The sequence below is a fragment of the Candidatus Njordibacter sp. Uisw_056 genome, from assembly GCF_047730085.1.
Taxonomy (GTDB): Bacteria; Pseudomonadota; Gammaproteobacteria; order Pseudomonadales; family Balneatricaceae; genus Njordibacter.
This window is the reverse complement of sequence record NZ_CP159830.1, coordinates 1,967,783-2,083,125: the sequence shown is the minus strand read 5'-3', so window position 1 is coordinate 2,083,125 and position 115,343 is coordinate 1,967,783. Positions and strand designations below refer to the sequence as shown.

Annotated in this window: 115 protein-coding genes (2 of these 115 running past the window's edge); 88 read left to right on the top strand and 27 right to left on the bottom strand. The window is 43.8% G+C overall.

Annotated elements, in window-relative coordinates:
• The 41 genes from ABXT60_RS10005 to ABXT60_RS09805 all read left to right on the top strand — a co-directional run.
• Positions 1-1,000 carry the 3' portion of a hypothetical protein gene (locus ABXT60_RS10005; protein ID WP_443630009.1) on the top strand. 86 nt of this gene lie to the left of the window's left edge, so 1,000 of the gene's 1,086 nt are visible here — the last part of the coding sequence; its start codon lies off the left edge, out of view; the stop codon is at positions 998-1,000.
• Positions 997-1,506, top strand: a complete 510-nt coding sequence (rfaH, locus tag ABXT60_RS10000; protein WP_443630008.1) for a transcription/translation regulatory transformer protein RfaH — start codon at positions 997-999, stop codon at positions 1,504-1,506. The genes ABXT60_RS10005 and rfaH overlap by 4 nt, the downstream gene beginning before the upstream one ends.
• A 170-nt stretch (positions 1,507-1,676) precedes the next feature.
• Positions 1,677-1,991, top strand: coding sequence for a MarR family EPS-associated transcriptional regulator (locus ABXT60_RS09995; RefSeq protein ID WP_443630007.1), 315 nt, complete (start codon positions 1,677-1,679; stop codon positions 1,989-1,991).
• Positions 1,992-2,054: 63 nt separating this feature from the next.
• Positions 2,055-2,951: a UTP--glucose-1-phosphate uridylyltransferase gene (locus tag ABXT60_RS09990; RefSeq protein WP_443630006.1), complete on the top strand. Its 897-nt coding sequence runs from the start codon at positions 2,055-2,057 to the stop codon at positions 2,949-2,951.
• Between the two features lie 117 nt (positions 2,952-3,068).
• Entirely contained in the window at positions 3,069-4,064 is a 996-nt protein-coding gene (locus ABXT60_RS09985) for an adenosine kinase (protein WP_443630005.1), read from the top strand.
• A gap of 85 nt (positions 4,065-4,149) precedes the next feature.
• Positions 4,150-5,304: a methionine adenosyltransferase gene (metK, locus tag ABXT60_RS09980; protein WP_443630004.1), complete on the top strand. Its 1,155-nt coding sequence runs from the start codon at positions 4,150-4,152 to the stop codon at positions 5,302-5,304.
• Between the two features lie 14 nt (positions 5,305-5,318).
• Entirely contained in the window at positions 5,319-6,698 is a 1,380-nt protein-coding gene (gene ahcY, locus ABXT60_RS09975; RefSeq protein WP_443630003.1) for an adenosylhomocysteinase, read from the top strand.
• A 73-nt stretch (positions 6,699-6,771) separates the two neighbouring features.
• Complete coding sequence (locus tag ABXT60_RS09970; protein ID WP_443630002.1) at positions 6,772-7,248, top strand: GDP-mannose mannosyl hydrolase; 477 nt, start codon at positions 6,772-6,774, stop codon at positions 7,246-7,248.
• Entirely contained in the window at positions 7,245-8,657 is a 1,413-nt protein-coding gene (locus ABXT60_RS09965) for a mannose-1-phosphate guanylyltransferase/mannose-6-phosphate isomerase (protein ID WP_443630001.1), read from the top strand. Before ABXT60_RS09970 ends, ABXT60_RS09965 begins: the two co-directional genes overlap by 4 nt.
• 232 nt (positions 8,658-8,889) lie before the next feature.
• The gene (locus tag ABXT60_RS09960; protein WP_443630000.1) at positions 8,890-10,068 is read left to right on the top strand and encodes a nucleotide sugar dehydrogenase; all 1,179 of its coding nucleotides are present in this window, start codon (positions 8,890-8,892) and stop codon (positions 10,066-10,068) included.
• Positions 10,069-10,110: 42 nt separating this feature from the next.
• A complete protein-coding gene (locus ABXT60_RS09955) occupies positions 10,111-11,088 on the top strand; it encodes a GDP-L-fucose synthase family protein (RefSeq protein WP_443629999.1) in 978 nt (325 codons plus the stop codon).
• Between the two features lie 19 nt (positions 11,089-11,107).
• Positions 11,108-12,235 carry a GDP-mannose 4,6-dehydratase gene (gene gmd / locus ABXT60_RS09950; protein WP_443629998.1) on the top strand — a complete coding sequence of 376 codons (1,128 nt, stop codon included), beginning with the start codon at positions 11,108-11,110 and terminating at the stop codon, positions 12,233-12,235.
• Positions 12,236-12,306: 71 nt separating this feature from the next.
• The gene (locus ABXT60_RS09945; protein WP_443629997.1) at positions 12,307-13,251 is read left to right on the top strand and encodes an NAD-dependent epimerase/dehydratase family protein; all 945 of its coding nucleotides are present in this window, start codon (positions 12,307-12,309) and stop codon (positions 13,249-13,251) included.
• A complete protein-coding gene (locus ABXT60_RS09940; protein ID WP_443629996.1) occupies positions 13,248-14,435 on the top strand; it encodes a glycosyltransferase family 4 protein in 1,188 nt (395 codons plus the stop codon). The genes ABXT60_RS09945 and ABXT60_RS09940 overlap by 4 nt, the downstream gene beginning before the upstream one ends.
• Positions 14,436-14,483: 48 nt before the next feature.
• The gene (locus ABXT60_RS09935) at positions 14,484-16,223 is read left to right on the top strand and encodes an ABC transporter ATP-binding protein (RefSeq protein WP_443629995.1); all 1,740 of its coding nucleotides are present in this window, start codon (positions 14,484-14,486) and stop codon (positions 16,221-16,223) included.
• Between the two features lie 68 nt (positions 16,224-16,291).
• Positions 16,292-18,004, top strand: a complete 1,713-nt coding sequence (locus ABXT60_RS09930; RefSeq protein ID WP_443629994.1) for a hypothetical protein — start codon at positions 16,292-16,294, stop codon at positions 18,002-18,004.
• Positions 17,994-18,986 carry a glycosyltransferase family A protein gene (locus ABXT60_RS09925; RefSeq protein ID WP_443629993.1) on the top strand — a complete coding sequence of 331 codons (993 nt, stop codon included), beginning with the start codon at positions 17,994-17,996 and terminating at the stop codon, positions 18,984-18,986. Before ABXT60_RS09930 ends, ABXT60_RS09925 begins: the two co-directional genes overlap by 11 nt.
• Positions 18,983-20,365, top strand: a complete 1,383-nt coding sequence (locus tag ABXT60_RS09920; RefSeq protein WP_443629992.1) for an O-antigen polymerase — start codon at positions 18,983-18,985, stop codon at positions 20,363-20,365. The genes ABXT60_RS09925 and ABXT60_RS09920 overlap by 4 nt, the downstream gene beginning before the upstream one ends.
• Positions 20,352-21,104, top strand: coding sequence for a class I SAM-dependent methyltransferase (locus ABXT60_RS09915; protein WP_443629991.1), 753 nt, complete (start codon positions 20,352-20,354; stop codon positions 21,102-21,104). The genes ABXT60_RS09920 and ABXT60_RS09915 overlap by 14 nt, the downstream gene beginning before the upstream one ends.
• A 1-nt stretch (position 21,105) precedes the next feature.
• Positions 21,106-21,981 carry a hypothetical protein gene (locus ABXT60_RS09910; protein ID WP_443629990.1) on the top strand — a complete coding sequence of 292 codons (876 nt, stop codon included), beginning with the start codon at positions 21,106-21,108 and terminating at the stop codon, positions 21,979-21,981.
• A gap of 398 nt (positions 21,982-22,379) precedes the next feature.
• The gene (locus ABXT60_RS09905) at positions 22,380-23,384 is read left to right on the top strand and encodes a phytanoyl-CoA dioxygenase family protein (RefSeq protein ID WP_443629989.1); all 1,005 of its coding nucleotides are present in this window, start codon (positions 22,380-22,382) and stop codon (positions 23,382-23,384) included.
• Between the two features lie 61 nt (positions 23,385-23,445).
• Complete coding sequence (locus ABXT60_RS09900) at positions 23,446-24,600, top strand: N-acetyl sugar amidotransferase (protein ID WP_443629988.1); 1,155 nt, start codon at positions 23,446-23,448, stop codon at positions 24,598-24,600.
• Positions 24,597-25,217 (top strand): imidazole glycerol phosphate synthase subunit HisH, encoded by a 621-nt coding sequence (gene hisH / locus ABXT60_RS09895; RefSeq protein WP_443629987.1) that lies wholly within the window; start codon positions 24,597-24,599, stop codon positions 25,215-25,217. The genes ABXT60_RS09900 and hisH overlap by 4 nt, the downstream gene beginning before the upstream one ends.
• Positions 25,211-25,966, top strand: coding sequence for an imidazole glycerol phosphate synthase cyclase subunit (locus tag ABXT60_RS09890; protein ID WP_443629986.1), 756 nt, complete (start codon positions 25,211-25,213; stop codon positions 25,964-25,966). The genes hisH and ABXT60_RS09890 overlap by 7 nt, the downstream gene beginning before the upstream one ends.
• A 65-nt stretch (positions 25,967-26,031) precedes the next feature.
• Positions 26,032-26,934, top strand: coding sequence for a class I SAM-dependent methyltransferase (locus ABXT60_RS09885; RefSeq protein ID WP_443629985.1), 903 nt, complete (start codon positions 26,032-26,034; stop codon positions 26,932-26,934).
• 345 nt (positions 26,935-27,279) lie between these two features.
• Positions 27,280-27,789: a GNAT family N-acetyltransferase gene (locus ABXT60_RS09880; RefSeq protein WP_443629984.1), complete on the top strand. Its 510-nt coding sequence runs from the start codon at positions 27,280-27,282 to the stop codon at positions 27,787-27,789.
• A 78-nt stretch (positions 27,790-27,867) separates the two neighbouring features.
• The gene (pseB, locus tag ABXT60_RS09875; protein ID WP_443629983.1) at positions 27,868-28,881 is read left to right on the top strand and encodes a UDP-N-acetylglucosamine 4,6-dehydratase (inverting); all 1,014 of its coding nucleotides are present in this window, start codon (positions 27,868-27,870) and stop codon (positions 28,879-28,881) included.
• A gap of 8 nt (positions 28,882-28,889) precedes the next feature.
• Positions 28,890-30,053 (top strand): UDP-4-amino-4,6-dideoxy-N-acetyl-beta-L-altrosamine transaminase, encoded by a 1,164-nt coding sequence (pseC, locus tag ABXT60_RS09870; protein WP_443629982.1) that lies wholly within the window; start codon positions 28,890-28,892, stop codon positions 30,051-30,053.
• Positions 30,050-30,916 carry an aldo/keto reductase gene (locus tag ABXT60_RS09865; protein ID WP_443629981.1) on the top strand — a complete coding sequence of 289 codons (867 nt, stop codon included), beginning with the start codon at positions 30,050-30,052 and terminating at the stop codon, positions 30,914-30,916. The genes pseC and ABXT60_RS09865 overlap by 4 nt, the downstream gene beginning before the upstream one ends.
• Entirely contained in the window at positions 30,913-32,940 is a 2,028-nt protein-coding gene (locus ABXT60_RS09860; RefSeq protein ID WP_443629980.1) for an aminotransferase class III-fold pyridoxal phosphate-dependent enzyme, read from the top strand. The genes ABXT60_RS09865 and ABXT60_RS09860 overlap by 4 nt, the downstream gene beginning before the upstream one ends.
• 3 nt (positions 32,941-32,943) lie before the next feature.
• Positions 32,944-34,035 carry a UDP-2,4-diacetamido-2,4,6-trideoxy-beta-L-altropyranose hydrolase gene (pseG, locus tag ABXT60_RS09855; RefSeq protein WP_443629979.1) on the top strand — a complete coding sequence of 364 codons (1,092 nt, stop codon included), beginning with the start codon at positions 32,944-32,946 and terminating at the stop codon, positions 34,033-34,035.
• A gap of 160 nt (positions 34,036-34,195) precedes the next feature.
• Positions 34,196-35,050 (top strand): NAD-dependent epimerase/dehydratase family protein, encoded by an 855-nt coding sequence (locus tag ABXT60_RS09850; protein ID WP_443629978.1) that lies wholly within the window; start codon positions 34,196-34,198, stop codon positions 35,048-35,050.
• Positions 35,047-35,745 carry a metallophosphoesterase family protein gene (locus ABXT60_RS09845; RefSeq protein ID WP_443629977.1) on the top strand — a complete coding sequence of 233 codons (699 nt, stop codon included), beginning with the start codon at positions 35,047-35,049 and terminating at the stop codon, positions 35,743-35,745. Before ABXT60_RS09850 ends, ABXT60_RS09845 begins: the two co-directional genes overlap by 4 nt.
• The gene (locus ABXT60_RS09840) at positions 35,742-36,689 is read left to right on the top strand and encodes an ATP-grasp domain-containing protein (RefSeq protein WP_443629976.1); all 948 of its coding nucleotides are present in this window, start codon (positions 35,742-35,744) and stop codon (positions 36,687-36,689) included. The genes ABXT60_RS09845 and ABXT60_RS09840 overlap by 4 nt, the downstream gene beginning before the upstream one ends.
• Before the next feature lie 6 nt (positions 36,690-36,695).
• Positions 36,696-37,370: a formyltransferase family protein gene (locus ABXT60_RS09835; RefSeq protein WP_443629975.1), complete on the top strand. Its 675-nt coding sequence runs from the start codon at positions 36,696-36,698 to the stop codon at positions 37,368-37,370.
• Positions 37,367-38,056, top strand: coding sequence for a PIG-L deacetylase family protein (locus tag ABXT60_RS09830; protein WP_443629974.1), 690 nt, complete (start codon positions 37,367-37,369; stop codon positions 38,054-38,056). The genes ABXT60_RS09835 and ABXT60_RS09830 overlap by 4 nt, the downstream gene beginning before the upstream one ends.
• A 33-nt stretch (positions 38,057-38,089) precedes the next feature.
• Positions 38,090-39,127, top strand: a complete 1,038-nt coding sequence (gene pseI, locus ABXT60_RS09825; RefSeq protein ID WP_443629973.1) for a pseudaminic acid synthase — start codon at positions 38,090-38,092, stop codon at positions 39,125-39,127.
• 562 nt (positions 39,128-39,689) lie between these two features.
• Positions 39,690-40,469 carry a glycosyltransferase family 2 protein gene (locus ABXT60_RS09820; RefSeq protein WP_443629972.1) on the top strand — a complete coding sequence of 260 codons (780 nt, stop codon included), beginning with the start codon at positions 39,690-39,692 and terminating at the stop codon, positions 40,467-40,469.
• Entirely contained in the window at positions 40,470-41,405 is a 936-nt protein-coding gene (locus tag ABXT60_RS09815; protein ID WP_443629971.1) for an NAD-dependent epimerase/dehydratase family protein, read from the top strand.
• Between the two features lie 74 nt (positions 41,406-41,479).
• Positions 41,480-42,667, top strand: coding sequence for a UDP-N-acetylglucosamine 4,6-dehydratase (locus tag ABXT60_RS09810; RefSeq protein ID WP_443629970.1), 1,188 nt, complete (start codon positions 41,480-41,482; stop codon positions 42,665-42,667).
• A gap of 2 nt (positions 42,668-42,669) precedes the next feature.
• On the top strand, positions 42,670-43,347 hold the full coding sequence (locus tag ABXT60_RS09805) for a sugar transferase (RefSeq protein ID WP_443629969.1): 678 nt from the start codon (positions 42,670-42,672) through the stop codon (positions 43,345-43,347).
• A 26-nt stretch (positions 43,348-43,373) separates the two neighbouring features.
• Here the strand turns inward: ABXT60_RS09805 and ABXT60_RS09800 are convergent, their stop codons facing one another.
• Together ABXT60_RS09800 and ABXT60_RS09795 are read right to left on the bottom strand one after the other, a co-directional pair.
• Complete coding sequence (locus ABXT60_RS09800) at positions 43,374-43,919, bottom strand: tyrosine-type recombinase/integrase (protein ID WP_443632092.1); 546 nt, start codon at positions 43,917-43,919, stop codon at positions 43,374-43,376.
• On the bottom strand, positions 43,882-44,220 hold the full coding sequence (locus ABXT60_RS09795) for a site-specific integrase (RefSeq protein WP_443629968.1): 339 nt from the start codon (positions 44,218-44,220) through the stop codon (positions 43,882-43,884). Before ABXT60_RS09795 ends, ABXT60_RS09800 begins: the two co-directional genes overlap by 38 nt.
• Positions 44,221-44,280: 60 nt before the next feature.
• On the opposite strand from ABXT60_RS09795, the gene ABXT60_RS09790 reads away from it, so the two are divergent.
• Positions 44,281-44,526 carry a hypothetical protein gene (locus tag ABXT60_RS09790; RefSeq protein ID WP_443629967.1) on the top strand — a complete coding sequence of 82 codons (246 nt, stop codon included), beginning with the start codon at positions 44,281-44,283 and terminating at the stop codon, positions 44,524-44,526.
• On the opposite strand, the gene ABXT60_RS09785 is transcribed toward ABXT60_RS09790, so the two are convergent.
• Together ABXT60_RS09785 and ABXT60_RS09780 are read right to left on the bottom strand one after the other, a co-directional pair.
• Positions 44,510-44,773, bottom strand: a complete 264-nt coding sequence (locus ABXT60_RS09785; RefSeq protein WP_443629966.1) for a hypothetical protein — start codon at positions 44,771-44,773, stop codon at positions 44,510-44,512. The two genes, ABXT60_RS09790 and ABXT60_RS09785, sit on opposite strands and share 17 nt — an antisense overlap.
• Positions 44,774-44,801: 28 nt before the next feature.
• Entirely contained in the window at positions 44,802-45,380 is a 579-nt protein-coding gene (locus tag ABXT60_RS09780; protein ID WP_443629965.1) for a hypothetical protein, read from the bottom strand.
• Positions 45,381-45,700: 320 nt separating this feature from the next.
• Between ABXT60_RS09780 and ABXT60_RS09775 the strand changes: the two genes are divergently transcribed.
• The gene (locus tag ABXT60_RS09775) at positions 45,701-45,943 is read left to right on the top strand and encodes a type II toxin-antitoxin system Phd/YefM family antitoxin (RefSeq protein ID WP_443629964.1); all 243 of its coding nucleotides are present in this window, start codon (positions 45,701-45,703) and stop codon (positions 45,941-45,943) included.
• Positions 45,943-46,203 carry a Txe/YoeB family addiction module toxin gene (locus ABXT60_RS09770; protein ID WP_443629963.1) on the top strand — a complete coding sequence of 87 codons (261 nt, stop codon included), beginning with the start codon at positions 45,943-45,945 and terminating at the stop codon, positions 46,201-46,203. Before ABXT60_RS09775 ends, ABXT60_RS09770 begins: the two co-directional genes overlap by 1 nt.
• Before the next feature lie 65 nt (positions 46,204-46,268).
• Here ABXT60_RS09770 and ABXT60_RS09765 read toward each other — a convergent pair whose 3' ends face one another.
• Positions 46,269-46,565, bottom strand: a complete 297-nt coding sequence (locus ABXT60_RS09765; protein ID WP_443629962.1) for a HigA family addiction module antitoxin — start codon at positions 46,563-46,565, stop codon at positions 46,269-46,271.
• 9 nt (positions 46,566-46,574) lie between these two features.
• Positions 46,575-46,856 carry a type II toxin-antitoxin system RelE/ParE family toxin gene (locus ABXT60_RS09760; RefSeq protein WP_443629961.1) on the bottom strand — a complete coding sequence of 94 codons (282 nt, stop codon included), beginning with the start codon at positions 46,854-46,856 and terminating at the stop codon, positions 46,575-46,577.
• Between the two features lie 372 nt (positions 46,857-47,228).
• On the opposite strand from ABXT60_RS09760, the gene ABXT60_RS09755 reads away from it, so the two are divergent.
• Both ABXT60_RS09755 and ABXT60_RS09750 read left to right on the top strand, forming a co-directional pair.
• On the top strand, positions 47,229-47,465 hold the full coding sequence (locus ABXT60_RS09755) for a hypothetical protein (protein WP_443629960.1): 237 nt from the start codon (positions 47,229-47,231) through the stop codon (positions 47,463-47,465).
• Positions 47,462-47,839, top strand: a complete 378-nt coding sequence (locus tag ABXT60_RS09750) for a type II toxin-antitoxin system death-on-curing family toxin (protein WP_443629959.1) — start codon at positions 47,462-47,464, stop codon at positions 47,837-47,839. Before ABXT60_RS09755 ends, ABXT60_RS09750 begins: the two co-directional genes overlap by 4 nt.
• A 182-nt stretch (positions 47,840-48,021) precedes the next feature.
• Here the strand turns inward: ABXT60_RS09750 and ABXT60_RS09745 are convergent, their stop codons facing one another.
• From ABXT60_RS09745 to ABXT60_RS09710, 8 genes are all read right to left on the bottom strand, one after another.
• On the bottom strand, positions 48,022-48,351 hold the full coding sequence (locus tag ABXT60_RS09745) for a winged helix-turn-helix domain-containing protein (RefSeq protein ID WP_443629958.1): 330 nt from the start codon (positions 48,349-48,351) through the stop codon (positions 48,022-48,024).
• A gap of 388 nt (positions 48,352-48,739) precedes the next feature.
• On the bottom strand, positions 48,740-50,029 hold the full coding sequence (locus ABXT60_RS09740) for an O-antigen ligase family protein (RefSeq protein ID WP_443629957.1): 1,290 nt from the start codon (positions 50,027-50,029) through the stop codon (positions 48,740-48,742).
• 591 nt (positions 50,030-50,620) lie between these two features.
• Positions 50,621-52,000 carry an adenosylhomocysteinase gene (ahcY, locus tag ABXT60_RS09735; protein ID WP_443629955.1) on the bottom strand — a complete coding sequence of 460 codons (1,380 nt, stop codon included), beginning with the start codon at positions 51,998-52,000 and terminating at the stop codon, positions 50,621-50,623.
• A 42-nt stretch (positions 52,001-52,042) separates the two neighbouring features.
• Positions 52,043-52,888 (bottom strand): aldolase/citrate lyase family protein, encoded by an 846-nt coding sequence (locus ABXT60_RS09730; RefSeq protein ID WP_443629954.1) that lies wholly within the window; start codon positions 52,886-52,888, stop codon positions 52,043-52,045.
• A gap of 37 nt (positions 52,889-52,925) precedes the next feature.
• Positions 52,926-53,729: a 2-oxo-hept-4-ene-1,7-dioate hydratase gene (gene hpaH, locus ABXT60_RS09725; RefSeq protein ID WP_443629953.1), complete on the bottom strand. Its 804-nt coding sequence runs from the start codon at positions 53,727-53,729 to the stop codon at positions 52,926-52,928.
• Between the two features lie 3 nt (positions 53,730-53,732).
• Positions 53,733-54,605, bottom strand: a complete 873-nt coding sequence (locus ABXT60_RS09720) for a fumarylacetoacetate hydrolase family protein (protein ID WP_443629952.1) — start codon at positions 54,603-54,605, stop codon at positions 53,733-53,735.
• Between the two features lie 27 nt (positions 54,606-54,632).
• Positions 54,633-56,144 (bottom strand): 5-carboxymethyl-2-hydroxymuconate semialdehyde dehydrogenase, encoded by a 1,512-nt coding sequence (gene hpaE / locus ABXT60_RS09715; RefSeq protein ID WP_443629951.1) that lies wholly within the window; start codon positions 56,142-56,144, stop codon positions 54,633-54,635.
• Positions 56,141-56,563 (bottom strand): 5-carboxymethyl-2-hydroxymuconate Delta-isomerase, encoded by a 423-nt coding sequence (locus tag ABXT60_RS09710; RefSeq protein ID WP_443629950.1) that lies wholly within the window; start codon positions 56,561-56,563, stop codon positions 56,141-56,143. Before ABXT60_RS09710 ends, hpaE begins: the two co-directional genes overlap by 4 nt.
• A 255-nt stretch (positions 56,564-56,818) precedes the next feature.
• Between ABXT60_RS09710 and hpaR the strand changes: the two genes are divergently transcribed.
• Positions 56,819-57,244, top strand: coding sequence for a homoprotocatechuate degradation operon regulator HpaR (hpaR, locus tag ABXT60_RS09705; RefSeq protein ID WP_443629949.1), 426 nt, complete (start codon positions 56,819-56,821; stop codon positions 57,242-57,244).
• A 22-nt stretch (positions 57,245-57,266) separates the two neighbouring features.
• On the opposite strand, the gene ABXT60_RS09700 is transcribed toward hpaR, so the two are convergent.
• The 3 genes from ABXT60_RS09700 to ABXT60_RS09690 form a co-directional block, all read right to left on the bottom strand.
• Positions 57,267-58,487 (bottom strand): NAD(P)/FAD-dependent oxidoreductase, encoded by a 1,221-nt coding sequence (locus ABXT60_RS09700; RefSeq protein ID WP_443629948.1) that lies wholly within the window; start codon positions 58,485-58,487, stop codon positions 57,267-57,269.
• 116 nt (positions 58,488-58,603) lie between these two features.
• On the bottom strand, positions 58,604-59,458 hold the full coding sequence (gene hpaD / locus ABXT60_RS09695) for a 3,4-dihydroxyphenylacetate 2,3-dioxygenase (protein ID WP_443629947.1): 855 nt from the start codon (positions 59,456-59,458) through the stop codon (positions 58,604-58,606).
• 26 nt (positions 59,459-59,484) lie between these two features.
• Positions 59,485-60,660 carry a p-hydroxyphenylacetate 3-hydroxylase oxygenase component gene (locus tag ABXT60_RS09690; RefSeq protein ID WP_443629946.1) on the bottom strand — a complete coding sequence of 392 codons (1,176 nt, stop codon included), beginning with the start codon at positions 60,658-60,660 and terminating at the stop codon, positions 59,485-59,487.
• A 255-nt stretch (positions 60,661-60,915) separates the two neighbouring features.
• On the opposite strand from ABXT60_RS09690, the gene ABXT60_RS09685 reads away from it, so the two are divergent.
• The 10 genes from ABXT60_RS09685 to ABXT60_RS09640 all read left to right on the top strand — a co-directional run bounded on the left by ABXT60_RS09685 (position 60,916) and on the right by ABXT60_RS09640 (position 70,593).
• Positions 60,916-61,938 (top strand): TRAP transporter substrate-binding protein, encoded by a 1,023-nt coding sequence (locus ABXT60_RS09685; protein WP_443629945.1) that lies wholly within the window; start codon positions 60,916-60,918, stop codon positions 61,936-61,938.
• Positions 61,938-62,471 carry a TRAP transporter small permease gene (locus ABXT60_RS09680; protein ID WP_443629944.1) on the top strand — a complete coding sequence of 178 codons (534 nt, stop codon included), beginning with the start codon at positions 61,938-61,940 and terminating at the stop codon, positions 62,469-62,471. The genes ABXT60_RS09685 and ABXT60_RS09680 overlap by 1 nt, the downstream gene beginning before the upstream one ends.
• A 5-nt stretch (positions 62,472-62,476) precedes the next feature.
• Positions 62,477-63,811, top strand: a complete 1,335-nt coding sequence (locus ABXT60_RS09675; protein ID WP_443629943.1) for a TRAP transporter large permease — start codon at positions 62,477-62,479, stop codon at positions 63,809-63,811.
• A 25-nt stretch (positions 63,812-63,836) separates the two neighbouring features.
• The gene (locus ABXT60_RS09670; protein ID WP_443629942.1) at positions 63,837-65,030 is read left to right on the top strand and encodes a multidrug effflux MFS transporter; all 1,194 of its coding nucleotides are present in this window, start codon (positions 63,837-63,839) and stop codon (positions 65,028-65,030) included.
• A gap of 75 nt (positions 65,031-65,105) precedes the next feature.
• Positions 65,106-65,849: a HisA/HisF-related TIM barrel protein gene (locus ABXT60_RS09665; RefSeq protein WP_443629941.1), complete on the top strand. Its 744-nt coding sequence runs from the start codon at positions 65,106-65,108 to the stop codon at positions 65,847-65,849.
• Positions 65,813-66,811, top strand: coding sequence for a PfkB family carbohydrate kinase (locus tag ABXT60_RS09660; protein ID WP_443629940.1), 999 nt, complete (start codon positions 65,813-65,815; stop codon positions 66,809-66,811). Before ABXT60_RS09665 ends, ABXT60_RS09660 begins: the two co-directional genes overlap by 37 nt.
• On the top strand, positions 66,787-67,722 hold the full coding sequence (locus ABXT60_RS09655; protein WP_443629939.1) for a pseudouridine-5'-phosphate glycosidase: 936 nt from the start codon (positions 66,787-66,789) through the stop codon (positions 67,720-67,722). The genes ABXT60_RS09660 and ABXT60_RS09655 overlap by 25 nt, the downstream gene beginning before the upstream one ends.
• A gap of 186 nt (positions 67,723-67,908) precedes the next feature.
• Entirely contained in the window at positions 67,909-68,739 is an 831-nt protein-coding gene (locus tag ABXT60_RS09650; protein WP_443629938.1) for a transporter substrate-binding domain-containing protein, read from the top strand.
• Positions 68,740-68,853: 114 nt separating this feature from the next.
• Positions 68,854-69,828, top strand: coding sequence for an amino acid ABC transporter permease (locus tag ABXT60_RS09645; protein WP_443629937.1), 975 nt, complete (start codon positions 68,854-68,856; stop codon positions 69,826-69,828).
• Positions 69,829-69,831: 3 nt separating this feature from the next.
• Positions 69,832-70,593 carry an amino acid ABC transporter ATP-binding protein gene (locus ABXT60_RS09640; RefSeq protein WP_443629936.1) on the top strand — a complete coding sequence of 254 codons (762 nt, stop codon included), beginning with the start codon at positions 69,832-69,834 and terminating at the stop codon, positions 70,591-70,593.
• Positions 70,594-70,626: 33 nt separating this feature from the next.
• On the opposite strand, the gene ABXT60_RS09635 is transcribed toward ABXT60_RS09640, so the two are convergent.
• Entirely contained in the window at positions 70,627-71,316 is a 690-nt protein-coding gene (locus ABXT60_RS09635) for a nitroreductase family protein (RefSeq protein WP_443629935.1), read from the bottom strand.
• Between the two features lie 325 nt (positions 71,317-71,641).
• Here ABXT60_RS09635 and ABXT60_RS09630 point away from each other — a divergent pair, with 325 nt between their 5' ends.
• On the top strand, positions 71,642-72,277 hold the full coding sequence (locus ABXT60_RS09630; protein ID WP_443629934.1) for a response regulator: 636 nt from the start codon (positions 71,642-71,644) through the stop codon (positions 72,275-72,277).
• A 7-nt stretch (positions 72,278-72,284) separates the two neighbouring features.
• On the opposite strand, the gene ABXT60_RS09625 is transcribed toward ABXT60_RS09630, so the two are convergent.
• On the bottom strand, positions 72,285-75,017 hold the full coding sequence (locus tag ABXT60_RS09625; protein ID WP_443629933.1) for an ATP-binding protein: 2,733 nt from the start codon (positions 75,015-75,017) through the stop codon (positions 72,285-72,287).
• 229 nt (positions 75,018-75,246) lie between these two features.
• On the opposite strand from ABXT60_RS09625, the gene ABXT60_RS09620 reads away from it, so the two are divergent.
• A complete protein-coding gene (locus ABXT60_RS09620) occupies positions 75,247-75,828 on the top strand; it encodes a sulfite oxidase heme-binding subunit YedZ (protein WP_443629932.1) in 582 nt (193 codons plus the stop codon).
• Positions 75,818-76,762: a protein-methionine-sulfoxide reductase catalytic subunit MsrP gene (gene msrP / locus ABXT60_RS09615; RefSeq protein WP_443629931.1), complete on the top strand. Its 945-nt coding sequence runs from the start codon at positions 75,818-75,820 to the stop codon at positions 76,760-76,762. Before ABXT60_RS09620 ends, msrP begins: the two co-directional genes overlap by 11 nt.
• Positions 76,763-76,770: 8 nt before the next feature.
• Here msrP and ABXT60_RS09610 read toward each other — a convergent pair whose 3' ends face one another.
• The 4 genes from ABXT60_RS09610 to ABXT60_RS09595 form a co-directional block, all read right to left on the bottom strand.
• Positions 76,771-77,646 carry a prepilin peptidase gene (locus tag ABXT60_RS09610; protein ID WP_443629930.1) on the bottom strand — a complete coding sequence of 292 codons (876 nt, stop codon included), beginning with the start codon at positions 77,644-77,646 and terminating at the stop codon, positions 76,771-76,773.
• A 2-nt stretch (positions 77,647-77,648) separates the two neighbouring features.
• Positions 77,649-78,767 (bottom strand): alpha/beta hydrolase family protein, encoded by a 1,119-nt coding sequence (locus tag ABXT60_RS09605; RefSeq protein ID WP_443629929.1) that lies wholly within the window; start codon positions 78,765-78,767, stop codon positions 77,649-77,651.
• Positions 78,768-78,940: 173 nt separating this feature from the next.
• Complete coding sequence (locus ABXT60_RS09600) at positions 78,941-80,602, bottom strand: 5-guanidino-2-oxopentanoate decarboxylase (RefSeq protein WP_443629928.1); 1,662 nt, start codon at positions 80,600-80,602, stop codon at positions 78,941-78,943.
• Positions 80,602-81,795 (bottom strand): pyridoxal phosphate-dependent aminotransferase, encoded by a 1,194-nt coding sequence (locus ABXT60_RS09595; RefSeq protein WP_443629927.1) that lies wholly within the window; start codon positions 81,793-81,795, stop codon positions 80,602-80,604. Before ABXT60_RS09595 ends, ABXT60_RS09600 begins: the two co-directional genes overlap by 1 nt.
• A 119-nt stretch (positions 81,796-81,914) precedes the next feature.
• Between ABXT60_RS09595 and ABXT60_RS09590 the strand changes: the two genes are divergently transcribed.
• Positions 81,915-82,514, top strand: a complete 600-nt coding sequence (locus ABXT60_RS09590) for a TetR/AcrR family transcriptional regulator (protein ID WP_443629926.1) — start codon at positions 81,915-81,917, stop codon at positions 82,512-82,514.
• A 139-nt stretch (positions 82,515-82,653) separates the two neighbouring features.
• On the top strand, positions 82,654-83,526 hold the full coding sequence (locus ABXT60_RS09585) for a dimethylarginine dimethylaminohydrolase family protein (protein WP_443629925.1): 873 nt from the start codon (positions 82,654-82,656) through the stop codon (positions 83,524-83,526).
• Positions 83,527-83,546: 20 nt separating this feature from the next.
• On the opposite strand, the gene ABXT60_RS09580 is transcribed toward ABXT60_RS09585, so the two are convergent.
• Complete coding sequence (locus ABXT60_RS09580; RefSeq protein ID WP_443629924.1) at positions 83,547-84,638, bottom strand: NADH:flavin oxidoreductase/NADH oxidase; 1,092 nt, start codon at positions 84,636-84,638, stop codon at positions 83,547-83,549.
• Between the two features lie 158 nt (positions 84,639-84,796).
• Here ABXT60_RS09580 and ABXT60_RS09575 point away from each other — a divergent pair, with 158 nt between their 5' ends.
• The 5 genes from ABXT60_RS09575 to ABXT60_RS09555 all read left to right on the top strand — a co-directional run bounded on the left by ABXT60_RS09575 (position 84,797) and on the right by ABXT60_RS09555 (position 88,764).
• Positions 84,797-85,144, top strand: coding sequence for a RidA family protein (locus tag ABXT60_RS09575; RefSeq protein ID WP_443629923.1), 348 nt, complete (start codon positions 84,797-84,799; stop codon positions 85,142-85,144).
• 86 nt (positions 85,145-85,230) lie between these two features.
• Positions 85,231-85,797, top strand: a complete 567-nt coding sequence (locus tag ABXT60_RS09570; protein ID WP_443629922.1) for a TIGR00730 family Rossman fold protein — start codon at positions 85,231-85,233, stop codon at positions 85,795-85,797.
• A gap of 24 nt (positions 85,798-85,821) precedes the next feature.
• A complete protein-coding gene (locus tag ABXT60_RS09565) occupies positions 85,822-87,261 on the top strand; it encodes an aldehyde dehydrogenase family protein (protein ID WP_443629921.1) in 1,440 nt (479 codons plus the stop codon).
• A 153-nt stretch (positions 87,262-87,414) separates the two neighbouring features.
• Positions 87,415-88,050 (top strand): DUF2026 family protein, encoded by a 636-nt coding sequence (locus tag ABXT60_RS09560; protein ID WP_443629920.1) that lies wholly within the window; start codon positions 87,415-87,417, stop codon positions 88,048-88,050.
• Between the two features lie 18 nt (positions 88,051-88,068).
• Positions 88,069-88,764, top strand: a complete 696-nt coding sequence (locus tag ABXT60_RS09555) for a pseudouridine synthase (RefSeq protein ID WP_443629919.1) — start codon at positions 88,069-88,071, stop codon at positions 88,762-88,764.
• Here the strand turns inward: ABXT60_RS09555 and arfB are convergent.
• On the bottom strand, positions 88,744-89,163 hold the full coding sequence (gene arfB / locus ABXT60_RS09550) for an alternative ribosome rescue aminoacyl-tRNA hydrolase ArfB (RefSeq protein ID WP_443629918.1): 420 nt from the start codon (positions 89,161-89,163) through the stop codon (positions 88,744-88,746). The genes ABXT60_RS09555 and arfB overlap by 21 nt on opposite strands.
• A 12-nt stretch (positions 89,164-89,175) precedes the next feature.
• Positions 89,176-90,132, bottom strand: coding sequence for a hypothetical protein (locus ABXT60_RS09545; RefSeq protein ID WP_443629917.1), 957 nt, complete (start codon positions 90,130-90,132; stop codon positions 89,176-89,178).
• A gap of 177 nt (positions 90,133-90,309) precedes the next feature.
• Between ABXT60_RS09545 and ABXT60_RS09540 the strand changes: the two genes are divergently transcribed.
• From ABXT60_RS09540 to ABXT60_RS09515, 6 genes are all read left to right on the top strand, one after another.
• On the top strand, positions 90,310-90,927 hold the full coding sequence (locus ABXT60_RS09540; RefSeq protein WP_443629916.1) for a LysE family translocator: 618 nt from the start codon (positions 90,310-90,312) through the stop codon (positions 90,925-90,927).
• A gap of 34 nt (positions 90,928-90,961) precedes the next feature.
• Positions 90,962-92,743: an ATP-binding protein gene (locus tag ABXT60_RS09535; protein WP_443629915.1), complete on the top strand. Its 1,782-nt coding sequence runs from the start codon at positions 90,962-90,964 to the stop codon at positions 92,741-92,743.
• Positions 92,744-92,758: 15 nt separating this feature from the next.
• Positions 92,759-94,102 carry a sigma-54-dependent transcriptional regulator gene (locus ABXT60_RS09530; protein ID WP_443629914.1) on the top strand — a complete coding sequence of 448 codons (1,344 nt, stop codon included), beginning with the start codon at positions 92,759-92,761 and terminating at the stop codon, positions 94,100-94,102.
• Between the two features lie 121 nt (positions 94,103-94,223).
• Positions 94,224-95,231, top strand: a complete 1,008-nt coding sequence (locus tag ABXT60_RS09525) for a C4-dicarboxylate TRAP transporter substrate-binding protein (RefSeq protein ID WP_443629913.1) — start codon at positions 94,224-94,226, stop codon at positions 95,229-95,231.
• Between the two features lie 58 nt (positions 95,232-95,289).
• Positions 95,290-95,934: a TRAP transporter small permease subunit gene (locus tag ABXT60_RS09520; RefSeq protein WP_443629912.1), complete on the top strand. Its 645-nt coding sequence runs from the start codon at positions 95,290-95,292 to the stop codon at positions 95,932-95,934.
• On the top strand, positions 95,931-97,334 hold the full coding sequence (locus ABXT60_RS09515; protein WP_443629911.1) for a TRAP transporter large permease: 1,404 nt from the start codon (positions 95,931-95,933) through the stop codon (positions 97,332-97,334). The genes ABXT60_RS09520 and ABXT60_RS09515 overlap by 4 nt, the downstream gene beginning before the upstream one ends.
• Positions 97,335-97,418: 84 nt before the next feature.
• On the opposite strand, the gene ABXT60_RS09510 is transcribed toward ABXT60_RS09515, so the two are convergent.
• Entirely contained in the window at positions 97,419-98,603 is a 1,185-nt protein-coding gene (locus tag ABXT60_RS09510; RefSeq protein ID WP_443629910.1) for a YbfB/YjiJ family MFS transporter, read from the bottom strand.
• 277 nt (positions 98,604-98,880) lie between these two features.
• Here ABXT60_RS09510 and ABXT60_RS09505 point away from each other — a divergent pair, with 277 nt between their 5' ends.
• The 15 genes from ABXT60_RS09505 to ABXT60_RS09435 all read left to right on the top strand — a co-directional run.
• Positions 98,881-100,035 carry an MFS transporter gene (locus ABXT60_RS09505; RefSeq protein ID WP_443629909.1) on the top strand — a complete coding sequence of 385 codons (1,155 nt, stop codon included), beginning with the start codon at positions 98,881-98,883 and terminating at the stop codon, positions 100,033-100,035.
• Between the two features lie 18 nt (positions 100,036-100,053).
• Positions 100,054-100,458 carry a DUF2306 domain-containing protein gene (locus ABXT60_RS09500; RefSeq protein WP_443629908.1) on the top strand — a complete coding sequence of 135 codons (405 nt, stop codon included), beginning with the start codon at positions 100,054-100,056 and terminating at the stop codon, positions 100,456-100,458.
• Positions 100,459-100,659: 201 nt separating this feature from the next.
• Entirely contained in the window at positions 100,660-102,699 is a 2,040-nt protein-coding gene (locus ABXT60_RS09495; protein WP_443629907.1) for an oxidoreductase, read from the top strand.
• Between the two features lie 100 nt (positions 102,700-102,799).
• Entirely contained in the window at positions 102,800-103,810 is a 1,011-nt protein-coding gene (gene acuI / locus ABXT60_RS09490) for an acrylyl-CoA reductase (NADPH) (RefSeq protein WP_443629906.1), read from the top strand.
• A 192-nt stretch (positions 103,811-104,002) separates the two neighbouring features.
• Complete coding sequence (gene acuR / locus ABXT60_RS09485; protein WP_443629905.1) at positions 104,003-104,638, top strand: acrylate utilization transcriptional regulator AcuR; 636 nt, start codon at positions 104,003-104,005, stop codon at positions 104,636-104,638.
• Positions 104,639-104,819: 181 nt separating this feature from the next.
• Positions 104,820-106,349 (top strand): CoA-acylating methylmalonate-semialdehyde dehydrogenase, encoded by a 1,530-nt coding sequence (locus ABXT60_RS09480; RefSeq protein WP_443629904.1) that lies wholly within the window; start codon positions 104,820-104,822, stop codon positions 106,347-106,349.
• Complete coding sequence (locus tag ABXT60_RS09475) at positions 106,349-108,007, top strand: GMC family oxidoreductase (RefSeq protein WP_443629903.1); 1,659 nt, start codon at positions 106,349-106,351, stop codon at positions 108,005-108,007. Before ABXT60_RS09480 ends, ABXT60_RS09475 begins: the two co-directional genes overlap by 1 nt.
• A gap of 18 nt (positions 108,008-108,025) precedes the next feature.
• Complete coding sequence (locus ABXT60_RS09470; protein WP_443629902.1) at positions 108,026-109,279, top strand: CaiB/BaiF CoA transferase family protein; 1,254 nt, start codon at positions 108,026-108,028, stop codon at positions 109,277-109,279.
• A gap of 14 nt (positions 109,280-109,293) precedes the next feature.
• Entirely contained in the window at positions 109,294-110,112 is an 819-nt protein-coding gene (locus ABXT60_RS09465; RefSeq protein ID WP_443629901.1) for an enoyl-CoA hydratase-related protein, read from the top strand.
• Positions 110,113-110,218: 106 nt separating this feature from the next.
• Positions 110,219-111,478, top strand: coding sequence for an ABC transporter substrate-binding protein (locus ABXT60_RS09460; protein ID WP_443629900.1), 1,260 nt, complete (start codon positions 110,219-110,221; stop codon positions 111,476-111,478).
• A gap of 132 nt (positions 111,479-111,610) precedes the next feature.
• Positions 111,611-112,498: a branched-chain amino acid ABC transporter permease gene (locus ABXT60_RS09455; protein ID WP_443629899.1), complete on the top strand. Its 888-nt coding sequence runs from the start codon at positions 111,611-111,613 to the stop codon at positions 112,496-112,498.
• Positions 112,499-112,502: 4 nt separating this feature from the next.
• Positions 112,503-113,420, top strand: a complete 918-nt coding sequence (locus tag ABXT60_RS09450) for a branched-chain amino acid ABC transporter permease (RefSeq protein WP_443629898.1) — start codon at positions 112,503-112,505, stop codon at positions 113,418-113,420.
• The gene (locus ABXT60_RS09445; protein ID WP_046485658.1) at positions 113,413-114,177 is read left to right on the top strand and encodes an ABC transporter ATP-binding protein; all 765 of its coding nucleotides are present in this window, start codon (positions 113,413-113,415) and stop codon (positions 114,175-114,177) included. Before ABXT60_RS09450 ends, ABXT60_RS09445 begins: the two co-directional genes overlap by 8 nt.
• Positions 114,177-114,890, top strand: a complete 714-nt coding sequence (locus ABXT60_RS09440; RefSeq protein WP_046485660.1) for an ABC transporter ATP-binding protein — start codon at positions 114,177-114,179, stop codon at positions 114,888-114,890. Before ABXT60_RS09445 ends, ABXT60_RS09440 begins: the two co-directional genes overlap by 1 nt.
• 18 nt (positions 114,891-114,908) lie before the next feature.
• A protein-coding gene (locus ABXT60_RS09435; RefSeq protein ID WP_443629897.1) for a branched-chain amino acid ABC transporter permease crosses the window boundary here: on the top strand, positions 114,909-115,343 show its beginning. The gene runs 462 nt beyond the window's last position; the window shows 435 of its 897 coding nt (coding positions 1-435); it begins with the start codon at positions 114,909-114,911; the stop codon falls past the right edge of the window.

Here is a 115,343-nt window from a genome sequence, read left to right as displayed (position 1 = left end):
GCGCCCAATTGCGATATACTTCAATCTTGTTGATATTCCTACCGGCAGAAAACAGCACGTTGGTAATATTCCTCTCATTGGTGGCCTGTCGGTCTATGTCGGCATTCTTGTTGCCATTCTTGCGGCTTACCCTATCCATGATAAGCTTTTTTACCTTTTAGTTTCAGCATCTCTTATCCTGGTGGCAGGCCTAGTTGATGATTTAAAGCAGCTGGGCGTTTGGGTGCGAATCCTAATACAGGCCATTGCATGCTTAATCATGATAAAAGGCACTGGTATTTATGTAGAGTCTCTAGGTGATCTATTGGGTATGGGGGAAATCCATTTAGGCCAGTGGGGCATTCCCTTTACTGTGTTTGGTGTTATTGGTTTAGTCAACGCAACTAACATGAGTGATGGCATTGATGGCCTTGCAGGGTCCCTGGTGCTGGTCGCTATACTCGGTGTGTTTGTGTTTGAGAGTGTGAGTGGCAACTACCGCTTATTTGATTTTTTATTGCTGATGGCAGTGGCCCTTGTGCCCTATTTGCTTACCAACCTGGCTATTATCAGCAAGCGTAAAATATTTCTTGGTGATGCCGGCAGTATGTTTCTTGGCTTTATTTTGGCATGGGTGCTCATTGAGCTCAGTCAAGGAGGCCCCTCTGGTTTAGATAAAGCCATGGAGCCCATTAGTGTGCTTTGGTGTGTGGCATTGCCGGTGATTGATACCTTTATAGTTATTATTAAGCGCCTAAAAGCCGGGCGATCGCCCTTCCATCCAGACCGATCCCACTTCCATCACATGCTACAAGACCTAGGCTTGGGCCCGCGCAAAACCCTGTTGGTTATGCTTATTATTTCATTGCTGTTGGTAGCCCTTGGTGGTTTGATGCAGCTCATTTGGCCTGCTGCTAGCGCCAGTGTGTTTGTACTAGTCACTTTAGGCTACATTTATTGGGTAAAGCGCCGCGGGTGGAGCGTTACTGCCAAAAACTTAAAACAGGCTGATGCCCCATGAGCGCATCTAACTGGCTGTTACTACAAGTAAAGCCAAGGCAGGAAATGCGCGCTCTAGAAAACTTAGAGCGCCAAAAGGCCCAGTGCTATTGCCCACTTATACAAGTAGAAAAGCTCAGCCGTGGTAAACGCATCCAGGTGGAAGAGCCTTTGTTTTCAGGGTATTTGTTTATCAACGCCCAGCCAGAATTAAACGGCTTAAGTTATACCAGTATTCGCTCAAGCCGAGGCGTGAGTAAAATCGTAGGCTTTGGGGCAGCGCCTATTACCATACCAGAATCATTGATACAGCAGCTTAAGCAGCGTGAAAGCGATGGTTTAGCCTGTAAGGCAGAAAACGTGCCCCAAGCAGGTGACAAGATCAACATTATAGAAGGCCCCTTTAAAGGCTTGCAAGCAGTTTATAGCCACACCGATGGCCAGCAAAGAGCCATCGTGCTGATTAATTTATTACACCAGCAAGCGCCTACATCACTGGCCAATACCCAAATACAAAAAATCGCTTAATCTGCTTTGGAAGTCATTCCACGGCACATTGTGTTAATGTTTTACTAGTGTTCAACAGTTGAACACCTATTTGCAAATGCCATAAGTGACCGGGTAGGGCGGTAGCGTCTCTGCCACTTATGCCTTATTAGGTGCAGTTTTTTACGCGTTACTCACCACCAAGCAGGATCATGCCCACAGAAATTCATTTAAAAATACTCAAACACATCGAGTCTAACCCGCACATATCCCAGCGGCAACTGGCTCAAGAATTGGGTGTGAGCGTTGGAAAAATCAATTACTGTGTGCAGGCATTAATGACTAAGGGCTTGGTCAAGGCAGGTAATTTTAAACGTAGCGCCCATAAAATGAGCTACCTCTACCTATTAACGCCCAAAGGCATAGAAGAAAAAACCAGATTAACGGCGAGCTTTCTAAAGCGAAAAATTGCCGAGCATGAGAAAATCACCCAAGAAATAAAGCAGCTTAAGCGCGACGTGCAATAAATTGAAGATGCCTGAGCTCTACTTTAAAATAGACCAGTGTATGCAGGTAGCCAAGGGTAAAGAATGATACAGAAAATCAAAAAAGCAGTGATCCCGGTAGCAGGCCTTGGCACGCGAATGTTGCCTGCCACTAAAGCGATCCCCAAAGAATTATTACCGGTCTATGACCGGCCTATCATCGAGCACGTGGTGAAAGAGGCGATTGCAGCAGGCATTACAGAAATCATTCTAGTCACCCGCAGTGGTAAAGAGGCCATTGAAAACCATTTTGATGCCCACTATGAGCTAGAGCACCGGTTAGAAAAAAAGGGCAAAGAGACTATTTTAGGCACCGTTAAAAACATCATCCCTGCAGGGGTAAAGGTGACCTCCATTCGCCAAAGCGATGCCCTAGGCCTAGGCCATGCCGTGCTTTGTGCAAAGCACTTGTTAAATGATGAGCCCTTTGCAGTGCTGCTGCCCGATGTTTTGGTGCTTGATCAAGCGTCGCGAGAAAAGAACCACAGCTTTTCATCCATGGTAGACGCCTGGAATGACACTGGCATAGGCCAAATCATGGTGGAGCGCGTTGATTCAGAGGCCATTGAAAATTACGGCGTAGCAGACTTGGGCACACAGCTAAGTGAACCTTTTAAAAGTGTGCCAATAAAAGGCTTGGTAGAGAAACCTTCCCCGAAGGATGCACCGTCCAATTTAGCGGTGCTGGGCCGATACATTCTTCCATCTGCAGTGTTAGGCCTGCTTGAAACCACCGTTGCCGGTGTCGGCGGCGAAATACAGCTCACAGACGCACTGGATGAGCTGCTTAAACTTGATGGACTAAACGCCTTTGAGACCGACGCAGGCATCTTTGACTGTGGTCATAAACGAGGGTTTTTAAGTGCGAACTTAGCGGTGGGCATGCGTGACCCCCTGACCAAGTTGTCTATCAAAGCGCTGATTGAAAAGAACGGTTGGTAGTGTCTGATAATGGTTATTATCGTTTGTTTGATAGACATCTCAGTCGCCATAAGCGGTTATAATAAATGCTAGCCCTAACGCCCTAACGTAAACTATTTAAAAAATTTTGGAAGCTCCATGAAAAAGTACGACATATTTGGTATCGGTGCAGCCTTGGTGGATACGGAAATCGTAGTCACAGACGACTTTCTTGCTGAACATGGCGTTGGCAAGGGGTTGATGACGCTGGTAGATGAAGAGAGGCAAGATTACCTGATCAAGGCCCTGCGCGAACAAACGACTCACGTTAAAAAAGCCTGTGGTGGCTCTGCGTGTAATAGCATCGTGGCTGCAAGCAGCTTTGGTGCAGATGCTTTTTATGCCGGCAAAGTGGCGTCAGATGAAGACGGTGGTTTTTTTGTTAAAGATCTAAACGCAGCAGGCGTCACCTTTCATCGTATTAAGCCCAAACAAGGCATCACGGGTAAGTGCTTGGTGATGGTTACACCAGACGCCGAACGCACTATGAACACCTTTCTTGGTGCCAGCTTAGACCTCACCCACGACGAAGTTGAAAAGCAAGAGCTTGCGGCCTCCCAATGGCTGTACATGGAAGGTTACCTAGTGACCGATGACGCGCGCACCCACGTGGCGCAAGAGGCCATGGAATTTGCTAGGAAAAATGGCGTAAAAACTTCCATTAGCTTATCAGACCCATTTGTCGTTCAGGTGTTTGCTCAAAACATCGCCAAAGTGATTGGCCCTGGTGTGGATCTATTATTTTGCAATCAAGACGAAGCCCTGAGTTACACCCATAGTAACACCTTAGAAGACGCCATAGAGGGCCTTAAGAGCATCGCCAAAACATTCGTCATCACCCAGGGCGAAAATGGGGCAACGGCCTTTGATGGAGCTCAAGTTGCTAGCGTTCCAGGAGTGACCACCGAAGCAGTGGATACCAATGGTGCTGGCGATATGTTTGCCGGTGCATTTTTATATGCCATTACCAGTGGCCAAGACTACGAATGGGCCTTAGGTTTTGCTAACGCCGCTGCGGCGCGTGTGGTAAGCCAATTTGGCCCAAGAGTTACCAGCATCGAATACGACAGAATAAAAGCCCAGTTCAATATCTAACCCCCTCACGTCATTGCGAGCGCAGCGCGGAAATCCAAAGCCCCGTCATTGCGAGCAAAGCGCGGCAATCCAAAAAGGTAACAGCATGTCAAACTACTCACTATTCACCTCAGAGTCAGTCTCTGAAGGCCACCCAGACAAACTAGCCGACCAAATCTCAGACGCAGTTGTTGATGCCATGTTAAAAGATGATCCAGAGTCGCGCATAGCCGTAGAAACTATGGTAAAAACCGGCATGGCCATCGTGGCAGGCGAAGTAAGAACGTCTACCTATGTAGATCTAGAAGAAATAATCCGTAAAGTGATCTTAGACATCGGTTACAACAGTTCCGATGTGGGTTTTGATGGTGCCTCTTGTGCCATTATTAACGCCATAGGCAAACAGTCTAGCGACATCGCCATGGGCGTAGATGAAACAGAGGGTAAAGACTTAGGCGCAGGCGACCAAGGCTTAATGTTTGGTTATGCCAGTAACGAAACAGATGTGTTGATGCCCGCACCCATTTACTACTCCCATCGCCTAGTAGAGCGCCAAGCTCAATTAAGAAAAAACGGAACATTGCCTTGGCTTCGCCCAGACGCTAAAAGCCAGCTCACCTTACGTTACGAAAATGACATGCCTGTGGGCGTAGATGCAGTGGTATTGTCAACCCAACATGACCCATCGGTTAGTTTGAGTGAGTTACGCGAAGCCGTGTTAGAAGAAATTATTAAGCCGGTACTGCCCGCTAAGTGGATTGATAGTAATACTAAGTTCCACATCAACCCAACAGGCAACTTCGTTATTGGTGGCCCAGTAGGTGATTGCGGCCTAACTGGCCGAAAAATCATCGTAGATACTTATGGTGGTATGGCCCGTCACGGCGGTGGTGCTTTCTCGGGCAAAGACCCCTCCAAGGTAGACCGCAGTGCGGCCTATGCAGGCCGTTACGTGGCTAAAAATATAGTGGCTGCAGGCCTAGCCGACCGCTGTGAAATACAAATATCTTATGCCATAGGCGTAAGTGAACCCACCTCTATTTCGATCAATACCTTTGGCACAGGAAAGCTGCCAGAACATGAAATCACCAACTTGGTGAGAGAGCACTTTAACCTGACCCCAGCAGGTCTAATTAAAATGCTAGACCTAAAGCGCCCAATTTATCAACAAACAGCCGCCTACGGCCACTTTGGCCGCGAACTCTCAGACTTCACTTGGGAAAAAACTGACAAAGCCAACCTGCTCCGCAAAGCCCTATAACCGAGACCACACCCATGACCGACTTCACCGATTATAAAGTTGCCGATATCTCTTTAGCCGCATTTGGCCGTATGGAAATCGACATCGCCGAAACTGAAATGCCGGCCCTTATGGCGCTGCGCACTAAATACGCCGCACAAAAGCCCTTATCCAATGCTAAGGTCATGGGCTGTATTCACATGACTATTCAAACAGCCGTGCTGATTGAAACTTTGGTTGATTTAGGGGCGCAAGTACGCTGGTCCTCTTGCAACATTTTCTCCACTCAAGACCACGCCGCAGCAGCTATTGCTGCCGCTGGCATTCCTGTATTTGCTTGGAAAGGTGAAACAGAACAAGAAGCCCAGTGGTGTATCGAACAAACCATCGTGCAAAATGGCAAAGACTGGGGCGCTAACATGGTCCTAGACGATGGTGGCGATCTAACCACCATGCTGCATGATCAGTTCCCTGAAATATTGGCCAACTGTCACGGTATCTCTGAAGAAACCACTACTGGCGTTCACCGCTTACAAGAAATGCTAGAAGCCGGCACTCTTAAAGTACCCGCTATTAACGTCAATGATGCAGTGACTAAATCTAAAAACGACAACAAGTACGGCTGTCGTCACTCTTTAAATGATGCCATCAAACGCGCTACAGACCATTTACTAGCAGGTAAAAAAGCCCTAGTGGTTGGTTATGGCGACGTGGGTAAGGGCTCTGCAGCTTCTTTACGTCAAGAAGGTATGATCGTTAAGATCACCGAAATAGACCCTATTTGTGCTATGCAAGCCTGCATGGACGGCTTTGAAGTGGTGTCACCTTACCTAGACGGTGTGAACACTGGCGACATCAACTGTATCAATACGCTATTAATGGGCACCACTGACATCATCGTCACTACCACTGGCAACACCAACGTGTGTGACGAGAACATGCTAAAGACCATTAAAAATGGCGCTGTGGTATGTAACATTGGTCACTTTGACAACGAGATCGACACTGCATTTATGCGCAAGACTTGGAAGTTTGAAGAAGTAAAGCCTCAGGTACACAAGGTATACCGTGCTGCAGACCAGAACAAAAGCGACTTTGTGCTGCTACTGTCTGAAGGCCGCTTAGTGAACCTGGGTAACGCAACAGGCCACCCTTCACGCATCATGGATGGCTCTTTCGCCAACCAAGTGCTAGCCCAAATGCACCTATGGGAAGCTAAGTTCGCAGACCTAAGCGAAGCTGAGAAGCAAGCCAGTTTGTGGCTAAGAATCTTGCCTAAAAAGCTAGACGAAGAAGTGGCCGCAGACATGGTGGCAGGTTTTGGTGGCGTAATGACCAAACTCACTACCACTCAAGCAGACTACATCAACGTGCCATTTGATGGCCCGTTTAAGTCAGAAAGCTATAAGTATTAGGTTTTTTTGATGAGCTGCGTAGCGAAGTAAAATTTCGATAAAGGCTATTATTGAAAGCTAGGAAAATAACCCAATGTTAGATGCGCGAACCTTCAAGACCGTTCTAGAAAATACACCTTTAGTCTCTATCGACCTGTGCTTGATCTGTAATAGTCAAATCCTCCTCGGTAAGCGAAGTAATGAGCCGTTAAAAGGAAGGTGGTTTACCCCGGGCGGACGAATCCATAAAAATGAAACCTGGCAGGACGCATTGCTTAGGATTGCTGAAGTGGAATTAGGCTTAAGTGGCATCGCGGTAGAGGATTTTTCTTTAATGGGTATTTGGGATCATTTTTATAGCAATAGTGTCCTTGATCAAAACACATCAACTCATTATGTGAACCTGCCCCACTATGCAGAGTTTAAATCTGAGCTTCGAATGATTTTAGATGATCAGCACGGTGAATTTAACTGGTTTGACCTGACAGTGGTATATAACGATGAAAATTTTCACCCTTATATGCGCAACTATGCGGGTTGGTTAGTAAATAGAATGGGGCAATATAAATGATTAAAGCTGTCGTTATAGCGGGTGGTTCAGGTACACGCCTGTGGCCATTATCTAGAGCCGCACACCCCAAGCAATTTTTAGCCCTTCATGGTGAGGACACCATGTTGCAGGCTACGTTTAAGCGCCTTGATGGTTTGGATCTCCAGTCCTCAGTCACAATATGTAATGAGGAGCACCGCTTCTTTGTGGCAGAACAGCTTCGTCAGATTGATCGCCTTGGGTCCATTATTTTAGAGCCAGTGGGCCGTAATACTGCGCCGGCAATTGCACTTGCGGCACTTTCATCGACAGAGGGTGAGGATCCTTTACTACTAGTTCTGGCGGCTGATCATGTAATTCAAGATGAAGTTGCCTTCACCAAGGCGGTAATGAGTGCAATCCCCTTAGCAGAAGCTGGAAAGCTCGTCACCTTTGGCATCGTAGCCCATGAGCCAAATACAGGTTATGGTTATATAAAGAAGGGTGAATCTAAGGATCCTGGTTTTGTTGTCGATGCGTTTGTCGAAAAACCCTCCGTTGAAGTCGCAAAAGAGTACCTTGAGTCAGGGAATTACTTCTGGAACAGTGGTATGTTCCTATTTAAGGCTAGCCGTTACCTAGAAGAGCTTAAAAAACATCGCCCAGATATTTATGAGGCTTGTCAGTTATCAATGGAAGGCACCTCTAAAGATAATGTTTTTTTGAGAGTCAATGAACTGGCCTTCGATTTATGCCCGAGTGACTCTATTGACTATGCTGTTATGGAAAAAACAGATGACGCGGTTGTTGTTCCCATGGATGCGGGTTGGAGCGACATAGGGTCGTGGTCATCCTTGTGGGATATTAGTGAAAAAGACGCCAATGGCAACGCTACGTACGGCGATGTGATGCTTTATGAAGCACATAATTCCTATATAAGAACTGATGAAAAGTTAGTTGCCGCAATTGGTGTGGATGACCTAGTGATTGTGTCAACAAAAGATGTGTTGATTGTGGCTCACAAAGATAATGTTCAGGATGTAAAAGTCGTCGCTCAACAGTTAAAGGCCGAATCAAGACCTGAATGGGAGCATCATCGAGAAGTTTATCGACCTTGGGGTAAATACGACTTGATTGATAGTGGTGAGCGATATCAAGCTAAACGGATTACGGTCAAACCGGGCGCCAAGCTAAGTGTGCAGATGCATCATCACCGTGCCGAGCATTGGGTGGTTGTATCTGGTAAGGCAAAGGTTACGAATGGCGGAAAAACTTTTATCCTATCTGAAAATGAATCTACTTATATACCAATTGGTGCAATTCACTCCCTAGAAAATCCAGGTAAGACGCTTCTTGAGTTGATTGAGGTGCAGTCAGGAGGCTACCTTGGTGAGGATGATATTGTCCGATTTGAAGATAACTATGGGCGGGCCGGTGTTCCTAGTAGGTGATAGCGAGAGGGTGCTCATAGGTTGCTTGAACACGCTGTGTGAATGGGCGGCTAGAGGGATTCTGTAAAGCTAAATCATGACGAAACCAATGCTCTTGATGGCAGTAATTAGCGATCGACAAGAGCCCTTATAAGATACTAGAAATAAAAAAGAAAGGGCAGTTGGGACTTCCGAAGTCTATAAAAATAAACTTAATCAACATTTATGCTAACAATATAAGAGATTAATCATCTTGGCTACAAAGACAAAAATTACAGTGGTTGGATCGGGATACGTAGGAATGTCGCTTTCGGTGCTTTTGGCTCAGTATAATGATGTAATGGTGCTTGATATTGATACAGCAAGAGTCGACAAGATTAATAATAAACAATCCACCGTTGCTGATGCCGAGATCGAGTTATTTTTAGCCAAAAAGGCGCTATCGTTGAGGGCGACTCTGGACAAGCAGGTCGCTTATGATGGTGCTAGCTTTATTGTTGTTGCAACACCTACTAACTATGACGCAGGGACAAACCGATTTGATACTAGCTCAGTGGACACTGTGGTTGAAGATGCACTTAAGCTAAATATTGAAGGGCTTGTGGTCATTAGATCGACTGTTCCAGTTGGCCACACGAAATCGCTGCAAGAAAAGTTTGAGACGGATCGTATCATCTTCTCACCTGAATTTTTAAGAGAAGGCCAAGCGCTTAAGGATAACCTTTTTCCTTCACGAATAATTGTTGGAAGTCACTGTAAAGCAGGTATTAAATTTTCAGAATTACTTAGGCAGGGTGCTGAAAAGATAGATGTCGATACGCTCTTTATCAGATCTACCGAGGCAGAGGCGGTCAAGCTATTCGCCAATACCTATCTGGCTATGAGAGTTTCGTTCTTTAATGAGTTAGATTCATTCGCTCTAGCTCATGAGCTAGACACCAAAAGCATCATTAATGGTGTGTGTCTTGATGAGCGAATAGGCGATGGTTACAATAATCCCTCCTTTGGTTATGGCGGATATTGTCTTCCTAAAGATACCAAACAGCTACTAGCGAATTATGTTCAGGTACCCCAGACATTGATTGAGGCTATTGTATCATCCAACACCACTCGCAAAGATTTTATTGCCAGTGAAATTATAAAGATGAACCCAAAGGTTGTCGGTTTCTACAGGCTAGTTATGAAGGAGGGTAGTGACAATTTTAGATCATCGGCGATTCAGGGTGTCATGAAGAGAATCAAAGGAATGGGAATTAACGTTGTGGTGTATGAGCCAGCGCTTAATTCGGATGCGATTTTTGGATGCCAGGTTGTCAATAATATAGATGATTTCAAACATCAATCAGATGTTATTGTTGCGAATAGGGTGAACCAAGAAATTGAGGATGTAATAGTTAAAGTTTTCTCTCGTGATATCTTCGGTATTGACTAGATATAATTACTAAATTTGGGTCTTTGGGGCGAATAATTCTTTATGTCTATGAAAAATCAAAATAAAATTTTTGTTGCAGGCTCTGGAGGCATGGTGGGTTCGTCATTAATCCGTGGGCTTGAAAAGCTTGGTTCTAATAACATTTTAAGTAAAACGCGGAGTGAACTTGATTTAACTAATCAATCCGCGGTAAAAGATTTTTTTGAAAGAGAGCAGCCTGACCAAGTATATCTAGCCGCTGCTAAAGTTGGCGGGATTCACGCAAATAATACTTACCCAGCAGACTTTATTTATCAAAACCTTATGATTGAAGCGAATATCATTCATGAGTCATGGAGGGCCGGGGTAAAACGGTTGCTTTTTCTTGGTTCAAGTTGCATTTATCCCAAGTATGCTAAGCAGCCGATTACCGAAGATTCACTACTAAGTGGACCATTAGAACTGACGAATGAAGCTTATTCGATAGCAAAAATAGCGGGCATAAAATTATGTGAAAGCTATAATCGTCAGTATGATGCGGTGGATTTTCGCTGTGTTATGCCGACCAACCTATACGGGCCTGGAGATAATTATCACCCAGCGAATAGCCATGTTATTCCGGGTCTAATTCGGCGATTTCATGAGGCGAAAGAATCAAATTCCCCGTCGGTTGAGGTTTGGGGTAGTGGTACTCCAAGGAGAGAATTCCTCTATGTGGATGATATGGCTTCTGCCTCGATCCATGTAATGGGTCTTGAAAGAGAGCAATATCGACAGGCTGTCAACGAAAGGGGAAGTCTTCTTAATGTTGGCTATGGGAGTGATTTCAGTATATCTGACGTTGCAAAAAATATTGCCCTAATTGTAGGATACCAAGGTGAGATTAGTTTCAATAGTGAAAAGCCCGATGGGCCGCCTCAGAAACTATTAGACTGTACTAAATTAACAAAATCTGGCTGGAAACCATCTACAAATTTTGATGCGGGGCTAAAATTGGCCTACGCCGACTTTCTCCAGAATTTACTTAACCTACGTTCATAACATATTTAGGAAACTTTCAATGGCGGACACAAAAAAGGTAGCGCTAATAACTGGAATTACTGGGCAGGATGGCTCGTATCTTGCTGAACTGTTGTTGGAAAAAAATTATGAGGTCCACGGTATTAAAAGAAGAGCAAGCTCTTTTAATACTCAAAGAATTGATCATATCTATCAGGATCAGCATATAGAGGACAGTGACTTAATTCTGCACTATGGTGATATGAGTGACTCTAGTAATTTGATCCGTATTATTCAAGAAACGCAACCAGATGAAATATATCACTTAGCCGCGCAGAGTCATGTAGCGGTAAGTTTTGAGAGTCCGGAATATACTGCTGATGTTGATGCGTTAGGAACATTGCGAATCCTTGAGGCTATTCGTATTTTAAATTTAGAGAAAAAGACACGCTTTTATCAGGCCTCTACCTCTGAACTTTATGGGCTAGTTCAAGAGACTCCACAGACTGAAAAAACACCATTCTATCCGCGTAGTCCTTATGCTGTAGCAAAAATGTACGCATATTGGATTACAGTTAATTATCGAGAGGCATATGGGATGTATGCTTGCAATGGTATTTTATTCAATCATGAAAGCCCACGACGGGGTGAGACTTTCGTTACTCGAAAGATCACTAGAGGATTGGCTAATATCTCGCAGGGCACAGAGAAGTGCCTATTTATGGGTAATCTTCAGGCATTAAGGGATTGGGGGCATGCCAAGGATTATGTTCGTATGCAATGGTTGATGTTGCAACAAAATCAGCCAGACGACTTTGTCATCGCGACCGGACTTCAGTTTAGCGTGAAGTACTTTATACAAATGGCAGCTGAATGCATCGGGTTAGTATTAGATTTTCAAGGTGAAGGTTTAGATGAAATAGCAGTTGTCTCGTCCATAATTGGCGATGATTGCCCGGGTATAGCAGAGGGAGATGTTATTGTCAGAGTTGACCCAAGGTACTTTCGCCCTACCGAGGTTGAGTCATTACTTGGGGACCCTTCAAAGGCAGAGGCTGTGCTAGGTTGGAAGCCTGAAATTACGGTCAAAGAGATGTGTAAAGAAATGATGATAAGCGACATGGATGAGGCGCGGAAGCATAATATATTAAAGAGTAACGGCTACACTATAAGTGTGGCATCCGAATAAAAAATAGGTATTTCAAAATACCTGACAAAGAGCTTAGTTTAAATTAACCTCGCACTAAGGCCAATTATTAATTGAAAAAAATACTTATAACCGGCGCGTATGGCTTTATTGGCCGTAATTTATCTTTGGCTAATAAAGAGGGTAACTCCATAGCCGGTATAGGTAGAGGTGATTGGGGTCTTGAAAGGCCGGATGATTGGGGTATGTCAGAGTGGCTGCCAGGGGATATAAATTCTGATAACCTTAATGTGCTTGAAAGTCGCTGGGGAGTTCCGGATGTTGTATATCATTGCGCGGGCAGCAGCTCAGTTGCAGCTAGTTTATCAAATCCGCAACAAGCACTCCTAGATACTGTGGTTTCTACATCAGCGCTGTTAGAGTGGGTTGCAAGAACTAATGCTGACGCTTCCATTGTGGTTATTTCAAGTGCCGCAGTGTATGGGTCGGATTATGAGAGGCCTATTTCTCAGGATGACTCAGAAAGCCCAATTTCAATTTATGGCACTCACAAGTTGATGACTGAAGTTTTATGCCGTAGTTATGCTCAACAATTTGATTTAAAAGTTATCATGCCAAGAATATTTTCAGTTTATGGAGCTGGTTTAAGAAAACAATTATTTTGGGATCTTTGCGAAAGAGCCAAAGGAAAAGGAGAGATTGTCCTAGGCGGTAGTGGAAATGAAATGAGAGATTGGATTGATGTAAGAGATCTCGTGAAGATTTTAGCTGAGCTCCCATTTTACGCTACCACCGATGCGCCGGTTGTTAATGTTGCTTCCGGTCATCCAAATTCTGTAAAAGAGGTTGCTGAGCTAATTTGTCAGAGCCTCCAGTTATTAAATGGTCAGAAAGTTAGTGTAACTTTTGATGGTGATGTTCGCCCGGGAAATCCGATAAGTTTAATAGCAAAACCAATCGAGCTAGATAAAATTAGCGGTAAGGGGAAAATTCTAATTGCGGAGGGGATTGCTGACTATGTGGGCTGGTATATCCAAGAAACTAGGTCTAAATTTTGACTAGAGTTGCTTTTATAGTTTTAGGAACAGACCGTTGGATTGGAGGCAAGCACTACGTTGCCAATTTACTTTCGGTTACTAAGACGTATCAAGGGGATAAGATTGACCCTGTATTATTCTGTTCCAATAAAATTTCAAAAGAAGAACTAGATTATTATAAAACAATAAAAGAGTTGGAGATTGTTCAATCAAGTAGTCTTAATAGTTTAATATCGAAATTCGGACTGATTATGGCCATTTTATTAGGGCGCGATTACTTAATTAGCAGATTATTCAAAAAGTATAACATCGACTCTATATTCACAAATACTAAATATTTGGGATGGAGATTTCCGATTCCTTTGGTTGTATGGATACCCGATTTACAACATCGATTTCTAACCAAATTATTTACTACATTTGGATTTTTTAAAAGAGAAATTGGCTTCCGTATGCAAATATTTGCAGCGACCAAAGTCATGCTTAGCAGTCAAGATGCTAAAATGCATTGTGAGAAATTTTATCGGCGCTCAATAGGGAAGACCGTGAGCATCCCTTTTGCTGTTAGTCCTCCAGAGCCGAAAACAATTATGTGTGCTAGGGAAAGCCTGATGCACTATTCACTACCTGATAGCTACTTTTTTATTCCTAATCAATTTTGGCGCCATAAAAATCACCTTTTAGTTTTGGATGCTCTCGTAGAATTGAGAGGTAAGGGAGTGAAGGTAAATATGGTTTTTACTGGGGAATGTCACGACCATAGAAGTTTGGAATATTACAATGAGTTTTGTCATGTTTTGGTGTCGTACGGCCTTCAAAGTCAAGTTTATATCCTCGGGAAAGTCCCATATGATGATGTATTGTCACTAATGATTAGTAGCGAAGCTCTAATAAATCCCTCCTTATTTGAGGGTTGGAGTACAACCGTTGAAGAAGCGAAAGCATATGGCGTACGAATAGTTCTATCTAATCTTGATGTGCATTATGAGCAGCTTGGGGGCGAGGGGACTTATTTCGATAAAACGGCTCCAAGTTCTTTGGCAAACGCACTGAATATGATTTTGAATACCGAATTAAATGGTGTCGAAGAGCATCAAGCGAAATCATTTGTTAATAATGATAAGAAAGTCAGAGAGTTCTCTCGGCGATTCGCCTGCACAATACAGTCATCTGTTGGTGAAAGTAATTCTAATCAAAATTTCTAATTGGAATAGAAATTCACGCCCATGCGCTCTACCAAAGGATAAAAAACTATGATTAAAAAACTCTACTTAATCTTAAATGAACAGCAAAGATTAGCAGCGCTAGGTTTAGGATTTCTACTCCTTATAGGTGTTTTTTTGGAAATGCTTGGTCTAGGTATGTTACTGCCGGTTTTAAGTTTGTTAGCCTCTCCAGATTACGTTTTTCCTGTAAAAAGCATACCCATAATAAGAGAAATGACATTCTCAGCAGATTTCAATTTCACTGTTTTTTTAATGGTAAGTCTTGGAAGCTTATTTCTGATAAAGACTATTTTTTTGACGTTGTTAGCATGGCGGCATTCCAAGTTCTCTGCTGAGCTCGAAGCTGAAATTTCAAGTCGTATGCTCTTAGGTTATTTAAAAGAGTCACACTTATTTCATACGCAAAAAAACAGGGCTGAACTGCTAAGAAATTTAAAGATTGAAGTTGGGCAATTCTTGGAGTTTGTCTGTCGTGCAATTGATTTGATTATTGAAATTGGGATTGTAATGGGATTAATCGGTGCATTATTATTTATTGATTCCAGTTCAACAGTGTTAATAACGGCGCTGTTTGCTGCGCCATGCTCGCTTATGTATTTTATGCTAAAAGATAGACTGCAAAATTGGGGTGAAATTCGACAGATAAGTGAGGAAAAGATCCAGCGTTATGCTCTAGAGGGTTTATCGTTGGTTAAGGAAATAAAGTTGAGTAGCACGGAGCTTTATTTCCAAAAGTCTTTTTCTGAGAGCTGTTATGGCAGAGCAGATGTAATAAAGAAACAGCGTACGTTACTTCAGCTGCCGAGGCTATGGTTGGAATTGATTGCTGTAATGGCGTTAATAAGTTTTATCTTGATAATGTATTCTAACGGTAACTCTTTAACTTCAATCATACCGACACTAGGGACTTTTGGCTTTGCGGCCTTTAGGTTATTGCCATCAGTTAACCGAATAATGACTAGTGTCAATTTCATGAGATATTCGCATCCCGTTGTTGACCTTGTTTATAGTGAACTGAAAAGTTTAAGTGTGCTCTCAGAAGAACCCGCTTTAAAAACTTTAGTAAAATTTCGGTTCTCTAACAGTATCGAGTTTAAAAATATAAATTTTATGTATCCTGGATCCGAAGATAAGCAGCTTAAAGAGGTGTCTTTCTCCATAGAAAAAGGTGATTCTGTTGGCTTCATAGGTTCGACTGGTTCTGGAAAGACTACTGCAATAAATATTCTTTTAGGACTTATAGAGCCTAATTGTGGCGAGGTACTTGTTGATGGGAGAAATATCCACAACCATCGGAAAGAGTGGCAGCAAAAAATTGGTTATGTCCCTCAACAAATTACCTTGATTGATGGATCCATCGTCAATAATATCGCATTTGGCATTCCAGATGAGTTAATAGAGCAAGAGCAAATTAAAACTGTGGTGGAAGCCGCACAATTAACGGAGTTTATTGCTGCTCTCCCTGAAGGATTGTCAACGATAATTGGCGAAAACGGGGTTCGACTCTCAGGGGGCCAACGCCAGAGAATTGGGTTAGCAAGAGCCTTGTATAACAATCCTGAGGTATTAGTTTTTGATGAGGCCACCAGTGCATTAGACTCAGAAACGGAAAGGGAAGTAATGGCATCGATTTCGCGATTGGCGCGCGAAAAAACTATAATTATGGTGGCACATAGGCTATCAACATTAGATAACTGTGATCATGTATTTCAGTTCAGTAATGGTCAGTTGATCAATAAAAATATACCTCAAGCTAAGGAGCTATAGCTATCAAAATTCTTGTTTTTTCTCCCCATGCTCAAATATGGAAACATGCATTTCCGGAATCGCTTTTCGTGGAAGCGTTACAACAAAAAGGACATGAAATTTGTTATGTGGGCTGTGGTTCTGCTTTGGTATCTAACTGTGTACCTATGATTTCCAGTCATTTGGCATATGACAGCCCTGATTCAAAGAAAAATAAATTATGTACACTCTGTAAAAAGAACTCATTGGTAATTAAAGAGAAATTTGGATTTGAGGGCTTTGATTTAAATTCTTTTCTAGATAAAAAAATGATCAGTGGCATAAATACCCAGCTGGCAAACATAACACAAAAAAACTTTAAATCTTGTGTTATTAATGAAGTTAAAGTAGGCCGAATAGCGCTTTATGAATTGGTGTTAAGGCATAAGTTGATGGACGTTGATGAACTAGCTGATGAGATTTGGAACGAATACCTGTCAACTTTTGAATCAGTGCTTAAAACCTTTTATGTTATGGAGAAGGTAATCGCTGAGGAAAAACCAGACCGCCTCCTAGTGTATAACGGACTTTATTCCGTCAATTCGGCGTGTCGCGAGCTAGCCAATAAATCAAATATTCTAGTTTATTGGCTCCATGCGGGATTAAACCAAAAAAATAGACTAAAAAATTTAATGGTCGGGCAAGACCACACGTTTGCATACTACCGATCGATTATTAGTAAATGGAAGGAAGATCTTTTTGAGATACCTTGTTCAAAGAAGGATCTGACAACCGTGACCGACAATTTTATTGATATCATTAATGGGGGGTCTTGGTTAAGTTATTCTAAGTCGCCATCTAAGGGTGCTTTTAATTTACGAGAGACATTTAATATTCCCTTAAATCTATCTGTTGTCACGGTGGTGTTGTCGAGTTTGGACGAGAAAATAGCAGCAGAGTCAATAGGTGCTTATGTTGAGGGGCCCCGACCCTTATTCTCTTCTCAAATTGAATGGTTGAAAGTGCTCCTTAAGTTTATGGCTAGCAGGGATGACTTGTTTATGATTATAAGACCGCATCCAAGAGAATTAGGGGCAGCCAGGGAAGTAACTAAAGTAACCTCCAAACATTCTACCGAATTAAATAAGATATTACTGAATATACCCAAAAATGTAAGAGTCAATTGGCCATCTCACAGTATTTCTATTTACGATCTTATGGAAGAAACGAATTTATTCTTAAACGCCTTTTCTACCTCCGCAAGGGAAATGACAATGCTAGGCTTGCCGGTGCTCACCTATCAAAATGAGGATGTTTTAGAGCCAGTCAGTATTACTTACGCCGGTTCTTCTATATTGGAATATTTAGAGCAAATAGATGTGAACCTGAAGCAACCCTTTGATGCAGAGCGAATACGGCGAGGTTTTAGGTGGAGAGTCTCTGAGTTAATATACAGCCATATAGATATGTCTGAGAGCGTTTTTATGTCGGACGATTATTTGTCTGTAAGTGAAAAAGCTAAAAAGGCTCTCTCTCGGTCTGGGGACCTTATCTTTAAAGGTTGGTCTCAGACTCGAGATTGTAATAAAAGAGCGACTAGTCTCACTGATATAGAAAAGATCAATCGTTTAATAGTGAGCGGGTCTAGTTCAGTCCTTGATCTAATTGATACAAGCGAACTTAAGAAAGTGTCCCCTGAAGATGATTTGCCGATTATTCGTGAAGAGATTAAGAGGCTTATGGGGCATATTTATTCTCCTAGTACGAGTATAAGAAAAGGCACACTGAGAAGTTATCTAACGGATTTTGTAAATGGTAGCTAGCATTGATTTAGGGTTAAAGTCCCATCACAATAGTAAAGGTGATGCTTTGGTAAGTTTTGCTCCGATACTTGTTTTTATTTATAACCGACCTCTTCATTTAGAAAAGACATTGAGTAGTCTTATTGCATGCGATAGTTTCGAAAATCATCAGGTTATTGTTATGGGGGATGGCCCAAAGGATCCTGCAGACATGGGCCAAGTCTTGCAAGCAAGAGAGGTCGCCAAAAGAATACTAGGGGTAAACGCAGTATATGAGTTTGCAACTGCCAACAAGGGCCTTGCGACGTCAATTATTAGTGGAGTGACTAAGATTATAAAAATGTATGGAAAAGTCATCGTTATTGAGGATGACCTCCTGTTGCATAAGCAATTTTTACGCTACATGAATGATGCTCTGAATTTTTATGAAAACAATGAGCGGGTATTTTCAGTTTCTGGGTACGCATACAAAGAAATCGACAAACAGTCCGATGATAGCCCATTGTTTTTACCTTGCATCTCAACGTGGGGTTGGGGGACTTGGGAAAATACTTGGGAGCATTTCGATCCTTCTAGCAAAGGGATTGAGCAGCTGGCTAGTAATTCAGACACAAGGGCTAGATTTAACGTAAACAATGTATACCCATTTGCCGACATGCTGGAGGCAGAAAAAGCCGGTGAGGTTGAATCGTGGGGGGTACGTTGGTACTGGACGTTATTTTGTTTAGATAAAGTATGCTGTTTTCCGCGAAATTCGCTCGTTATTAACGGTGGTTATGATGAGACGGGTACCAATGGTAGAGGGTGGGCAAATAATTTCAGGAAAAAGAAACATTTTTCAGACAGTATCTCGCTAACCATTTTTTCTCAAACGAACGTTACGGTTGATGACTCCTATTATGAGAGCGTATCAAAAGCATTGTTTAAATTGAATGGAAGTTATTTGGGTCACTTAAAAGATAAACTTCGAAATATAGCTCGCAGATTGGCTCGCTTACTATGAAAGTAATAGTGGATCTATTAAGCTCTCGAGCTTTTTTCTTACTTTATTTTCTGCTAACCATAGCTTTTGCTGTTAGTGTTGAGGGTATTAGATCAAATTTATTTTTTGAGCTCTTGCAACTCACGATTATTATTAGTGCAGTCATACTTATTTCGAAAAACCCACGGTTTAATTTAGCAAATTCATTTTATGGGTTCACTTTAATATTTTTTGGGTTATACCCTCTGGTAGAATTTAAGATGGGCGTGATCTACTGGAATGGCCAAGATATTGATACGGTGTATTATATTGCAACGTCCATAATGGTTTTACTGAGTTTGTTTATGTTCCAGCTTGGCTACATGTCAAAACTCAAGATGCCTTATAGGCCAGCAAGAAAAAAGACAAATGTTAAAGTTCAATCCTCGGCGTTATCCCGAAATACGTTTATGATATGCCTGTTAGTTTTAGTGGTGCCATGTGCCTATTTATTACAACGTTTTAACTACAATATACTAGCGCTGCAATTCAGAGGGATGTCAGAACTTATAGAAACAGTATTTATAATGGAGTTTTTTTTCTGGAAACCACTCATTTTCAACATCATATTTTTAACTTTATTGATTATGGTCAAGACTAAATCCGTTAGCTTTCTGAAGGTCATCTTTCTCTTTGCTTTTATGCTGTTTTTTGTCGGACCGCTAAGCATGCCTCGGTTTCTTGTATTTTCCCTGTATGTTCCACTATTCTTCGTGTTGTTAGGCTGGCATCGTAAAAAAGATTGTAGATTTATAGGGGCGGTTTTCTTTGGAATGGTCTTCGCTTTTCCTTTGATGGACCTGTTTCGATGGTTCGGTGTGGATGATAATGTAAGCTTTGCAACTATGATAAATCTAGAATACTACTTTGCGGGACACTTTGACGCGTTTCAAAATTTCGCTCGCATAATTATATTAGACGTCCATACGTATGGGGAGCAAATTTTAGGTGCATTTTTATTTTTTATTCCTCGCTCTTTTTGGGTAACAAAACCAGTTGGGACCGGATTTTTACTAGCCGAGCAAGCGGGCTTAAGTTTCAATAACATTTCATTACCGTTGGTGGCTGAATTGTATTTGGATTACTCGATTCCTGGAATTATTATTGGATTTTTATTGCTCGGCACTTTATATCGATATATTGATAATAGAGCTTTGCGCTTAGAGGATAGTCTATCGCTATTCGATCTTGCCAAGCTCATAGCGTATGCTGAATTTGTTTGCCTTCAGTACTATCTTTTAAGGGGAAATCTTTTAGCATGTGTAGCGTTTTCCACAGCTATTTTGACATCGGTATTTGTTGCTTATAGTCTTATTTGGTTTTTTAAGTCAGGGTTTAGGTTCAGATATGGAATTAGGTGAAAAATACAAACATCTTTATGGGGATTACTACAAAGACGGTGGTGGAAGTGCTCTAAGCTTTAAGAGGAAAATAACCTCGGATGCTACGGCAGCTCACTTCGTATCTTTTTTTAGTAATCCAAAATTTAGTACTTTGGTAGATATTGGTGCAGGGGATGGGAGCACGATAGTCAGTCTCTCAAAATTAAATACCGCAGATGAATATTCTGCCATGGAAGTATCTCAGTCTGGAGTAGATGAAATACGATCCAAAAATATCGAAAAGTTAAATAAAATAGAGCTTTTTGACGGTTATAATATTCAGGCTGAAGATGATATTTATGACGTCGGTGTCGCCGCGCATGTGTTAGAGCATGTGGAGCATGAGAGGCTTTTCCTTAAAGAGTTTTCCAGAGTATCCCAGTTATGCTACATAGAAGTGCCGTTAGAGCATACATGGAATGTATCCAAAGCTATAAAAGGGGGAGATAAAGCTGGCCATATTAATTTTTATAACCCGGATACGATATTGGCACTGATAAAAAGCTCGGAGCTGCAGGTGATTAAATACCAAGTTTTTCAACATTCATATATTTATGAAACATTAGTTAGCGGCCGATGGAGGGGACCTATAAAATATATCATTAAAAAATTAGCGCTGATGATTTCACCAAAATTCGCCACAACCTTTTTTGTCTATACGGTAGGGGTTTTATTTTGTACTCAAGGTAACGCAGAGCAACTGAAAGGTAAGATTTGATATGTTAAGAAAAATAGTAGATAAAATCAGGTCTTCCGGTGATGTTGAGAAAGTCTTGCTTGGAAAAATTCTAGCAAAAAATATTTTTGCTAGTGATCAGCAGCCTCTTTCGGACCATGAATTCAAAGTTTTCTCTCAATGGGGTGAGGATGGAATAATTCAATTTTTGTTAAAGAAGTTGGAGTTACCCCAAAAAACATTTATAGAATTTGGCGTTGAAACATATAGAGAATCAAATACTAGATTTTTGTTAATGCATGACAATTGGGCAGGCCTGGTGATTGATGGAGCTAAATCGAATATAGATGCTATTGTAAGTCAGTCCATTTATTGGCGTTATTCTTTAAATGCTATTCAAAGCTTTATTACTGCTGAGAATATTGATGAGACCATCACTAACAACAATATGAGCGGTGAGATAGGGATACTTAGTGTCGATATTGATGGTAATGATTATTGGGTATTGAAGGCAATCAAAAATGTTAATCCAGTTATATTGATTACCGAATATAATTCAGTTTTCGGTAGTGAGAGAGCAATAAGCATTCCTTATTCTTCCGACTTTGTAAGAGGCCAAAAAGGTCTTAGTAACTTATATTACGGGGCTTCGCTGCAGGCTTTGACTGCCCTAGCTGAAGAAAAGGGATATAGCCTAGTTGGTTGCAATTCAAGTGGGAATAATGCATTTTTTGTACGAAAAGATAAGCTCGGAGAACTAGTTCCATTGGATGTGAAGGATGCGTTCGTTGATGCGAAATTTAGAGAGGCTAAAGATACAAACGGTAAGCTTCTCTTTTTGGAGGGCAGGGAGCGTCATGAGGAAATTAAAGGGTTACCTGTGGTCAACGTTATAACTGATGAAGTTGAGTTTTTATAGTTAATTTTTATGGCTATGGTGGAGAGACTGAAATATTAAAAAAGAGGATTTTGTATTCTAGATATAAACCTGTTAAAACGACGGATGGCTGACAATCTATGATCTGCTATCAGGTAACGATTGGTTGAAATCTTCAAAGCAGAGTTATGGTTTTTCGCGTTAAAAGTAACTTTCAGAGCAATATTTTTTCAAGTTCCGTTTTAGAGTTAGGGATTGGAGAGGCTATTCTTCTAATAGCGCTTAGTAAGAATGTCCCGGATTATAAAGGTGGTCCAGAAAAAACGAAAAAGTACAAACGATTGGTTAAATGCTATTAGATATAAAACTCACCCGTCACAGCTGCAAGTTGGTACTGTTAAATAAATTTAGTCTAAGCTGCTTCACTGGGGAATAATTTTATGGGTAACATAAATAATCTGAAAAGTAATATTAGTCATGCGGTTATCAAGTGGATGTCATATGTCTTGTACCACTCTCGGTTTCTTCATTACATGTTATATAAGATTGATAAGCATGGGGTCACCCCAGAAAAATTCCATCAGGTGTTGGTTCGGATTTATACCAGTACCAATGGTGTAATCTACGACAAATTATTTACAGATTTGGAAAAAGTAACGACCGAGGAAGCTTTAGCTTTGCGAGATAGGGTTATAGCAAGTTTTGAGGTTTTGAGAGTGAAAGGCCATATAGTAGGTCAAGATTTAACCAGAGAAATTTTAGACTCTCTTCTAGTTGAGTATCAACAAACCGGATATACAGTACTTCCCTTCAAACTCGAGAAGCGGTCGTGTGATCAAATAGTTGATGATGTGAGTAAAAAGCCAGGTGTTTACCGAGATTGCTTTGATGGTGAAAGAATTAAAAGTGTAGAATGCCTAGACATAGAGAGTCCGCAGGGCGTTATAGCTCAGGTCGATATTTTAGACCATAGTACTGATGTAACCGATGATGTTTTGGAAAGCGAGTTTTTTGAGATCTTAGCAGAATTCTTGATGCAGTCTCGTAGAGCTCTTCTGACTATAGCTACAGTTTGGTGGTCATTCCCTACCAAGAATCCGTCGTCTGAAGGAGCTCAAAAGTATCATTTTGATTTAGATGGTCTTAAGTGGAGTAAAGTATTTATTTATCTCACTGATGTCACCGTGGACAGCGGGCCTCACTCTGCTATTTTAGGCTCACATATGCCTCGCAAGAAAAGCTCGCATTTACTTAGCCGTGGCTATGTGAGGGTTGAAGATTCTGAAGCGACGAATGATGGAAATGAGAAAACTTTCGTTGATAGCAAAGGCACTATTATCCTAGGCGACACGAAGTGTTGGCATAAAGGGAGTATGGTGAAAAATAATAATCGAGCGATTTTTCAATTAGAGTATAGCTGTCATCCAATATCATCACGGTTTTAATGGTAGTTCTTTCTCTGGTGTCTAATGGCTGATGTTCAGTAACAAAACTAATAGGTATATTATGAAGAAGTGCATCAAGTGTGGTCTCCCTGAGACTTTTGAGACTATCGAATTTAATCCCGACGGTGTCTGTAACGTCTGTGTGCAACATACTTTTAAATCGGAAAATATTGATTGGGCTGCAAGAAAAATCACTTTTGATAATTTGATTGAGCAATATAGAGGTAAGTACGAGTACGATTGTATTATTCCTTTTTCGGGAGGTAAAGATTCCACATTTACGCTGTATTATTTAATGAAAGAGTACAACTTAAAACCTTTAGTAGTTCAATTTAATCACGGTTTCATGCGTCCGCAGCTGCTTAAAAATAACGAGAAGACGTTCAAAACGCTCGGCGTTGACGTTATTAGTTTCACGCCGAATTGGAAGGTCGTCCAGCGTGTAATGCTAGAAGCATTAATCCGAAAAGGAGATTTTTGTTGGCACTGTCATACTGGGATATTTTCGTATCCAATGCATATCGCTATTAAATACAATACGCCTCTCGTGCTATGGGGTGAGCCCTCAACAGAATATACAGCGTATTATGATTATCGCGATGATGAAATCGAGGTTGTTGACGAAGCTAGATTCAATCGAATTACTAATCTCGGTATTACAGCTGAAGATATGCGTGGAATGATAGAAGATGATTTAAACCATTACGATGCTAGAGACTTCACTCCTTATACATACCCTTCAACAAGAGATCTTAAAAAACTACGTTATCAGTCATTATGCCTTGGCTCTTTTATTCCATGGGATACTAAGATGCAGTCACAGTTGATCATGGATGAACTCGGCTGGGAAGGAGACGAAGTCGAAGGGATGCCACCGAAAATTTACGACTATGAAAAAATAGAATGTTCCATGCAGGGGGTTAGGGATTATATTAAATTTCTAAAGCGAGGATACTCGCGGGTAACTCAAATGACAGTTTTAGATATCAGAAACGGAAGAATGTCTAAAGACGAAGCTGATAAGTTAATTCAACGATATGAAGGAAAAAAGCCACAGTCACTTAAATTATTTTTAGAATATGTGGGAATTACTGAAGAAAAATTTAATCAGCTTGTAGCAAAAACTGTCGTCGCGCCTTTTGAACCAGATTTTTCAAAGGACGAATGGAATCCAAAACCGCATGATTATGATCAATGGTATTCAGCTAAATCATGAAGGTTGGTATCCTAGATATAGGTATCGGAAATATTGGGTCCGTGACTAATGCAATTTATAGCCAAGGATGGGACTCAATGCCCGTAAAAGCCCCAGACCACTTCAGTTCAATAACGCATCTCATCATCCCTGGTGTAGGCTCTTTTACTTACGCTATGAATAAATTAAGGGCTTTGAATTTGGATGCCGCCATAAGAAATTTTGCAGCCCAAGGACGTCCTATTCTAGGTATTTGTTTGGGTATGCAGCTTCTTGCTGATATGGGTTCTGAGGGTGGAGCTACATTGGGCCTGGGGCTAGTTAACGGTTCCGTTAATCCTATAAAAAAAACTTCAGGTTTGAGATTGCCTCATATTGGTTGGAATGATTCCTTACGGGTTAATGATCATCCATTGCTTGAAGGGGTTAAGAGCCACGTAGATTTTTATTTTGTTCATAGTTACTGCTTCAACGCCACCTACAGAGAAAACATCATATTGGAAACAGAATATGGTGAACATTTTCCTTCAATGATAGTGAAAGAGAATGTCGTCGGTATGCAATTTCATCCAGAAAAAAGTCAAAGGAATGGATTGCGCTTACTAGATAATTTTTGCCTTTGGGGTGGGCAATGTTAAAGCGGAGAATCATACCTATACAGCTATTAAGTGGTGACCGGTTCGTTAAGACGACGCGATTTAGTTCTCCCCGAGACGTTGGCGACCCTGTGAAGAGTTCAAGAGTTTATAGCGACAATGATGCTGATGAATTATTGATACTCCAAATTGATCGCGGTGATGGCGCTTTAGAAAATCTTCATTCCAAAGTTCTGCAGATAGCGAATGAGTGCTTCGCGCCTTTAACTGCTGGAGGTGCTATCACTAAGCCCTCAGATGCTCTTAGACTATTTTCAGCCGGAGCCGATAAAGTAGTGCTTAACTCGATCTGTTATACAGACCTTGAAATCATTTCGGACATTGCTAACTTCGCTGGAAGTCAGGCTGTGGTAGTTGCCGTTGATGTAAAGTTTGAGAGAGGCCGCTATGTTTTGTACTCAGGTGGTGGGAGAGTTGCCGAGCCTATATCTCTAGAAAAACATATCGGTAATATAATAGATTCAGGTGCAGGGGAAATATTAGTCCAATCTATTGATCATGATGGTGTAATGGATGGGTATGATCTTAACCTATTGGATTCAGTATGCAAGGCATGCTCATTACCTGTGATTATTGCCGGTGGGGCAGGAAATTTTATTCATTTAAAAGAAGCTTTTCAACGAGGCGCAGATGCAGTTGCGTGTGGCAGCATCTTTAACTTTGGTGATAATAGTCCCCTTAGAGCGAAGGCATTCCTAAAAAATTATGGAGTCCCATTAAAAAAGATATAAGGCTAGTCCTCGATGCATCCTACAACAAGTATCAGTGAATTAAATTACATTGAGTAAGGTGAAATATGAAAAATAAATATCAATCTAAAAAATCGAGTGGCGGCTGGATAATGGCTGACCCTTTGCCAAGTGACGATGAGTTAAAGCAGTTTTATGAGGAAAAGTATTATCAATTAGATGATGATGTGGCTACAAAAACATATCAAGACTCCTACTCTAAACGGGAATTACAGCATAAAACCTTTGAAGCAGAGTTATGTTTTTTCGCAGTAAAAAACAACTTCCAGGGTGATATTCTTGATATATCCGTTCTAGAAATTGGGGTTGGAGAGGGTTTTCTTTTAAAAGAACTCAGTAAAAATGTAAAAGATTATAAGGGTGTCGATTTTAGCAAGTATTCGATAGCTCAATTTTTCCCGGAACTGCTAAGCCACTTTGAACAAGCGGATGTTTATGAATATCTTCGCGAGTTAGACAAAAAATATGACGTAATAATTCTTAGAAATACAATAGAGCATGTGCGCGAGCCAATGGAGTTGATGAAAGCATTAAAAGAAAGTATCAATCCAAATGGCCTTGTCGCCTTTTCGTTTCCAAATGACTATAGCGTGATTCAAGAACTTTCCAAGAAGATGGGGTACACAAAAAAAGAAGAATTTTGGTTTTGCCCTCCAGAACACCTTTCCTATTTTAATACAGAGACAGGAAAAAAATTCGCGGAGAAATGTGGTCTTAATATAGTTGATATGTTTTCTATATTCCCTATTGATGTATTTCTATTAACACCAGCTAGTAATTACATTGAACGGCCGGAGGTCGGTAAATTCGCGCACAAGGCACGCATGGAATTGGAGCTTACCCTTTGGCAAAAAGAGAAGACTAGTACTTTAGATTTATTCCGACAATTTGCGAACAATGGTATAGGGAGAGAAATAACTATAATTGCGCAGTTTAATGAAAATACTTAAAAAAATATAAATAAACGGTTTAAATAAGTAGCGAGTAGTTTTCTGGGCATCGAGCTCATGTTGTAGTTATCAATCCATCTTTTGGATTTGATTGGGATGACCAAGCAATGCAAACAAAGGATTAGGTCGATTTAACTTATAAATAATCTACCTTGAATGACTCTTCGAAAAAGCAAAATCCGCACTAAAAAATCACGACGATATGGTGTCGGACGGTAAATCGATGGAAGACGAATTGATACCCTTAGGCATCGGTAATAGCCTCCCAAATAAGATTAGAAGGGTGGTGAATTAATGTTTCATACCAAAAAATCTGTCATTTATAGTTAATTTGAGGTTAATGTTATGGTAGTAGATATTGAGCTTGAGCGCTTTATGTTGACATCTCTGAAAGAGCACCATGTTACTGATGAATACCTAGCATGGTTTGAGGACGGTGAGACCAAAAAGTATATTGACTATGCGTTAGAGCAACGTTCTAAAAATGATTTAAAGGCATTCGTTCGCTCAAAAGATGCTAGAAGTGATGTCTTGTTTTTAGCTATTTTTGATAAAATAAACATGAAACATATTGGTAATATAAAGTATGAACCAATTGACTCTCAAGCCGGGACGGCAACGATGGGTATTTTGATAGGCGCTAATGATTGGCGAGGGAAGGGAGTGGGCCCGGATGTCATCAAAGGTAGTGCGTTATGGATGAAGAAAAATATGGGGATTAATAAATTTTATTTGGGTGTTGATGTTGGTAATTTAGCAGCTGTAAGAGCCTATAATAAAATCGGATTTAAAAAAATAAAAAAAGAACTAGCTGAGCCTCACAACACAGCGATGATGATGGAAATGTCGATTTAGACAGGGTTTTATAGAGACGGAAGTTCTATCCGTCCTATGAATAAATAATAATTTAGAGTCATTTTTTGAGTGTTAATTATGTTAAATGGTAAGACAGTTTTAATAACCGGCGGTACGGGTTCTTTTGGCAAAAAGTTTATTGAGACGATATTGCATAAGTATAAGTCAGTCAAAAAAATAATTATTTATTCACGTGACGAACTGAAACAATCGGATCTTAAGGAAAAGTACCCCGAAAGTGTTTATTCGCAGTTACGGTTTTTTATCGGAGATGTAAGAGATAAGGACAGACTGAGAAGGGCATGCGAAGGGGTTGACGTTATCATCCATGCAGCAGCGATTAAACAAGTAGATACCGCCGAATATAACCCTACCGAATGTATTCGCACAAACATTGATGGAGCGGAAAATGTTATCCATGCTGCATTGGATTGCGGGGTCAGCGATGTGGTAGCGCTGTCAACCGATAAAGCATGCGCACCCATTAATCTTTACGGTGCGACAAAACTAGCGTCGGATAAGTTATTTACGGCTGCTAACAATATTAGAGGGTCAAAAGAGATCAAGTTTAGTGTTGTCCGTTATGGAAATGTTATGGGCTCTAGAGGTTCGGTAATTCCTTTCTTTATGAGGAAAAGGAATGAAGGTGAAATTCCGATCACTCATAAAGACATGACTCGGTTTAATATTTCTTTGCAAGCTGGAGTTGATATGGTGATGTATGCAATTAAACACCATTTGGGAGGTGAAATATTTGTACCTAAAATTCCGTCCTATCGCATACAGGATATAGCAAAAGCGATAGCTCCAGATTGTGAGACGCGGATCGTTGGGATAAGGCCAGGCGAGAAGCTGCATGAGGAAATGATTACCGATACTGATTCATTGAATACTATAGACCTGGGAAAGTACTTTGCTATCCTACCATCGGTATCATTCACTTATAGTGAAGAGGAATACATGTCACACCATAAATCGGAAAAGGTACCGTTTGGCTTTAAATACAATTCTGGGACAAATACTGAATGGGAAACAGTAGATTCTCTGCGACAGCTAATATTAGAGCACGTTGATTCTGACTTTAAGGTGTGAAGGTTAAAATGATTCCATATGGCAAACAAGACATTTCTCAACAGGATATTGAGGCAGTTATTGAGGTGCTGCAGTCAGACTTTTTGACTCAAGGACCTAATGTGCCGGCATTCGAGAATGCTTTAACTTCAAACGTAGGCGCTAAGCACGCTCTTGCGATGAATAGTGCAACATCAGCGCTTCATGCAGCTTGCCTGGCGTTGGGGTTAGGGAAGGGTGACAGGTTGTGGACGACGCCAGTCACGTTTGTGGCATCCGCTAATGCTGGGTTATATTGTGGTGCTAAGATCGATTTTGTTGATATCGATCCTGAAACATACAATATGTGCCCCAAGCAACTAGAGAAAAAGCTGATAGAGGCACAATTAAAGGGAACTTTACCGAAAGTTTTAGTGCCTGTTCATCTTTGCGGCCAGTCGTGTGACATGAGAGCTATTCAGCATCTTTGCATGGAATATGACGTAAAGATTATTGAAGATGCGTCCCATGCCATTGGAGGCAGCTACTTAGGCGGGCCAATCGGTAATTGCGCATACTCTGATATTACTGTGTTCAGTTTTCATCCCGTGAAAATTGTTACCACGGGGGAAGGTGGCGCAGCACTTACAAACGACGATCAGCTAGCAGAAAAAATGGCACTGTACCGAGGCCATGGGATTACGCGAGATCAAAATATGATGACTGAGCCATCACATGGCTCATGGTATTACCAACAGATTGAGTTAGGTTACAACTATCGTATGACTGATATTCAGGCAGCACTTGGTATATCTCAAATGCATAGACTTAGCGAGTTTGTGTCAAAGCGGCACCAAATTGCTCTGCGGTATAATGTTCTTCTGGAAGGTTTGCCAGTCGAAGTTCCTTTTCAATTGGACGATACTTATTCCGGATTACATCTCTATGTGATTCGATTAAAGTTAGATGATATTCAGAGGTCTCATAAACATATTTTTGAGGGTCTGAGAGAAAAAGGCATTGGAGTGAATGTGCATTATATACCAGTGCATTTGCAGCCTCATTATAGTGCTATGGGTTTTCAACTTGGCGATTTTCCTGAATCTGAAAAATACTATTCCGAGGCGATTAGTTTACCAATGTATCCGAACCTATCTGAAGACGACCAGGATAGGGTTATTGAGGTGCTGACGTCTCTGTTGGTGTCAAAATGAAATTAGCTTTAGGTACAGCTCAATTTGGAATGAGATACGGGATTTCTAATGTTAACGGGAAGGTAAGCCAGGAAGGGGGCAAAGCGATTCTAAAGTATGCTGCTTCTGCCGGCGTTGACACTATTGACACAGCAATGGCTTACGGTGACAGTGAGCAGGTTTTAGGAAATATAGGCGTTGAAGGTTTTAATTTGGTAACAAAACTGCCCGAAATTCCAGAGTGTATAACCGATATAGAAGGCTGGGTGATCAAGTCTGTTGAAGACTCAGTTTCTCGCCTTGGAGTAGAGAGTCTTTACGGACTATTGCTCCATAGACCTAGCCAATTATCTGAGTCAAAAGGGATTAAAATCCTTTCAGCTATAAGGTTGCTAAAGAAGTTCGGCATAGTTAAAAAATTGGGTGTGTCTGTGTCCACACCAAATGAGTTTGATGCATTGTTTGATATATATGACTTTGATGTTGTTCAGTGCCCATTTAATTTGGTGGATCGCCGGCTAATCAGCTCTGGTTGGTTGAGAAAGCTAAGTACTGCTGGAGTAGAAATACATACGCGCTCTAGTTTCTTGCAGGGGCTGTTGCTTATGCCGAGAAATGCTATTCCTAGTAAGTTTAAAGCCTGGAACATATTATGGGATGATTGGGATACATGGCTGCGTAACAATAAAATATCGCCGATTAGTGCTTGTCTTTCTTATGTGCTTTCTTTTTCTGAAATCGATAAGGTGGTTGTTGGAGTTGATACGCAGTCTCAGCTTTTAGAAATTATTGGAGCTGCTAGTGGCACCTCAATAAATTCGTTCCCAGATATTAGTAGTGATGTCACGGACCTCATTAACCCTGCTAATTGGAATATTTCGTGAAAATTGTAGCTATAGTTCAGGCGCGGATGGGATCCAGCCGATTTCCAGGTAAAGTGTTAAAGCTCATAAATGGCATTCCTGTTATCGAGCTATTGCTGTTGCGACTTTCAAAATCAAAGTTAGTTGATCAAATAGTCGTAGCCACTTCTGATGCTGTTGCTGACATTCGTTTGTCAGACCATGTAAAAAATCTTGGATTTAGTTGTTCGCAGGGTAGTGAAAATGACGTCCTTGAACGTTTTTATGATGCTGCAAAACAACATGATGCTGATGTTATAGTTAGGATTACAGGGGACTGCCCCTTTGTGGATGCTAATTTAGTGGATCAAGTCATTGAGGGGTACCTAAGCTCAGAGGTCGATTATTTTAGTAATGTGATGCCCCCTACTTATCCTGATGGGCTAGATGTTGAGGTGTTCAGTTTCAGCGTTTTAGAGCGATCACATCTGGAGAGTCAGGAGTCTCATGAGCGCGAGCATGTAACCCCTTATGCGCGGGGTTCTGGTTTTTTCCAAACAGGCAATATGATATCGAGTGAAGACTTTTCTCATATACGATTAACGTTGGATGAACGCGATGACTTCACATTAATAGATAAAATCTTTAACTACTTTTCGCCGGACATACATTTCACATGGTCCGAAATACTTAATTTAAGACTGCGCATGCCTGATATTTTTGAGATTAACAAACACATTAATAGAAATGAGGGGGCTTCCATGGGAGCTGGCCAAAAGTTGTACAAGCGAGCCAAGAATGTAATTCCTGGCGGTAATATGCTGTTATCTAAAAGACCGGAGATGTTTTTACCGGATCAATGGCCTGCATATTTCAGTAAGGCGAAAGGATGCATGGTTTGGGATTTGGATGGGAACGAATTAATCGACATGAGTATCATGGGCATAGGAACCAATATTTTAGGCTATGGTCACCCAGAGGTCGATGAAGCAGTTCAAGCAACAGTAACTTCAGGGAATATGTCCACACTAAATTGTCCTGAGGAAGTATATCTGGCTGAAAAACTAGTTGAACTGCATTCGTGGGCTGACATGGCCCGCTTTTCAAGATCTGGTGGTGAAGCTAATGCTATTGCGATAAGAATTGCTCGCGCTTTCTCGGGTCGGGATAAAGTTGCGATTTGTGGCTACCATGGTTGGCATGATTGGTATTTGTCGGCAAATTTAGGAGATGATAAAGGATTAGATGGACACCTATTACCTGGCCTCAATCCGTTGGGCGTTCCTAGAAACCTTCAAGGTACTGTGTTTCCATTTTCTTATAATAACTTTGAGGAGTTAGAGTCGCTAGTCAATTTGCATGATATAGGTGTGATTAAAATGGAGGTTGAGCGCAATGCTGGGCCTGAGGATAACTTTTTACAAAAGGTAAGAAGACTTGCGACAGAGCGGTCGATTGTATTGATTTTTGATGAGTGCACTTCAGGTTTCAGGGAAACATTTGGGGGAATTCATAAAAAATACGACGTAGAGCCAGATATGGCGATGTTTGGTAAGGCGCTTGGAAATGGCTATGCAATCACAGCGGTAATCGGTCGTCGTGAAATAATGAATGCAGCCCAAAATACGTTTATTAGTAGTACGTTTTGGACAGAGCGAATAGGGCCAACCGCAGCACTCAAAACGTTAGAAATAATGGAGCGTGAAAAATCTTGGGAAAAGATAACTCAGACAGGAAGTTCAATTCGTCAGGGCTGGCAAATCCTAGCCGATAAGTACGCCTTACCGGTCAAACATTGGGGCTTACCCGCGCTCACAGGATTCACTTTTGAAAGTCCTCGGGCGCTCGAATATAAGTCATTAATTAGTCAAGAAATGCTACGTAAAGGGTATTTGGCTGCTAACTCTGTTTATGTTTGTACTGAGCATACAAAAAGTGTCGTTGATGGTTATTTTGATTCGCTTGATCCCATATTTGGGTTAATACGGGATTGTGAGGATGGGCGTGATGTGTCTGATCTTTTGAGTGGGCCAGTATGTCACGGTGGATTTGCAAGGCTAAATTAATAAATGAAAGCGGTCTTTCGGGTAGATTCTTCTAATTTTATTGGGTTTGGGCATTTGATACGATGCCTAACTCTGGCCAAGGAGCTTCGTGAGCGTGGCGTGGAATGTAGCTTTGTCTGTCGTGATCATCCAGGAAATATAGCGGCTAAAGTTATTGATAGTGGTTTTAGTGTATTTTTACTAGAGCGCGCTAATGAGGCATCAGCATTAAAAGGAAGTGATCTAGAATACGACAAGTGGTTGGGTTGTTCATGGCAAATAGATTCTGATGAAACTAACGAAATTCTGAGGGTTATTCAGCCAGATTGGCTAATTGTGGATCACTATTCTATTGATGTGAAGTGGGAAGAAGCCCTAACCAAGAACTATAAGAAATTGATGGTCATCGATGATTTGGCAAATCGTGATCATTCTTGTGATTTAGTTCTTGATCAGAATCTATTTCTAGATATGAAACGCAGATATGATGGACGTGTTAATTCGCAGTGTTTGCAGTTGTTGGGCCCTAAATATGCTCTGTTACAACCCGAGTATAGGCAACTCCGAGAGAAAGCTAAAGTCCGAAACTCATCAATCAAAAATCTCATAATTTCTTTTGGAGGCTCCGATCAGAGTAATTTAACCGAGTTAGCCTTTTTAGCAGCACATAGTTTTGGACGTGAATTCTCATCGATCAATGTTGTTATGCCGTCTGCTAGCCCGTTTTATAATCAAGTGAAAAAGTTAATAAAACCCATAAAGAAAGCGACGTTATATAGTGACCTGCCGTCTCTGGCTCCATTAATGTTAGAAGCAGACATAGGTATTGGTGCTGGCGGAGCAACTAATTGGGAGAGATTTTGTCTTGGGTTGCCTTCATTAGTGATTACCCTGGCTAAAAATCAAAAACTAGTAAATAACGATTTAAGTAAGCTTCGACTGATCGAGCTGATAGGTGATGTGGAAACAATTAAAATTGAGCACGTGCGAGCTGCCATTAGGGCAGTTTTGTCTCGCAGAGACTTAGCAGGCTGGTCTAAGCGCTGTATGCGAGAGTGTTCTGGCGATGGGGCTATTCTGGTTGCTGGTGCTATACTTGGAATAACAAAAAAATAGAGTAAAGCTACTGTGATATTTAGATTACAGTCACGCATACAGGTTTATGATCTCACGAAAAGGCTATCTAACAACCTTATGGGCTTAAAATAAGCCTTAGCAAAACGATAGGTTCTCGTCTCCATTCGGTTATGGCTTAAACTATAGGATTTTATTAAATATGATAAAAAGGGTTTTAGTCACTGGAGCGACAGGCTTTATAGGTTCTAATTTACTAGAACACCTTGGAGGCCAAGATATAGAGGTATATCGAGGTGTAAGGCAGTTAGACACTAATTCGGATGAGTTTGAGGTGTTGTGTGATTTGACAGATTTATCATCAATTAGTGCTATCTCAGAAAATTATAGCTTCGATATCATTGTGCACCTTGCCTCAGCAATTGGGTGGAGTGGTCAGTCTTATGAAGATATGTTCGTGAGCAATGTTTTAGCTACCGGTGCTTTAGGCCATATTGCTTCTCAAATGGGGTCAAGTTTTATATTTGCTTCCGCGGCTTTAGTCCACGGGAAAAGCAGTGGTTCGATTAATGACTTAAGCCAAATCAATCTAGACACGGAATATGCTCGCACTAAATATGAAGCTGAATTACTACTGAGATCAATATTGCCAGAAGCTTGTATTTTAAGAATTGGTGGTGTGTTTGGTTATCAAGGGCCGAGTCATCTTGGTATCAATAGGTCTATTGCGGAAGCGATTGCCGGAGAGGCCCCTGTGCTATATGGTGACGGCGAAAACTTGCGTAATTACATTTATGTGGATGACCTCGCTCAGACGATTTCAGATATTATAGCAAAAGGAATTTCTGGAACTCATTTAGTAGCAGGCCAAGAGGTTCAGAGTGTTAGAAGTATGTTGCAGGAAATATGTGAGGGACTGCTGAATGGAAGAGATTTTGTTCGAGAGAATGATTCCGCCCATTTTCAGGACCAGGTTATAACTCCGTCACCAGAACTGCTAAATGGGCGTAGTTTTAGAAGCGCGCTAGCGTCTATTCAGGGAAAAGCTAACAAATGAACATAGGCATCCTCGGTGATATTCATGGTAATAAAGACGCACTAAACGCTGTTTTGAATGCTGCCGAGGCGTATAATGTTGATCGGCTTTTAATTACAGGTGATCTCGTTGGATATTATCCTTTCGCTAAAGATGTTCTGGCTTTATTGGCAGCGTGGGATATAGATATAGTGAGAGGTAATCATGAGGATATGCTTCAAAAATCTCTTACAGATAAGGCTTACCTAGAGAAAATTTCGGCAAAGTATGGAAGTGGCCTATCGGATTCGATAAATAAATTATCGGCCCAGGAAACAGACTATTTGATTAATTTACCACATCCTCTGTTATTGAATATTGAAAAAAAAGACATAATGTTGGCACACGGTTCGCCGATCTGTGTAAACGATTACTTATACCCCGATAGCGATTTCACCTCCTGTGATTGGGTGACTGAAATGGATTGTGATATTTTTATATGCGGGCATACCCATTATCCAATGAAAAAAGTAATCGGCGACAAAATAGTACTGAATCCTGGCTCGGTCGGTCAGCCCAGAAATAAAGGAAGTGCCGCACATTGGGTGCTATATGACACCTGTAGTCAGAATTTCGAATTTAAAACTGAAGATTATGATACGGACGACATCATAGAGTGGGCGAAAGTTACGAATCCTAATTTACCTTATCTGCATAGAGTATTTACACGACAATGACTTATTATTTAATTACGGGTATCGGCGGTGATATAGCCCAAGGAGTTTGTCGAATTATACGAGCATACGATCAGAGTTCTATTCTTATCGGCACTGATTTTTCAAAAAGGCACGCAGGCTCGTTATTTGTCGATCATTTCAAGGTGATTCCATCTGCCGGTGAGGTAGATAGCTATCTAGATCATCTCCAGTCCCTAATAGCTGAATTTGATATTAACTATTTAATCCCAACATCTGAAACTGAAATAGAGGCAATAAGCAATCATATTGACCTGTTTAAAGATATTCATGTTATATATCCGGGTGCTAAAGTGGTAGAGAAGTGCTTGGATAAATACATTACTAACAAATTTTTGTCATCTCTTGGTTTGCCGGTGCCTTGGACGAGAACCGCTCAAGAGAATATCCCATTTGAGTATCCTTGTATTTTTAAGGGTCGAAAGGGAGCCGGATCTAAAGTTTTGTTTACGGTTGAAAGCGAAGATGAAGCTTTATTTTTGGTGAAGAGATATCCAGACGGTATTTTTCAGGAATTGTTACTACCACATGATAATGAAATCACCTGCGGTGTTTTCCGGTCAAAAAACAACAAAACTGCCGTACTACAATTCCAGCGGGTGTTGAATGAAGGGACCACATCTTGGGCAAAAACTGTTTATTATCAAGATATAGAAGACATGTGTAAGTTCGTAGCAGAGAACTTAGAGTTGGAGGGAAGTATGAATATACAGCTCCGCTTGACTGATGATGGTCCAAGAATATTTGAAATAAACCCACGATTCTCATCTACAGTATACATGCGTCATTTATTAGGTTTTGATGATGTTGTTTGGTCTATTGGAGATGCAAAAGGAATAGGCTTTGATTTCTCCAACATTTCGCCGGGTATTGAATGTGTCAGGACTCAAAAGTCAGAATTACTGCCTCCAGCACCGATTTTGTAATTCGTGATGAAAAATATTGTTATAGCCTCACCTCATTCTCTTCATGATCAGCTTGAAATAGAGTTAGGTGTGACTTTTACCGTTACGCGCATAAAATCACGTGAAGCGCTTACCGCGGAGTATTTAAAGGCGCTAAATCCGAGTTACGTTTTTTTTCCGCATTGGTCTTGGATTATTCCGGATGAGATACTCACTGATTTCCAATGCGTAATTTTCCATATGACAGACTTGCCCTATGGTAGGGGTGGTAGTCCTTTACAGAACCTCATCGTTAGAGGAAAAAAAGCAACTGTCATTTCTGCGATAAAATGCGTCAAGGAATTAGATGCAGGCCCTATCTATCTCAAGATGCCATTGACTCTTGATGGAACGGCGAAAGAGATTTTAGATCGCGCGTCGACTGTTATTCAACAAATGATTTTTAAAATTGTTGAAGGTTGTGGAGAGTTAAAAGATCAATTAGGTGATGTTGTAAGTTTTAAGCGTAGAGTATCAGATGATGGCGATTTGTCGCATCTTGAGACAACAAATCAGATATATGATTACATACGGATGTTAGACGCAGACAACTATCCATGCGCATTCATTGAGATCGACAACTTCCGCTTGGAATTTACTTCAGCGAAACATGTCGGTGAGACTGTCGAGGCTGTGGTCAAATTTCATAGGAGAGACAAATGAGTAAGGTTCTAGCGGTTATTGCGGCACATGCTGATGATGAAGTGCTGGGTTGCGGGGGGGCGATTGCAAAGTTTGTTAAAGCGGGATGTCAGGTTCATGTCTTATTGCTTGCAGATGGAGAAACTTCTCGCAGCGATTTAGATCCAAAAGATTATGATAAGGCTCAGAAAGTGCGTAATAAAGCCGCCATGCGTGCTAACGAAATCCTGGGCACAACATCTCTAACAATGCTTAATTTTCCTGACAACCGGATGGATGGGGTAGATCTACTCGATGTGGTTAAAGCGGTCGAAACCTTTATTGCAGAGCATCGCCCTAATGTCGTGATTACACACTTTTCAAATGATGTAAATATAGATCACCAGATTACTCACCAAGCCGTTGTTGTTGCTTGTAGACCTCAGCCTAACCACTGTGTTGAGGAATTGCTGTTTATGGAGATCGTCTCATCAACTGAGTGGATCCCAGTGACAGGGCAGGTACTTTTTTCGCCGAACTATTGGGTTGATATAACTGAATCTATTGATATTAAAATGGCAGCATTGAATGCTTATAAAGACGAACTTAGGGAGTTTCCTCATCCACGCTCTGTTAAAGGAGTTAAAGCTTTGTCGATATGGAGGGGCTGTGCTGTGGGAGTCGCGTCGGCTGAGTCATTTATTGTGGGACGAATTATAGTTAAATAGAGTACAAAAAATTTCAAAATTAGGGATGTACGAATGATTAAAATCGGAAAACATAGTGTGGGTATTGGTGCGCCTCCATTTATAATTGCAGAAATGTCAGGCAACCACAACCAATCGTTAGAGCGTGCGCTTGAGATAGTAGATGCTGTAGCTGAAACTGGCGCGCATGCCCTAAAGTTACAAACTTACACGGCTGATACGATGACAATTGATGTGGCTCATGGTGAGTTTATTAACGACCAAGAGTTGTGGGCGGGTCGATCGCTGTACAATTTATATCAAGAGGCCTACACGCCATGGGAATGGCATGAGAAAATTTTTGCACGTGCTCGAAAATTGGGATTGATCCCCTTTAGTACACCATTCGACAATTCGTCTGTAGACTTTTTAGAAAGCCTTGACGTAGACTGCTATAAAATAGCGTCTTTTGAGAACACGGACGTCAACCTTATAAGAAAAGTAGCGGAGATCGGTAAGCCAATGATCGTTTCGACTGGAATGATGGATTTGTCTGAAATGGATGAGATGGTAAGAACTGCTAGAGAAGCGGGCTGCAAAGATTTAATACTTTTAAAGTGTACAAGTACATATCCGTCTACACCTAGGGGTACCAATATTGCAACGATACCGCATATGAGAGAGATGTTTGGATGTGAGGTCGGATTATCAGATCATAGTATGGGTGTTGGTGTCTCTGTAGCAAGTGTCGCTATGGGAGCCACAGTAATTGAAAAGCATTTCACATTGGACCGAAGTGATGGTGGAGTTGATAGTGCATTTTCTATGGAGCCCCGAGAGATGGCGTCGCTTGTAATTGAGTCTGAAAGAGCATGGGAATCATTGGGACAAGTTTCATATGGCCCAGGCGAAAAAGAGAAGCAATCAAGGCAGTATAGACGCTCTCTCTATATCGTAGAGGATATTCAAGCTGGACAAGAACTAACGTCCAAAAACGTAAGAGCTATAAGACCTGGATTAGGGTTACCCACTAAATACTTGGAAATATGTTTAGGTAAACGGGCGAGTAAAGATCTAAAAAGAGGCACTCCGCTTGACTGGGGTCACATTTAAGTCAGATAAGACTGGATTATAAACTATGTTTTAAAGGATGGCTTAAGTGCATATCTGTTTATGCGGGACATTGATATTATCTTAGGCATACTCTAAAGGATCGCTAAGCTGATATTCTTCTTTGATATTAGGTATGTTTTGGTACGTCATGAGAATTTGGAAGGCTGGTTTAGTGGAATTGGTTGGGAAGACCGTTCGTAAAAGATTAGGCAAGCATGGCGTGCTGTTAACTTTACAGCGAGAGCAATCCGGCGGCGTAGATACGCTCTAAATTTTAGAGAAAATACAAGCTGGAGAAGAGCTAACATCTAAAAATGTAAGTGCTAAAAGACTTGGATTAGAGTTTCCTACTAAATGTGTAAAAATTATTTCAACGCCTAGAATTAATAAAAGCTGAGAATAGAGTGGCCATAGTTTATGTCATCAGCTGAAATAACCACTTTAAGAACGGAAAGTACGGGTCAATTGATTTTAGATTTCGCTTTTATCATTGAGCAGATTGATAAACTGCTTTTATGTGATTCGACTTCTGTTTATTTTTAGTCATTTCTAAGGATTCCAAGTGAAAGTTTCGGTCATTACAGTTTGCTTCAATAGCCAAAAATATATCAATGACTGTATAGATAGTGTCAACGTTCAATCATATAAGAATATTGAGCATATATTTATTGACGGTAATTCTGCTGACAATACTACTAGCATCATTAAAGCCCGCTCAAAAAGAAATACAGTTTTTATTTCTGAAGCGGACAAAGGAATCTATGATGCAATGAATAAAGGTCTCCGTATAGCTTCAGGTGAGGTTATTGGCTTTTTGAATTCGGATGATCTATTTGATAATGAATTTGTTATTGAAAAGCTTGTAAATGCATTTAAATTATCCAATTCTGATGTGTTGTGGGGAAATCTGAACTATGTTTATCCGTCTGACATACGAAAGGTTTTAAGAGTATGGATATCTTGGCCATTATGTCCCAATGATCTTAAAAAAGGTTTTATACCACCTCATCCGTCATTTTACATAACACGAAATGCCCTAGTATTACTTAAATGTTTTGATAATAGATATTCGCTCGCTTCAGATTTTGATTTCATGAAAAGAGCTATACTATGCGAAAGTCTAAGGTCAGATCATTTAAATTCCGTTATCGTTAGGATGAGAGCTGGTGGCGCTACTAGCAGTAGTATTTCAAACATTATTAAACAAAACGCAGAAATTACACATTCATTGAAAAGGTCGTTTAGTGAATTTTCTTACTTATCCTACACTTACCAAAAAATTGTTAATAAATTTAGTGAATTGATAAAAGCGCTTTGGTTTAGGCGCTTTGGGAGTCATTAAATGAGCCGAAAATCCACAATATTTGTTACTGGTGCTAGCGGGTTTGTTGGGTCGGCACTTCTTGCGACCATGGACAGAGTCGCTGCGGGGGTACATGTAAAGGTGGGGCTTAGAGATATCAGCGGGTCCGATTTGAACTATGATACAGTCAAACTTGATCTAGCAAAAAAAATCCGTATCGACCTAAAAAATATTGATGTGTTAGTGCATCTAGCTGGAGTGGCACATAACCGCAGTGCGCCCACGGCGTCTTATGATATGATAAATCATAAAGCCACGTTACTTCTTGCCAAGACAGCGTCTGATCAAGGCGTCAAGCGCTTTATCTTTCTTAGTTCCATAGGTGTAAATGGTAAAGTGAGTAGCATAACCGATCCATTTACTAGGCATTCGATTCCTGCACCACACAATGATTATGCGCAGTCAAAGTATGATGCTGAGTTGGGGTTGATTGAGCTTGCAAAGTCATCTCCGATGGAGATCGTAATAATTAGACCTCCATTAATCTACGGAAGTAATGCTCCTGGAAATTTCAGTAAATTGGTTAAACTTGTTAGATTTTGCATACCTTTCCCGTTATCCGCTTTAGATAATAAAAGAAGCTTCATTGGCATCACTAACCTGTGTAACTTTATTTGCAAAGTAATTGATCTAAAGTTAGTTGGTTTGGAAAAAAGTGAAATTTTTCTTGTGTCAGACGCAGAAGTTATCTCAACGGCACAGTTAATTAGCGCAATTGGTTTATCTCGGCATAAACGAGTATTTAGTATTCCATTTTCACGGAATCTACTTGTTTCTATTTTGCTGTTCTTTAGGTTAAATAACCTGAAGGAAAGTTTGCTCGATGATTTGGTGATTGATAGCAGTTACGCTAGACGAAAAATTAATTGGGATCCTGATATATCTGTGTTGAAAGAATTAAATAATGGTAGATAGAAAACTTTTTTGCGTTTAAGCTTCCAAAATTTTAACTAACCCCACTTTACCAATATGCTGCTCCCGGATTGACTATGAATTATTTATCTTTAATTGGAAGAAAAACATTATTATTTGACGAAGATATGCGTACTCATGATGATTCTTTGACTGATATTGTTTCTATCTCTAGGTTCTTAGTCATAGGTGGCGCTGGGACTATAGGTCAGGCGGTAACTAAAGAGATTTTTAAGCGTGGTCCTAAATCGCTTCATGTTGTCGATATCAGCGAAAACAATATGGTTGAGTTAGTGAGAGATATTCGGAGCACCGAAGGCTATGGTGCAGGCGATTTCAAGACGTTCGCGATTGATTGTGGTGGCATTGAGTGTGAAACTCTTATGCAGAACGAAGGACCCTATGATTACGTTTTTAATTTGTCAGCCCTAAAACATGTTAGAAGTGAAAAAGATCCATATACTCTTATGCGTATGGTTATGGTCAATGTATTTAATACAGTTAAGACTTTGCGATTAGCGAGAGAAATGGGCGCTAAAAAGTATTTTTGCGTTTCAACGGATAAAGCGGCTAATCCTGTCAATATGATGGGTGCAAGCAAGCGCATTATGGAAATGTTTCTAATGCGGGAGAGTTTGACTCAAAATATTTCAATGGCACGCTTTGCAAATGTGGCATTCTCGGACGGCTCGTTACTCCATGGTTTTAATCAGCGATTTGCAAAGCGCCAGCCTTTTTCCGCACCAAATGATGTGCGTCGTTATTTTGTAACGCCTCAAGAATCGGGAGAGTTGTGTTTGCTGTCTGGTTTACTTGGACAAAATAGAGACATTTTCTTTCCTAAATTAAGTGAAAAATTACATCTTATTACTTTCTCTGAGATTGCGGTCCGCTTTTTGAGAGAGCATGGGTATGAACCTTATGAATGCGAGTCAGAGGATGAGGCTCGCGACAGGACAGAGGAGTTAATCGCCAATAAGCAATGGCCATGTTACTTCTTTAAAAGCGATACTACAGGTGAAAAAGACTTTGAAGAGTTTTTTACCGATAACGAAGATTTAGATATGGAATTTTTTGAGACAGTTGGGATTATTAAAAATCAGCCTGATTTTGAGGAGTCTAAGTTAGACGAGTTTATGGACGGAATTGAAGCTCTAAGGGAAAAAGGTACTTGGGCCAAAGATGATATTGTTAAACTGTATTTTGGCCTCTTACCTGAGTTTGCTCATAAAGAGACCGGTAAATACCTAGATCAGAGGATGTAAGAATGGATCGTTTTTTTGATATTCTATTTTCCGGGATAGCGTTATTGCTACTTTCTCCTCTGTTGGTGCCTATAGTCATAACGCTAAGACTCACTGGCGAGGGTGAGGTATTCTTTTTACAGGAACGCATCGGTAAGAGCGGTGAGAAATTCAAGTTATTTAAGTTCGCGACTATGCTAAAGAATAGCCCTAACATTGGCACTGGCACGGTTACCATGAGAGGTGACCCTAGAGTGCTCCCAGCAGGAAAATTTTTGCGTAAAACCAAAATAAATGAGTTGCCGCAGCTATTGAATATCTTTTTTGGTGATATGAGTGTTATTGGCCCAAGGCCGCTTACTACTCAAACGTTTGGAGCTTATTTGGTGAGTACTCAGCGTCTTATAACGCAAGTTCGGCCAGGCCTCTCTGGGGTAGGTTCTATTATATTTCGTGGTGAGGAAGAGATAATGCACGGTGCAACAGCCTCCGTTGACTTCTATGCGAATGTTATAGCTCCGTATAAGGGAGCGCTTGAGGAGTGGTTTGTCTCGAATAAGAGCCTGTATATTTATTTTGTGGCGATTTTTGTTACTGCTTGGACGGTTCTGATTCCAAGCACAAAAATAGCGTGGAGGGTTTTTAAGGATTTGCCAGAGCCGCCGACCGAGTTGAAACAAGCACTGAATTTTACTGACTAACTGCTGTGGTGCTCTTGTTGCCCCACTCATACGATCCAATTTCTAAGATATGACATGGCAGTCGAATCTGTCTGCCAACCCCCTTTGAGCATTATCCTTTCAAGCGGCTCACCATCTTCTAATAGATCAAGTGCTGCCCCCACTCTAAATGAATGGCCGCTGAGCGGTTGTTCATCGGAATCAATCTTTAGGTCCTTTTGCAGTGCTTTTAATATGGTGCTTATACTTGCAGGGTTTAGATTCTTACCGATATACCCATGCCTACTGATCGATCTTAGAATATAGCCTTCATCGCTAACGATACGCTTCCATTTTTCTAATAAGCCGAAGAGTTCTTGGCTGATGGGAAGAACCTTTCCAGCCCCAAATTGATCCGTTTTTGAGAAATTCAGCCTTATAGCAGGTTTGCCACTCGGTGCTTGGCAGATGTCCTCAAACTTAAAGGCACAGAGTTCTGACCGGCGTCGCATCGTTTCGTAGCCGAGTCTGAGAAGGGCTTCATTTCTTAAACCTCTGGCGCTGTTATCGCAGTTGCTAAGTAGCTGGTTGAGTAGTGGCCTGCTGCTGTGCACGCCCAATTTTTCGGTGCATACGTTTTATGGCCAATATAACCTCTGGTTGGTTGGTGGGGTCGTAGTGTTTGGAGAGTTTTAGTATCGTACCCAAGCTATTTATTCTGCGGCGGATGGTTGCGCTTTTTCTTATGGTGGCAAGGTAGTCAACATACTGCGCCATGGTATCGGCAGTTGCCGGTATTGAGTGCATTTTATTGTGTGAGCACCAGGTCTGGTATTGAATAAAGTCCGATCTATAGGCTCTGATGGTATTTTTGGCAAAGGCGCCATCAAATTTGGCTAAGATATTGTCTATCATGTTATTATTACCATCTCTAAACTCAAGGAATGATTCTAATAGAATCACAAAGTATAGTCAATGGTATCTTCTAGTCAAATAAAAGCTGCACGCGCCATGTTGGGTTGGAGTGCAATCGAGCTTGCTGGCCGCAGTGGCGTGGGTAGTGCTTCAATTAAGCGCTATGAGGTCCAGGCTGGAGTGCCTGTTGCTAATACTAGAAATTTAATGGCGATACGAAATGCCCTGGAAGAGGCTGGTATTCAATTTACTGGCGATCCTCTAGTCAACCCAGGTGTGGTGCTGCACCTTAACCCTTTGGTATAAGGGCTTCTCTTCGTCTTCGGTCTTCTATCACCACGCGTAGTTCGCCCAGAGCTTTTGAAAACTGCCGGTCTATGGTGGTCATGTAGCGGGTTATTTTATCTATGTTGGTGGATCGTGAAGTGCTCACTTGTTCGGCCAGCTTAAATAGCTTTTCTGCTTTGGGGTATAGGTCGATTGTGACGAGCTGCTTTAGTACCTCTTCGCTGAGCGTGTTTAAGAAATCACTATGGGACAGCTTGCTACCCATGGAACTGCCCAGATATAAATCTTCTGATTTAAAGCTCCGATTGCACTGCCCTAAGAAGGCTGCCTAACTCGTACCGACCGTCGAGTAGTTCAGCTTTGCTGCATCTATACTTGACGGTGAGGAGTTCAAAAGTGACGAACAGCATCGGATAATCTACTAAATCGTCTGGGATGGCGCTATGTTCGCCGCGCTCCAAAAGGCGAAACAATTCCTCGCTTAATGCTTGAAGAAGCGTGATTTTTTCTTTTAATTGTTCATCGTTATGGAATTCTCCTCGAAGACTGGAGAAGGCGTAATGCTGGGCCTGTTCCTGGGTAAGGTTAAAGGTGGTGCGTACTGATAAGTCGTCGAGTTCGGTGAGGCCGGCTATCTCTATTTCGGCGCTCTCTTCCTTGATGGCACGCTGCCAGCGGACATACTGGATGGCGACTCGTTCGATTAGCATGCGTTCTGTTACGGTCTGTGGACCGTATTCGCTGGTGAGTTCGTCATACATCTGTTGGTAGGTTTTTTGGTCTGTTGACGAGGTGATGCTCTGGCTGGTTAGTCCATGGGTGAGGGCGTTCTTAGGGGTGTTGATTTTGGAGGCGGTGGGCTTCTTGGGCATGGGGCTATTGATCCAATCAGTCTGTGTGTGCATGCAGTGTAACATACCACTTTCTGCGACCAAGGAGCATTTAGGAGCCTAGAAAATACCTGCTATTAGATGGTGCTGTGTAACCCCATTGTTGATAGTATCATTATTACGTTTTATTCGTTATTTATCAAATGATAGCTGTTTTTGCGAAACGAAATGTGTAATTTATTGATTTTAAGCCTTATTTAAAGGTGCGATAAATGGGTTTATCAGCTTTTGGTGGAGGATAACTCAGGTGAACTTGACTTAACGTACAGTTTAGCGTACGTTTTGTTTAAGAGGATTTAATTATGATGTCACTGAATGTTACTGAGGCTAGAGCCAACCTGTATAAACTGATCGATGCTACGACAGCCAGCCATGAGCCGGTGGTTATAACGGGCAAGCGCGGTAATGCGGTTCTTTTAGCTGAAGATGATTGGAATGCGATCAACGAAACCCTGCATCTTTTATCGGTGCCAGGGATGCGCGAATCAATTGTAGAGGGTATGCAGGAGAGTATTGACAGCGCTTCAACTGAATTAAATTGGTAATGTGGACGCTGTATTACACCAAGCAGGCCCAAAAGGATGCACGAAAACTAGCATCGTCCGGATTAAAAACTAAAGCGCAGCAATTGCTAACTATTCTTCAGTCTGATCCATGGCAAACTCCGCCGCCTTTCGAAAAGCTGGTGGGTGACTTGAGCGGTGCTTATTTAAGAAGAATTAATATTCAGCATCGGCTTGTCTATCAGGTTTTAGAGGCGGAAAAGGCTGTCAAGATATTGCGGCTGTGGACTCATTACGAGTAGTCCTTTATTTGAGTGGCTAGCATAATTATAATACTGAAGTAACGAGACATAAGTTTATCGTGTATTTAAACGGCCGCAGCGATCGGCTGAATACGTGCTACCTCTTCTCCTATGGCTTGCTCAGCCACCTCTAGCTCATAATGGTGTTGTAGGTTCATCCAGCTTTGCGCGTCAGTGTTAAAATATTGCGCCAACCTTAGCGCTGTTTCTGCAGTAATTCCCCGGCGTGCCCGTACAATTTCATTGATACGTGCTGGCGTAACACCGATGTGTTTAGCAAGTCGATTGCTAGATAAACCGAAAGGTTCCATAAACTCATGCTTTAAAATTTCGCCCGGATGTATAGGATTTAGTCGTGTCATATTAATTTCCTAGTGGTAGTCCACAATTTCAACGTCATAAGCATGACCATTTTTAAATCCAAAACAAAGCCGCCATTGTCCGTTAATCCGAATGCTGTACTGGCCCTTCCTATCGCTTTTCAGCGCCTCCAGCCGATTTCCGGGTGGCGTACGAAGCATATCTAAGGTCTCAGCGGCCTTTAGTTGCATCAATTTGCGTTGAGCAATGCGCTCAAACGCCATAAAGCGTCTGACACGGTAGTTGTTAGCCAGTTTTTCTGTATCACGACAACTAAAGCTTTTAATCATCATTGTAGAGTATATCGATAAGCGATATATTGCAAGTAGAAACCGTTACCAATGTCTGACTAAGAAAGCATACATGGTGACAAAGCGGTTAGATCGAGTCCATTTGATGGTTATGCTAGCGTCTATAGGTCGGTTAGTCAGTGGGTTACTTGTCTATTAATGGATAAAAAACACAGCAGTTGATTGTGCGTGGTAGAAATCATTAGTTGCGTAAAATAAGGACATGCGCTGACAGAGTTTAATACAGATGATCGAGTCACTGATAAGTGCTTGTATCAATTGCTATAGGCGGAGCGTTTATAGTGGATAAAATATACATTTTAATGTATATTTAAAGACCTATTGCTTAAGCAGAGATTTTCTATGGCGACTCTATTGACCCGAAATATTGCATCTATGACCGAGATGCGAGAGCCTCACAAGGTTCTAGAAAAATCAGGCGGGGAGCCTGTGGCAGTCTTAAAAAACTCAGCCCTCGTCGGTTATTTTGTACCCGCTGAGGCGATCTCCAACGAGCAACACCGCACGGCATCGATTGAAGAAATAAGACACAGTCTTAAATCCCGTAAGGCCATCACCCAGCCGGTGCTGGATTACCTGAAAGACAAATGAGCTTTTTGCTCCTATCGGTTGATCACATTATTGCGATTCATGATGAGGTGTTAGAGCTCAATGAGCATCAAGGCATGGCTGGTGAAAAGTCACTTGAAGGTGCGTTGTCAAGAGTAGACAACCGGCTCAACTATGGCCTCATAGATGACATTTATTCGCTGGCAGCGTCCTACGCAGCGGCTATTTCTCAGGCTCATTGCTTTAATGACGGAAATAAACGAACGGCATTTCAGGTGATGGATCTTATTCTAGATTTAAATGGTATTAACGTGACTTGGGATGTAGAGGCGGTGGGACAAAAAATAGTGTTACTGTCGCAATCCAAGCTTGATGAGGCTGATCTTGCTCAATGGCTTCGGCGAGTGAATGTGTAAATATTGGGTCATAATTGGATGCAATCTAACATCCCTGAACCCATTGATGTTTACGGTCTTAGGCTCAATTAATCATCGGTTGACTGAGGTGGCGGTTTGGCTAACAACACACGAGCATCAATTGCCGAGGGTTTGGCCGATGAGTCCCGCCAGTTCAATGCGAGTTAAATTGGATACGTTCATTACAATGGCTTACCAGAACGCCGCGGGCGCCTTCGGTTGAGGAGTAATTCTCGCTGTAAGTCTTGTGGCAAAAATGACAGGGCTTTTTTACCTAAGGCTTTAACTTCGTTTACGAAGGCAAATTGAGGGTTAAATTGGTACACTTTTGTGCGGCCAACACGCTCAAACACAAGCATGCCGTCACGCTCCATTCGTTCAAGTTGGTTTTTTACCGGGGTGACATCGGTATCAAATGTTTGAGCGATTTCACGGGCATACCCTGATTGACGGGCAGCCATGAACAGCAACACTTTTTCAGCACTGGCATTGCCGACGATGGCTTGTAACATGACTGAGTTCCTTAATAGACTAAATTATAGTTAATATAGACCAAATTATAGTTTATGACAAATGATATTATTTTCATAATAAGCTGATCATTCTCGGGCGTCCGGTCCCTGATAAAATCTCAGTTTAAGTGAAAATTGGCAGTTCGAACAGAACTAGGCAGAGGTGCGGTAAGTCACGAAAATCTGCATTTTGAGAGTTTATTTATGACGCTAAAATACACTCCAGCCGACCCAAAAAAGCCGTTTGAAGACTTAAATGCAGCACCAAGGTTGTTTTCATTTAGATGAAGTTAGGCACCTTTTAGAGGATACCGCACTCACTGACGTGCAGGGTTTAACCACTATTCCTTCCCCTGTAACATCTCTTAAAACACGATAACTACCCTTATCAGGCATTATGATCCGGGCTTTCTGCCAGTCTATTGTCTAGAGTTAAACCACTGGTAGTGGTGTTGGATAGCAGTGCAATAGCAACCATGGCAATAAAAAATGTGTTAAAGGTGCCATGTGTAAACGTGATGTTAGTTAACCCAAACGTTCCAAACCCTACTATAAGCATTAGCCCCACAGCATCAATTGGACTGTTGTGCAACTGTTTGTAGAAGTGTCTTAGCAAATAAAACATCAACGCCAGATAGCTTGCTATACCGATCAAACCTTTGTGTATACCATCTTCAAATATTTGATTGTGGGCGTTGAGTATCATAGATAAATCCCTCAATAGGCCTCTAGTCTTTAAGTTGGCAAAAGCTTCAGCCCTATGTCCCACTCCCACCCCGTACATTGGGTTCTCTTTTAGCACAAGCAGTGCACCTTTGTACGTTTCCAAACGATACCCCACAGACGTTTGATAACTCTCCCCTGCAAAGTATTTTTGAAATTCTTTCACTGCTAAATTCACCCTAGGCTCTATTTTACCCCAGCCCACAAATGAAGTGCCTGCCAGCACTATGCTTAGGGCAGTTAGTGGAATGATGAGTCGCTTTTTATTATCTAAATGAATGTAGATATAATACATAAGCGCCATAGCGAGTGGTGGGATGGCTAGCCAACTACCCCGAGCCAATGAGTTAAAAGATGCTAGTAGGCCTAAAATAAACGCTAGGATAGGCAGTATTCGAAGGATTTTATGACTCTTAAAGTGGCTCCAGCTTATTAATGAAGCAAAGGCTAGAAATACTGAAATACCACCAAATAAAATAGGGTTTACAGCGCCACGAGAACCATAATAAATTGTGTGCAAGCCGCTAAGTATGGCGCCACCTATAATACATAACCACACCCAGGTTAGCTTAGGTGGATGTTTTAGCATTACCATAATAATAGCGGTGAAAAGAGCAAAGTGAAGGCTTGTGCCAATGTTGCTTAAGCTATTTTTAGCAGGTGGGAATATGAAGTAGCTGGCTGCGCCTATAGCAAAGTAAATGACAAATAATGCCATGGTGATTTTGATAGGTTTGGGTATAGCCTGAGTGTATTTATGGATATTAGATAATATGAGAATTATTGATATTAAGGCGGCCAAAGCTGCAGCAACTTCTGCAGTTGGGTTAAGTGCACCAATACTAAAGGGGACATATAGTATTAAAGCGGTGACTAGTGTGCCTAATACAGAATCAATTTTGCTACGCCACTGATGTAAATCAAGAGCGTTTTGAGGATGGTGTAAATCGTTCAATGTAATGTTCTTTGAGTAGGCCTTTTCGCTATGAATTATAACACTTCTTTAGCTTTTTTAGTGGATAATTTTATCACCTTGAACAGTTGATCTTTGGTATGCACTCATTGTTGGGTAGTAATGGCATGAAGTAAATAAAGGCTGGCTGCCAGCGGCAGCTGTGCCTGCTGGCGCTAAGGTGGCGGGGCCTCCTTGCCCCGCACTTTGCGCCTACGTCCATGTTGGCAAACACTGCTTTTTGGACGGGACGTCCATGCCCCGTAGTTTATGACCGCATCCATGCGGAATAATACGAAACGGTGTTGTCATTGGAAGATGAAGAAGACTAGGCTAATGCCTAAAAGCAGACGTTGTCTTGGCTTCCTTGTCTTTCAATTGCAACCCGTTTGCAGTGGTATAACTCACTAGGAGTGAAGCCTGATGAGTTATTTAAAGTGTAGTATGAATTTAGGGGTTTGCAAAAATAAGACATTTCACAGCCTCTTTGGGCTTGCAAAGATGGGGGGGTAACAGCGCTAGAAAAATGCAATAAGGAGGTGTAGGTGTTTAAGTGTTAGCAAGAAACGAGGCGGCAGGGCCGCCTCGAGTAGTTTAGTACTTATAGCTCTCTGGCTTAAACGGGCCATCAAAGGGTACGTTAATGTAGCCCGCTTGAGTCGTGGTTAGCTTGGTCATTACACCACCAAACCCTGCCACCATGTCTGCTGCTACTTCTTCGTCTAGCTTTTTTGGCAATATTCTTAGCCATAAGTTGGCTTTCTTGTCGGCCTCGCTTAAGTCCGCAAACTTGGCGTCCCATAGGTGCATTTGCGCTAACACTTGGTTGGCGAAAGAACCATCCATGATACGTGATGGGTGACCTGTGGCATTACCTAGGTTAACTAAGCGGCCTTCAGCTAAAAGCAAAACAAAATCAGCTTTGTTGTGATCAGCGGCACGGTAAACTTTGTGTACTTGAGGCTTCACTTCTTCAAACTTCCAGTGCTCACGCATAAAAGCGGTATCGATTTCGTTGTCGAAGTGACCAATGTTACAGACTACAGCACCGTTTTTAATGGTCTTAAGCATGTTGGCATCACACACGTTGGTGTTGCCAGTGGTAGTCACAATGATGTCTGTGGTGCCCATTAAAGTGGTATTAATGCAGCTGATGTCGCCAGTGTTCACACCATCTAAATAAGGCGACACCACTTCAAAGCCATCCATACATGCCTGCATGGCACAAATGGGATCAATTTCGGTAATTTTAACGATCATACCTTCTTGACGTAAAGATGCTGCTGAACCTTTGCCTACGTCGCCATAACCCACTACAAGGGCTTTTTTACCTGCTAACAGATGGTCTGTAGCACGTTTGATGGAATCATTTAAAGAGTGGCGACAGCCATATTTGTTGTCGTTTTTACTCTTGGTGACTGCGTCGTTAACGTTGATAGCGGGCACTTTAAGGGTGCCGGCTTCTAACATTTCTTGTAAACGGTGAACGCCAGTGGTGGTTTCTTCAGAAATACCATGGCAGTTGGCCAAGATTTCTGGGAATTGGTGGTGCAGCATGGTGGTTAAATCACCCCCGTCGTCTAGGATCATATTAGCGCCCCAGTCTTTGCCGTCTTGCACAATGGTTTGCTCAATACACCATTCGGCCTCTTCTTCCGTTTCGCCTTTCCAGGCAAATACAGGGATTCCTGCAGCAGCAATAGCCGCTGCTGCGTGGTCTTGAGTAGAGAAGATATTGCAAGAAGACCAGCGCACTTCAGCACCCAAATCCACTAATGTTTCAATCAGCACAGCGGTTTGAATGGTCATGTGGATACAGCCCATGACCTTAGCATTGGCTAGTGGTTTTTGTGCGGCGTATTTAGTGCGTAATGCCATTAGGGCAGGCATTTCGGTTTCTGCGATGTCAATTTCCATACGGCCAAATGGGGCTAAAGAGATATCGGCAACCTTGTAATCGGTGAAGTCAGTCATTGGTAAAGCGTCCATAGGTTAAGAATCAGGCCATATTATACGCTAGTAAACATCTCCTGCCGATCGCAAAGCAGGGTTATTTTTCTTTTTAGCGTCTTCTTTACTTTCATTTACGCCACTCCCGCTAATGTACTGCGCAGCTAGGGTATCAGTGGCTGTAGCAAAGCTGGTCACGTCGGTGCCAACAGCCACAAAGGTGGCGCCCAGGGTAAGGTAGTGCTGTACAAGTTCTGGCACAGCCATGAGGATGCCTGCCGCTTTACCTGCCGCTACTATTTGGTTAATGGCAGCACATATAGCCTCTTGTACAGGTTCAGCTGCTGGCTGGCCCAAATAGCCCATGTCGGCGGCTAGATCTGCTGGGCCAATAAACACGCCATCAATGCCATCTACGCTAAGTATGTCTGCAAGGTTATCTAACCCTCTTTGGGCTTCAATTTGCACGATCAGGCACACTTGGTTATTGGCTGTTTGTAGGTAATCGGGAATGCGGTTATGGTGAGACGCGCGTGCTAAAGCAGCGCCTACGCCGCGAATGCCTTTTGGGGGGTAGTTCATCGCTTGTACCAGCTGTTTTGCTTGCTCAGCAGTGTCTACCATGGGCACCAATATAGTTTGGCAGCCTATGTCTAATAGTTGTTTAATCATCCAGGTTTCGCCTACGGGTGGGCGAATAATAATATTAGCGGCAGACCCCTGTAAGGCGTGCATTTGGCTTACCAAGGAGGTGATGTCGTTGGGGCCGTGTTCGGCATCTATAACCAGCCAGTCAAACCCTGCACCACCCGCAATTTGCGCAGCGTTAGGGCTGCCCATTGCAAGCCAAAAGCCAATTTGTTGCTGGCCTAAAAGAAGCTTTTGCTTAAACGTATTAATGGGTGCAGGCATAGGTATTCCTTCTAAAGCCAGTTAAATAGATGACACATTAAAAGCGGCAGCTTACTTCGCCAAAGTCGCCAAAGTCGGCTTCAATTAAAGTGCCTTTTTGGGTTTCCACGGGCCTAATAAAGGAGCCAGATAGAACGATTTCACCCGCCTTTATGCTATCACCATATTGATATAAGCGCTTGGCTAACCAGGCAATGCCTAAGGCAGGTTGATTCAGTACGCCAGCGCCTAACCCTGTTTCTTCCACTTGGCCGTTGGCACTTATAATGGCACCAATCCAACGCATGTCTATTTGGCTTGGGTCTGTGTGCTGGGTGCCTAACACTACTCCTGCATTGGCTGCATTGTCAGAAATAGTGTCAAACACATTGCGTGCTAAGCCCGTTTTGGGGCATATTCTGTGAATGCGCGTGTCCAAAATTTCTAAAGATGGCACAAGGTAATCTGTGGCCTCTATCACTTGTGCTACGCTTATTTCCTCACCACAAAGGTCATGCTTCATCACAAAGGCGATTTCTGCCTCTACCCTAGGCTGAATAAATCGCTGCTGAGGGATATCACAGCCACTTTTAAACAACATGTCATCAAACAAGATACCAGAATCTGGAATAGCGATGTTTAAAGCGGCTTGCATGGCCTTGGATGTAAGGCCAATTTTATGGCCCACAATACGTCGTCCGCGGTTTAGCTTGTGTGCTACCCAGCCAGCTTGAATGGCATAGGCGTCGTCCATAGTCATGTTAGGGTAGGCCAGAGAGATTAACCCCGTTTGTTGGCGGGCTTGCTCTGCAGCGTCTAGGCGCTGGGCAGTTTCTGAGATCTGTTGTGGGCTAAGTGGCATAATTTAAACCTCGTCCACCACGCTGTTGCGCAGGCAACCAATGCCTTCGGCTTCCACTTCTATGATGTCACCAGGCTTTAAATACACAGGTGGATCTAGGCGTGCACCAGAGCCTGTGGGGGTGCCAGTGACAATAATGTCACCAGGGGCCAAGGTGGTGAAGGTAGAGATGTAGTTAATAATGTAACGAAAATCGAACATCATGCGGCTGGTTCGATCTTCTTGGCGTAATTCACCGTTAACCTTAGTGGTTAAGCGAATGTCTGCAATTTGGCTTTCATCTTTGTAAGCCACCATCCATGGGCCAATAGCACCACTAGAATCAAAGTTTTTACCTTGGGTCACGTTAAACTTAGCGTGGCGTACCCAGTCTCTTAAAGTTCCTTCGTTGCATAGGCTAATGCCAGCAATATGGTCTAATGCCTGGTCTTTAGGGATGTGGCGGCCACCTTTACCAATGACAATGACAACCTCACCTTCGTAATCTAATTGGCTAGACGCCTCTGGGCGCACCAGTGGGGTGTTATGGCCAGTAAATGAACGGGCAAAACGAATGAACATGGACGGAAAAGGGGGGGCTTCTTGGCCATCTTTGTATTCTTCGTTACGGGCGGGGTAATTAACGCCAATACAAATAATCTTTTCAGCGTTATTGATGGGAATTTGGTAGTTGAATTCACCCAGTTTGAAGTCATCACTTTGGCCCTTGGCAGCACCTTCTAACACGTGTAATTGACCGGCCTCAATGACGTCTTTTAGCGTAGGGTATTGTTTGCCAAAGGTGTTGCTTAGGCTTATAAAACCGGTGTCTGTAACGATGCCATAGTGGCTTTTTTGGTGTGCCGTAACAGTGGCAAATTTTGGGTAAGTGTTCATGCTAATTCCTGTGTATTTTACGCCTAATTATTTGGCCAACTGAGGGGGTTGGTGCCCGGCCATAGCAAAACAAATATTCTTGGTTTCCATATAAAATTCAAATGACCAGTCGCCGCCATCACGGCCAATGCCTGAGGCTTTAACACCACCAAAAGGTGCGGGTAAGTGACGTGAGTTTTCAGAATTAACCCAAATCATGCCCGCTTGCAGTTGGTCAGCAATGGCCCAGCAGCGTTCTACATTCTGGCTCCACAGGTAACCTGCTAAGCCGTACTCAATGTCGTTGGCTATGGCTACAGCCTCGGCATCGTCTTTAAAAGGAATGGCTGTGAGCACAGGGCCAAAGATCTCTTCTTGAGAGATACGCATGCAGTTATTGGCCTGGGTAAAGAGTGTGGGTTGCACATAACAGCCGGCTAACCCCGCCACTTTCTTGCCTCCGGCGGCAATGGTAGCGCCTTCAGCTTTGGCTGCTGCGAAGTAGGATAATACTTTGGCTTCGTGTTCTGGGTGGATAAGTGGGCCAATCACGGTGCTTGGATCCAGTGGGTGACCCACTTTAATACGCTTGGCGCGGTCTGCCACCATGGCACAAAAAGTGTCGTAGATGCTGTCTTCTACCAATAGGCGAGAAGACGAGGTGCAGCGTTCGCCATTAAGTGAGTAAATCATAAAGGCAGCGGCATCAGCGGCCTTGTCTAAATCGGCATCTGCAAAAACCAATACGGGGTTTTTACCACCTAATTCAAAGTGAGCACGCTTGAGGGTGTCTGCACCTTGTTTTTGGATTAACGAACCAGTGCGGCTTTCACCTACAAAGGCGATGGCTTTAATCAATGGGTGCTCGGTGAGGGCTTTACCTGCCCCTTCTCCCATGCCGTTCACCAGGTTCCATACCCCAACAGGTAAGCCCGCATCTTCAGCAATTTGCACTAATAAATTAGCTGTTAAGGGTGAAAATTCAGCGGGTTTATGCACAATAGTGCACCCTGCAGCCAAGGCTGGGGCAATTTTCCAAGTGGATAACATAAATGGCGTATTCCACGGGGTAATTACACCCACAGGGCCTATGGGGTAACGCTTAGTGACGTTGACTTGGCCTTGGGCATACAGCGATTGGCCATCTTGGGCTTGTACGGCTTTGTCGGCAAAGAAACGAAAGTTTTCTGCGCCTCTGAGGGCGGCTTTAGTCATAAATTTAATGGCCTGACCGGTATCGATACATTCTAATAGCGCAATTTCATGAGCGCGAGCTTCTATACCATCTGCTACCTTGTGAAGAACCTTTTGTCTTTGTTTACCGCCCATGGCGGCCCATGGCGTAAACGCGTGATGTGCGGCTTGTGCAGCAAGGTGTATGTCGGCTGCTTTGCCATGGGCTACTTTAGCAAGGGGGGTTAGATCTATGGGCGATAAGCTCTCAAACCAAGTGTGATCTAATGCCGCTTGTTGTTGGCCGTTGATGTGGTTTAACACGCCATTACTAAACTGGCGTAAGTAGCCAGCTGCATCGCTTTGGTTTTGTTCGAAACTGCTCATTCTGTGTTTCCTTTATCTAAGCTAGAGGCCTTGGCAAGGTGACGAATACGGGGATGCATGGCGTTACTTTTCCAACTGAGTGGGGTGTTAATTTCTCGCACTTCGATGGAAAGGGCAAAGTAAGGTTGACTTAATTGTGCTGCTAAAAATTTGTTCATGGTGGCATTAATGGCTTCGCCAAGGCGTTCTTTTTCCGCCTGGCTGCGGCCTAAGCCAATGCGAATGGAGGTGTCGATAAAGCTGTTTTGCGGCAGTAAATCGGCTATAGCGTAGTGATCACATTTTACCGCGCGCACGCGCACCGCACCCAGTTCAAATAAGCCAGTGGCGATGCCAGTGGTATGGATGGCGCGGCATAAGGCATCAAAATCAACCTGAGGCTCGAGGTTGGCGGAATATTCCATGGTAACGTGTGGCATGGTCTTATCTCTTTGTTGTGCCGGCTGTTGGCTACAGCAAACTAATTAATATGTTAACTAAATTATTAATATGATGCAAATTATGATTCCTCTTAAAAATGCATACTGCTGGCGCTTTCAGAGATGGGATTTAGAGGTTTAACCCAGAGGTAGGTGGTTAACTTGTTTAGTAATGTGTTCTAAGCCCGTATAATGCCTAGTAATCTCCACCTTAACCCTTTCTTTAACCGTTACCTTAACCCTTAGAGATTCACTATGCAGCCCACCAAAACAGACCGTGCTTTGCCCTTGGCTCTATTAAGAGCACGGGAAACTGTGATGTCTCCTATTCGGCGAGTGCTTAAAAACCATGATGTGACTGACCAGCAGTGGCGGGTATTGCGAGTGTTACACGAAAATGGCGTAATGGATGCTAAGGAACTGGCGAAAAGCGCTTGTGTACTGGCCCCTAGCCTCACCCGAATTATTAAGCACTTAGAGCAAAAAAACATGCTTACACGGTGTGCTGATGGCAAAGATGGTCGCCGAGTATTATTGGCTATTTTGCCTTCAGGTGCGGCGTTAATCGAGTCGGTTACACCAGAAGTGCAGGTGATTTATCAGGGCCTCAACGATAAGTATGGTGCTCAAAAGATGAGTGATTTATTAGATCTTCTGCATGATGTGGTAGAGCTTAGGTAGTAAGGCAGGCTTGGGTGCTCCTCTAACTTAGGCCCTTGGCAACGTTTTGCGAGACAATGTGTGCGCCTGTCCATGCGTTTTGAAAGTTAAATCCACCAGTGATGGCGTCGATATCCAACACTTCCCCTGCAAAGTAAATCCCCGGTACACATTTGCTCTCGAAGGTTTTAAAGTTGATCTCTTTAAGGGATACGCCTCCTGCAGTCACAAATTCCTCTTTAAATGTGCTTTTACCTTGCACATTAAACACCGCCTGTGTGAGTTGTTTGGCAAGTGTCTCTAATTGCAGTTTATTGATATCGGCCCATCGGGCATCTTCGGTAATGTTGGATGCTAAAACGAGTTTATGCCACAGCCGTTTAGGTAAATTAAATTGGGTAGACTTAAATGCTATTTTTTTAGCAAGCGCTTGTTTTGAGTTTTTTAATACGTCTAAGCAGTCGGTAAATGATTGCCGTATAAAGTTAACTTCTATTTTAAATCTGTACTCGCGTTTTGCTATTTCTATGGCACCAAACGCGGATAGCTTTAAAATAGCAGGGGCGCTCATGCCCCAGTGAGTAATAAGTAAAGGCCCTTCACTGGTTAGGTTTGTGCCCAGTATTTTAACGTTTACGTTTTCTGCGACAACGCCAGGTATGTCCCTTATGCGCTCATCACTTATTTTAAATGTAAATAAAGAGGGCACTGCTTTAGACACAGTGTGCCCTAAGCCTTCTAAAAGACCCCACATTTTGGCGCTGCTACCGGTAGCGATGACTACTTTTTTTGCTAAAAAATGGCCTTTAGTTGTGTCTAGTTGAAAGAGGCTGTCTGCATGTTTAAGGGATTTCAACGAGTGGCTGTAGAGCACGTCTACATGATATTTATTGGCTTCATTTAAAAAGCAATCCACTATGGTTTGTGACGAGTTTGACGCAGGAAATATACGTCCATCCTCTTCGATTTTTAGCTCTACGCCGCGTTCTTCAAACCAAGCAATGGTATCGCCTGTCATAAATTGGTGAAAAGGGCCTAATAATTCTTTTTCACCACGAGGGTAATTGTGCACCAATTCTGAAGGAACAAACTCTGCGTGTGTGACATTGCATCGGCCTCCCCCAGACACTTTAACTTTAGTTAAGCCTTTTTGTCCGCGTTCTAAAATAGCGACCTTTAAGTGGGGTGCTTGTTTTGCGATATTAATGGCAGCAAAAAAGCCAGAGGCTCCTCCACCCACAACAATAATGTCTTTTTCAATCATAGTTAAAATTACACTGGGGTTAATACGTCAATAACACGTTGGAGGGATTATAGGCTCCTGTATAGGCACCATCAAGAGGCTAGGTGATCTGGGTTTTTGGGGTGCACGCTAGATGTTTAATCTGGCTCAAACACCACATTCACTTGTCCGGTGCCAGAACTAGGGAAGTATTCACCAATGATCTCACCTCTGCCTTGGTACTGGTCCCAGCCTAATGCACCATAAAGCATAGCCGTATCGTGCATGCCGCCTTCGCCGTTACACTTTTGAGCGTACTCAGGCAGTATTTTTAGGAAGGTGGCGTGGTCACCCCGGGTCCATAAACCCAAAACATGCAGATCCATTTGGCGGTTGAATTCACTGGATATGGTAAAGGTGCCGTTATTAGCGGCGTAGTCTTCGTTGGCCCATATTTTGTGAGACAAAGAGCCAGAGGCTAATAATAATACCTTGCTATCACTTTCTTCTACGGCTTCTTTAATGGCTTGGCCCATTAACCGTGACGATTCAATGCTGTGCACGCTGCACCAAGCTGCCACAGACACCACCTTCAAGGATGAGTCTTCATTCATATAGCGCATGGGCACTAGGGTGCCATATTCTAAGGTTAATGACTCAAGCTGATGGGAAAGGGCATGCACCCCTTTGGATTGGGCTTTTTCGGCGATAAGGTCACCTAACTCTGGGTTGCCGTCATACTTGTATTCTAAGTTTTGAATAAAATGGGGAAACTCATGGCTAGTGTAGTTGCCTTTAAAGCTGGCTGCGCAGTTGACGTGATAACCAGCGTTTACTAGCCAATGGGTGTCTAACACAATAACAGTATCGGCTCCCAGCGCTTTAGCTCGGGCTACAATTTCTCTATGGCCATCGATGGCTTGCTTACGTTTGCCAAATATAGGCCCCGGTTGCTCTGACATGAGCATGGTAGGTACGTGAGTAATTTTGGCGGCTAAGACGATGTTTCCCATGGTTTTCTCCTTTGGTAGGTACGATGTTAAAGCAAGCGAGGGTCGGGCTCTAGGCCCACTAAGTGGCGGCCATAGATCTGTTTACACACATCATAATCAGTATAGGCGTGGGCAGCAGTCATGTGTGAATCCCTAAATAATCGCTGAGCTTCATTGGTTAAAAACCATGCATTAGCGCCACTAGATTCAAACAAACGATCTACTGCAGCAACACACATTTTAACCGCATACGCCTGGTTGGTTCGCCATTGAGCCAGTTGGTCGGCATTAGGTAGTGCGTGTTGAACCCCCATTTGTGCTAGGTCATGCCAGTCTTTTTCTAGCAGGGCGCGGGCGGCATTAATTTGGTGTTTTGATTCTGCTAAGCGCATGTAGGCGGGTACGTCTTTGCCAACTTCTGCGCCCGTATAAGCGCGTACACGGGTTTTAGAGCGCTCGGTAAACCAACGAATCATTTGTTCGGCAATGCCCAAACTTACGGCAGAGAAACCACTGGCAAAATAAGGTCGATAGGCGGCAAAAAAGATGCTGCTGTCTGGGTACATACCATACCCTCTGGACTGGCCAGTCATTAGGGCTTTGGCAGACTCGATGCGATGTTCGGGAACAAATACATTGTGCACTTTAAGGGTTTTGGTGCCAGAGCCTTTCATGGCCATGGCATGCCAGTTATCAATAATTTCGTAGTCTGCCCGCGGCACTAGGGCAAAGTGTTGGTGTGGGGCAGGGTCTGCGGTGGCACCGGCACGAATAAATCCCATAATTGCCCACTGAGCATGGTCGCAACCGCTGCTCCAACTCATGTCGCCACTAAACATCACACCACCCTCTACTTCTGTGGTCTTACCAAAAGGCGCAATACTCGAACTTATCGTGGCTTCTGGGTCTTGCCCCCACACGTCTTCCTGGGCCTGTTTTGAAAACAGGCCCAGCTGATGACTATGGGTGCACAGTAAACTGGCCGCCCAGGCTGTGCTGGCGCATGCACCAGCTAGCGTTGCTACGGCTTCAGCAAACTCTGGCAAAGACAGTTCTAACCCCCCCCACGCTTTAGGTTGAAAAGCGCGCAAAAATTTAATCTGTTTTAATAAAGCAATATTCTCTGGTGGCGTCATGCGCAGGGATTCTGCTTTATCGGCATTAGCAGCAATAGTGGGCAAAATATCTTGTAAGGCGCTGATCAGCTGGCTAGAAGATGTCATGGTTGATGGCCTGAATGATTGTTTTAATAACTTAGTTAACATATTAACTATTAATGAGTAAGCAGTGCAACTGTTTTATGGTGCCGCAAGATTAAACAAATGATTCACAAAAAATAAAGCCTATGTAAAAAAGTATCACATTAGCGCTTAGTATAGTTTACATGTGAAGTTAATCGCGTGTATGCTGAAACCAAATGAGTGATCGCAATCACTGTTTTATTGTTTTACTGATAAATATAAAAATCGGAGGATTACATGAAAAAATTAATCGTTGCCACCATGGCCACGGGTATTATGCTTGGCGCAGCCACAGTAGCCACGGCTGCTGAAACCCTATTGTTATCATCGTGGTTGCCACCTAAACACCCTGTGGTTGCAAGTATTATTAAACCTTGGATTGCGGCTGTAGAAGCTGAAAGTGGTGGTGAACTTAAAATTCGGATTTTACCTAAGCCTCTTGGTGCACCGCCAGCTCATTATGACCTTGCCAAAGATGGCGTTGCCGACATTACTTATGGTGTGCATGGCTACCAGCCAGGACGCTTTAAACTGACTGCAGCTACTGAGCTACCTTTCTTAGGTGACAGTGCAGAGGATGTGTCTGTTGCTTATTGGCGCGTTTATAAGAAGCACCTTGAATCTGTTAACGAGCATGAAGGCACTGTACTTTTGGGGTTAATGTCCCATGGGCCTGGTGTAATCCACAACAATGTGCGTGCAATTAATAGTGTTGCCGACATGAAAGGCTTAAAGTTCCGTGTGGGTGGTGGTGTTGCAGGTAATGCAGCCAAGGCCTTGGGTGTGACAGCAATGTTAGCCTCTGCAACTAAAAACTATGAAATGCTGTCTAGTGGGGTTGCTGACGGCACCTTTTTACCCACTGAATCTATTAAGTCATTTAAGCTAACCAAACTCTTGTCACATGCCACAACCGTGCCAGGTGGTTTATATAATACGAGCTTCTTCTTAACCATGAACCCTACTAAATTTGACAGCCTAAGTGCTGAAAATCAAGCGGCTCTAATGCGTACTTCGGGTGAAAGCTTTGCGCGTATTGCTGGTAAAGGCTGGGATAAGCATGATGCTCTAGGTCAAGCTGCTATGGATGCTGCAGGTATTGAAACTATAAACGCAAGTGATGCGTTTGTTGCTGAAATTCAAGCAGCAACAAACCACTTGGAAGCCGACTGGATTGCTACCGCCAATGGTTTAGGTGTTGATGGTGCAGCAGTAATGGCTGATTTACGTGCAGAAATTGCTAAGGTGGCGGCTGAGTAATGTCACTTAGTGAGTTAAGTGGCCGGACATTAAAGTCTGGTCCCTTTATGCAGTTTGTGCTGCAGCGTATATTGGGTGGCCTAGCGGCCACCTTTTTGTTGGTTTTAATGCTAATCACCTTAGTGGACGTGGTGGGCCGTTATGGCTTTAATTCTCCAGTAAATGGTAGCTTCGAAATCACTGAACTGCTGTTAGCTGCGATCATATTTTCGGCCTTGCCTTTAGTTGTCGCCAAAGATCAGAATATTACTGTCGATCTCATTGATGCTTTTGTGCCGCGTTTTTTTGCTTGGTTAAGGGATGTGGCTATTGCGTTAATCACCACCATTGTTTTAGCTGGCATTAGCTATAAAGTATGGAACAAAGCCCTTGAGTCGGTGCACTATGGTGACCGAACCGCCATGCTATATTTACCTACCGCGCCCGTGTACTTTTATATTAGTATTGCCTTAGGGATGAGCAGTGTGCTTGCTCTATTACTCACTTGGCAATATGCCCGCGCAGGCGTGTTACCTCCCTCTAGAAAAGCATAGTTAACATGTATGAATCTTTAATTGCCTTTGCTGCCATGCTCACCCTGGTCATTTTGGTGCGTATGCCTATTGCCTTTGCTATGGGCCTTGTCGGGTTTGTGGGCTTTGGTTTAATGACTAGTTTTTCTGGTTCCTTGGCCATGGCCACTATAATCACCTATGACACTGGCCTTAATTATGGCCTTTCGGTAGTGCCTTTATTTATTTTAATGGGAAATTTTGTAAGTAGAGCAGGGTTGTCTGATGAGTTATATAACGCGGCTAATGCTTTTTTAGGCCATCGTCGGGGTGGCTTAGCGATGGCTACAATAGTGGCTTGTGGTGGTTTTAGTGCGGTGTGTGGTTCTAGTTTAGCGACTGCTGCCACTATGTCTAAGGTCGCTATGCCACCGATGAAAAAATACGGTTACGACGAAGGTTTAGCGGCAGGCTGTATTGCTGCTGGAGGCACTTTAGGTATTTTAATACCGCCCAGTGTTATCCTTATTATCTTTGGCATTATGACCGAAACCGATATTGGTTTACTATTTATTGCGGGTATTTTGCCAGGCCTATTAGGGGTGTTGTTTTACTTGGTGGCTGTGCTGGTAACAGTAACCTTAAAACCAGAAAAAGGCCCCAAAGGGGAGCGCTTTTCATGGCCTAAACGCTTGCAAGCGCTTTGGGGTGTGTCGGGCGTATTAGGCTTGTTTACCTTGGTGATTGGTGGCATCTATGGGGGCATTTTTACGCCTACAGAAGCGGCTGGCATTGGTGCTTCTGGTGCTTTTCTCATTGCCTTAATTCGGCGCCGTTTAAGCCTACAATCGTTAATGGACACCCTCGTTGAGAGCGCTCGCACTACGACTATGATTTTTGTGATTTTAATTGGTGCAGAAATCTTCTCAAACTACGTTAATATTGCTGGCCTGCCAGAGCTATTATCAGAGTGGGTAGTGTCTTTTGACTTATCAGCTATCGCCGTCATTATGCTTATTATGCTGGTCTATGTAATTCTAGGCACAGTGCTAGAAAGCTTATCTATGATTATGCTAACCGTGCCGGTATTTTATCCTTTGGTATTGGGGCTTGATTTAGGCGATTACTCCGAAGCCTTAATGGACCCAGATATGGCCTTAGTTTGGTTTGGTATTATTGTTGTGGTGATTACTGAAATTAGCCTCATTACGCCGCCTGTGGGGCTTAATGTATTTGTACTGAAAAGCATGCTTGATGACGTTAAGCTAAGTACCATATTCCGTGGTGTAACGCCGTTTTGGATTGTTGATATTGTGCGTTTAATGACCCTTATATTGCTTCCTGGGTTGGTGCTTTGGCTGCCTAATTTAATGGCAAACTAGCACAGTGAGAAGGTCGAAAGTGTCTATGGGCCAACGCGAATTCATCTTTATTATTGCCTTACTTATGGCCATGGTGGCCCTCACAACAGATGCTATGCTGCCAGCATTAGGCCGTATGGCGTTAGATTTTGGTGTCAATGGCAACGCTATTCAATTAGTGGTGACCAGTGTCTTTGTAGGCCATGCTTTGGGCCAGTTGGTCTATGGCCCAGTGTCTGATACCTATGGCCGCAAGCGCAGTATATTTGTGGGTTTAGGAATTTTTTGTTTGGGCAGCCTTATTAGTGTTTGGGCTGAGTCTTTGGAAATGATGTTAGTTGGGCGCTTTTTACAGGGTTTTGGTGCTTCAGGGCCACGGGTAATGGTGGTGGCTTTAGTGAGAGACTGCTTTAGTGGTGCAGCCATGGCGCGGACTATGTCCTTTGCCATGACGTTATTTATGGCGGTGCCTATTATGGCGCCTTTAGTGGGGCAAGGTATCTTGCTGGTTGGTCCGTGGCAGTGGATTTTTGGCTTCTATGTGGTGTTTGCTGCAGTAATGTTTGCATGGGTCTATGTGCGCTTAGATGAAACACTAAAGCCTGAAAACCGCTTGTCCTTGCACCCTAAAAAACTCTGGCACACCATGGTGCAAGTGTTGGTGAATCCCATTGCTACGGGGTACTCCTTTGTGGCTGGCTTAGTGCTAGGTGCCTTTATGGGCTACCTGAGTTCAAGCTTGCAAATATTCCAACAAGTATATGGTGTGGGGGAAGCCTTCCCACTTTATTTTGGCGTTTTGGCGCTGCCTACCATAATGGCATCGCTGCTCAATGCAAAGTTGGTTATGCGTTTTGGAATGTATGCTCTGGTGCAAGTGACTAATGTGATCACTGGGATTGCGTGTGTGGCTTTCTATCTCTACGCCCAAAGCCTAGCGACAGGCCCAAGTTTAGGCGAATTTATGGCCTTGTGTAGTATTATTTTCTTTGGCGTTGGGTTCCGCTTCGGCAATCTTAATGCCCTAGCCATGGAACCCCTAGGTAAGCTTGCGGGCATGGGCGCTTCAGTTGTTGGCTCTTGTTCTACCTTGGTGTCGGTGCCCATTGGTATGTGGGTGGGGATGTCTTTTGATGGAACGGTGTTGCCTTTGGTGCTTGGTTTTGCAGTGACTTCTTGGGCAGCTTTTGTAGCCATGCTCTACCTTAACAAGCCGCCTAAACTCCTTGCTAAAGGTTGATGTAGAACCCTTAACGCTGGATTTTTTGCCACGGCAGAGTATGCTAGAAGAAGGTGAATACATAGGAGTTCAAAGATGGTTATTTATCCAGACATAGAAATCCAAAAGGGCCGTTGTGTTAATTTACGCCGTGGCCACATGCAAGATCCCATTGTTTATGACATTACTCCCCTACAGGCAGCACAGCAGCATGTTGCAAATGGTGCCCAAGTGCTGCATGTGGTGGATTTAGATAACGTAATGCGAGGCGGTCATGACAACCACAAAGCGGTGTTAGACATTATTCAAGCCGTCGATGTGCCGGTACAAGTGGGCGGTGGAATCCGCACCATAGAGGGTGCTCGCTGGTGGTTTGATCATGGCGCCTCACGCGTAGTCATAGGCACTGCAGCCATAGAAGATCGACATTTTTTACACGAATTATGTAACCAGTACCCAGGTCAAGTGGTTGTGTCTATTGACGCTCGCCAAAATAAAGTAATGTGCCATGGTTGGACCGAGGAAACCATCTACACACCTTTGGAAATTGCTCTGGATCTGCAAGAGCGTGGAGTAGCCGCTATTATTTATACCGATATAGACCTTGACGATGATCACCCCGAAGCCACCTTTGCTATTACGACTAAAATGGTAGATGAACTGCATATTCCAGTGATCTCAAGTGGTGCGGTGAAAACCTTAGATGATATTTCTACTTTGCGTATGTTGCCTAACATCGCAGGGGTTGTTGTAGGCCGTGCGCTTATGAATGGGGCAGTATCCCTTGTAGATGCGTTAGCCGTGTGCCAGCAGCCAGACAGCCATGCGGAGTTCTTATAAAACCTCACTGTGTGGTCGTTGGTGGCGCAAACATAGACCTCTTGGGCGCACCCCAAAAGCAATTAAAGCAGCACACGTCTAACCCTGGTAAAGTGTCATCTAGCCCTGGCGGTGTGGGCCGAAATATAGCTGAAAACCTTATTCGTCTGGGCCAGTCTTGCCAGTTAATGGCGCCTTTAGGGGATGATGCCAACGGTACGTTTCTTAGGCGTCATTGTCAGCAATTGGGCATTAACACTGACGGTATGGCAACCCTAGCAGGCGAATCCACCTCAACCTACTTATCAATTGTTGATGAAACGGGTGACATGCAGGTTGCTATTGCTGACATGACGTTGATTGATCAGTTTGGTGCAACCCAACTACAGGCGTTTTTGCCACAATTAACCGCTGCGTCAATGGTGGTGCTAGATGCCAACTTGGCGCCAGACTGTTTGGCGTTTTTGGTTAAAAATCTGCCACAACAACATTTTTTTGTAGATACGGTGTCTGTTACTAAAGCCACTCGCATAACCCCATTTTTATCACACATACATAGCCTTAAGCCTAATTTAATAGAAGCCCAAGCCATCTCTGGTGTGCACCTTGGTGAAAACCCTAACAGCCGGCAGCTACTAGACTTAGCCCATTGGTTTATGCACCAAGGCGTAAAGCATTTATACTTAAGCCTAGGTTCAAGGGGCTTACTTTATAGTGATGCCTCTCAAAGCTTTATTATGGCGCCTAGCGCGCCTGTAAAAGCAACTCATATAGTCAATAGTAATGGTGCTGGAGATGCTATGATGGCCGCCATAGGCAGTGCGTGGTTGCAAGGCAGTGATGCCCAGCATGCTGCAGCGAGTGCGCTGGCATGTGCTCAAATTGCTATGGCCAGCGAAACCACTATTAGCCCTCACCTAACACCTGAATTACTACTTCGCATGTTAAAGGAAACCCCGTGCAGCATAACCCCACTCAGTTAAACACTTACCTTGATATACACCCGCGTATTCAACAGGCATTGGCTAACAATAAGCCTGTTGTGGCTTTAGAATCTACCATCATTTCTCATGGAATGCCTTACCCACAGAATGTAGAAACAGCCATGTTAGTAGAGCAGGCAGTGCGAGATAACGGTGCAGAACCCGCGACTATTGCCATTATTAATGGCCGCTTAACCGTAGGCTTAACTGAACAACAAATTACCCACCTTGGCAAAAGTGGGTTTGAGGTTATTAAAACCAGCCGCCGAGACATGCCTTTTATCGCGGCTCAAAAGCAAGACGGTGCTACAACCGTAGCTTCCACCATGATTATTGCGGCGATGGCAGGGATTAAGGTATTTGCAACGGGAGGCATAGGGGGTGTTCATCGTCATGCAGAAACAACCATGGACATTTCTGCAGACTTACAAGAACTGGCCAGCACGTCGGTCGCTGTGGTGTGTGCCGGTGTAAAGTCTATTTTAGATATAGGCCTTACATTAGAATACCTAGAGACCCATGGTGTTCCTGTAGTGGGTTATAAAACCAAGGTAATGCCTGCATTTTATACTCAAAGCAGTGGCTTTGAGGTGGACTATTGTTTAGATTCTGCAGCCAGCATAGCGCAAGTACTGTCGGCAAAATGGCACATGGGCTTGGCTGGTGGTGTGGTAGTGGCTAATCCCATTCCAGATGCTTATGCCATGGACCCAGTGATCATAGAGCAGGTCATCGGTGAAGCCATTGTGGAAATGCAGGAGCAGGGTATCCACGGTAAACAAAGCACACCGTTTTTATTATCTAAAATTGCACAAGTGACTCAAGGCGAAAGCTTGGCGGCCAATATCCAACTGGTATTAAACAATGCCCGTCTTGGGGCTAATATCGCCACAGAACTGGCCAAACTTTAGCCATTATGTTTTTAACAGTATTGTTTAATTGCGTTACATTAGGCCGCTTCTCTTTAATCATTTAAATGCTATTGTTTATGATACGATCGGGTGTATAGTCGATGGAAGCAAAGCACAGCAGGTTTGTCTTGCTGGGTGATGGCTTAGGTAACACATTAAAATAAAAAACATGAGGAAAATGTCAAAATGAAACTATTAAAACCTGTATTAGGTACGGTACTGCTAGCTGGCTTGTTGTCAGTAAACACTGCATATGCTGGTGGAGTTTTGGACAAAATTATGTCCACTAAAACGATCAAAATAGCCACTGATGCCAACTGGCCGCCACAGTCGTTTATTAATGACCAAAACGAAATGGATGGTTTTGACGTGGATGTTGCACGTGAAATTGCTAAACGTATGGGTGCTGAAGTTGAATTTATTACGCCTAACTGGGACGTAATCACCGCTGGTAACTGGTATGGCCGTTGGGACATGCATGTGGGTTCAATGACACCTACTAAACAACGTGCAGAAATATTGTCTTTCCCTGCGGTTTACTATTACACACCAGCTGCTGTAGCAGTGCATGCAAGCTCTGGCATAGCCCAGCTCTCTGGCCTAAACGGTAAGAAAGTAGGCACTGGCACAGGCACTACTTTTGAACTTTACCTGCAGCATGACCTCATTATTGATGCTGAAGGCGCGCCTGCATTTGATTTCCAAATTGATAATGCCGAAATTAGATCATATGAAACCTCAGTCATCGCGCTAGACGACCTTCGTTTAGGTGATGGTGTTCGGCTTGATGGTGTTGTTAGTAGCTTGCCCACTATTTTAGAAGCGATTGAGAACGGCTACCCGCTTAAAGTGGTTGGGTCTCCCATTTTCTACGAGCCACTGGCTGTAACAGTTGACTTGGGTGATAGTGAACTTAACGAAAAAGTTGCCAGTATTGTTGCATCAATGCGAGCAGATGGCGTTTTAAGCACCATCTCTAAGAAATGGTATGGCGTAGACTACGCAACAGTTAAATAACTAGAAAACCGACCTGTTCGGATGCTCTGTAAACCCGGGTATTACTCGTAATGCCCGGTTACATTTGAGACAACCTGAATAGTCATTAGCACTATTAAAAGGTAGGAACGAATTTTGATTCAGGACACAGTTACTGAAGACCTGCTCCTTAGACAACCGAAATTTATAGCCTATCTTTTCGCTACTGTTCTAGTTTGTTTTCTTATCTTCGACCCATCACAGTCCATCATTGGGCATCTACTTGAACCGGCCCTTGGTGAGCCTGACAAAAGTGGCTTATATGGCCGTTTTGTAACGTCTTTTATGTTGGCAGTGTTAATGGTTTTAAACCTACTGGCAATCAGTCTCATACCTAACTTTCGCCTTCAAGTTATCTCCGTTTGGATAGAGCTACTCATTCTATTTTTGTCCTTCTTTTACAGCTTTGACCTGAGTTTTGAGTTTATTCGAAGTAAAATTTGGTTCATGGTGACTCAAGGAATTTTCACCACCTTATATGTGTCTGCTATCTCCATAGTAATCGCCTCGTTTATCGCTATCATAGGGGCGGTTGCCAAAATGTCATCGAATGGCTTTGCATATGCTATTGCCAGTTTTTACACGTCATTTTTTCGGGGCTTGCCACTCTTAATGCAGGTCTATCTTATATACTTAGGCTTTCCTCAAATTGGCTACGTCATCGATGCAGTGCCTGCGGGCATTATTGCCTTGTCTCTTTGTTATGGTGCCTATATGACTGAAATATTCCGTGCCGGCATTATGAGCATTGATGCGGGTCAATGGGAAGGGTCACGTGCACTGGGTTTCAAATTTAGCCTGATTATGCGCAAGATCATTTTGCCTCAATCTATTCCATTAATTATCCCACCCACTGGAAACCAATTTATTGCGATGCTTAAAGATAGCTCACTCGTGTCTGTTATTGGGGTATGGGAGCTCATGTTTCTCGCCAGAACATTGGGCAACAAAACCTTTAATCACATGGAGATGCTCATTACCGCAGCCATGCTGTATTGGATGATGACCATGGTATTAGAACTTATACAGTCTCGTATCGAACGTAAATACCAAAAACGGCAGTCGAGATAAGTCATGTCTAAAACAAATCAGAAGGTAAAACAGCCAATTATTTCCATCAAGGAAATGAATAAATACTATGGTGATTTCCACGCACTCACTAATATTGACCTGGAGGTTAATATTGGCGAACGTATCGTTATTTGTGGCCCTTCTGGGTCTGGTAAATCGACACTCATCAGATGTTTAAACCGCCTAGAGGCACACCAATCTGGCTCGGTGAATGTCAATGGTGTTGAGTTACATCAACACATGAAAGACATTGACAAAGTTCGATCTGAAGTGGGTATGGTATTTCAACACTTCAATCTGTTTCCTCATATGACGGTTCTAGAAAACTGCACAGCAGGGCCAATGTGGGTTAATAAAGTACCTCCAGTAGAAGCCCACGAAATAGCCATGAGGTATTTAGAACGGGTTAATATTCCTGAGCAAGCAGACAAATACCCAGCGCAGTTGTCAGGAGGGCAGCAGCAGCGCGTAGCGATTGCGCGCAGCTTGTGCATGAACCCCAAGGTGATGCTATTTGATGAACCTACTTCAGCACTAGACCCTGAAATGGTAGCTGAGGTGCTAGACACCATGATGGACCTTGCTCAAAGCGGCATGACCATGATTGTGGTTACCCATGAAATGGGGTTTGCCAAGCAAGTGGCAGACCGAGTGATCTTTATGGATGAAGGTAAAATTGTTGAGGCGAATGAGCCCATAGCATTCTTTGAGAACCCACAATCACAGCGCACTAAAAAGTTTCTTAGTCAGGTGTTGGTGCACTAATTTGAGTGATGCTTTGCGGTTTATTTTTAACTTCTAGAGCACAGTGAGAATTTCTTCTAATGGCTTTTTTATCTTTGCTACACCCGGCACAGTGGCGTCCGCAGAGGCGTGGCCTACAGCTAATATCATCACTGCTTTTTCATGGCTTGGGCGGCCAAGGAGCTTGTTGAGAAAGCGCATGGGGTTGGGCGTATGTGTGAGGCTGTACAAGCCAGCATGGTGCAACGCAGAAATAAGAAAGCCTGTGGCTATGCCTACACTGTCGGGCACGTAGTAGTTTTTAAAACGGGTGCCATCGTCAAACACACCATAGCGTTGTGCAAAGATAACAATTAACCATGGGGCGATATCTAAATGGGGTTTGTCAGCATTAGTGCCAATGGGTTCTAACGCTTTAATCCATTCATCACCACCACCGCCTGCGTAAAACTTTTCTTCCTCGGCTTCGGCTGCTAGACGCATTGCGTGCTTTATTTCTGGGTTGCGAATAGCCACAAAATGCCATGGCTGGTGGTTGGCCCCACTGGGTGCAGAGCCTGCCGTGCGAATACAATTTTGAATCACGTCTTCTGGCACTTCTCGGTCAATAAAATCACGCACGGTATGGCGCGTTTTCATGGTTTGGTAATAAGCCAAAGCAGCCTTCTGCATGCTTTCATCGGTTATTTCTGCCCTAGCCGCAAGCTTTACTGCTTCATAGGAAAGTTGTTCTCGTGCAAACATAGCAGGTTCCTAGTTAATACTGTGAGTATGATGATGCTATAGTAACACCTAGCTCCATTAATTCATTGGCTAAAAATGACCCTTGCCGCTAAAGCTAGGTAGTTCTACCCATGACGATGGTGCACTAGTCCCGTAAGCTAATACTATAACTTGGAACCCTTTTTCGCAGTGCCCGCAGGAGTTAGGCCCTTAGTTGAAAACACGCTTAGGACTAACTGAACTCAATAATGCAGCGCCTCTTCCTGAGGGTAACCTTGATTGATATACGTATTTTAATACTGTATCACGATTTGAGTTTCATAGAGCTAGCAATAGAGATTGACGCATGACTAAATCACGGCTGTTTCTGGTAGACGATCAAGAGCTTATTTTAGAAGCTATTTCTGATTTGATTGAATCACGTGGGGCTGAGCAAGGCATTCATGTGGTGGGTACTGCCCAAAACCACGAAAAAGCCATTGCTGCCCTCGATAACCTTCAACCAGATTTAGTGCTGCTAGACATGTACATGCCTGATATTAATGGTAATGAAACGGCCTATATACTGAAACAAAAGTGGCCAGAAATAAAGATTCTTATGCTTAGCAATCTTGAAAGTGGCGCCGATATTGTAAAAGCAAAGTCTGCAGGTGCTGATGGTTACGCGTTTAAAAGTGGTTCCCACCAGGCGCTTATAGAAGCCATTATGGCGGTGTTAAAAGGCGATCAAATATTTGTGGTTCCTAGTCATCTGTCTGGAGTAATGATGGAGCATGAAATTTCCAATATGGGGCTGACTCAAAGGCAGCGACAAGTGCTAAAGCTTTTAGCTTATGGTGAATCTACTAAAGGCATTGCCAGCGTATTGAAAATAAGTGCACGTACTGCAGAAAAACATCGTGCCGAAGTGATGTCTAAGCTGAGAGCGCCTAGTCCAGTTCAACTAGTTGAATATGCTCAACAACTTGGGTTACCCAGCTAATCATAGACTATGGTTGCTGTGCAGCTTGGTGATACATGTTTAGTTGGCCTGTCGCCGTTGCTAGTAATAACAATAGGGCAGAGGGTTCCTGTTTATTTTCATCCAACAAGCTTTCCATCTTTTGTAGTGTGGCATACATAGAGGTTGCTCCAAACACACCGCAACTACCCAGCATTTGATGAATTTCTTGGCTTAAGGACTCAAAGTCTCCAAGCTCTATGTGACTGTAACATTGCTTAAGAGATATATTGCTGTGCTCCAAAAATTTGTCAACCACAGACCTCATGTTGGTTACTTCGACCGCATCTATCTCTTGGCTATCAAAATCTAATTCAAAGAAATCACACAGTATGCTGAGTAGTTCTATTTGAGTGTAAGGCTTATATAAACAATGGTCTGCGCCAGCGTGGAGAGCTTGCCGTAACACATCTTTCCCTGTATCGGCGGTATGCATTACAATGGGGCAATGTTCAACCTTGTTATTAGTTTCAAAATTTCTTATGTTTTGGATTGCTTCAATGCCATTAACTGTGCCCATGTGCAAGTCCATTAATACAACATCAATACCCCCTTGTTTAAATTGATCTAAGGCTTGTTGGCTATTTTTAGCAGCAATTAACCTAATTCCTGAAGATGCCAAAAATGCGTTCACTACTTGCTGATTGATCTCAGAATCGTCGACTACTAAAATACACTTATCGGATAGATCTACGGTCTTTATAGCGTGAGCTTTACTAGCGTCATCTTTATCGCGCCAGATAACGGGCTTGAGTCTTAGACAAAGGTTAAATTGGGCACCTTCTCCTAGCTCAGACTTAACCTCTAGGGTGCCACCCATAATAAGGCTTAGCTTTTTAGAAATGGCAAGCCCCAGACCCGTGCCGGATTGCCTGAAGTTTGTATTCCTTGAAACTTGATTGTAAGCATGAAAAATATGCTCAATTTGATCGTCTGAAATGCCGCAACCGGTGTCACTAACTCTAAAAATGAGGTCTTCTTCTGACGGGCCTTTTACTATGATGAGTTTAACCTGCCCTGAATCGGTAAACTTGATCGCGTTACCCAGAAGATTAATGAGAACTTGCCGAAGTTTTATATAATCTCCTTGGCGGCCCAAAGACAGGCCATCGGCCGCCTGAAGGTTGAGTAATATACCCTTATCCTCGGCCATATTAAGAAAAATGTCTTCTAACTCATCGATGAGGTCTAGTAGATTGAAGTTGGTGACTTGAACTTCTAATTCTGCATGATGATTTAGTTTAGAGTGGTCTAGCACGTTGTTAATGAGGCTTGAGAGTTGATGGCTGGCTGTTTTCAGTGTTTTCAAATACCGAGTAGATATTATTTTTTCTTGCTGCTCACTGATAATCTCTATCATGCCAAGAATACCATTAAGTGGCGTGCGCATCTCGTGGTTGACGTTGGCAAAAAAATCACTGCGGGCTTCGTTAGCTTGCTCAGCTGCTTGCTTTGCTTGGTTAAGTTCTTCTGTGCGCTGTGTCACCGTTTTTTCTAACTTATTTTTAGCGTCCTGAGTTTGGTTTAACAAGTCAGTATTAGCTGCGTTTAGGTTGACTACTCGTCTAAACAAAGCGACTGAAAAAATTATCATTTCTGCCAAGGATCCAATAATATTTCCATGCTCAGTCACTACGTTTACAGGAACGACCCCGGAGTTCACTAGCTGGCTGAGAATAATACCACTTAAAAATAGGGCAACACCGATAGCCAAAAGGTTTGCGCTAGAGTTGCCCACTAGATTGGCATAAATTAAGATGACCAAAAAAAATGTTGATACAGGTATAAAGGCAACTATGGTGTAAGAGAAGTAATTGCCATCAACTAACGTTAAAATGGCAGTAACCAATGCTAACCACCGACAGGCTCTTAATATAAAGTTTATCCAAGGCATGCGACGCTCAGTTTGAAGCACCTCTGCTATAAATAAAGAAATGAAAATGATCATGCTGTGATAGGTTAAAAACAATATGTTTCTATCCTGCATATGCCAATCGAAATACAGGTCAAAAGAGTTGATCACAAAGGTCGCTGAAATAAAACTTAGAACATAGGCAGTGTAGTAGATGTAAATACGGTCTTTAAAAGACCAGTACATCAATGTATTGATTAAGGAAATTATAAGTGCAGCACCAAGAAATATTTTTATTATTGTCAAATGTAACGAATTTAAAGTGGCGCTTTTTTGTGCTTCACCTAAATTGATGTCTATCATCAGTAGTTTTATTTTACTATGAACTTCAAGGTAAAAAGTTTGGCTTTCCTGAGTATCTAGGGCGAGGTTAAATATGGGTGGCAGGTTGTCAACCTGCCGTTTTTTTAATGCAATATCTGTCCCATTAAGGAGGGTGACCCACTGGCCTTCTTGCATATAATGAAGGTTCACTTTGTTTGGGTATGCTTGGCGCATATATAAGCTAGGGGTCAGTGGGTGATCAGTGGTGTTAGTGAGGGTGACAGCAAACCAATGACTGGCATCTGTTAAAGGAATATTGAAATTTCCTATGACCAGGTCACCATCAGCTAATGAAGCTTTAGCTTCGGTGGGGGTTGATTTTTTGCTGATGTCCATCCAATGTAAGCTAGTTATGCTAGATACGTTTGTATCACCAGTCAAGTTAAAGTTGGGTATAGAACTGGCACTGGAAGCCGCACTAATCAATAGTAATAAAATTAAGCTGAGCTGCTGCCAAAGTGGTGTGTTTATGTTGAAAAAAGCCATGTTGTTATGGTTTTAACCAAGTATCCAATAGGGTTAAATTATCCCCATCAATATGCCTCTGGTCAAGTTTAGATAAAAGGAGCGTTGCGTTGCTCAAGGTTTCGGGTCAATTTATTACAATGCTAAGTAATTTTTATCTGCTATAATTTTTGGACATTATTGCTAGTGCTGGTTAATGTCTGCATTTTTTTGTAAATAAGGGATTAAATAAGTGGATAAGGAGTCGTTTGTGGGAGTACCCAGAATACCCATAGCATCGCGTAAACACCTGCTAAATATTGGCCTGTGCCTGGTTTTAATCTGGGGTATGTATGATGCCATAAAAGGGCCAGATCTAGTCTCTGACCTGCGGGATTTTACAGGTCGATATGGGGCTTATTTATTGCTCATCAGCCTACTTTTTACGCCTTTAAGTCAGCGCTTTAATTGGGTTAAGCGTCATCTGTCGATGCGACGGAATATTGGTGTCTGGGGCTTTATCTATGCCACGATGCATTTGCTCATTTGGATTACTCTTGAATTCTACTATGATTGGCAGCTAATGCTAGATGAAATTGCTGGTAACTTATTTATTTTATTAGGTATTTTAGCCTTTATTTTGCTTACTCCTTTAGCCATTACATCTAACCATCGCGCCGTTAAATACTTTGGTTATCGTAAATGGCAATTACTCCATACGCTCACTTATGTGGCTGTTGCTGCGGTCATCGTTCATCACTTTATGGCACAAAAAACGGCCATGTTCGAGCCACTATTTATGGGCTTAGTCCTCATTTTACTGCTTTTTTGGAGATACCGTCATGCCCGTTAAGTCGTCTGAAATAACACCAGAAAAAGTATTTAAAAGGCGACGCACTCTAATTGCTGCGGGTCTGGGGGTATTAGCTGTGCCACTGCTAGACAAAGGCTATGGCCTGCTTCAACAAAAGCCGGATGAGGTCAATGAGCTGTTTCCTCCTGTGTCTACTCAGCCAGGAACACAGAGCCAACCATTAAAACCTACGCCATATGAAACAGTTACAGGTTATAACAACTACTACGAATTTGGCTATAACAAAGATGACCCTGCAAAAGCAGCTAAAACTCTGATGACCTCACCTTGGAGTGTGGAGATTGGCGGTGAGGGTGCAAATAAACCCGGTTTTTATGACATCGAAGAGATTAAAGGTGAGCATGCCATAGAGAACCACGTGTATCGTTTTCGTTGTGTAGAGGCGTGGTCTATGGTGATTCCGTGGAACGGTATTAAATTGGCAGACATCATTGACGCTGCTCAACCTAATAGTAAAGCTAAGTTTGTGCGTTTCACAACGCTCAATGATGCGCAACAAATGCCTAATGCTGATTGGGCTGGTGGGCCTTATGTTGAAGGCCTAACTATAGAGGAGGCTATGAATCCGTTAACATTATTAGCTACGGGTATTTATGATCAGCCCTTAGAGCAACAAAATGGCGCACCGATCCGTTTGGTGGTACCTTGGAAATACGGTTTTAAATACGCTAAATCGATTGTTAAAATTGAATTAGTGGAGCAAATGCCTCAGAACACGTGGTGGTTACAAAATAAGCGTGAGTATGGCTTTTATGCCAACGTTAATCCACGGTTTGATCATCCACGGTGGACTCAAGCCACCGAGCGGGTTATTGGTGAATTAGGCCGTAAACCCACGCTGTTATATAACGGCTACGCAGACGAAGTAGGCCATATGTACCCAGATTTAGACAACCGTTTGTACTTTTACTAAGGCAGTTATCAAGACCCAAAAAAACGCCACAGTTGTTCACCCCAGAGTAGATAAACTAAACCGCCCACTGATAAAAATGGCCCAAAGGGCATCTGAGGGTCGGTTGGTGGTGTTCTGATGCGCAGTGCTAATCCTACAATGATGCCCGCCACGGCAGAAACCAAAACGATAACTGGCAAGGCTTGCCATCCAAGCCAAGCGCCCAGCGCTGCAAGTAACTTAAAATCTCCATAGCCCATGCCATGCTTACCAGTAGCCAAACGGAAGCCCCAATAAACTAGCCACAAAGACACATAACCCGCTACGGCACCCCAAAATGCACCCTGTAGGTCGGTGACTAAACCAAATGAATTAACGGCTAAGCCTAGCCACAATAAAGGCAGGGTAAGCTGGTCTGGTAATAACTTATGGTCCAAGTCGATAAAGCTTAAGGCCACCAGCATATACATCAATAGTAACGTCATTACAGTGGCTATGCTTGGTCCTAACAGCCAAGCAATCATCAGGCCTAAGCTGGCGGTTAATAGCTCAATTAGTGGGTATCGCTGGCTAATGCTAGTGTTACAAAAAGCACATTTACCACGTAAAAATAAATATGAAATGATAGGAATGTTGTGCCAGGCTTTTAATGGGGTTTGGCACTGTGGACAATGAGACGCTGGCCATGCAATAGACGCCAGTGCCGGGCTTGACAACTGTTGATTACTTGCAGGTAGTTCCAGTAATACACGACACTCTTGCTGCCATTCTTGTTGCATTGCTATAGGCAGCCTATGGATGACGAGGTTTAAAAAGCTGCCAACTAATAGGCTAAGCAAGGCTGTGCTAACTAACCAAAATTGAGGGTATTGTTGTAACACATCAATTAATGGGTAATTAGTCATTTTTAATGATCCTTTAAATGCAGGTTAAAAAAGCTCACAATTTTATCTTCTAAATCTGTTGCTAATTCGTTAGCGGGTATAGTACCTGCAAGCCCTGCTATTTGCATCAGGGGTGAAAAAAGCGGGGTATCTGAAAAATCGAAATGTTTTGTACCCGGCATAAGAATAGAGCTGTGTTGTGGGCTGTTATTAAGTAGTTTTTCAAGTTTTTGGTAATTTACCGGGTTAGGCCAAGATGCTTGGCCAATGTAAAGTAATGCGGTACTAATACCTTGATCAATTATTTTTTCAGGCACAGGTACCAGCCATCCATCTAAAATGATGGTAGCGTCTATGCGGGGGTCTTGGCTGGCAACAATGATGCTAGTTGCCCCCCCGTATGAGTGGCCAAATAGGCCAATGTGATCTAGATTTGCTGCACCCCAAATTGGGTCATTAGCGATGCTTTTTTCAGTTACTGTATCAATGATAAAGGTGATATCAGCCACGCGGGTATTTAACTGAGGGGTACGCAAAGCCCAGAATTGTTCCGTAGTAAGTTCGCCTTCATATCCCGACCGAAAGTTAGCGCTAGTGCCGTCGTTAAAAAGGGTAAGACTGGCATCATAAGTATGGTCTGCTGAAACGACGATGTAGCCCCTACTAGCTAGGGCTTCAAACTGTGCTGTGTTCTGAAAGCGCATACCCCGAAGGCCGTGTGAGAACACCACTAAAGGGGTATATTTAACCTGTGGGTGCAACGGGGCGTTGGGTATAGAGTGGGTGTTTAGATCTTTGAGGTGATTAAATAAAAATTGTGGTAGACCTAACACTTTACTAAGGGCAGGTAACCATTGATCGGGTTTAGCAAGGTAGGCCTGTGGGGCGGCGTTTGATGCTTCTGTTGGATACCAGGTTTGCACCACCATACGGCGCTTATCCCCTTGTATTTTGGTAAACCACTCATCTCTACTTTGGTCTGTCCATTCGAAAATTTGGGTGCCTACTGAGTATTCACCTGTGGGTTTGGGAAGGTCGTTTAGAGGGATTAAAATAGGCATAATATACCTATGACCCAAGGTAAACGTAATGCTAACAATAACAATGAAGCTTAGGCTATATAAACTAATTCTTTTCAACATTAAGTGGCCACCAGATGATGATAAAAAGCCACATAATAACAGAAATTACATTATCTTAAGTTGGCCTTGGGTTAGGGTAATATGCGGGTTAAATGGGTATTCGTTAGGCTACTGTTCAGGGGCTCTTTTTAAGCACTGCCTCAAGCCCCTTTTGTCAGTTTAGGCACTTATTTTCAAAAGGGTGTTTGGGGTTCAATTTGAGGCAGTATCAGCGCTTCATTTACCTCCAGCAATAGGGGAGATGTGATATTAGCCTTTTGTTTTAGCAATTTAGTGAGTGCTGTAAATGAGCTTAGTTTTGCAAAGCCAATGTTATACGCTTTTGCGAGAGCATCTAATTTCGGTGGTTTAGGGCTCACACCAATAGGCGTGATCCCCTCAGCCAACATGGAAGATTCTATTTCACCGTACCCTAGATTGTTCCACACAATGAATATGATCGGTAATTCAAGCGCTTTGGCAGTGGCTAATTCAGCTAAACAAAACTGTAACCCCCCATCTCCCGTTAAGGCAACGACAGGGTGATGGTTATATTGCAGGCGACGACCTAAGGCGGCGCCTATGGCCGCAGGTACCGCATAGCCTAGAGTGCCAAATCCTGTAGCAGAATTGAACCAAGTTTTTGGTGCAGGGGCTTCAAAATAACAATTACCACCATAAACTGGCTGGGTTGAATCGCCCACAATAATTGTTTCAGGTAGGGCGCTGGTAATGGTGCTTAAAAAGGTATGGTGTTGTTTATAAGCCCTAGATAGCTCTGTAAAAGCGCCTTGTCTGGTGGTGCGTGCACGGGCTTCACCCAAGCTAGCAGAGAGTCCTTTGTGATCTAATAAGGGCGTTAGGTATGTTAATGCTTGCAGCAGGTTACAGTGGATCCCAAGTTGCCTCGGCATATTGACTGCGCTTGGGTTAATGTCGATGCGAATAAGGTTTTTTAAAGCTGGGAATTTGCCGTTCACATCCATATCGTAATCGGTTTGCCCCATTTGTGTCCCTAGGGCGATAACGCAATCAGCGTGTGCTAACAAGCTACGTGTTGCATTTAAACTGGGGCTAGCAGGCACAGATAAGGGGTGGCCGGCCATAAGTCCACGGCCATTAATGGTGGTGACTACTGGTGCGTTAAGCGTATTAGCAAGCTTCTGAAGTTGTTGGTTTACATTTACTGCACCACCCCCTGCAAGAATAACGATTTGGCTATGTTGGTTAATAATAGACGCTGCATCGTGTATTTGCCCTAAAACTTTGGCGCTGTGTTGGTTATCAGCAGGGTTAGGTCGCTTCGCTACTTTGGCCACCTCTTCAGTGGCTAGCTGCCCAATAACGTCTAGAGGAATTTGCAGGTGCACAGGGCCAAGTGGAGTGCCATTAGTGTCACTTAGGGCGGCAAAAACTTGGGCAATCGTGTGTGTCACATGGTCATGAGTATTGAGCTGAAAGCTAGCGACTGTAAGAGGTTTAATTACGCTTGCCTGCTCTGGCATGGCGTGCAGGCAACCCTGTGATTCTGTGCCAGCACAATTTACTGTAGAGATCACAAGCATAGGAATGCTATCCCCAAGCGCTTGGCCCATGGCCGTAGCAATGTTAGTGAGCCCCGGGCCTGTAATTACAAAACATACGCCTGGCTTTGCTGTAATACGAGCGTAGCCATCCGCCATAAACCCTGCGCCTTGCTCATGGCGGGGTGTAATGTGTTTAATTTTAGAGGCAGCTAAGCCGCGGTATAACTCTAGGGTATGCACACCGGGTATACCAAATACGGTATCTACACCATAAGCTTCCAATAGCGCTATGAGCTGCTGACCTTTGGTTAGTGGGGCTATATTACTCATTAAAGGGCCTGCTGGCATTGGGCAATGAAACTGCGAATACGCTTACACGCTTCCAATAATAAGGTGTCCTCCACAGTAAACGAAATGCGTATCCAACCGCATGACGCTTTGCCAAAAGCACCAGCATCAAGAACTGCCACGCCAGTGGTGTTATAAAGAGCGGTGGCAAATTCTAGGCCATTCATACTCAAGGCTCTCACATCCATCATAATAAACATGCCGGCACTAGGCTTAAGAACAGGGGTGGCTTTAATGTTACTGAGTGCGCCTAAGACTATGTCTCTGCGCTGTTTAAAGGTTGCCCTAATGAGTTCGCTGTGGACTTGTGATTGCTGCAGTGCAACGTAGGCAGCCGCTTGGGTGAACCCAGGTAAACCGTATAACATACATAAGCCTAAGTTAGAAAAATGCTCTATTAATGACACTGGCCCAATAGCCCAGCCTACGCGCCAACCGGTCATGGCATAGGTTTTTGATAGGCTGTTTAAAGTCACTGTGCGCTCAAACATGCCCGGTCGCTGGGCGATACTGATGTGCTCACCTTCAAATATGAGCTGACCATAGACTTCATCCGCCATAACCCAAAGATCATGTTTTATGGCAAGGTCACAGATGGTGTCAATTTCATTGTCAGACATCATCACCCCTGTAGGGTTGTTGGGGTTGGTGATGAGTATCGCTTTGGTTTTAGCGGTAATAGCCGCTTGTGCAGCATTGGCATCAAAGCGAAAACCATTATCAGCAGACATGGGCACGGCAACTAAAGTTGCGCCAGATGCGCACAAGGTGGCTTCGTAGGTGACATACATTGGGTCTAGGGCCAGTACTTCATCACCTGGGTCTAATAAACATAAACTGGCAGCAAATAATGCATTTTGAGCACCAGCAAACAGCATAACATTGCCTGCGCTTAGCTGCTGGCCTTGGTCTGTCATTTGAGCTGATTGAAACTGTTCGGCAATGACCTGCCTAACCTCAGGGCGCCCATTGACTGATTGGTAATGGGTGTCACCCCCTTGAAGGGCTTCGATAGCCGCCTGGGTGATAATTCTAGGGGTAGCGAAGTCAGGATCTCCTACACTTAATACGATGACATCTTCGCCTGCTGCCGCAGCATGCGTGGCTATTTCATGAAGGTCCCATGCGGCGGCACCTTCGCCATTAATGCGGCTGGTTAGTTTAGAGAATTGCATGATTACCTTTATAATTAATGGCGTTATTGAACGACCGTACAATACTATTGATCACTTGCTCAATAGTCAAATAAAGCCGACAATTAAGGCTCACTATTTTTCCCAGTTTTGGAGCTGTTTTGAAGAAAAAATCAGACCGTTTACCGCCTAACGAAAGACGAAGTCAGTTAATTGAAGCCACACTCATATGCTTAATGAGAGAGGGGGCTAGCGGTTTATCGTCACGTAAAATTTGTGCGCAAGCACAGGTTTCTGTGGGTTTACTAAATTATCACTTTTCTAGTCAAGAAGAGTTAGTGGCTATAGCTTATGAAGAAATATCTAGGCGCTACCATGAAGCCTTAAAAGCTCACATTGATGCCGATACAAAGAACCAAAACATGCCAATAAAAACCCTCGTATCCTGTGCTTTTGAAGCAGACATTATGTCTCCTGATCAGTTACGAGCATGGGTAGTGTTTTGGTCTAAAACCATTGATTCTAAATTAATGCGGGCCACCCATGGCCGTATTAACCAGCGGCTACAAAACTACCTTATACAAGTGCTCGCCAAGTCGTTGCCCAACAGTAACGTTGACCTTCAAGTATTAGCAATCGAGTACAGCGCCTTAACCGATGGGCTTTGGTTAGATTGGAGCCTAAACGGCGAACATCAAAGTTCCCAACTATGGCAAACTATTTTGAACCAGTGGTTACACCGTACCTTAATGTTAGCTTAGGCTGGCAGGCTTTACTTCAGTGTGGCATGTTTGTAGCATCACACAATTGAACGATCGTACAGCAGGTGATTAATTTCGCCATTAGTACTATTAGCTAACTGATAAATAACGTCTATACATTTACTAAAAGGAAATTTCCATGTCCAACTTTGGTTGTCAGTCTATGTCCCTGCCTCTTCAGCGAGTGTTGATGCGTGCGCCCCAAGAGAGTTTGTTGCAGGCTGACCCTAAACAATGGCACTACGGTGCCACATTTAATGGGGCGAAAGCATTAGAACAATATGAGGTTTTTCGTAAACTTGTGGTGGCCTGTGGTACAGAAATTATTCACATTCAAGACCATAATGATGGCTTATCCGATGCAATGTTTACCCATGATCCGTCACTCATGAGTGACCACGGTGCAATCATACTCAATATGGGTAAAGCCTTGCGCAAGGCAGAGCCTGCCATGCATGAACTGGCTTATGTCAACGCAGGAATTCCTATTTTAGGCCGTGTGGAAGGCAAGGGAAGTGTTGAAGGAGGTGATTGCATTTGGTTAGACCAAACCACGTTGGTTGTGGGGCGAGGGTTTCGTTCTAACCAAACAGGTATAGATCAGCTTAATGCCATGTTGAACCCTCACGGGGTTAAAGTCTTAGGATTTGATTTACCAGTTTGGCAGGGTTCAGAGGCATGTTTACACCTGATGTCGGTCATTTCGCCATTGGCACCAAAACTAGCTTTAATTCACGCACCATTAGTCCCTACTGCCCTTTATCAGTTGATGCAGTCTATGGGTATTGAGCTGGTTGAAGCGCCTCATGATGAATTTATAGCCAGCAGCGGCCTCAACCTTAACGTGCTACCTACGTCACCCTCAAAGTGTATTATGATTGAAGGTTTTCCACACACCAAAGCAGTCATGGAGGCCGCAGGTTGTGAGGTGCTCACCTTTAGTGGTGATGCGTTATGTATTGCTTGTGAAGGCGGCCCAACGTGTTTAACACGGCCTATATATCGAGCCTAACCTTGACTAATTAAATACCCCTAACGGCCTATAAAAAGCTGATGTAAGGGCGGCATTACTTGAGTCATTTCAACCCCTAGCTCTTTGGCTGCATGGGTAGGCCAATACGGATCGTGGAGCATGGCTCTAGCCAATAGAACAATGTCTGCTTGGCCATCAGCAATGATGCCTTCGGCTTGCTGAGCCTGGGTGATTTCGCCTACGGCCATGCTCATTAAGCCCGAACCTTGGCGCACGTCTGCGGCCATACCCACTTGTTGAGCAATACCGCCATTGATCGAGCCTCGAGATGCTGGTGTGGCTCCGCCTGAGCTGCAGTCAATTATATCGACACCTAACACTTTGAGCCATCTGGCCACTTGTACGTTGTCTTCAACAGTGAGTCCGCCGTCTACCCAGTCGGTCATAGAGAGCCGCATGGCGAAAGGTAATCCTTGGGGCCAAGCTGCACGAACTTTCTCCGTCGTCTCAAGTAGCATACGGGCACGGTTTTTAAGGCTACCACCGTAACTGTCTGTTCGGGTATTGACCAGTGGTGACAAAAAACTATGCAGCAAATAACCATGTGCACAGTGAACCTCTAGCAGTTCATAGCCCGCCTCTAAAGCCCTTTTTGCTGCAGCAACAAAAGCGTTTTGCACCGTGTCAATATCCTCTTGCTGCATCTGTTTGGGGGCCTTCCATAGACGGGTGCCATCATCATCAAAGGCCTGGTCTGTTGGTCCATAGGTATTCCAGCCACCGTCTGCATCTGTCAGCTGTTGTCCACCTAACCAAGGGAGTGCGCTACTGCCTTTGCGGCCAGAATGTGCAAGCTGAACACCGGGCACTGCGCCTTGGCTTTTAATAAAAGCAGTAATGGGTTTTAAAGCGTTAACCTGAGTCTCGTTCCAGAGGCCCATGCAGCCTGGGGTAATGCGACCCTCAGGCAATACAGCGGTAGCTTCCACCATTACAAGCCCGGCACCACCGACGGCTTTAGAGCCAAGTTGTGCCATGTGCCACGCTTGAGCAACACCGTTAACGGCTTGATATTGACACATGGGAGCTACGCCAATGCGATTACGCAAGGTGATGTCTTTGATCGTGAGAGGGCTAAATAAGTGTGACATGGTTAAGCGTCCGATGCAGTCAAAATAATAATGCGACAGACAATGACATGCTCTGTCGCACGGGTCAATAGAGTTTACGGGGTGTGATAAAAAAGTTTAATTTACATTTGCTTCTACATAGATTTTGGTCTTATCATTGAGTTTTTGAGGCTAGGAATATGAACATAGGTCGCCACCAAACTAACGAGCGCACCAGTAAAGTTGTTGTACACAATAATGTAGCCTATCTGTGTGGTCAGGTTGCTGCGGACGCTGAGGCAGATATTATCGAACAGACCCAGACTATGTTGGCCAAAGTAGATGAGTTGTTAATGAGCGTAGGCTCAGATTCTACACGCATGTTAACAGCCACTATCTATTTAAAATCAATGGATGATTTTGCTGCCATGAACCTAGTATGGAACGCTTGGGTGCCTTCAGGCCATGCACCAGCAAGAGCCTGCGTGCAGGCGGCGATGGCAAGGCCTGCCTTGTTGGTTGAAATTTCTGTTACTGCGGCGTGTTAGCTGCTAGTTCAAAGCCCAAGAATCTACATAATGGCGCACTGTTAATAAGTGGCTACTTATTATTACTGTAACAAAGGCGAATTTAAATGCAGGATGTGTGTGTTTTTTGTGGTGCTAGCCCGGGTGAAAACCCTATTTTTATGCAATCTGCCAAAGCGTTAGGAGAGGCTATTAGTCATGCCTCTATGGGCTTAGTTTATGGCGGCGCCAAAGTGGGCCTCATGGGGCAGGTAGCTAACGCAGTGCTAGCAGGAGGGCAGAAGGTAGTGGGTGTAATCCCTCAGTCGTTTGCGCATAAAGTGTCGCACGAGGGTTTGACACAATTACATGTAGTGGATTCAATGCACACCCGAAAAGCTATGATGTTTGAATTAGCAGGGGCCTGTATTGCTTTACCAGGGGGTTTTGGTACCTTAGAAGAGTTGACAGAAGTACTCACCTGGGCACAATTAGGCTTTCACCAAAAGCCCATTGGTTTACTGAATATTAATGGCTATTATGATGCGTTATTAAGCTTTTTTGACCAAGCAGTTTTGGCTGGTTTTCTTAAGCCCAAGCACTTAGAGTTACTCATTGTGCATCACGACCCCACACAATTATTGCAGCTATTAAAAGACTACAAGCCACAAACAGTTGTTAAGTGGGCCAATTAATCAGATTTGTTAGCGAGTGACCTTATGATCGATACTAAAAAGTTTTACATTAACGGTGCATGGGTAACGCCCCAGTCAGATACCGAAATGGACGTAATAGACCCTTCCACGGAGCAGGTGTGCGCGGTTATTTCAATTGGGGATCAAGCCGATACAAATGCTGCTGTAGCTGCGGCTAAAGCAGCTTTTAACAGCTGGAGCCAAACTCCAAAGTCACACCGTTTAGTGTTATTGAAGCGGTTTTTAGAAATATACCAATCCCGTAGTGACGAAATGGGCCATGCGATTAGCCAAGAGATGGGAGCGCCCATTGATATGGCCCTTACCTCTCAAGCTGAATCAGGTTCAGAGCATACAGAGGGTTTAATTAGAGAACTAGAAAATTTTGAGTTTGAACGTGCGTTAAATGATCAAGAACCCAATGATAGAATTATTTATGAAGCTATCGGTGTGTGTGCATTAATCACTCCCTGGAACTGGCCCATGAATCAAGTAAGCCTAAAGGCCATTGCGGCTATGGCTGCTGGGTGTACGATGGTACTGAAGCCGTCTGAAATTGCACCATTATCTAGCTTAATCTTTACTGATATGGTTCACCAAGCAGGTATCCCCGCAGGTGTATTCAACATGGTCAATGGCGATGGTGTAGGTGTTGGGTCTCAATTAACCGGTCACCCTGATGTTGATATGGTGTCTTTTACTGGCTCGACTAGAGCGGGTGCCCTTATCTCTAAAAATGCTGCAGATTCGGTAAAACGAGTGGCTCTAGAATTGGGAGGCAAAGGGGCCAACATTGTGTTTGCTGATGCCGACGAGAAAGCCATTTCACGAGGCATCAATCACTGCTTTAACAACACGGGGCAGTCTTGCAATGCACCAACAAGAATGTTGGTAGAGCGAAGCTTTTACCAACAGGCTTTGGCTTTAGCCGAAACGGCAGCTGCCAAGGTGCAGGTGGGCAGGGCCGCCGAACATGGGCGTCACATAGGCCCAGTTGTATCAGAGTTGCAGTACAACAAAATTCAAGCACTCATTAAAGTAGGCATTGATGAAGGTGCTCGGGTTGTTGTTGGGGGCCTTGGTAAGCCAGAGGGGTTAGAGACCGGTTATTTTGTTAAACCCACTATTTTTGCTGATGTAAATAATGACATGCAAATTGCTCGGGAAGAAGTATTTGGCCCAGTGCTATGTATGATTCCCTTTGATACAGAAGAGGAGGCCATTACCATTGCCAACGACACAGTTTATGGCTTAACCAATTATGTTCAAACTCAGGATAGTGCTAAAGCTAATCGCATTGCTCGCCAGTTACGCTCTGGCATGGTAGAAATGAACGGTACCTCTAGGGCCTCTGGCTCTCCATTTGGGGGCTATAAGCAATCAGGTAATGGTCGTGAAGGGGGTGTTTGGGGTTTAGAAGACTTTTTAGAAGTGAAGTCTATTAGCGGTTGGAGTAATGATTAAGTAAACTACTAGCTAAGTTGGCTCTTGCCATCTAGGCCAATTAGGCCAGCCATGTCTATTGAATTTGACATGGCTGGCCTGACTATCTAATGTTTAGGGTCTCACGTCATTTATAGTGACTAGCCCATTACTTTACCTTTTTAGATCACACATATGCTCATTACTCTCGCCGATTACCGCCGTATCTACTCAACAATTCACTCTCTATTAGTTGCTGATTCTGTCAATAGCCATGACGCTAGCATGCTGTTTAGCGTATATGGTGCGCAAATTCTAAAACGCCATTATGGCATTGCAGCGCAACCTGTTGTTGGTTCTGCGGCCTATCATCTGGGTTTACAGGCTAAAATATTGGCCTTTGGAGAATACCAATCTGGGCACTTAAAAAGTAACGATAGGCAACACCACTGGTGGGTTGAAGCTGATGGGTGGATCATTGATTTTATGGCGCCTTTGTTTCCTTTACTGGTTAAGCGCTCAGGAAAAGAGGCTCACATTGAGCCTTGGATGATGCAAAAGCCGATGCTTAAAGCAAAAAAATCCTTATCATCAGTACAAAATAAAGGCGACTTCTTGCTAGTGAAGAATGATCCTTTGGCAAGTCAGAAAATGTCGCAAATGGTGACAGAAAAAGCTCATATACAAAGGGGTAAGTTAGCCCTAGACTGGTTTGTTAAGACCCCTAAAAAAATGTCATCACCATTGACTGTTAAGTTTGAAGGAACCATAGATGCTAGTAAAAAGAAACTCATCCCCTATAAAAGCTTCCTAGTGAGTGGCTCTTGGTAGCTGGGTAGAGGCACGCCTTTGGTTTCCTACGCAGCCCGTCTAGATAAATTTATTAGCCAAGAGCTTGGTTATAAAAAACGCCAAGTCCAGCTGTTGCTGGCTCGTGGATTGGTGACTTTAGACGATGTTATTTGTTACCAGGGTGACCAGCTTATTGGTCAGTTTTCAAAACTAGAAGTTGAGGGTAGGCTATTAAGGCACCACACGCCTATATACCTGATGCTGCATAAACCAGCAGGGATTGTCAGCGCCACGGTTGACGATAAACACACCACGGTGCTGGACCTTCTGCCATCAAAGTACTGTGGCTTGCACATTGCCGGGCGCTTAGATCTGCAAAGTACGGGTTTATTGCTGTTAACCAACGATGGTCAATGGTCTCGCAAAATTACTCACCCAGGCACCAAACTCCCTAAGCACTATACGGTCACCTTAGGTAACCCCATTACTCAAGAGCAAGTTGATGGTTTTGCTGAGGGTATTTATTTTGCTTTTGAGGATTTGACCACGGCCCCTGCGCAATTGAGTATAACTGCTGCTAAAAGCGCTCAAGTAATATTAAACCAAGGGCGCTACCACCAAATTAAACGGATGTTTGGCCACTATAGTAACCCAGTGCTAAGTATTCACCGCACCCAAGTGGGACATATTAAATTACCCATCGATTTGGCTCCTGGTGATTACCGGGTGGTTTCAGACCCCTTGCACTTTTGAGCGTAATTTTTTAGTGTGCCCCTTTTGAGTTTTACTATCCAAACGCCTGGTTTTAGAGCCTTTGGTGGGTTTGGTGGCTATTCTACGTTTTTCTTGCACCATAGCCGCTTTGATCACCTCGGATAACTGGTCTAAGGCGGTTTGACGATTTGAATCTTGGCTACGACTAGCTTGAGATTTGATGATAATTTTGCCCGAGGCGCTGATACGATGGTCTGATGTGTGGAGTAGTTTTTGTTTTACGTAGGCTGGCAAAGAGGTCGAGGCACGGATGTCAAAAAACAAATGTACTGCGGTAGAGGTTTTGTTGACGTGTTGACCACCGGCACCTTGTGAGCGAATAAACTGCTGCTCAATTTCGTGGGCGGGAATGAAAATACGGTTAGATATTTTTAACATCTGCTCTCCTGGCTATGGTTTCAGCAAGTGTTTTTGTTGAAACTCAGGGCTTACCTTTGTGAGCCAGTAACTCATGGCGCTAGTGAAGATAAAAGCAAACACTAGCCGAAACCATAATACACCAGACAGGTGGGCACCTAGTAAAACAACTAGTAAGGTATCTTCAATAAGGCTATGACAAAAGCCAAGAAGTATTAAAGAAGTAAACACGTCCTTTTTAGACACATGGCCGGCACGGGCCTCTTTAATTAATAACCCACCACCAAAAGACAGCCCTAGGGTAATGCCCACTAAGGTTATTGTTGTGGCTTCTTTACCAATACCCATCAGTTTAAGCATTGGACGCAACATCCATTGGATAATCTTTTCTACCCCAATAACCCGCAGAATTTTTAAAAAAGCGAGCAGCACGATGATGATGATCTGAATCATGGCCAAGGCTTTTAATTGGCTGAAGAACCAATGACCCAATCCATCGGCAATCGGTTCTGGTTGCCATGCCATTTGCGCAGGTTCTTGTAGCCATTGAGTTTGGTCATAAAACACATGTAATAACCAAGCAAAAGCAAAGGCGCCAAAAAGGCGTGTAATAATGGCCACTCGCATCCTCATGCCGGCCAATTGAGCAATACGAACCTCAATGGGCAGGCCATGAGCCATGAGCAGTAGGCCACTTAATACAGTCATTTGTGCCACGGTTAAATTGCTATCAGCAGCGTATGAGTATAGTACAATTATGCCGCCGTAAATATTGGTAGCAATGGTCGTTGCCCACACTAAGCCCATTTCTTGGGGCAAGCCCACAAGTGCCATAAGAGGCCCAAGCCACTGTCCTAAAAGTGCTATACCACCTACTTCTTCCAACACCTTAACAATTAAAATGATGGGCACCATAAGCTTAAAAAGAGGCCATGAAACGGCAATAATTTCATTAAACAGTTGTTTAAAAAATTGGCGCACTTGAAACATGAAACTTACCTTAATTTAGACTGATGATGGGTGCAGAGTGATGTAACACATGTGACTAAACCAGTAGGCGATGGTAACTGATTTGTGCATCTATGTCTTAGATTAGACACATCCATTGACACCGAATACAACCCCGTGCACTATGCGCAGCCAGCTCAAATTCACCGGATAAACTTAATGAGTAGCGCACTGCTCTTAGCCTTAATACCCACTTTCTTTTTTGTATCTGTGACACCAGGAATGTGCATGACGTTGTCTTTAACTCTGGGCATGACTGTTGGCATTCGCCGCACTATGTGGATGATGTTAGGTGAGCTTTTTGGGGTAGGGCTAGTCGCTGTGTTAGTCGTTATAGGTGCTGCAGCACTTATTGTTCAATACCCTCAGTTATTTGTTATGCTTAAACTAGCAGGTGGGGGCTATTTGCTTTATTTGGGCGTGCAGCTTTGGCGTTCGCGAGGCAAAATGGCCATCGACCTTGATGGAGCACCCAAAAACACTGGACGTTTGCAATTAGCCAGTCAAGGGCTTATTACCGCCATTGCCAACCCTAAGGGGTGGGCATTCTTTATCGCCCTATTACCACCCTTCATAGATCCTGCACTGCCCTTGCCAAACCAACTGGTTATGCTTTTAAGTGTTATCTTAACCCTAGAAGCCATGTCTCTTATGTTATACGCCTTGGGCGGGAAGAGCCTTAGTAAGGTGTTACAAAAAAGTGGTAATGTGCGTTTAATGAATCGTATTGCAGGCACCTTAATGGTAGGTGTGGCAGGTTGGTTAGCGCTGGGCTAATAGATTAAGTTAGCAATAAAAGGAGAAGGTATTAATGAAATTACAAAAGTGGCGTTGGTTGGCGCTATTAACGAGTTTTGTCATTATTTTTGCCAGTGCTAGTTATATAATTTCCTATCAAACCTTTATTCAAACCGAAAAACAAGGCGCCCAAGATCGAGCCAACCATTACCAGATTTTATTAGCTGGCATGCTTGATCAGCACAAACCCCTGCTCAGTGTGCTGACAGAAGACCCTGCAGTGATTAGTACCTTGTTTAAACCTCTTCCTAATTCACAGGCAGAACCGCAGGCTCAGCAGCAACTTAAGTTAAGCCAGCTCAACGCACGTTTGCATCGCTATGCCACACTTTCTGGTTTAGAGGCGATCTATCTAATGGATCAACAAGGGCTTACAAAAGCCACTTCTAATTACCAACAAGACCCTAGTTTGTCATTTATGAATAAAAACTATGGTTTTAGACCTTACTTCAAATCTGCTATTAACGGCGATAAAGGTGCTTATTTTGCTGTGGGCGCTACCACTGGATTACCCGGTTATTTTATCTCTAGCCCAGTAATAAATGAAAAGGGTCATGTGATTGGTGTACTTGCGGCTAAAATTGATGCGGCAACGCTGTCTGTTTTTTGGCAATCTACAGAAGATTTAGGCTTTATCAGTAATGATACAGGGGTGATTATTTTGGCTAGCGAAAGAGCTTGGCTTTATCAGACCATCACCCCCTTAAACCCCCTTCAAATTAATAGGATTCGTTCCCAAAAGCAGTTTGCTGGTGGGCTTTTATCGGCCCTCTCTTGGTACCCGATGGATGATCTATTTGTGTCGGTAGAAAATAAAGATTACCTTTACACACCCTTTAAAATCGGCACTTCAGGCTGGATGCTTCATTCGTTATCAGACCCCGCTGTAGCCAAAAAAAATGCTGCCTTTGTGGCGCTTGTGGTCAGTGCGTTGTTATTGTTACTAGTTAGCTGGGGGCTCACAATACGGTCTAGAACAATTAAGCAATCTCTAATGAAAAGTGAGCTAAATCGGGCAAAATTAGTACAAATGAACGACAACCTAGAGACTGAAATAGGTGAGCGACATCATGCTGAAAAGCGGCTTTCTTTAGCCCAACAGAAACTCGTTCAAGCCAACCGTATGGCGGCTTTAGGCCAGCTCTCGGCGGCAGTGATTCATGAGTTAGGGCAGCCTTTAGCGGCCTTTAAAAATTATATTACTGCAGCAGAAATTGATCCTGATGGAGAAGATATGGGCCAACTGTTGGCTAATTTACACTCAGTGGCATTGCGTATGCAAAGCACCACTTCTCAATTACGCTTTTTTTCCCGACCTGACGAAACTAAATTTATTCTAGTGGACCTTCAGCAAGTTATTGCCAGCGCCATAAAACTTACGCGCGCCCAATGTGATACCGCCCAAGTAAATTTGCAATGGGCCCCTAATAGCGGCGTTCAAGCCTGCGTTATGGGCCAGAGTTTGCGCTTGGAGCAGGTCATTGTTAATCTATTGATTAATGCCTTTGCCGCTGTTAATGACAGCGGGCAGGTTATTATTAGCTTAGAGCATGACCAGCAAAATTGGTTGTTAAGAGTCATCGACAATGGGGCTGGTTTTGGGGCTCAAGACCCAGAGGAGTTGTTTGAAGCCTTTTACACGACTAGGGCCAGTACCGATGGTATGGGTTTAGGGCTGGCTATTAGTGCAGCCATTGTCAATGAGCACCATGGCCAAATATGGGCCCAAAATAGTTCTCAAAATACCATACACAAAGGTGCTGAATTTGTGGTCACCATACCCCAGGCGGTTTAAACCTAAATGAAAAACATGCATTCTAATTACAAAGTCTTAATTATAGATGATGACGCAGAAGTTCGGCGCTCTTTAGTGCATTTATTTGAGCGAGCCAAGTGGCAGGTTAGCGAGTTGTCCAACGCCCTTAACGGTGTTAAAAAAATTATCAGTATCAATCCAGATATTGTCATTTCAGACGTAAAAATGCCTAATGTCAGTGGTTTACAGCTATTCGAAGAAACCCTTGCCAGTGAATCCTGTCCACCATTTATCTTTGTCTCAGCCCATGCTGATGTGGCTATGGCAGTGAAGGCTATGCAGCAGGGTGCCTATAGTTTTTTGGAAAAGCCCTTTGACCCAAAGCGTCTGTTGATGGCAGCCCAAAATGCAGCCAAACAATGTCGCTTACAGCGTCAAAATCATCAATTGCATGCGCAAATAGCGGCGCTTTCTGGCTTAGATCAATTGTTGGTAGGTAATAGTCCTGCGCTCGTTAAAGTGAGGGGTGAATTGCACCAATATGCCCAAATATTAGCTCCTGTAATGCTGCATGGAGAGACGGGTTCGGGAAAAGAATTGGCGGCACGTGCGTTACACAACTTATCACAACACTCATCTCAACCCTTCGTCACGGTAGATTGTTCAGTGATGGCGATGGATCACTTTGGTGCCATGATGTTTGGTTCGTCTACCCAAGAAACCTGTTACCTGCAGGCGGCTGAGGGTGGTACATTGTTTTTAGATGAGCCCAGCGCCCTGTCTAATAAGCAGCAAGCTGCGCTATTAAGGGTGGTCGATACGGGTCAGTATCACCCGTCCGACTCTATTGCTGTTAAACACGCTAACGTACGCATAGTTTCAGCCACCAACGGCAGTGTAGAGCAACAAATTGTTAGTGGTCAATTGCGTGAAGATTTGGCCTTTAGGCTTAATAATTTCGCCATTACTATGCCTAGTTTGCGTGATTTTAGTGATGACATTTACATGCTGTTTAACTATTTTAGTGAACACTATTTTCGCCTTTATGGCACCCCCATAGTGCCCCTTGATACCGAAGACATTAGCAGTATTATGGCGCATACATGGCCTGGTAATGTGAGAGAGCTAAAGCATCTGGCAGAACGCCGTGTAGTGCGCAGCCAGCAAGGTGATAGTTCTGTCTCGTTAGCCATGAGACAAGTTGAAGGCAACCACAATAATGCTAATAAATCTATGTTGAGGCCGGCGGTAGCGGCCTTTGAGCGAGCGCTTATTGCCCAGTCCCTGATTGACCATGAAGGTAAAATGGAAGTGGTTGCAGAAAGCCTTGGTATTGGTCGGCGCACTTTGAATGAAAAGATGGTTAAGCTAGACTTGGACAAATCTAGCTTTTTATAACTCGGCGGAATTCCGCAGGCAAGTTCTATTATAATTAGCAATTTTCTTCCTAGCCAAAAGTTCTACCCACCCAGTAAACTGACGCCACAAAAATAATCAAACTTAATTAAAGAGAACTAATATGTTTAATAAAGCAATTAAGACGGGTATCTGCGCAGCGGTGGCGTTAGCTGTTTCTGGCGAAGTATTAGCTGAGCAATGGGATGTGTCTTTGTGGGGCAAGCGACGCGCATTCACTGAGCATGTAGAAAAATTAGCAGAACTTGTTAGTGCAAAAACTAATGGTGATTTCACCCTTAATATTTCCTATGGTGGCTTGTCAAAGAACAAAGAAAACTTAGATGGCATTGCGATTGGTGCCTTCCAAATGGCGCAGTTTTGCGCAGGTTACCACCGTGATAAAAACCCATCCATCACTGTACTTGAGCTACCTTTTTTGGGTGTTAACTCACTTGAACAAGAAAGAGCGATTTCCCAAGCTGTGTATCAACATCCGGCCGTACAAAAAGACTTGGCCCGCTGGAATGCAACCTTGTTGATGCCTTCGCCGTTACCTCAGTACAATATTGTGGGTGTGGGTGAGGCACCTCAAACATTGAATGACTATGCTGGCCTTAGTGTGCGCGCTACTGGCGGTATAGGTAAGGCTATGGCGGCAGTGGGCGCAGTGCCTACCTCTATGTCGGCATCTGAAGTACGTCAGGCATTGGATAGTGGTGTAGTTAAGGCGGTAGCTTTTGCGCCTCATGCGCACATGTCATTTGGCACTGTTGAGGCCGGCAAATGGTGGACGACTAACTTGAACCCTGGTACTGTAAATTGCCCTGTAGTGGTTAATTCAGACGCACTAGCAGACTTGTCCGACGCTCATCGCGCCGCTTTGTTAGGTTCCGTTGATGAATCCTTAGATCACTATATTGCAACCTATAATGGTAAAACTATGAATGCCTGGGGCCCAACCCTAGAAGCAAAAGGTATTCAGTCAATCTCCTATACTAATGCAGAACTTGATGCCTTTAAGGCTAAAGTTGCAGGCCCTGCAGCGGCTTCTTGGATCGCTGATAATACGGCCAAAGGGCTTCCAGCCCAAGAGTTGTATGACCTTGTTACGGGTTTAATTGCTAAGTAGGCCCATCTCACTAATAGCCTACGTCTGCCCCTAGGGGTAGGCATGGCTTGGAGGTTGTATGGCAGGTGTAGGTCAAGTACTTGAAGATGGCTCAGTTCTGAGCCGCATAGACCAACAGTTACATAAGTTAGAATCAACATTAGCCCTTGTTAGTGGCTTAGCTATATTTAGCCTCATGCTTTTAGCTGTGGTGTCAGTGGCAGGCCGGCATTTTTTTAATATGCCACTACCAGGGTATGTGGATTGGATCGAACAAGCCATGCCCCTTATTGCATTTATGGGTATCGCCTACACCCAACGCAATGGTGGCCATATTCGCATGGACATGTTGGTGGCTCAGCTTAATGGCAGAGCTTTATGGTTGTTTGAATGGCTTACCAGTTTGTGTGTTCTAGCGTTAATATGTTTGCTTATTTGGGGTTCTTGGTCACATTTTTCTCGTAGTTTTGACTTTGCTTCGCCTTGGTGGAGCCGAGACAGTTCCATGGATATCTCCCTACCACTTTGGCCTGCTAAGCTAATGGTGCCACTGGCGTTTTCAGTGTTGGCATTGCGTATGGTGATTCAATTGTGGGGGTTTGGCGTTGCTTTTGTAACCAACGCAACTGTGCCTGTGGCGGTGCCATTGGTGCTAGATGCAGCTACGCAGGCAGCCGCAGAATCGCAATATATTTTGGCTGATGAAGAGGTTCAGCGTCCATGACTAGTATTGAAATTGGTATTGTTGTATCCCTGTGTATGCTGGTTATGGTTGTCATTGGTATGCGAGTTGCCTTCGCTGCCGCATTAGCTGGCTTAGTAGGCTTAGTGTGGATTTTTTGGGCCAAAAAAGGCTTTGATCCAAGTGCTTTTTGGTGGGCTTTAGGTGTGGCTACGAAAACGGCAGGTCAAGTTCCTCACTCAAAAATATCGGCCCAAGCCTTATCTTTAATTCCTACTTTTATACTTATTGGTTATCTTGCCTACCATGCAGGTCTAACCAAAGCGTTGTTTGAAGCTGCAAAGCGCTGGGTGGGCTGGTTGCCAGGTGGCATGGCCGTGGCTACTATTTTTTCTACTGCAGGTTTTGCTGCTGTGTCAGGTGCTTCGGTGGCAACGTCTGCCGTGTTTGCACGGATCGCAATACCTGAAATGCTTAAGGTTGGCTACGATAAACGCTTTGCTGCAGGTGTGGTTGCTGCGGGAGGCACTTTGGCCTCTTTAATTCCGCCTTCAGCCATTCTTGTGGTTTATGCCATTATTGTTGAGCAAGATGTGGGTAAGTTGCTCCTGGCTGGCTTTGTGCCTGGGGCGTTTTCAGCCCTCATTTATGCGGGCTTAATTGTGGGTATAGCGGTGCTTAAGCCTGGCTTTGGCCCATCGGTTTCAGGTTATACCTGGGGTGAGCGCTTTAGATCCTTGCCTCCAGCCCTGCCTATTGTGGCGGTAGTGGCTATCATTATTTTATTTGTTTACAACCCCTTTGGTGACGCCATTGGCACACCCACTGAGGGTGGTGCACTGGGTGCTTTTGTAGTGTTCTGTATTGCCTTAATTAATGGCATGCGCTGGCCTGCCTTAAAGGAAGCGTTGCTGGAATCGGCTAAGCTTGCGGTGATGATTTTCACCATCATTTGGGGGGTACTTATTTTTGTCAGATTTTTGGGCTTCGCAGGTTTGCCCACGGCTTTTTCTGAGTGGATTGTTTCCCTTGACCAAAGCCCTATGTTGACCCTGGTATTTATCCTTTTAGCTTATGCTGTATTGGGTATGTTTATGGATGCCATTGGTATGTTATTACTGACCTTGCCGGTAGTTTATCCGGCCGTGATGGCACTTAATGGTGGCGAGTCTGTCAGTGCGGCTGACAGTGTGTTCGGTATGTCAGGGCCCATGTGTGCAATCTGGTTTGGTATTCTGGTGGTTAAAATGGCTGAGTTTTGTTTAATTACTCCACCCATAGGCCTTAACTGCTTCGTTGTTGCCGGGGTACGTGATGACTTGTCGGTGCAAGATGTATTTAAAGGTGTGACACCATTCTTTATTGCAGATGCCTTTACCATTGCCCTGCTAGTGTCTTTTCCTGCCATTGTATTATGGCTGCCGCGCATGGCTGGCGGCTAGCCTTAGGTGCTCAGGTGGGGCTAACATGCAGCTGTACCCTGGTTTATTGCTAGCGTGTTAGGTCTAGCTATAAGCAAGGGGATGTTACTCGTGGTGACGCAATCTATAGATTAAGCCACAGCCTAAAAACATGATGCCGCAGGAAATGATAATACTTAATTGGTAGCTGCCAGACCATTGAGATAAAACACCAGCGGCTGCTGGAGCCGCCATCTGAGCCACGCCATAGGATAACGTCATCTTACCCATCATTTTTGCAGGGCGAGTAGGGAAGTATCGTCCCGCCATGGTAAGGACAAGGCTTACAATGCCAATAAAGGTGCCGCCAAATAAGCCAGCACCTATAAAGGTCCAGATTAAACCTGGGCTTAAAATGGGGATAAGCATACCGGTGAACTGTAGAACAAAAGCTAACAGTAAGGCGTTTAAATTGCCAAGCTTACGGGCTACTAGGTCCCAAATAATGCACGCTGGAGCAGCCGCTAGGCCAATGATCATAAAGGTTACTGAGCCATATTCATGGTCTCCAGTAATTTGATTTACATGGGCAACGATGAACGTGGTAATAACAGCGTAACCCACGCCTGCACAAAAATAGGCCAACATAAACGTCTGCAGAAACTGCTGTGATGGTGGCCTGTCAACCATTTTTTCACCACCCACGTTATAGCCACTCGTATTGGGTTTAGGCAACCAAAACCACGCAGGGATCGCTAATAAACAGCCTAATGCGGTGAACCAAAACCAATGTTGCTGCCAACTGATCTGACCTGCAACTAGGTAAACAAAAAGAGCTGTGAAAAAGATTCCAGAACCCATGCCAATAAAGTGAATGCCTAACTCTGAACGTAATTGATGACGCAGCAACCAATGCATTACCAAGCCTGATCCTAGCAATAATCCAGCTGCACTACTTAAGCCTGAAAAAAACCTTAATAATCCCCATAACCAAAAGTTTTGAGTTAGCCCTAAGCCTACAGTGGTGGCCAAAGCAACCAATAAGCCTAGCCGGTAAAGGCGATCTTTTTTGGCCAAATCACTAATGTTTGCTGCAATCAACGCACCACAAAAATAGCCAGCATAATTAAAAGCTGCTAACCAGCCACCTTGAGCAACGCCAAGGCCTGCGTGTTGTTGCATCAGGGGAAGCATCGGGGTGTAGGCAAACCGAGCGATGCCAATCATTAAAATAAGGCTAGCAATGCCAGCACTCAACACTTTAACACGTTGAACATTGTGCAGCAGCGGGGCAGAAGCAGTATTGGGCATGAGTGGCCTGTGTGCGCGTAAAAGGCGATGGCCCCTATTATGGCGAGGCCTTGCATACAATACAATCTAGACATTAAGCTAACAGGACTTTTGCATCGTCTTCGGCTAAACTTTCGCTGCGTGGTTTTACGCGCAACCTTACCCGTGAAATGGAGATATATTATGGAAGATACAACACAAAACAGACCATATAGAGCAAACTGTAATAGCGTCTTAAACGGCATGGGGTTTAATTTATTCGTGGGCAGCATGCCAAAAAATGTGGGGTTCTCAAAGCATGCCGTCTAGCGCTGGGTTAACTAAGTCCCGCGGGCAGGTTGTATTTTCAGGATTTTTCTTCGCATATTTTTGTTGTTTTGGTTTAGTGTTGCCATTTCTGCCGTATTGGATGGTAAGCCGAGGTTTAGATGCCCAAGAGGCGGCACTAATTCTTAGCTCTGCATTTGTGAGTAAAGTGTTTTTTGGATTGGGTGTGGGTATCTTGGCAGACGTCACTGGCCATAAAAAACGCTGGATATTACTCTTGTCAGTACTGGCTTTTTTTGGGTTTAGTTTGTTCGTACAGTTTGAAACCTTTTGGCCCATGCTCACCGTTTGGTTTGTGGTAGGCGCTTTGCAAACTACCCAAGTGCCCATGGTAGACGGGTTAGCAATAGCTGCTGCTCGGCTTGGGAAGCTTAATTACAGTAGTGCGCGCTTATGGGGCTCTGTTGCTTTTATTGCGTCCTCTACCTTAAGTGGGCTTTACATTGCAGCATACAGTATTGATGCTTACCCAAAATTACTTTTGGTGCTGGCGGCTATTGTTATTGTTTTTGCTCTATCTTTGCCAGATATCCGCCCACAATTTAAAGCAAGCCGTAAACTAGCGTTTTTGGAGTTGTTTAAACTACCTGGGTTTATAGCTATAGTTGCTGTTGGCTCTTTATTACAGGCTAGCCATGGAGCCTTGTATACCATTGGAACCTTGCACTGGCTTGAGGCGGGTATAAGTGAATCAATCATCGGTCTCCTTTGGGCACAAAGTGTAGCTGCAGAAGTAGTGCTGTTTGCCATTGGTATATGGCTGTTAAGTAAAGTGGGTGTTAAAGGCTTGCTGTGGATGGCAGTCATTGCAGGCGTTGTGCGTTGGCTTACATTGGGATGGTCGAGCAATGTAAGCGTACTTTTTACTGTGCAAATACTGCACGCCTTTACCTTTGCTGCAACTCACTTAGCGATCACTCAATACATTACCCAAAAAGTACCAGACCAATTAACAGCCTCTGCCCAAACCTTTTATGATGCTCTTGCTCTGGGTGCATTAATGGGTATGAGTATGACGTTAGTGGGGGGGTTGTATGAACATATTAATGCGCAAGTCTTTTGGGCTATGGCATGTTTATCCCTTTGTGCAGGCGTTGTGCTAAAGCGCTATGCAAAATTAATTTAACCCCACAGAGTAATTATTATGACTTTAGACCCGCTTTATGAAACGTTAACTTTTGTCCATTTAAGTACTATTGGGCCTGCGTTTCTAATTGCTAGTTACATGATGGTGACGAAAAAAGGCTCGGGGCAGCACAAATATTTAGGTCGTATTTACATGGTATTAATGCTATTTACTGCCGTGGTTACTTTATTTATGTCGGCTCAAGTTGGCCCTAAGCTGTTTGATCACTTTGGGCCTATTCACCTGCTTAGTGTGTTGGTGCTTTATTCGGTACCATCAGCCTACTTTGCCATCAAGTGTGGCAATATAAAAAAGCACAAGCGCACCATGATAGCGCTATATGTTGGCGGCATGTTAGTTGCGGGGGGGGTTTACCTTAGTGCGTGGGCGCTTTCTTGGCGACCTAGTCTTCGGTTAAGTTAGGCCGCCGCATAAAACCTATGTAAATGAAGATAACAGTTCATCAATTTGGCCCACCTGGGGGTAGTGCCCAAATTGAAATGCATCACTTTTATAGCCGCCACCCTGTAAGTGGCTAATCGGATACACGATCTGGTTTATGAATGATAAGAATAATGTTAAATTTTAAGATGATTGCTTCTATCTTTTTTAAGGTATTCAGTTATGTCCTCTAATGATCCCTTGTTACAGCCCTTCAAGCTAAAGCACTTGACCCTTAAAAATCGTATTATGATGACCTCTCATGAGCCAGCTTACCCAGAAAACGGCATGCCTAAAGAACGTTACCTTGCGTATCACTTAGAACGTGCTAAAGCGGGAGTTGCACTCACTATGACAGCGGGGTCAGCCACTGTTTCTAGGGATAGCCCGCCAGTATTCAACAATATATTGGCGTATAAGGATGAAGTTGTGCCTTTTTTAAGAGACATGGCAGACGCCTGCCATGAGCACGGTTGTGCAGTAATGTTGCAATTAACCCACCTGGGTCGGCGTACAGGTTGGAATAAAGGTGATTGGCTGCCTGCTGTGTCTCCGTCACACCACCGCGAAGCAGCTCACCGTGCTTTCCCTAAAAAATTAGAAGGTTGGGACATTGACCGTATTATTAGTGATTATGCTGATGCCGCTGAGCGCATGTATGCTGCAGGCTTAGATGGTATCGAACTGCAAGCATATGGGCACTTAATGGATCAGTTTTGGTCGCCCTTAACCAATACTCTAGAAGCACCTTACGGTGGCTCATTAAACAACCGAATCCGGTTCACCTTAGAAGTGCTGCAAGCCATTCGTGACCGGGTAGGAGAAAAGTTTATTGTCGGCGTTCGTTACACAGCAGATGAGGCTTATGCCGGGGGAATTAATCCAAGTGAAGGTATTGAGATTTCTAAAATTCTACGAGATACCGGTCATGTAGACTTTCTCAATGTCATTCGTGGGCGCATTAATACTGATGCGGCCCTCACAGATGTCATTCCGATTATGGGTATGAAAAACTCTCATCACCTAGACTTTGCGGGTGCCGTGCGTGAGGCAACGGGCTTCCCCGTGTTTCATGGCGCTAAAATACCTGATGTTGCCACAGCACGCCACGCCATTGCCGACGGTAAGCTAGATATGGTGGGCATGACTCGAGCGCATATGGCAGACCCTCACTTGGTACGCAAAATCATGCAAGGTAAAGAGGTGGACATACGTCCTTGTGTGGGCGCTAATTATTGCTTAGATCGTATTTACCAAGCAGGTGATGCCTTGTGCATTCACAATGCAGCTACAGGGCGAGAGCTCACCATGCCCCATGATATCGCCAAGGCTGATGTGCGTAAAAAAGTGGTCATCATTGGCGCAGGGCCAGGTGGTTTAGAGGCGGCTCGGGTTGCGGCTGAAAGAGGTCACCAAGTGGTCGTATTAGAGGCAGCAGCTGAGCCTGGTGGGCAGATACGCCTTACCGCACAAACGCCAAGGCGTGCAGAAATGATGGAGATTATTAATTGGCGTATGGCGCAATGCCAGGCCAAAAAAGTTGAGTTTCACTTCAACACTTGGGCCCAGGCGAGTGATGTTAAGGCACTTAATCCAGATGTGGTTATTGTTGCTACCGGCGGTATGCCTGATACTGATGTGCTGGCTTCGGGTAACGAACTTGCAGTGTCCAGCTGGGACATTCTTTCTGGCGATGCTAAGTTTGGTAAAAATGTACTTATTTTCGATGACGCTGGTGATCACCCAGCATTGCAGGCTGCAGAGCTGCTAGCTAACAGCGGTGCTAAGGTAGAAATTATGACACCTGATCGAAGCTTCTCACCTGATGTTATGGCAATGAACTTAGTACCCTATATGCGCAGTTTACAAGATAAAGATGTGACCTTTACTGTGACCTATCGAGTAGCGAGTGCGCGGCGCATTGTCGATCAAATTGAACTAACCTTAAGTAGTGATTATGGCAGCATTAACAAAACTCGATTGGTGGACCAGCTTGTAATTAATCATGGCACTTTGCCTTTGGATGGTCTCTATTTTGACTTAAAGCACGGTGCGTCTAACCAAGGGGAGCTAGATCATAGGGCTTTCATTAAGGGATTGCCTCAAACTCAGGTTCGTAACCCCGGGGGGAGTTATCAGCTATTCCGTATTGGTGATGCCGTTGCTGCACGTAATACCCATGCTGCTATCTATGATGGCTTGCGCCTCGCTAAAGACATTTAACGTGAGTTTATAAGGGTTTAATTCGCCTTATAAATTAAGCCACTATAGACCAAAAGCTAATGCCCTTAGCATAATTTCAGCGTATGGTTATTGGCCTGTTATGACAAAAATTTACCAGAGTAAGCTAAACATGCAAGCGCTACTAATCAACAAGGACGCAGCAGGATACACCGCTCAATTGGGCCAGATTAAAGAGGCACAATTACCTCAAGGGGATGTGTTAATTAAGGTGGACTACTCCACCCTGAATTATAAAGATAGCCTAGCTATTACTGGTGCATCCCCCGTAGTGCGCAGCTTTCCAATGGTACCTGGAATAGACCTTGCAGGCACGGTGGAGAAGAGTGATCACGCAGATTTTAAAGCTGGAGATAAGGTTGTACTGAATGGCTTTGGAGTAGGTGAGGGGCATTGGGGTGGGCTAGCTCAAATGGCTCGGGTAAAAGGGGATTGGCTAGTGCCACTGCCCAGCGCCTTTACGTCCAAACAAGCCATGGCTATTGGCACGGCGGGCTACACGGCAATGCTGTGTGTTATGGCTTTAGAGCAGCATGGTGTGACGCCAGACAAAGGTGAGGTATTAGTGACGGGTGCTGCAGGTGGTGTGGGTAGCGTTGCAATTAGCTTACTGGCTAAACTGGGGTACACTGTAGTGGCCTCTAGTGGCCGAGTTGAAGAAACAGATTATTTAATGAGTTTAGGCGCCAGCAAAGTGATGGACCGCAATGAACTTAGTGAAAAAGGTAGGCCTTTAGCTAAAGAGCGCTGGGCTGGCGCGATAGATGTTGCAGGCAGCCACACCTTGGCTAATATTTGTGCATCGATGAAGTATGGAGGCACTGTTGCTGCGTGTGGTTTGGCCCAAGGGTATGACCTGCCAGCCACAGTAATGCCTTTTATTTTACGCGGTGTTATCTTAGCTGGTGTAGACAGTGTCTACCGCCCTAAGGCTGACCGTGTTGCTGCTTGGGCCCGCCTAGCAAAAGATTTAAACCCCACACACCTAGACGCCATGATGACGGAGATTACCCTATCTCAAGCCTTAGATACTGCCCAAGGCCAAATTGATGGCCGCACTCGGGGCCGATTTGTGGTTAATGTAAACGCCTAACATTTATGTTTAAGCCGTGGCTATTGAGACACGTTAGCTTTGCAGGGCGTGTTTTTTTAATCAGCAGGTCTTAGATTTAAAGGGGCGGCTTTAAAGCTCGGGTTGGGTGGCAAGTTCATCTAGTAGATGAAAAATATCAGCTCGTCCAATTGGGGGGTTGAAATATTAGACGGTCGTCTATATAGTAGCGATATGAGTAATGTAACCCCCATAAAGCAGTCACGCGGGCGCCCGAGCAAAAGTGCCAAGCAGACTGATGAAAATCGCCAGCGGTTAACCGCGGTTGGTGTCGCCTTGCTAACCAAAAAAGGCTTTGGAGCAACAGGGCTAGATGAAGTCACTGCAAAAGCGGGCTTACCTAAGGGCTCATTTTATGCTTACTTTGACAGTAAAGAAGCATTTGGGCTGGTTCTAATTGATGCCTATGCCGATTTTTTCAATAAAATGTTGGACTTCGCTTTCCTTAACGAATCGCATACCCCACTTGAGCGACTAAATAACTTTATTATGTCAGCACGCAATAATATGGCCAAATATGATTTTAATCGTGGCTGTTTAGTGGGTAACTTAGGCATTGAAATATATGCCTTGCCAGGAGTTTTTCGGCAACGGTTAGTGGATGTTTTTTGTGAATGGCAGAGTAAAACTGAAACCTGTTTGTTAGCAGCTCAGGCCTTAGGTGAAATACCGGCAGACATTAATTGTGCAGCCAAAGCTGAACTATTCTGGATTGGCTGGGAAGGCGCTATTCTGCGGGCTAAGCTGGAGCGGCGTGCTGCTCCCATTGATATTTTTAAAACAGACTTTTTAGAAAACTTAACACGATGAGTTAGTTTTTTTTAATTAGTTATTAGTCGAATGGCTAATAATTATGAAAAATTTAATATTTTTATTTATTATCTTGTTGACTAATAAGCATAATATTTTTATTATTTTTTTATTATTTTTTTATTATTTATTAGTCATATGGCTAATAATTATTTAGTTTTACGGTTTAAGGAACAGTAATATGACAGGTGCAAATAAGGCTTCAGATCAGAAAGCCGTTACAGTGATTGGTAACTATATAGCAGGTAAGCACTGTAAAGCTTCAGGTCTAGCCGGGCATGAGGTGTTTAACCCAGCTACTGGAAAGGTCTGTGCACATGTAACCTATTCAACCGTTGATGATGTGAATCAGGCAGTGGCTAAGGCCCGTGAGGCTTTTTTAACTTGGTCAGAAGTTCCTCCCATTATCCGTGCCCGAAAAATGAACCGCTTGCTAAACTTAATGCAAGATCACAAGGAAGACCTCGCATCAGCTATTACCACAGAACATGGCAAAGTGTTTTCTGATGCGATGGGTGAAGTTGAACGGGGCATCGATATTGTTGAGTTTGCGTGTGGCATTCCTCAGCTGTTAAAAGGCGACTTTTCGGACCAAGTGTCTACCAATATGGACAACTGGACCATGCGCCAGCCCCTTGGTGTGGTCGCTGGAGTGACGCCGTTTAACTTTCCCGTCATGGTTCCTGCTTGGATGTTTCCGGTAGCCATTGCGTGTGGTAACACTTTTATTCTTAAGCCATCACCCACTGATCCTACTCCGTCGTTGTTGATGGCCGATCTTATACAAGCTGCTGGTTTTCCTGATGGTGTGTTCAATGTTTTGCAGGGTGATAAGTTGGCTGTAGAAGCACTACTTGATCACCCAGACGTTGAGGCGCTTTCATTTGTTGGATCTACTCCCATAGCTAATGCGGTATACCAGCGCGGTGCTGCCAATGGTAAGCGCATACAAGCACTGGGTGGCGCAAAGAACCATATGGTAGTCATGCCAGATGCGGATATATCAAAGGCAGTTGATGGTCTTATGGGCGCCGCTTTTGGGTCTGCAGGAGAGCGATGCATGGCTATTTCAGTTGCGGTACTTGTGGCTGACGCCGCTGATAAAGTGATGCCTTTGTTGACTCAGCGTGCGCAAAAGCTCTGCATTGGCTCAGGAATGGCGCCAGAAAGTGAAATGGGGCCAATTATTAGTGATGCGGCCCGTCAGCGCATAAGTGGTTACATTGATACAGGCGTTGAAGAAGGTGCTCAATTGCTAGTCGATGGCCGTAATCATTCTGTGCCTGGGTTTGAAGGAGGGTTCTTTTTAGGAGCCACCCTATTTGACCACGTTAAATCGACTATGAAAATTTACCAAGAAGAGATATTTGGCCCAGTATTGTGCTGTGTTCGAGTTGATACAGTAGAACAGGCCATCGCGCTTATTAATTCCCATCGTTTTGGCAACGGTGTTTCCTGCTATACCCGCAGTGGTGGTGTAGCCCGATTATTTAATCGCACCATACAGGTTGGAATGGTAGGTATTAATGTACCTATTCCTGTGCCTATGGCTTGGCAGGGATTTGGTGGTTGGAAGAAAAGCTTATTTGGTGACATGCATGCCTATGGAGAAGAGGGAGTACGTTTTTACACCCGCCAAAAGTCAATAATGCAACGTTGGCCTGAAGATATGGCAGATGGTGCAGAATTTGCTATGCCAGTGGCCAAATAATGAATCAAAAATTTGATTACATTATTGTTGGAGCTGGCACTGCCGGTGCGCTCTTAGCTAATCGCCTAAGCGCTGACAGCTCCAAGCGTGTGCTTTTGTTAGAGGCTGGAGGTAAGGATAATTACCACTGGATTCATATTCCTGTGGGATACCTTTACTGCATAGGCAATCCGCGAACTGATTGGTTGTTTAAAACTGAACCAGAATCAGGTTTAAATGGTCGCTCCTTGCTATACCCGCGCGGGAAAACGCTAGGTGGGTGTTCCTCTATTAATGGCATGATCTACATGCGTGGTCAGGCCAGAGATTATGATCAGTGGGCAGAACTAACTGGGGACTCTGATTGGTCTTGGGCGGCCAGTTTAGAGGACTTTAAGGCCCATGAGGACCACTATCGCCTGGATGATAGTGCCAACAGCCTTGACCCAAAAATACAAGAACGTGCTCGTTTGCATGGTTCTGGTGGCGAATGGAGAGTGGAAAAGCAGCGGTTGCGTTGGGAAATACTAGAAGCCTATGCCAAAGCGGCAACTCAGACAGGGATTCCTGAAACTGATGACTTTAACGGTGGCGATAATACTGGAGCTGGCTATTTTGACGTTAATCAGCGCTCAGGCTGGCGTTGGAATACCTCAAAGGCGTTCCTTAGGCCGGTTAAAAAGCGTTCCAATTTAGAAATATGGACTCACGCTCACGTTACTAAGTTAAATCTTTCTAAGGATGCAGATGGTCAAAAAAGATGCACTTCTGTAGAAATCAGGGTGAAGGGTCAAAACCTTACTGTGGAGGCTGGATTGGAGGTGCTACTGAGCGCTGGTGCTATTGGCAGCCCTCATATTTTGCAGTTGTCTGGAATTGGGTGCCCCGAGCACCTAGCCAGTGTAGGTGTTGAAGTTGAGCACGAACTAAAAGGTGTTGGGCGTAATCTGCAGGATCACTTGCAGATTCGCACTGTATACGGAGTTGAAGGTGTAAAAACCCTCAATAAAATGGCTTCTACTTTACTGGGCAAAGCAGCTTTTGCCATTGAGTATGCCCTCAAGCGCACTGGCCCTATGAGTATGGCGCCTTCTCAATTGGGAATATTTACCAAGAGTGACCCTGCCCTCAAACATGCAAATTTAGAATTTCATGTACAGCCTCTAAGCTTAGAAGCCTTTGGTCAGCCACTGCATGATTTTCCAGCCATTACTGCCAGTGTTTGTAATCTTAACCCTACCAGCCGAGGCACGGTATTACTCAAATCGGCTGATCCTTTTCAAGCGCCCGCTATTTCACCTAACTACTTAGCCACAGAAGAAGACCGTAAAGTGGCCGCCGACAGTATGCGAGTGGTACGTGGCATTGCCCAACAGCAGGCTTTAGCACAGTACAACCCGAAAGAAATAAAGCCTGGAGCCCAGTTCCAAACCGACGAAGAGTTAGCGCAGGTAGCTGGTGATATTGCGTCCACCATCTTTCACCCAGTGGGAACCACTAAAATGGGCCAGAAAAATGACCCACTAGCAGTAGTTGATAGCCACTTAAGGGTTTATGGCATTCGAGGCCTCAGGGTCGTGGATGCTGGGGTCATGCCGACCATTACTAGTGGTAACACAAACAGCCCAACTTTGATGATTGCCGAAAAGGCTGCCCGTTGGATTTTGCAGGATAATTAACTTAAAAGTAGCACAGCTATGGATGATATACCTTTGAAAAAAGGCCCCCTCAGTGGGGTTACAGTACTCGATTTTTCGCGAGTTTTAGCCGGCCCATACTGCACCATGGTATTAGCCGACCTAGGTGCCCGTGTTATTAAGGTTGAAAAAATCGGTACAGGTGACGATACGCGAGCCTTTGGCCCCTTTATTGAAAAAGAATCAGCTTACTTTAATTGTTTTAACCGACATAAAGAAAGCATTGTTTTAGATATCAAATCGCCGCGTGATCGAGAGTTGTTGGAGCGCCTGTTTGATACAGCTGATGTGCTGGTAGAGAATTTTCGGCCTGGCGTAATGGATCGTCTGGGTTATGGAGCTGAGCGTTTGGCCAAGACCCACCCCCATCTAATATATACCTCTATTTCTGGTTTTGGTCATTCGGGCCCCTATAAGGAATTCCCAGGCTACGACATGGTTGTTCAGGCGATGGGTGGCATTATGAGCCTTACGGGTTGGCCTGATGGCGAGCCAGCTCGTGTAGGTACTAGCTTTGGTGATTTGGGTGCAGCTCTATTCGCAGCAGTGGGTATTGTTTCAGCCCTTTATAGTCGTACCAAAGATGCACAGGGCACTCGTGTGGATATTGGTATGCTTGATTGCCAAGCAGCATTAATGGAAACGGCCCTTGCACGTTATGACGTTGAGGGTATTGTGCCCAATCGTACAGGCGATTCTCACCCTTCCTTAGCTCCCTTTGAAAGCTTTCGTACAAAAGATGAAAAGATTGTTATTGCCGCAGGTAATGACACCTTATTTATGCTGATGGCGGATGCCCTGGAAATTCCAGGTCTGGCCCTTGATCCACGTTTCATGACTAACGACTTAAGGTGTAAAAATCGGCCTGAAATGGTCATCGAGATTGAAAAAGCATTAAAGCAAAAGCCTGTGACTCACTGGATTGATGCACTTAATGATGTGGGGGTGCCCTGTGCCCCAATTAATACCATCGACAAGTTGTTTGACCACCCACAATTATTGTCTAGAGACATGATAGTGCAAGTGGAGGGGCCCTCAAAAGTGCCATTAAGAACAGCGGGTAATCCGATTAAGATGCATGGCCACGAGGACATTGATGTTAATACCCCTCTCTATGCACCGGGCTTGGGTGAACATCGTGAACGTATTCTGGCTGAGCTCTTGGGAAACCACGGCGCCTATGAATTGCCTGCTGATAAGCAAGCGTCCACGCCCAAAGACACAGCAAAAACCAAAAAAACTTTAAGCAAATAACGGAAATGACCCAGATGACTGCAACTAAAGATAAAAACATGACCCAGCCTAGTGACACGGATAAACCAGAGATGATCTTGGTTGAGCGGCGCGAGCAGGTGGGGTTAATCACCCTTAATCGGCCCAAACAGTTAAATGCGCTCAACCGGCAACTAGCTAATGAAACCCTTGCAGCACTGCGTGATTTTGATGCTGATCCTCAGATTGGCGCTATCGTCATTACTGGAAGTTCAAGGGCCTTTGCCGCTGGGGCAGATATTGAAGAAATGGCGTCACAGAGCTTCACCGAATTCTATATGGATGACTTTTTGTCACCTTGGGATCAAGTTAGCAGTATAAGCAAGCCTATTATTGCAGCAGTTGGGGGCTTCGCCCTCGGTGGTGGCTGTGAGTTGGCCCTGCTATGCGATTTTATCATTGCTTCAGAAGACGCACAGTTTGGCCAACCAGAAATTAAGCTGGGCATTTTGCCGGGTATTGGTGGTTCTCAGCGGCTTACCCGTTCTTTGGGTAAAGCTTTAGCCATGGATCTAGTGCTAACGGGTCGAAATATTGGTGCCCAAGAAGCTAAAGAGGCTGGACTAGTAGCGCGAGTAGTGCCAGCAGCAGATCTGCTGCAGATAACATTAGAAGCCGCTCATACAATAGCTGGCTATAACGCTCCAGCTGTAAAAATGGCTAAGCGAGCAGTCAATATGGCCCTTGAAGCTCCTTTAGCTGAGGGGTTACGCACTGAGCGGCTTTATTTTCAAGCTGCATTTGCAACCGATGGCCAAAAAGAAGGCATGAATGCGTTTTTGCATAAGCGTGCCCCCGTATTTCGTAACCGATAAATCGACTAACTGAAGGATAACTAATGGAGGATGACCGATAGAGGATAGCTGTACCGAATAATTTTTTTACTTAACTAACCAAATAACAAAAAATTAGAGAGAAACTATGAAGAAATTTACAAAAAAAATAATAGTCAGTGCAGTATCAGCTTTACTGCTTACCTCGGGAGCAGCTGTTGCTGAAACCGAAATTAATATTGCAGGTTGGGGTGCTAAATCAGGCCCATTAAGATCATTCGGTATTAACTCAGAGGCAGTAATGTCAGCTGCGGTTGCCCGAGTCAATGAAATGGGTGGTGTTAAGCTGGCTGATGGTTCTATGGCTAAGCTTACCTATAATTATAGTGATAGTGCCTGTAACGCAGAGCAGGCTATTGCCGTAGCTCGTAAAGAGGCCGCTGAAGGCAAATCTCTTATTGGTATTGGCCCCACTTGTTCTGGTGCTGCTGCTGCAATGTTTGGTGTGTTCCAAAAGCAGGTTGACGATACTGGCGACACCGGCTTGCAATATCCTATTCTAACGGACACAGCCGTACGTAATGGCTTGGCTAAGATTTCCCAATGGACCTTCCGTAATACCCCTAACGAGCCAGAAATGTATGATCGTCTATGGGCTTGGATTGCTGAAAATAATCCTGACTTAAAAACTATCTACGGTGGTACAGAGACAGATCAGGGACACTCTAATGGAACCTATTCTAAGGTTATTGTGCAGGCGGCTACCCGTCACGGCTTTACCTGGGCTACAGGTGACATTGAAGGTTTAACAGGTGACATTGCTTCTGGCTATAAGGAAGTGTTGAACAGCTCTTCTAACTGGCTTCAAGCCGATGCTAGTTTTTCGGTCCAAGCACGTGCGTTTAGACGTTCAAATGCTGATGTTTTGATTATTTCATCTCACCCTTTCACCACTTGCGGCATGCTTAAAGAATTATCTCGCCAGAAAGTTAAGCCGAAGATGATTGTTGGTTTAACTTCATCGTCATCTGCAGAAGTCATGAAAGGTTGTGCTGCTGAAGCTGAAGGCATGATTATTCCTACTAGTTTTGCGCCAATTACAGAAGCAGCTGCTGAAGTTGCGGCACTTGCTACTGCTAATGGTGGTGATGCTGATTTGCACTCTGCTGCAGTATGGGAAAACGTAATGATCATCAAGCAGGTTATCGAAAATGTAGGCATCACTGGTGACCCAGATATGATTGAGCAAGAGCGCCGTATGATTCGTGACGGGCTTGCTGCTCTAACTGAAACTGACGGTTTGCTAGGTAAAATTACCCGAGTACAAGACGAAGGTGAGGCGCTTAAGCCCTACGTATTTGTTCAGGCTCAAAGTGGTTCATGGAATGTAATCCACGACCCTAGGTAAGTTGGGCACACGCCCTTTAAGCCCGCCAGTCCTATTCTGGCGGGTTCTTACCCACATTAATAATTTATAGCCCACTTAATAGCCGTTGCTTATTAAGTGTAGCTGTTGCAAGAATGTACAAAGTGAAATCTTATGAATTTTGACCATATAGACATAATCCAGTCACTGATTGACGGAGTCCTGTTTGGCTCCATTTATGCCTTGATTGGGTTAGGCTTTACACTGATTTTTGGAGCAATGCATAAACTCAATCTAGCCTACGCAGCATCCAGTATTGCTGGGGCGTATTCGGGTTTGATGTCATTGACCATATTTGGCCTACCCCCACTAATGGCTTTTATTATTGGCCCCATTATGTCGGGCGTTATCGGCTTGATCCTTTATTTTGTCTGCTTCCGATTTATGCCAAGAGGTAACCATCTAGCACCTCTAATGGCTTCTATTGGAGCCCTATTTTTTATTGACGAACTGATTATTCACGAAACTTCTGGTTCGCCTATGTCGTTTCCTGCCATCTTACCAGACGCTTATTTCTTTTTAGGTGAGTTTGGTATCCGTGGAGATTTACTTTTGGTCATGGGGTTTAGTTTTATTCTCATGGCTATTGTTATGCTTTTGCTCTACCGAACTAAGCTTGGATTAGGCACACGTGCCACCTCACAGCAACCTGTAGCTGCCTTACTATGTGGTATTCCAATCCATAGAACCAACAGTGCAACCTTTATTCTGGCGGGTGTCTTGGGAGGCTTTGCAGGTTGTCTTTTAGCAGCCTCTGTAGGCGTATTGTCACCCCTGTTGACCCTGCCTCTCACAGTAAAGGGCCTGATTGTTACTGTAATTGGTGGCCTTGGCAGTATTCGTGGTGCCATTGTTGCTGGCTTTGCAGTAGGTGCAGCCGAAAGTATCTTCCTATTAGTTCGTGGTGTAAACGAACGTGATATCTACGTATTCCTTCTGCTTTTCTTATTCCTTGTGCTGCGCCCCAATGGGCTTTTCGGCACCACCATCAACCGGGATTGATACCATGACATATTTATTGGGTATTTTGCAGACTATCGGGGTGCATACGCTGCTTGGTCTGTCAGCTTATTTATTATTGCTTACTGGCCAGTTAAGTCTAGCCCAGGTTGGTTTCTTTGCCATTGGTGCCTATGTCTCAGGTATTTTGACTGTTATTTTCAGTTGGAATATTTTTGCTGCTCTAGCTCTTGGTTCGCTCATGGCGGGTTTCTTTGCTTTTTTGGTCGGTTTTCCAGCATTAAGGGTAAAAGGATTGATGTTAGTGGTAGCAACGATCTCTTTTTCTGAGATTGTGCGCTTGTTCTTCTTTAACCTTAGCTGGCGAGTCAATGTGAATGGCGTTGAAGTGGGCCCTGATAGTACTCAGGGTTTTAGAGAGATTCGTTACTTTGCTGCCAATGGTTGGGAACAAATACATATTGTTGGCCTCATTTGGTTTGTGGTGATGGTGGTAATGCTGGCTCTTTGGTGGCTGGATCAAGTCAGAGCTGGCGCTGTGTTGCGGGCTGTTGGTACAGACGAGCTGGCAGCTCAAAGCTCAGGTATTAATCTGACCATGGTAAAAGTTGCTGCGATGACCGGCGGTGGTGTTATTGCAGGCATTGGCGGTGGGCTATTTGCTCATTCGACCACTTATGTTGACCATCATACTTTTGTAATTTTATTGGCAACTTTTGCTGTTTCTTATCCTATTATAGGGGGCTTACGTAGCGTTATAGGAACTCTTTTGGCGGTTATCTTTATCCAAGGATTTATTATTGAAGGATTAAGGTTTATGGGTGATTACCGCAACCTTATTTTTGGGTTACTGATTATTTTGGTAATGAACATGCGGCCACAAGGCCTGCTTGATGGGCACCTAGTGGCAGACATAAGAAAACTGTTGTCAAAACTGACAAAGGGAGGCAAAGCAGATGCTTGAAGTACGCAACTTAGTTAAGCATTTTGGTGGCGTACGTGCCGTAGATGGGCTTGATTTCAAAATTCAACAAGGTGAGGTGTTTGGCCTTATTGGCCCCAATGGTTCTGGTAAAAGTACCACTGTTAATTTAGTGTGTGGTGTATTTGCGCCTACTGATGGGGAAATTTTATTGGATGGTATTGATCTTGGTGCTATTGCTCCCCACAACCGTGTTGATGCGGGAGTGGCCCGCACCTTTCAGAATATCAGATTGTTCAGTGAGTTGACGGTCTGGCAAAATTTATGGGTGGCCTGGCGAGATCAGCCTGGCCAAGAACAAGGCTGGGTATCTAACTGGTTTGGACGCTCACCAGCACGCCGCCAGGAAATACAAAAATTATTAGAGTTTTCTGGTTTAGGTGATAAAGCGGACCATTTAGCGGGTAATCTTGCCTTTGGAGAGCAACGACGCTTGGAACTTGCTCGGGCGATGGCATCCAAACCTAAGCTAATTCTTTTAGACGAACCGGCAGCAGGCATGAACTCTGCTGAGATCAAAGATCTGTGTCAGCGAGTGCTGGCTATGAAGGAAATGGGTATGACTGTATTGCTGGTAGAGCATGTAATGGAATTGGTAATGAATGTAACTGACCGCATTACAGTGTTGAACTTTGGCAAGCCTATAGCGCAGGGTACTCCTATCGAAATTCAGAATAACAAGCTAGTACAAGAGGCTTATTTTGGATCGGCAGAAAACGCCCATGGAGGAGTGAGCTGATGTTAAGTGTAAATAATTTGGTGACCTCCTATGGCCTCATTAAAGCGTTAAAGGGAGTTTCGTTGGAAGCTAAAAAAGGTGCAGTGACGTGTATCCTTGGTCCCAATGGAGCAGGTAAGACGACTCTTATGTTTACCTTGGCTGGAATTTTGGCTCCAGATACTGGCACAGTTAGTTTGCTGGACCAAAATTTAACAGGCCTTGGAGCACCAAAAATACTGCGTAAAGGGTTGGCATTAGTGCCAGAAAACCGCTTGGTATTTCCAGATTTGTCAGTGTATGAAAACCTTCTTGCTGGCGCTTTTACCCAAAGTCGAGCTATGGCAGCTCAAGTTAGCGACGACATTGACAAGATGTATGACCGCTTCCCTATTCTAAAAGCGCGTCATGATCAGCCAGCGGGCAACCTTTCTGGAGGTGAACAGCAGATGCTGGCTCTGGCACGTGCATTAATGTCACGGCCAAGTATATTGTTAATGGATGAACCTTCAGTGGGTTTGTCACCACTTATTGTTGATGAGATTTTTGCCATAATTAAGCAGCTCAATGAGGATGGTATGTCTATCCTTTTGGTGGAACAAAATGCTACTAAAGCCCTGCAGGTGGCAGATTATTTCTACCTACTGGATCAGGGTAAAGTGACTTTCAGTGGCACCCCTGACCAGCTAAAGGATGATGACATTATCAAGCGGGCGTACCTTGGTGGTGGCTAAAATTTAGGGTAGGTTCAGATGGATATGCTACAAACAAGTATCGATGGCCTGATGATAGGGTCTACCTATGCGCTTCTAGGGCTAAGCTTTGCTCTAGTGTTTGGTATTATGCGTCGAATCAACCTTGCCTTCGGTGCCTGTTTACTATTTGGCGCTTCCCTAGCCATTTACCTAGAACCTATACTTGGTTGGGGTGCCTGGGGTCTGTTTTTCGTGACTATAGTGGGAGTAGCCTTAGCCTCTGCCTATGTGGAACGCCTGTGCTTTGCGCCGCATAGCAAACGCCATGGTGCTGTAACAGCAATGATTGCCAGTTTTGCGGTGTGGATGCAACTGGACGAAATTTCATCCCAACTGTTACCCCAAAGAACACACGCGTTTCAGGGTATTGAGGTGCCAAATTTATGGTGGGGAGAGGTCTTTGTGCGTGGTGATCAACTTCTGCACTTTGTT

Bases quoted from the DNA above. Each gene is read 5' to 3' on its own strand.
- rfaH (WP_443630008.1), top strand. From the start codon at position 997: ATGAGCGCATCTAACTGGCTGTTACTACAAGTAAAGCCAAGGCAGGAA.
- ABXT60_RS09995 (WP_443630007.1), top strand. From the start codon at position 1,677: ATGCCCACAGAAATTCATTTAAAAATACTCAAACACATCGAGTCTAAC.
- ABXT60_RS09990 (WP_443630006.1), top strand. From the start codon at position 2,055: ATGATACAGAAAATCAAAAAAGCAGTGATCCCGGTAGCAGGCCTTGGC.
- ABXT60_RS09985 (WP_443630005.1), top strand. From the start codon at position 3,069: ATGAAAAAGTACGACATATTTGGTATCGGTGCAGCCTTGGTGGATACG.
- metK (WP_443630004.1), top strand. From the start codon at position 4,150: ATGTCAAACTACTCACTATTCACCTCAGAGTCAGTCTCTGAAGGCCAC.
- ahcY (WP_443630003.1), top strand. From the start codon at position 5,319: ATGACCGACTTCACCGATTATAAAGTTGCCGATATCTCTTTAGCCGCA.
- ABXT60_RS09970 (WP_443630002.1), top strand. From the start codon at position 6,772: ATGTTAGATGCGCGAACCTTCAAGACCGTTCTAGAAAATACACCTTTA.
- ABXT60_RS09965 (WP_443630001.1), top strand. From the start codon at position 7,245: ATGATTAAAGCTGTCGTTATAGCGGGTGGTTCAGGTACACGCCTGTGG.
- ABXT60_RS09955 (WP_443629999.1), top strand. From the start codon at position 10,111: ATGTCTATGAAAAATCAAAATAAAATTTTTGTTGCAGGCTCTGGAGGC.
- gmd (WP_443629998.1), top strand. From the start codon at position 11,108: ATGGCGGACACAAAAAAGGTAGCGCTAATAACTGGAATTACTGGGCAG.
- ABXT60_RS09935 (WP_443629995.1), top strand. From the start codon at position 14,484: ATGATTAAAAAACTCTACTTAATCTTAAATGAACAGCAAAGATTAGCA.
- ABXT60_RS09925 (WP_443629993.1), top strand. From the start codon at position 17,994: ATGGTAGCTAGCATTGATTTAGGGTTAAAGTCCCATCACAATAGTAAA.
- ABXT60_RS09920 (WP_443629992.1), top strand. From the start codon at position 18,983: ATGAAAGTAATAGTGGATCTATTAAGCTCTCGAGCTTTTTTCTTACTT.
- ABXT60_RS09915 (WP_443629991.1), top strand. From the start codon at position 20,352: ATGGAATTAGGTGAAAAATACAAACATCTTTATGGGGATTACTACAAA.
- ABXT60_RS09910 (WP_443629990.1), top strand. From the start codon at position 21,106: ATGTTAAGAAAAATAGTAGATAAAATCAGGTCTTCCGGTGATGTTGAG.
- ABXT60_RS09905 (WP_443629989.1), top strand. From the start codon at position 22,380: ATGGGTAACATAAATAATCTGAAAAGTAATATTAGTCATGCGGTTATC.
- ABXT60_RS09900 (WP_443629988.1), top strand. From the start codon at position 23,446: ATGAAGAAGTGCATCAAGTGTGGTCTCCCTGAGACTTTTGAGACTATC.
- hisH (WP_443629987.1), top strand. From the start codon at position 24,597: ATGAAGGTTGGTATCCTAGATATAGGTATCGGAAATATTGGGTCCGTG.
- ABXT60_RS09890 (WP_443629986.1), top strand. From the start codon at position 25,211: ATGTTAAAGCGGAGAATCATACCTATACAGCTATTAAGTGGTGACCGG.
- ABXT60_RS09885 (WP_443629985.1), top strand. From the start codon at position 26,032: ATGAAAAATAAATATCAATCTAAAAAATCGAGTGGCGGCTGGATAATG.
- ABXT60_RS09880 (WP_443629984.1), top strand. From the start codon at position 27,280: ATGGTAGTAGATATTGAGCTTGAGCGCTTTATGTTGACATCTCTGAAA.
- pseB (WP_443629983.1), top strand. From the start codon at position 27,868: ATGTTAAATGGTAAGACAGTTTTAATAACCGGCGGTACGGGTTCTTTT.
- pseC (WP_443629982.1), top strand. From the start codon at position 28,890: ATGATTCCATATGGCAAACAAGACATTTCTCAACAGGATATTGAGGCA.
- ABXT60_RS09865 (WP_443629981.1), top strand. From the start codon at position 30,050: ATGAAATTAGCTTTAGGTACAGCTCAATTTGGAATGAGATACGGGATT.
- pseG (WP_443629979.1), top strand. From the start codon at position 32,944: ATGAAAGCGGTCTTTCGGGTAGATTCTTCTAATTTTATTGGGTTTGGG.
- ABXT60_RS09850 (WP_443629978.1), top strand. From the start codon at position 34,196: ATGATAAAAAGGGTTTTAGTCACTGGAGCGACAGGCTTTATAGGTTCT.
- ABXT60_RS09845 (WP_443629977.1), top strand. From the start codon at position 35,047: ATGAACATAGGCATCCTCGGTGATATTCATGGTAATAAAGACGCACTA.
- ABXT60_RS09840 (WP_443629976.1), top strand. From the start codon at position 35,742: ATGACTTATTATTTAATTACGGGTATCGGCGGTGATATAGCCCAAGGA.
- ABXT60_RS09835 (WP_443629975.1), top strand. From the start codon at position 36,696: ATGAAAAATATTGTTATAGCCTCACCTCATTCTCTTCATGATCAGCTT.
- ABXT60_RS09830 (WP_443629974.1), top strand. From the start codon at position 37,367: ATGAGTAAGGTTCTAGCGGTTATTGCGGCACATGCTGATGATGAAGTG.
- pseI (WP_443629973.1), top strand. From the start codon at position 38,090: ATGATTAAAATCGGAAAACATAGTGTGGGTATTGGTGCGCCTCCATTT.
- ABXT60_RS09815 (WP_443629971.1), top strand. From the start codon at position 40,470: ATGAGCCGAAAATCCACAATATTTGTTACTGGTGCTAGCGGGTTTGTT.
- ABXT60_RS09810 (WP_443629970.1), top strand. From the start codon at position 41,480: ATGAATTATTTATCTTTAATTGGAAGAAAAACATTATTATTTGACGAA.
- ABXT60_RS09805 (WP_443629969.1), top strand. From the start codon at position 42,670: ATGGATCGTTTTTTTGATATTCTATTTTCCGGGATAGCGTTATTGCTA.
- ABXT60_RS09795 (WP_443629968.1), bottom strand. From the start codon at position 44,220: ATGATAGACAATATCTTAGCCAAATTTGATGGCGCCTTTGCCAAAAAT.
- ABXT60_RS09790 (WP_443629967.1), top strand. From the start codon at position 44,281: ATGGTATCTTCTAGTCAAATAAAAGCTGCACGCGCCATGTTGGGTTGG.
- ABXT60_RS09785 (WP_443629966.1), bottom strand. From the start codon at position 44,773: ATGGGTAGCAAGCTGTCCCATAGTGATTTCTTAAACACGCTCAGCGAA.
- ABXT60_RS09780 (WP_443629965.1), bottom strand. From the start codon at position 45,380: ATGCCCAAGAAGCCCACCGCCTCCAAAATCAACACCCCTAAGAACGCC.
- ABXT60_RS09775 (WP_443629964.1), top strand. From the start codon at position 45,701: ATGATGTCACTGAATGTTACTGAGGCTAGAGCCAACCTGTATAAACTG.
- ABXT60_RS09770 (WP_443629963.1), top strand. From the start codon at position 45,943: ATGTGGACGCTGTATTACACCAAGCAGGCCCAAAAGGATGCACGAAAA.
- ABXT60_RS09765 (WP_443629962.1), bottom strand. From the start codon at position 46,565: ATGACACGACTAAATCCTATACATCCGGGCGAAATTTTAAAGCATGAG.
- ABXT60_RS09760 (WP_443629961.1), bottom strand. From the start codon at position 46,856: ATGATGATTAAAAGCTTTAGTTGTCGTGATACAGAAAAACTGGCTAAC.
- ABXT60_RS09750 (WP_443629959.1), top strand. From the start codon at position 47,462: ATGAGCTTTTTGCTCCTATCGGTTGATCACATTATTGCGATTCATGAT.
- ABXT60_RS09745 (WP_443629958.1), bottom strand. From the start codon at position 48,351: ATGTTACAAGCCATCGTCGGCAATGCCAGTGCTGAAAAAGTGTTGCTG.
- ahcY (WP_443629955.1), bottom strand. From the start codon at position 52,000: ATGACTGACTTCACCGATTACAAGGTTGCCGATATCTCTTTAGCCCCA.
- ABXT60_RS09730 (WP_443629954.1), bottom strand. From the start codon at position 52,888: ATGCCTGCACCCATTAATACGTTTAAGCAAAAGCTTCTTTTAGGCCAG.
- hpaH (WP_443629953.1), bottom strand. From the start codon at position 53,729: ATGCCACTTAGCCCACAACAGATCTCAGAAACTGCCCAGCGCCTAGAC.
- ABXT60_RS09720 (WP_443629952.1), bottom strand. From the start codon at position 54,605: ATGAACACTTACCCAAAATTTGCCACTGTTACGGCACACCAAAAAAGC.
- hpaE (WP_443629951.1), bottom strand. From the start codon at position 56,144: ATGAGCAGTTTCGAACAAAACCAAAGCGATGCAGCTGGCTACTTACGC.
- ABXT60_RS09710 (WP_443629950.1), bottom strand. From the start codon at position 56,563: ATGCCACACGTTACCATGGAATATTCCGCCAACCTCGAGCCTCAGGTT.
- hpaR (WP_443629949.1), top strand. From the start codon at position 56,819: ATGCAGCCCACCAAAACAGACCGTGCTTTGCCCTTGGCTCTATTAAGA.
- ABXT60_RS09700 (WP_443629948.1), bottom strand. From the start codon at position 58,487: ATGATTGAAAAAGACATTATTGTTGTGGGTGGAGGAGCCTCTGGCTTT.
- hpaD (WP_443629947.1), bottom strand. From the start codon at position 59,458: ATGGGAAACATCGTCTTAGCCGCCAAAATTACTCACGTACCTACCATG.
- ABXT60_RS09690 (WP_443629946.1), bottom strand. From the start codon at position 60,660: ATGACATCTTCTAGCCAGCTGATCAGCGCCTTACAAGATATTTTGCCC.
- ABXT60_RS09685 (WP_443629945.1), top strand. From the start codon at position 60,916: ATGAAAAAATTAATCGTTGCCACCATGGCCACGGGTATTATGCTTGGC.
- ABXT60_RS09680 (WP_443629944.1), top strand. From the start codon at position 61,938: ATGTCACTTAGTGAGTTAAGTGGCCGGACATTAAAGTCTGGTCCCTTT.
- ABXT60_RS09675 (WP_443629943.1), top strand. From the start codon at position 62,477: ATGTATGAATCTTTAATTGCCTTTGCTGCCATGCTCACCCTGGTCATT.
- ABXT60_RS09670 (WP_443629942.1), top strand. From the start codon at position 63,837: ATGGGCCAACGCGAATTCATCTTTATTATTGCCTTACTTATGGCCATG.
- ABXT60_RS09665 (WP_443629941.1), top strand. From the start codon at position 65,106: ATGGTTATTTATCCAGACATAGAAATCCAAAAGGGCCGTTGTGTTAAT.
- ABXT60_RS09650 (WP_443629938.1), top strand. From the start codon at position 67,909: ATGAAACTATTAAAACCTGTATTAGGTACGGTACTGCTAGCTGGCTTG.
- ABXT60_RS09640 (WP_443629936.1), top strand. From the start codon at position 69,832: ATGTCTAAAACAAATCAGAAGGTAAAACAGCCAATTATTTCCATCAAG.
- ABXT60_RS09635 (WP_443629935.1), bottom strand. From the start codon at position 71,316: ATGTTTGCACGAGAACAACTTTCCTATGAAGCAGTAAAGCTTGCGGCT.
- ABXT60_RS09630 (WP_443629934.1), top strand. From the start codon at position 71,642: ATGACTAAATCACGGCTGTTTCTGGTAGACGATCAAGAGCTTATTTTA.
- ABXT60_RS09625 (WP_443629933.1), bottom strand. From the start codon at position 75,017: ATGGCTTTTTTCAACATAAACACACCACTTTGGCAGCAGCTCAGCTTA.
- msrP (WP_443629931.1), top strand. From the start codon at position 75,818: ATGCCCGTTAAGTCGTCTGAAATAACACCAGAAAAAGTATTTAAAAGG.
- ABXT60_RS09610 (WP_443629930.1), bottom strand. From the start codon at position 77,646: ATGACTAATTACCCATTAATTGATGTGTTACAACAATACCCTCAATTT.
- ABXT60_RS09605 (WP_443629929.1), bottom strand. From the start codon at position 78,767: ATGTTGAAAAGAATTAGTTTATATAGCCTAAGCTTCATTGTTATTGTT.
- ABXT60_RS09600 (WP_443629928.1), bottom strand. From the start codon at position 80,602: ATGAGTAATATAGCCCCACTAACCAAAGGTCAGCAGCTCATAGCGCTA.
- ABXT60_RS09595 (WP_443629927.1), bottom strand. From the start codon at position 81,795: ATGCAATTCTCTAAACTAACCAGCCGCATTAATGGCGAAGGTGCCGCC.
- ABXT60_RS09585 (WP_443629925.1), top strand. From the start codon at position 82,654: ATGTCCAACTTTGGTTGTCAGTCTATGTCCCTGCCTCTTCAGCGAGTG.
- ABXT60_RS09580 (WP_443629924.1), bottom strand. From the start codon at position 84,638: ATGTCACACTTATTTAGCCCTCTCACGATCAAAGACATCACCTTGCGT.
- ABXT60_RS09575 (WP_443629923.1), top strand. From the start codon at position 84,797: ATGAACATAGGTCGCCACCAAACTAACGAGCGCACCAGTAAAGTTGTT.
- ABXT60_RS09570 (WP_443629922.1), top strand. From the start codon at position 85,231: ATGCAGGATGTGTGTGTTTTTTGTGGTGCTAGCCCGGGTGAAAACCCT.
- ABXT60_RS09565 (WP_443629921.1), top strand. From the start codon at position 85,822: ATGATCGATACTAAAAAGTTTTACATTAACGGTGCATGGGTAACGCCC.
- ABXT60_RS09560 (WP_443629920.1), top strand. From the start codon at position 87,415: ATGCTCATTACTCTCGCCGATTACCGCCGTATCTACTCAACAATTCAC.
- arfB (WP_443629918.1), bottom strand. From the start codon at position 89,163: ATGTTAAAAATATCTAACCGTATTTTCATTCCCGCCCACGAAATTGAG.
- ABXT60_RS09545 (WP_443629917.1), bottom strand. From the start codon at position 90,132: ATGTTTCAAGTGCGCCAATTTTTTAAACAACTGTTTAATGAAATTATT.
- ABXT60_RS09540 (WP_443629916.1), top strand. From the start codon at position 90,310: ATGAGTAGCGCACTGCTCTTAGCCTTAATACCCACTTTCTTTTTTGTA.
- ABXT60_RS09535 (WP_443629915.1), top strand. From the start codon at position 90,962: ATGAAATTACAAAAGTGGCGTTGGTTGGCGCTATTAACGAGTTTTGTC.
- ABXT60_RS09530 (WP_443629914.1), top strand. From the start codon at position 92,759: ATGCATTCTAATTACAAAGTCTTAATTATAGATGATGACGCAGAAGTT.
- ABXT60_RS09525 (WP_443629913.1), top strand. From the start codon at position 94,224: ATGTTTAATAAAGCAATTAAGACGGGTATCTGCGCAGCGGTGGCGTTA.
- ABXT60_RS09520 (WP_443629912.1), top strand. From the start codon at position 95,290: ATGGCAGGTGTAGGTCAAGTACTTGAAGATGGCTCAGTTCTGAGCCGC.
- ABXT60_RS09515 (WP_443629911.1), top strand. From the start codon at position 95,931: ATGACTAGTATTGAAATTGGTATTGTTGTATCCCTGTGTATGCTGGTT.
- ABXT60_RS09510 (WP_443629910.1), bottom strand. From the start codon at position 98,603: ATGCCCAATACTGCTTCTGCCCCGCTGCTGCACAATGTTCAACGTGTT.
- ABXT60_RS09505 (WP_443629909.1), top strand. From the start codon at position 98,881: ATGCCGTCTAGCGCTGGGTTAACTAAGTCCCGCGGGCAGGTTGTATTT.
- ABXT60_RS09500 (WP_443629908.1), top strand. From the start codon at position 100,054: ATGACTTTAGACCCGCTTTATGAAACGTTAACTTTTGTCCATTTAAGT.
- ABXT60_RS09495 (WP_443629907.1), top strand. From the start codon at position 100,660: ATGTCCTCTAATGATCCCTTGTTACAGCCCTTCAAGCTAAAGCACTTG.
- acuI (WP_443629906.1), top strand. From the start codon at position 102,800: ATGACAAAAATTTACCAGAGTAAGCTAAACATGCAAGCGCTACTAATC.
- acuR (WP_443629905.1), top strand. From the start codon at position 104,003: ATGAGTAATGTAACCCCCATAAAGCAGTCACGCGGGCGCCCGAGCAAA.
- ABXT60_RS09480 (WP_443629904.1), top strand. From the start codon at position 104,820: ATGACAGGTGCAAATAAGGCTTCAGATCAGAAAGCCGTTACAGTGATT.
- ABXT60_RS09475 (WP_443629903.1), top strand. From the start codon at position 106,349: ATGAATCAAAAATTTGATTACATTATTGTTGGAGCTGGCACTGCCGGT.
- ABXT60_RS09470 (WP_443629902.1), top strand. From the start codon at position 108,026: ATGGATGATATACCTTTGAAAAAAGGCCCCCTCAGTGGGGTTACAGTA.
- ABXT60_RS09465 (WP_443629901.1), top strand. From the start codon at position 109,294: ATGACTGCAACTAAAGATAAAAACATGACCCAGCCTAGTGACACGGAT.
- ABXT60_RS09460 (WP_443629900.1), top strand. From the start codon at position 110,219: ATGAAGAAATTTACAAAAAAAATAATAGTCAGTGCAGTATCAGCTTTA.
- ABXT60_RS09455 (WP_443629899.1), top strand. From the start codon at position 111,611: ATGAATTTTGACCATATAGACATAATCCAGTCACTGATTGACGGAGTC.
- ABXT60_RS09450 (WP_443629898.1), top strand. From the start codon at position 112,503: ATGACATATTTATTGGGTATTTTGCAGACTATCGGGGTGCATACGCTG.
- ABXT60_RS09445 (WP_046485658.1), top strand. From the start codon at position 113,413: ATGCTTGAAGTACGCAACTTAGTTAAGCATTTTGGTGGCGTACGTGCC.
- ABXT60_RS09440 (WP_046485660.1), top strand. From the start codon at position 114,177: ATGTTAAGTGTAAATAATTTGGTGACCTCCTATGGCCTCATTAAAGCG.